The sequence below is a fragment of the Pseudomonas sp. PME37.24/006 genome (assembly GCF_055556635.1).
Map to the genome: position 1 here is coordinate 508,672 of NZ_JBVHNL010000001.1, position 111,047 is coordinate 619,718.

Sequence of the window (111,047 nt, forward strand, 5' to 3'; positions counted from 1 at the left end):
GGCGCCGGTCGTGGTGGTCTCCAACCTGGGGGAAACATCGATCAACCTGTCGCTGCGCATGTGGACTTCGGCTGGTGACTACTGGCCGGTGACCTTCATGCTCAATGAAAGCGTCCGTGATCGGTTGCGTGCCGAAGGCGTCGAGCTGGCGCAGCCGCCGCGTATGGTGCTGCTACAGCAGGGCAAGGCTGACTGATACCAGCGCCTTTACCAGACATGAAAAAGCCGACAAATGTCGGCTTTTTCATGCTCCGAAATCAGGCCTCGGGCTTGTCCGGTTCACTGCTCGGGGCCATCGGCCGGCCGCCATGGCGGTGCCACTGCACCAGGATCAGGATCAGGGTTGGAATGCCCATCAGTGCGGTGATCAGGAAGAAGTCGGCGTAGCCGTATTTCTCCACGAGCACGCCTGAGTAGCCGCCTATCAATCGCGGCAGCAGCAACATGATCGAGCTGAGCAGGGCGTACTGGGTGGCCGAGAACTTCAGGTTGGTAAGGCTCGACAGGTAAGCGACGAAGGCTGCAGTGGCCATCCCGGAGCTGAAGTTATCGGCGGAGATGGTGAAGATCAGCATCTGCAGATCCGCGCCCATGCCCGCCAGCATCAGGAACAGCAGATTGGTCGCCGCCGATGCTACGCCACCGATGAACAGGATCGGCATGATGCCAAACCGAACGATCAGCAGGCCACCGGCACCGGCGCCGACCAGGGTCAGAACCAGCCCGAAGAGCTTGCTGACGCTGGCGATCTGATCCTTGGTGAAGCCCTGGTCGATGTAAAACACGTTGGCCATTACGCCCATCACTGTGTCGGACATGCGATAGGTCGCGATCAACCCGAGCAGTAGGAAGGCCTGCCAGCGGTAACGCAGGATGAAGTCGTTGACCGGAGTCAGTACCGGCGCCAGGCCGCGGCGGCCAAAGGTTGACAGGCACAGGCCGGTGAGGATGGTGTAGAGGATGGCGCGTAGAAAGGCGCGGTCTTCAAGGAGCAGATCCAGTAGGGTGGCTTCGCCGGTGACCAGGCTGGGGAAGTCGGTGTTGTACAGCTGGGTGAACATGGCCGGTACCGAGACCAGCAACACAATCAGCACCAGCACCGAGGCGATCTGGTGACTGAAGCCGTATTTGGCAGCAGCCAACTGGGTCTTCAGCGAAACCTCGGGCTCCTTCATCCACAGGCTGGTCAGCAAACCGGGCAGCATCAGCAGGGCGAACAGCAGATAGGTACCGGCCCAAGCGGCGTGTTGATAGAGCAGGGTGGTGGAGCCCAGCCCTTCAGCCACGTACAGCGCGCCGGCGGTTGCCAGTAGCGCGGCGACCCGGTAGCCGGCCATGTAGCTGGCAGCCAGTGCGGCCTGGCGGGAGTCGTCGACGATTTCCAGGCGGTAGGCATCGACCGCGATGTCCTGAGTCGCCGAGGCGAAAGCTACCAGCACCGCTAGCGCGATCAGCCAGGTCAGATGAGTATGGGGGTCGCACAACGCCATGCCGGCCAGGCCGATGGCGATCAGAATCTGCGACAGCACCAGCCAGGAGCGCCGTCTGCCCAGCTTGCCGAGCAGTGGCAGGCGCCATTGGTCGAGCAGCGGTGACCACACCCATTTGAAGGCATAGGCCAGGCCGATGAGGCTGGCAAAACCGATGGTTTCCCGCGCTACGCCGGCTTCGCGCAGCCACACGGAAAGGGTGGAGAACACCAGCATGTAAGGCAGGCCAGCGGCGAACCCGAGCAGCAGGAGAACCAGTGTCGAAGGACTGGAATAGGCGGCGATCGCGTCGCGCCAGCTTTTACGATGCATTGAACAGGTTCGGCCTGGAGGGAGGATGCGTGAACAAATGGCGCACTCTAGGGGCTAGGGTTGGGTCAGTGCAAGCCAGCTAAGCCGTGGTCACATCAAGGTGTCAGGCCTCGTGCTCCAAGGGGCGCCAGCCATGGCGTCGGATATCCACCCGGCCATTGTGGGATAGCACCCCTTCGACGCGCAATCGGGCGCGTTGTTCAACACCGCTTGGCGCATCGGCAGTTAGGCTCAATCGGCCATTTGCGGCGACCACCCGGTGCCAGGGCAGGGCCGTGCCGTCAGGCAGTTGGCTAAGCGTGCGGCCCACCCAGCGTGCGGCACGGCCGAGACCTGCCATGGCGGCCAGTTCGCCGTAGGTGACCACCTTGCCGGCCGGTACCTGAGCGAGCACCAGGTACAAGGCATCACGTCGTGCCTGCTGATCGGCATCGGCCAACGGCGCGTTGTCATTCGCTCGTCTTGTGGTCATGGCAGGCTCCAGGCAACTTGATCGGTCGGTTGGCGCGGTATTTTCACCGCTCAGCCGTGAACTCGCATGAATTCCGTCGGTCATTTCTTGCTCATATAACGGGTATGCGGATAATGCCCGATTTACCGCGAACCGGAGCACCAGCATCCGCTTATGTTTACTCGAACCCTGTTGTGCCTGAGCCTCAGTGCGGCGGCGATGCCGCTGATGGCCGATACCGTCTGGATGAAGAACGGCGACCGTCTGACCGGAACCATCAAGGTTCTCGATGGCGGCAAGCTGCTGCTGGAAACCGATTATGGCGGCTCCATCCCTCTGGACTGGAGCAAAATCGCGACCCTAGACAGCGAGCAGGAATTGCTGGTCAAGGAGAACGACATCACCGGTGAGCGCGCCAAGTCCCTGCAAGCCTCAGATGCCGGCAAGGTGACCCTGGCCAACGGCGATGCGCCGAAGACCGTCGAGCTGGCGAGCATCAAGCAGATCATGAAGCCCAAGCCCTTCGTCGAAGACTTCATGTGGAAGGGTAATGTCGATGTGGCCATGGACTACAAACGCGCCGAGAGCGACACCGATGATTACGACATCGATGTGAAGACCCAGGCGCGGCATGGCAAATGGCGTCACAACGCCACGGTGGATTACAACCGTGAGCTGCGCAACGACGTGGTGAGTACCGACAACTGGGGCACCGAATACGCCCTGGATCGCTTCCTCGACGAGCAGTGGTTCTGGCAGGGGCGCCTCGAGTACAAGCGCGACAAGATCGAGGATCTGGAGCGCCAGCGCACCATCGGTACCGGTCCGGGTTATCAGTTCTGGGACAACGAGCTGGGCGCCTTCTCCATGGCCACGCTGCTTAACCGTTCCGACTATGAGTACGCCAACGGCGAGAAAGATAACTTCTACGCCATCAGCATGCGTTGGGATTACAACCGTTACCTGATCGGCAAGACGTTCGAGCTGTTCAGCACCGGTGAAGTAGGCAAGCCGCTGGCCAGCGCCGCCGACTACTCGCTGGATGCCGAAGTGGGCCTGCGTTACAAAGTTACCGACTGGGCGTCGCTGAACATGAAGGCTTCAAAGGATCAGGTCAGCGGTTCGGAAGGCGACAAGGACGAGACCCGCTACACAATCGGCTTCGGTGTGGGCTGGTAACGCGTCCCCGCGAGATGCACGACGAAAAGCCCCGCATCACGCGGGGCTTTTCGTATCTGTGCTATCCAGGCTGGCGGTTGCTACAGACGGACGCCGCCGTCGAGTTCGAGAATGCGCCCGGTGAAGTAGTCGTTTTCCAACAGGTAGGCCACCGAATGGGCAATTTCCCGTGGCTTGCCCAGGCGCTTGAGCGGAATGACCGCCGTCATGCGTTCCAGTGCTTCGGGTTTCATGCTGGCAACCATATCGGTCTCGATGAAGCCCGGCGCCACACCCGCCACGCGGATGCCATAACGGGCCAGCTCGCGGGCCCAGACCACGGTGTCGGCGGCGACCCCGGCCTTGGCTGCCGAGTAGTTGGCCTGACCAACGTTGCCGGCCCGGGAAACCGAAGAGATATTGATGATCGCGCCTTCGTTCTGCAGCTCGATCATCTTCGCCGCCACTTCCCGCGTGCACAGGAACACGCCGGTCAGGTTCACATCGATCACCGACTGCCACTGCGCCAAGCTCATCTTGCTCATTTCGCCGTCCTTGACCTTGATGGTCAGGCCGTCGCGCAGAATACCGGCGTTGTTGACCAAACCATTGATCGAGCCGAAGTCATCGGCGATCTGGGCGATGGTCTGGGTCACTTGCTCTTCACTTGCCACGTTGCACAGATAGGTGCGGGCCTGGACGCCCAGCGCCCGACAGGCCGCCGCGGTTTCGTCGAGTTTCTCCTGGTTGAGATCGACCAGGGCCAGACGCACCCGTTTCTCCGCGAGGTATTCGGCCATGGCCCGCCCAAGGCCCTGACCGCCGCCGGTGATGATGATGACCTTGTCTTCGAGTTGCATGCCAATCCCCTTCGAATCAGTTTGGCGGGATGCCGTTACCGCACTGTAGCGATTATCCTAAGCGCTTGTCTGCGTCCGCCAGGAGTCTTGATATGAGTGTGCAAGCCAATCGCCAGGCCCGGGAGTTACTGCTCGGGGAGTACCGTGGCGCGCTGTCCACTCACTCCAAAGCGATGCCCGGCTTTCCTTTCGGCTCGGTGGTGCCCTATTGCCTGGATGCTCAGGGATGGCCGCTGATTCTGATCAGCCGCATTGCCCAGCACACCCATAACCTCAAGGCGGACGCAAAGTGCTCGCTGCTGGTCGGGGAGCGCGGTGCCGAGGACATTCAGGCGGTGGGGCGGCTGACCCTGCTGGCCGAAGCGAAGATGCTCGATGATGCCGCCGATATTGAAGCGGCTGCCGAGCGCTATTACCGGTACTTTCCCGAGTCACGCGGTTATCACAGTGCCCACGACTTCGATTTCTGGCGCATGCAACCCGTGCGTTGGCGTTACATCGGCGGTTTCGGCGCGATTCACTGGCTCGATCAGGTGGCGCTGGGCAACCACTTCGCCAGTGACACCGAGCAGCGTATGCTTGAACACATGAACAGCGATCATGCCGACGCCATCGCGCATTACGTCGCCTTGAGCGGGCTGCCCGCCACGGAATCTGCACGGATGGTCGGTATCGACAGTGAGGGGTTTCACCTGCGTATAGGTCGCAGCCTGTACTGGCTGGCCTTTCCAATATCCTGTAACACTGCCGGGGATGTGCGCGAAGCCTTGGTGCGCCTGGCGCGGGCCGATACGTGGCCAGCGCAATTCGAGGCTTCAGCTTGAATTAAGCGCAACACCCCATACTTACCTCCTACTGGAAGTCGTTCTTCCGTCAAGGAAACCGCGATGCGCATTTTCATGTTGTTGTTCCTGTTGTTCCCAATCTTGGAACTGACAGTACTTATTTCGGTGGGTAGTGCCATTGGTGTGCTGCCGACCATTGCACTGGTGATCGCTACGTCGATCTTCGGTGGTCTGATGCTACGTATCGCTGGCATCACCACAGCCTGGCGTGCCCGCGAAAGACTGGCCCGTGGCGAAATGCCGGATCAGGAAGTCCTGCAGGGGCTGATGATGGCCGTAGGTGGCGCACTGTTGTTGCTGCCGGGCTTCATCAGCGACGCTATCGGCCTGCTGTGTCTGCTGCCGTTCACCCGTCGCAAGCTGGTCGAACGCGTGCGCCGTCGTGCCGCCGAGCAGGCCGAGCGTCAGCGCGCCTTCGCTGATGATCTGGCCGCGCGCAATGGTCAGCCCGGTTCTGGCGCAAGTCGTCCGAACGTACTCGAGGGCGAGTACGAGCGCCGCGACTGACCGAGCACTTTATTAACCGCAAGCGAACCCCGATCTGGCCTCGTCAGTTCGGGGTTCGCTGTTTTCGCACGGACGATTTTCGTTCCCCTGACGGGAAAAATTTTCACCCCGTGCCCTTGAATTGCTCTTGTTCGACCTTATGTAGCGGTCACCGCAAGGTTTTTCAGCGTATCTGCGTTGAAACATATTTCGGCGTTACGTGTAGTGCGCAGCGCCATGATCCTGCCGGTGAGAACACCGGTTGAAGTCAACAACTATTGGGAGAGATCGACAATGAAGCTTCGTCCTTTGCATGACCGCGTCGTGATCCGTCGCAGCGAAGAAGAAACCAAAACCGCTGGCGGTATCGTGCTGCCGGGCTCGGCCGCTGAAAAGCCGAATCAGGGCGAAATCGTCGCTGTTGGCACTGGCCGCGTTCTGGATAGCGGTGAAGTTCGTGCGCTGGCCGTCAAGGTTGGTGACAAAGTGGTTTTCGGCCCTTACTCGGGCAGCAACACTGTCAAAGTCGACGGCGAAGACCTGCTGGTGATGAGCGAGAACGAAATCCTCGCTGTTGTCGAAGCCTGATTTCCCGCAAATCTCCGTTTAACCGTCAAGAATTGAGGATCAATTTCCATGGCTGCTAAAGAAGTTAAATTCGGCGACTCTGGCCGTAAAAAAATGCTCGCCGGTGTCAACGTCCTGGCCGACGCAGTAAAAGCAACCCTCGGCCCAAAAGGCCGTAACGTCATTATCGAGAAGAGCTTCGGCGCTCCTCTGATCACCAAAGACGGTGTTTCGGTTGCTAAAGAAATCGAACTGAAAGATCGCTTCGAAAACATGGGCGCGCAACTGGTCAAAGACGTTGCTTCCCGTGCTAACGATGACGCCGGTGACGGTACTACCACCGCAACCGTTCTGGCTCAGGCTATCGTCAACGAAGGCCTGAAAGCCGTCGCTGCTGGCATGAACCCGATGGATCTGAAGCGCGGCATCGACAAGGCGACCATCGCCATCGTTGCTGAGCTGAAGAAACTGTCCAAGCCGTGCACCGACACCAAGGCTATCGCTCAGGTAGGTACTATCTCCGCGAACTCCGACCATTCCATCGGCGAGATCATTGCCGAAGCCATGGAAAAAGTGACCAAAGACGGCGTCATCACCGTTGAGGAAGGCACTGGCCTGGAAAACGAACTGTCGGTTGTTGAAGGCATGCAGTTCGACCGTGGCTACCTGTCTCCGTACTTCATCAACAAGCCGGACACCATGGTTGCCGAGCTGGACAGCCCGCTGCTGCTGCTGGTTGACAAGAAGATCTCCAACATCCGCGAACTGCTGCCCGTTCTGGAAGCAGTGGCCAAAGCTGGCCGTCCGCTGTTGATCGTGGCTGAAGACGTTGAAGGCGAAGCCCTGGCGACTCTGGTTGTGAACAACATGCGTGGCATCGTCAAAGTTGCAGCCGTCAAGGCTCCAGGTTTTGGTGATCGTCGCAAGGCCATGCTGCAGGACATCGCCGTTCTGACTGGCGGCACCGTCATCTCCGAAGAGATCGGTCTGAGCCTGGAAACCACTACCCTGGAACACCTGGGTAATGCCAAGCGCGTCATCCTGAACAAAGAAAACACCACCATCATCGACGGTGCTGGCGTCAAGACCGACATCGACGGTCGTATCTCGCAGATTCGTCAGCAGATCGGCGACACCAGCTCGGATTACGACAAAGAAAAACTGCAAGAGCGTCTGGCCAAGCTGTCCGGCGGCGTTGCAGTGATCAAGGTCGGTGCCGGTTCCGAAGTTGAAATGAAAGAGAAGAAAGCCCGCGTTGAAGACGCCCTGCACGCAACCCGCGCAGCCGTCGAAGAAGGTGTGGTACCTGGCGGTGGCGTGGCACTGGTTCGCTCCCTGCAGGCTATCTCCGAGCTGCGCGGCGACAACGCTGATCAGAACGTAGGTATCGCTCTGCTGCGTCGCGCTGTTGAAGCGCCTCTGCGCCAGATCGTTGCCAACTCCGGTGACGAGCCAAGCGTTGTGGTCGACAAGGTCAAGCAGGGTTCGGGTAACTACGGTTACAACGCTGCTACCGGCGAATACGGCGACATGATCGAAATGGGTATCCTGGATCCAGCCAAAGTGACCCGTTCGGCACTGCAGGCTGCTTCCTCGATCGCCAGCCTGATGATCACCACCGAAGCCATGATCGCCGAGATCAAGGAAGACGCTCCAGCTGGCGGCGGTATGCCAGACATGGGCGGCATGGGTGGCATGGGCGGCATGATGTAAGCCACCCGGTACCTGCAGTAACAAGAAACCCCGCGCTTGCCGCGGGGTTTTTTTATCTGTAGTTTCTGGCGACTGCCGTGGCGGTATACCGTCCGTCTTGAGAAAAGTTGCAACTGCTTATCGTGATCTAGTGTTAGCAGACGGCGTTTGCAGCGCCATCAAGAGGTTGCAATCATGAGATTAGAAATAGCGCGAGGTTTGTTCCTCGTCGCGGCGCTCAGTGTATCGGTGGCTGCGGCTGCTTCTTGGTACGAGCCTGGCCATGGCGTGGTGAGCAGCCATGGGCGCAGCTATTGTGCCAACCCTGATCTCAAGCGCATCTCGGCTGCTCAGGCGCAGGCCAGTCAGAATCTGCTCTGGTTGGTGTTGGGCCTGTCTCAGGGCATGCGACCGCAAGGTTGAAAGCGCCCACTCATACCCCGCTGACAAAACAGTGAATTTCTCCCCTGCTGGAAAACTCCGATACCCTGCGAGCTGACCCGAGCACATCGGCCAGATTTCAGGGAGTTCCAGCATGTCCACCCAACAGCGCCTCGGCGAAAGCTTCAGTCAGTTGCATCGACAGGATGGCCTGCTGGTGCTGCCTAATCCCTGGGATGCTGGCTCGGCGAAGATGCTGGCGAGCCTTGGCTTCCAGGCCCTGGCCACCACCAGCGCAGGATTAGCGTTTTCTCTGGGCCGGCGTGACGCCGAAGGTGCGGTATCCCGCGACGAGGCCCTGGCCAATGCGCGGGATATCGTCGCCGCTACGGCGCTGCCGGTGGCCGCGGATCTGGAAAACGGCTATGGCGACAGCCCGCAGGACTGTGCCGAGACGTTGCGTTTGGCGGCTGCGGTCGGCCTGGTTGGTGGCTCCATCGAGGACGCCACGGGGCGAGCCGATGCGCCCATCTATGCGTTCGAGCTGGCGGTGGAGCGCATCCGTGTCTCGGTCGCCGCTGCCCGTAGCCTGGGCTTTCCCTTCACCCTCACCGCGCGTGCAGAGAATTACCTGCACGGCCGCGCGGATCTGGACGACACCATCCGCCGCCTAGTGGCCTACGCCGAGGCGGGAGCCGACGTGCTCTACGCACCCGGGCTGACACGGCGCGAGGAGATCAGCGCGGTGGTGCAGGCGGTGGCGCCGCGGCCGGTCAACGTGCTGGTCGGCTCGCCAAGTCTGAACCTGTCGCTGGACGAATTGGCCGAACTCGGCGTCAAGCGGGTGAGCCTCGGTTCCAACCTGGCTAGGGTGGCCTATGGCGCCTTTCTGCAAGCCGCTACGGGGCTTGCCGACGGCGGCGATCTGCGTGGTGCCCAGCAAGCGCTGCCGTTTGACCGAATTAATGATCTGTTTCGCGGCTGAGCATGCGCAATTTTCTGATCGCCTTGCTGTTGCTCGTCGTCGTGGGTGGGCCGCTGGCGCTGTACCGGCAGTGGATCGACGTACCGCCACGCTGGAACCCCTGGGCACCGCTGGATCTGCGTGATGCGCCAAACTGGCTGACCGGCTACAAGCTCGGGCGCCTGCAGGACGACCCTGCGTTGTGCCGCACCGTGCTGGACACCTCCTCGCTGCGCTATGTGGCGTTGGCGGACAGCACGCCAGTCGCCAACTGCCCGCTGACCAACACGGTGCGCGTGCAGGGCAGTGATGTGCGCTTGAACAGCAGTTTCATCGCCACCTGCCCGGTGGCGGCGGCATTCGCCCTGTTCGAGCGGCATGGTTTGCAGCCGGCGGCGCAGGAGGTATTCGGCCAGCGCGTCACCCAGATTGACCATGTCGGCAGCTTCGCCTGCCGCACCATCGCCGGCAGTCAGCGGCGTAGCCAGCACGCTTCGGCCAATGCCCTGGATATCGTCGGCTTTCGCCTGGCCGATGGCAGCCGTATCAGCGTGCTGCGCGACTGGCCTGGCAGTGATGACAAATCGCTGTTCCTGCGTCAGGTACAGCAGGCTGCCTGCACCAGCTTCAATACCACCTTGGGGCCCGACTACAACGCTGCTCATCGCGACCATTTCCATCTGGATATGGGCCTATTTCGGATGTGCCGCTGAGCGATCAGACGGCCAGGCGTTGTTGCAGCGTCAGACGGCCAAGCAACAGCTCCCAGGGATTCAGTGATTCCGTGAGCAACTCGTTGGTCTTGCCCTGTTCGCTTTCATCAAGCGTTGTCAGGGACTGCGGTTGCAGGGCCAGTTGATCAAGGGTGAGGGCACTGTCGGTGTCGTGCACCGAGCAGACGAACTGGCGCTGCATCATCACATCTTCGAGGGTGCGAATGCCTTGTACCGGGGCCTCATCCGCTGCTGCCGGCGCGGGGAGCGGGAGCATGCTATTGGCAGGGCTCTCCATCGACAGCAGCACGCTGCGCAGAATCTGGTCGTACAGCGCCGAGCTGGCACTCGAGGGTGTGCCGGCTTTCTGAGACGCGACCTGGGTATCACCGGGAATACGGGAGATGACTTCGAACATCAGACGGCAGGCTCTGGCAAACTATCGCATAGACAGGGTATCGGCCGATCAAGGCCCATATTGAGCCCTTTACCGTTATCGATGGACGATCCGCAATGAGTGAAAAACAGCCCGCCGCGCGCATCCGCATGGAGGCCCTGGCCCCGCATCTGCACGAGGCCGCACAACAGTGGGCGCAGCGCCTGGGGTTGCCGGTGGAGGGGGAGGCCGAGTTCGCGTTGCAACTGGGCGAAGCTGGCTTGCAACTGGTCGAATTTGGCCCCCAGGCGCCGGGGCCGGTGCGGGTGGATTTCGTCGAGGGCGCGGTCGCGCACCGGCGTCAGTTCGGCGGCGGCACCGGGCAGATGATCGCCAAAGCGGTCGGCGTTCAGCCGGGCATTCGCCCGCGGGTGCTGGATGCCACCGCTGGCCTTGGGCGCGACGCCTTCGTGCTGGCCAGCCTCGGCTGTACGATCAGCCTGATCGAACGCCAGCCGCTGATTGGCGCGCTGCTCGAGGATGGCCTGCAGCGGGCTGCCGCTGATGCCGAGGTGGCGGCCATCGTCGCGCGCATGCGTCTGCTGCAGGGCAACGCCATTTCCATCATGGCCGACTGGCAGGAGGAAGCGCCTCAGGTGATCTACCTCGACCCGATGTTTCCCCATCGCGACAAGAGCGCGCTGGTGAAGAAAGAGATGCGCCTGTTCCGCCCTTTCGTAGGGGACGACCCGGATGCTCCGGCGTTGCTGGAAGCGGCCCTCAAACTCGCCAGCCATCGTGTGGTGGTCAAGCGCCCACGCAAGGCGCCGGTCATCGAGGGGGCGAAACCGGGTTACGCGCTGGAGGGTAAATCCAGCCGTTACGACATCTACCCGCTGAAGAAACTCACGCCTTAGAGCCTGTTCACGATCTTTCGGCTCGACTTCAGCGTTTTAGCTGCAAAGTGGCGGGAGCGGACATGGGGTGCTGCTGCTTTTGTGGGAGGGGCTTTAGCCCCGATTTGGTCTGTCTAGGCATAAAGAGTTCGCGGCTAAAGCCGCTCCCACGAGGTCGCTGAAAGTCAGCTTCTGCCTTGTAGCAGCGTCTTTAATGTCGCCTAGAAAGATCGTGAACAGGTTCTTGAACCAACCGCTCTGCGGTCGCGATCCAACCTGAACGTTTTTACTGGCACTTACCTCAGATTCTGAACGGATGCACCAGACATCCGAGCGAACCGAGGTAGCCCCATGAGCGAGACCATCACTGACGGCTCAGAACGCCGTGCGATTTCCCTGTCGTTGAACGGCAGCCCCCTTAACGTCGAGGTGTATCCGTGGATCACCGCTCTTGATCTGTTGCGTGAACAGCTCGACCTGATCGGCACCAAGAAGGGTTGTGATCATGGTCAGTGCGGTGCCTGCACGGTGCTGCTCGACGGCCGCAGGATCAACGCCTGCCTGACCCTGGCGGTAATGCTCGACGGTCATGAACTGACGACCATCGAAGGTCTGGCGCAAAACGGTGAACTGCACCCGATGCAGCGCGCGTTCGTCAAACACGATGCTTTCCAGTGCGGCTACTGCACGCCCGGACAGATCTGTTCGGCGGTCGGGCTGGCTGCTGAAGGGCGCATCGACGATGCCGCTGACATTCGCGAGCGGATGAGCGGCAACCTCTGCCGTTGCGGTGCCTACAGCAACATCGTCGCCGCCATCGAAGAGGCCTTGCCGGCCTGTGAAAAGGCGGTGCGCCCATGACGCCGTTCGCCTACAGCAAACCTCAGGGCATCGACGAAGCCGTGCGCATGGCCGGGCCGGATAGCCAGTTCATCGCCGGTGGCACCAACATCGTCGACCTGATGAAGGAAAACCTGGTACGGCCCAAGCGGCTGATCGATATCAACGCCTTACCCTTGCGCGACGTGGAGCCCACTGCCGATGGTGGTCTGCGCATCGGCGCGCTGGTCAGCAATGCCGATCTGGCCTGGCACCCGGAGGTGGAGCAGCGCTATCCGCTGCTCAGCCAGGCGCTGTTGTCCGGCGCTTCGCCGCAGTTGCGCAACATGGCCAGTGCCGGCGGCAATCTGCTGCAGCGCACCCGCTGCCATTACTTCTACGACAGCCAGGTGCCGTGCAACAAACGCGAATCCGGCAGCGGTTGCCCGGCACGTGAGGGTCTCAATCGCTATCACGCGCTGTTCGGTGCCAGCGAGCACTGCGTGGCGGTGCATCCGTCGGACTTCTGCGTGGCGCTTGCTGCGCTCGACGCTCAGGTAGTGATTACAGGGCCTGTCGGCGAACGTCACGTGCCCTTCGCCGAGTTTCATCGCTTGCCGGGGGACACGCCGCAGCACGACACCGTGCTGGAAGCCGGTGAGCTGATCCTGGCCATTGAGTTGCCGGCCGAGGGTTTCGCCTCCCACAGCGCCTACCTCAAGTTGCGTGATCGGGCCTCGTTCGCCTTCGCCTTGGTATCGGTGGCGGCGGCGCTGAAGTTCGATGCCGAGGGGCAGATCCGCCAGGCTCGCCTGGCCCTCGGCGGGGTTGCGCACAAACCCTGGCGGCGTACCGAGGTGGAAGACAGCCTGGTTGGCCTGACGGCCAGTGATGAACACTTCGAGGCGGCCGCCGAGCTGCTTCTCAAGGATGCTCAGCCGCTGACCCACAACGCCTTCAAGGTGGAGCTGGCGCGCCGTGCCATCGTTCGCGCCCTGACCACCGCCGCAGAAGGAGTCCGCTCATGAACGCGCCTACGCTCGGCAAACCTCTCGACCGCGTCGACGGCTCGCTCAAGGTCAGCGGCCAGGCCCGTTATGCGGCTGAATACCCTACTGATGGTCTGCTGCACGGCAGCGTGATCTGCAGTGTTATCGCACGCGGCCGCATCACCCACATCGATGCCTCGGCAGCCCAGGCTCTGCCCGGCGTGAAGCTGGTGCTCAGCCACGAAAATCGCCCGCCGATGGCGCAGGACGACGAGAGCTATGAAGACGACGATGCGGCCGACGGCTCGCCGTTTCGCCCGTTGTTCAATGCACGCGTGCGCTACAGCGGCCAGCCGGTGGCGCTGGTGGTCGCCAACAGCCTGGAGCTCGCTCGCCATGCCGCTTCGCTGGTGCGCATCGAGTATCAGCAGCAGCCTCATGCCACGGATCTGCTGCAGGCGCTGGACAGCGCCCATGCAGCGCCAGCCGAACTGCCGGAGCGGCGCGGTGATGCCGATGCTGTCATCGCTGGCGCGCCGGTGCGCCTGGAGCTTGAATACGAGCTGCCCAACGAATATCACCACCCGATGGAGCCCCATGCCTCGACGGTGATCTACCAGGCGGACGGGAGCCTGCTGGTGCATGACAAGACCCAGGGGCCGCAGAACAGCCAGCAGTACTTGGCCAGCGTGCTCAAGCTCGACCCCGCGCGCGTGCGCATTCTGGCGTCCTTCGTGGGTGGCGCATTCGGCTCGGGGCTGCGTCCGCAGTATCAGTTGCCACTGGCCGCCATGGCGGCGCTGAAGTTGCAGCAGTCGGTGCGCGTCACGCTGACCCGTCAGCAGATGTTCACCTTCGGCTATCGCCCACGCACCGTACAGCGGCTGCAATTGGGGGCTGCCGCCGACGGCCGGCTGCAGGGGCTGGTGCACGAAGTGATCGGCCAGACCTCGCGCTTCGAAGACTTCACCGAACACGTCGCCGAGTGGTCGGGCATGCTCTACCACTGCGACCATCTGCGCCTGGCTTATCGGCTGGCGCCACTGGACGTCTACACCCCGCTGGACATGCGCGCGCCTGGCGCCGCGACAGGGTTGTTCGCCCTGGAGTCGGCGATGGACGAGCTGGCCTGGGCGGCTGGCGTCGACCCCGTGCAACTGCGCATGACCAACTACGCCGAGACCAACCAGAACGAGGGCAAGCCCTACTCCAGCAAGGAGCTGCGCGCGTGTTATCAGCAGGGCGCCGACGCCTTCGGATGGAGCGATCGTAATCCGCAGCCGCGCAGCATGCGTATCGGTAACCAGTTGGTCGGCTACGGCATGGCTACGGGTGTCTGGGAGGCCATGCAAATGCCTGCCAGCGCCCGCGCCACGCTGACCGCCGACGGTCGCCTGATCGTCGCCAGCGCGACCTGTGATATCGGCCCCGGTACCGCCACGGTGATGACCCAGATCGCCGCCGATACCCTCGGCATCGATCCCGCCCACGTCGAGTTCCGGCTCGGTGATTCGAGCCTGCCCAAGGCGCCGCTGCAGGGCGGCTCCTTCACCGTCTCTTCGGTCGGCAGTGCGGTGCGTGAAGCCTGCCTGGCGCTCGCCGAGCAGCTCTGTGATGCTGCCCGGCAACTGCCGGGTGGCCCGTTTACGGACGCCAGCTCTTTGCATTTCGTCGATGGCCGCGTTCAACAGGGCGAGGACGCTGGCCGCTCGGTTGCGCTTGGCACGCTGCTGGCTCGGCACGGCAGCCTCGAGGCCGAGGTGCAGGCGCAGCCGGGCAAGCTGCGCGAGCGTTACGCCAGCGCCACGCACTCGGCGGTGTTCGTCGAGGTACAGGTGGATGAGGCTCTGGGCACGGTGCGGGTTACCCGGGTGGTCAGCGCGATTGCCGCTGGCCGGGTGATCAATGCCAAGACCGCGCGCAGCCAGATTCTCGGTGGCGTGGTTTGGGGGATCGGCATGGCACTGCACGAGGAGGCGATGATCGACCACGAACTGGGTCGCTGCATGAACCACAACTTGGCCGATTATCACCTGCCGGTACATGCCGATATTGGCGACATTGAAGTGATATTCGTCGACGAGGATGACCAGATCGTCAACCCGTTGGGCTCCAAGGGCGTTGGTGAAATCGGTATCGTCGGCGTCGCTGCGGCGGTCGCGAATGCGGTCTATCACGCTACCGGCAAGCGCATCCGCCAGTTGCCGATCACCCTCGACAAACTGCTCTGATCGTCACTTGCCGACGTCAGTGAAGCTGTCGTTACCGACCGCTTCACTGACGATTCTCTGCAGGCTCGCTGCGCAGCACCATCCAGATGCCGACAGCCGATATCGCCGTACCGAGCGCCATCAGCCAGGACAGTGGCTCATCGAACATGGCCCAGGCCCACAACAGCGTCACCGCAGGGCTGAGATAGAGCACGCTGGCCATGCGAGTCGGTGTGGAGCGTTTCAGGCATATCCAATAAAGCCCGTAGCCGGCGAGGGTGGATATCCCCGCCGTCCACAACACACTCAGCACGAAACCTGTCGACGGCATAGGTTTCAAGCTGCCCTCCAGCAACGCGAGCAGCGCGAAGCCGATACTGGAAACGCAGCATTGCAGCCACAGGTTGGCAAGCAGGCCCAGCGAGGCGGCGCCGGTCGAGTGTTTCTGCCAGAGGGTGGCAACCGCCAGCGACAGCATGCCCAGAAGAGGCAGGCCATAGGCCCAGAGCGGCGCATCGCCCCAGGCGAGGGCGTCGGATGTCACCAGCACCACGCCGAGCAGGCCGATGGTCAGCCCTACCCAGGTACGCCATGCCAGGCGTTGCCGAAACGCTAGTGCCGCGAGTATTGCCATGCCGATTGGCAGCAGATCGGCGAGCAATGCCGCCAGGCCTGCCGGTACGCCGAGTGCAATGCCCTGAACGACACCGGCCAGGTAGCCAGCCATGGCCAGAAAACCGATACCGGCATTGCGCAGCAGCACGGCCGCTGACGCCTGGCGCAACTGCCTGAGTACGAACGGCAGCAGTACCACGCAGACCAGTACGCAGCGCCAGAACACCACCAGCATGGCCGGTGCGTGATCGATGGAAAACCGCGCGCCGATGAAACCGGAGCTCCAGGCCACCACCAGCCCCGCTTCGAGCAGCAGCAGGGGAATGGTTTTTTGCCAGATGCGCATCGCGTGTTGGCCAGGCATGACAATCCAGAGGATGAAGGGTGTATGCGCAGGCTAAGGAATGCGGCTAGTCTAATAAATCAAAATGTATTGAATTAGTAATTCGGTTTTGGTGAATTATGAGTGGTGTTCTCGATATCGAGTTGGTGCGTACTTTTCATGCGGTAGCGCGCAGCGGCAAGTTCAAGGCCGCAGCCGAGCAGCTGCACAAGAGCCCGGCGGCGATCAGCGTGCATATCCAGCGGCTCGAAGCCGTCGCTGGCGGGCGTTTGCTGGATCGCGACAATCAGTCGGTTGGCCTCACGGCACTGGGCCGGAGGCTGCTGATTTCGACCACCGATCTGCTCTCCACCCACGACCGGGTGTTGGCAGAGTTGCATGGCCCGCGCTTGATCGGACGCATCAGGCTGGGGGTGCCCGATGAGTACGCCGCACATGTGATCCGCGACATCCTGCCGATTTTCGCGGCAGCCTGGCCCAACGTTGTGCTGGAAGTGAAAACGGCGCCCAGCCACTCGCTGCGCGATCAGGTGCAGCGCGGCAAACTGCACGCTGCGGTGCTGACCCAGCCCAAGGGGCAGGAGGGCGAGCCGGCAAACGTTCTGGTCGCCACCACGCCGGTCTGGGTCGGTGCAACGATCAGCCTGTTCGAGCAACGTGATGCGCTGCCGCTGGCCGTCCACGCCGCGGATTGCCCTTACCGCAGTGCGATGCTGGAGTCGTTGAAGCAGAGTGGTCGCAAGTGGCGCGTGGTGCTCGACAGCCCCTCGAGTCAGGCCATCAAGGCCTGTGTGGAAGCAGGCCTGGCGGTCACCCTGATAGACCGTGCCCGAGTCTCCGAAAGCATGCGCATTCTCGACGGTTTGCCGCAGGTAGCCGAGCATGAGGTGGTGTTTCTGCGCTCATCTACGGCGCAGAGCAACGAGGCCCTCGAGCTGCTCGCGCAGGCGATTCACCAGCATTTCCGGCTGTGATGGGGCTGGTCATCCTGCCAACTCACCCGTCGTACTGCGCAGTCGGTTGGCATCCTTGGCGGGTGGCAGGCCGAACATGCGTGCATAGTCTCGGCTGAACTGCGAAGGGCTTTCGTAGCCCACTCGGTATCCGGCGCCTGCCGCATCAAGCGCTTGCGCCACCATCAGTCGGCGCGCCTCCTGTAACCGCAACTGGCTGCGAAACTCCAGCGGGCTCATCGAGGTGACCGCCTTGAAATGGGCGTGAAACGTGGAGCGGCTCATGCCGGCCATATCGGCGATGTCATCGATCCGGCAGGTTTCGCTGTAATGGTCGCGTAACCAGGCAATCGCTTTGGATATCTGGCTCAGTCGGCTGTCCGCTTTGGCCATTTGCCGAACCACGCCGTTGCCGCTATTGGCCAGCAGCCGGTAAAGGATCTCGCGCACCGTCAATGGCGCCAGCTCTTCGGCATCGCCCGGCGTATCCAGCAGCATGGCAAGCCTGGCTGCGGCCTCCAGCAGTTCGGGCGTGGTGTCATTAAGTTCGATACCGGTAGCCTGCGAACCGTTCTTGGCGTCCGGGGCTGGATGGCGCAGCACAAGGTCACTCAGCACCGCCATGTCCAGATCGAGCACCAGGCATAGGTAAGGTGCGGCTTCACTTGCCTCGATGACCGAGCCCATCACTGGAATGTCTACAGAGGCGATCAGGTATTTGGCTGCGTCATAGACATACGACGTGGTTCCGACCGTCACGTGCTTGCGGCCCTGGGCGATAAGGCAGAGGGTCGGTTCATAGACGACAGGCATTGGCGTTGTCGGTGTACCCGAACGCACCAGGCTGACGCCCGCAATCGGTGTCGGATGTATGCCATCGGTCGGGGCGTGACGGCTGATGAGGTCGACCAGCTTTTCCAGAGAACCCATGCTCGCTCCTTCAATAGTCCGTCTGTAAGGGCATCTGTCCGCTCGGATAATCGGGTAAGGACACAGGACAATCCTGCTACAAGCAGGCGCTCCTCTGAGGGCAGACTTATTTCATACAGACATGACGTTTCGTTTTCTGTAAGGCGTTCATCATGACCACTCTTTCAGTGCTCTACCACTAGCGCCTGTTTGGACGATCATGCATGTGCCCTGTGGGTTCCGATGCCCCGACATCGGAACCATCTGCAAGGTTGGGCGTGAGGGCTCGGCTCGAATAGCTCCTGCTTATCCCCGGTGCGAGCGCACAACGGCATGAGGCGCGTCACTCGGGATGAGATCGACTCGCTCATTTCCAGTTACCCCCGTGGCAAACCATGACACCAAGAGGATTCTGTCGCATGTGCATATCAATCGTTAAAAACACCCGATCAGCTTTTTTGGCATTCACGATGCTGATCGGCATCGGGCTGATGTCAGGCGTGGCCAACGCTGCTGCGAAAGCCGATGTGGAGGCACGTAACAAGCAAATCGTCACCGAGGCCTTCGATCGCTGGGCCGCTGGTGGAAGCACGTTTTTCAGTGATGTGCTGACACCGGATGTGGTCTGGACGATCAAGGGCTCTGGCCCCACTGCGGGCGTTTATCGAGGCGTCGATGCGTTCGTCGAGCAGGCTGTCCGGCCGTTCGTATCTCGCTTGTCCAGCCCCATAAGACCGGTCAGCAAGCAGGTTTGGGCGGATGGCGAGCACGTCATTATTCAATGGGAAGGCAGTGGTGTTGCGCGTGACGGGCAAGCCTACAGCAACAGCTATGCCTGGATTTTCCACATGCGCAATGGCAAGGCCTTTGAGGTCACTGCCTACCTCGACCTGGTGCCTTACGACGATGTTTTACAGCGTATTCCTGCGCCCGAGTGATCGAATCATCTGGTCGTCAATGCAGGCGATAGCCCTGCCTTGGCTGCGATTATACGGAGGCTGACATGAACTATCGATCAGCAGTCATGAGCGGCCTGATGTTGGGCGTGCTCAACCTGCCAGGCGTGCCCGCAGCAATGGCCTCGAACCAGGCTGCCACCGCCGATAACTACCAACAGCGATCACTGGAGAACAGCATGGCTCAGCACCCCTACGTCGGCCTGTGGGTAACCGATGACGGCCACATTCGCCACGAGCTCTTGCCGAATGGCCGCTACGACGAAGCCCGTGGCAAGCAGGAAAGTGCCTATCAGGGGCGCTATGAGGTCGAAGGTAGCCACATCGATTATTGGGACGACACCGGCTTTACCGCTGACGGTGAGTTCGTCGATCACGATACCTTGCACCATGGTGGGATGATCTTTCGGCGCCAGTGATAGCAGCTGTTGAAGCAACATCAAATGGTGGTGTTATTGGCTTCATAGGCTCTATGAAATTACCGATGTGCGCTGGCAATGGTCTGTGTCTCTTTTCATTGTCTGGGTGAAAAGACAACAGGTCTGCGTGCCATTCAGGTTGAGATAATTTGCAATAAGTGAGTGCTTGAGTGCGGCGTGGCGCCTGATAAATTGTCGCGGCGACGCCGGGCCCCTCTGACAGCTTCCCAGCTGCCATGTCGGAGTTGCAGTTTGTACAACTCTGACTTAGGAGGGGCTTATGAGCACCCTAGAACCGTTCTTCATGGCCGAGTTCCTCGGCACTGCCACCTGGTTGTGGCTCATCTTCATCACCATCGTCATCAGCCTGCTGGTCTTCGACCTCGGGGTGCTTCACCGTGAGCACCGCGAAATCGGCGTCAAGGAAAGCCTGCTGCTGTCCGCCGGTTACATCACTGCCGGCCTGCTGTTCGGTCTGTGGGTCTGGCATATGAAGGGCGCCGCCTCCGGTATGGATTTCTATACCGGTTTCCTGATCGAGAAGTCGCTGTCCATGGACAACGTCTTTCTCATGGCGATGATCTTCAGCTTCCTGGCCATCCCGCGTAAGTACCAGCATGAAGTGCTGTTCTGGGGCATCCTCGGAGTCATCGTGCTGCGCGCGATCATGATCGGCCTGGGCGCCGCATTGATCTCCGAGTTCAGCTGGATTCTCTATGTGTTCGGCGCCTTCCTGCTGCTGACCGGCGTGAAGATGCTGTTCAGCAAGGTCGACGACCATCCGGATCTGTCCGAGAACAAGCTGATCAAGTTCGTGCGCAAGCGCATGCGCGTCACCGACCGCCTGCACGAGGGCCGCTTCTTCGTGCGTCAGCCGGATGCGAACGGCAACATGGTTCGCTGGGCCACGCCGCTGTTCCTTGCGCTGGTGCTGATCGAGTGCGCCGATCTGGTGTTCGCGATCGACAGCGTGCCGGCGATCTTCGCCATCACCCAGGACCCGTTCATCGTCTACACCTCGAACATCTTCGCGATCCTGGGGCTGCGCGCGCTGTACTTCGCCCTGGCGGCGATGATCCACCGTTTCGCTTACCTCAAGTACGCTCTGGCGCTGGTGCTGGTGTTCATCGGCGGCAAGATCTTCCTGGTTGGCATCATCGGCAAGACCCCGCCGGTGATCTCGCTGAGCGTCACGCTCGGCCTGCTGATCGGTGGCGTGCTGCTGTCGCTGTGGAAAACCCGCAACGACCCGCCCGCCGTCGAAGCCGAAACGCCCCGCCAGTAACGCTCTAATGCCCCGGCGTGCCGGGGCCTTCATCACCTCTGGAGATGATCCATGAATCCATCACCCATCGCTGCGCTGGTTCTGGTAGCCGTGATTGGTTTGACCTCGGCCGGCTGCGGTGTCGCCGAAGAGTCGGCGCAGAAGCTCACCGAAAAGGCCGAGCAGGCCGTGCAGGAGATCGCTCGCGAGGCGGTCAGTGACACCCTCAATGCCTTCAACGAGCAGATCGATCAGGTACAGAAGTCGACTCGCGAACTGCTCGGCCAGCCTGAGGACAAACCCGAGCGAGAGGCCGAGAAGCCTTCACCTTCTTTCAAGGAGGGCGTCGAAACCTGAATATGTTGAGCCGGCTGTCAGAGGGTTGCCGCTGAGCTGAATGCTCGGTGGCGGTTTCTGAGTCGGCCATACGCTATGGCGCCTTGCGTAATAATCGGTGAGCGCCTGGGCGGCTTGCTCACTGTCTAGAAATGCGCGTTTCGCTGAGTAGGATTCGACCGGGAGACGGCTGCATCCACTCAAGCGGCTGGGCTGTGGCGACAGGGTCACAGCCCTACCGCTATCGCTAACCTCCAGTAGCCCTCTGGAACTTCAGCGGCGTACCATCACGCTTCCGTTAACCAGGCGGCCTTGATTGGCTGCCGACCCGAGGCGCCGCATCGGAAATGCTTTCTGCCGAACTTAAGTCCTTTCACATGGTCGCCCGCCTGGGCAGCATCACTCATGCGGCGAAGAAGCTCGGCCTCAGCCAGCCTACGGTCACCACCCAGATTCGCAATCTGGAGGCGCAGTATGGTGTCGAGCTGTTCTACCGAGGCGGGCGGCGCTTCACCCTGAGCGAGGATGGCGCGCGCCTGCTGCCGATGGTGCAGGCACTGCTGCAGCAAGAAGCCGATATCGAATTCTACCTGCGCAATTGCGGGCAGTTACAGGGCAGCCTGCGCATCGCCGCTACTGCTCCGTACTACGTGCTCGACCTGGTTCAACGCTTTCGCGAGCGCCTGCCGCAGATCCAGGTGACGCTGGAAATAGGCAATTCGCTGCAGGTGATCGAGGCACTGGAGGAGTATCGAGTCGATCTGGCTGCCTCCTCGCAACTGGAAGAGGACACGCGCTTCACCCGTTTGCTGCTCGGCGAGGATCCCCTGGTACTGGCCGTACACCGCAGCCATCCGCTGGCCAATCACAAGCGTCTACCGCCCTCGGCGCTGGCCGGACACAGTCTGTTGATGCGCGAAGTGGGCTCGACCACGCGCCAGCTTACCGAGCAGATGCTCCGCGATGCTGGCGTCGCCTTGGGATCGTTGCTGGAAATCGGCAGCCGCGAGTCGATTCGCGAGGCGGTGCTGCGCAATATCGGCATCAGTGTCATCGCCCGTCACGAGGTGCCGGACAATCAGGAACTGCGCGTCATCGCCCTGGACGGCGCACCGCTGATTCCCGAATACCTCTACTGCCTGCGCGAACGCCGCCAGGCGCGCCTGCCGGCGGCCTTCCTGGCCATCGCCCGTGAGTACATCGAGGCCTGATCGGGGCTTTGTCTTCACAAAAACGCTGATACCACTATCGGCGGCTTTTGCCTAACTGCCATAAAGCCTTCGCACGCTGGCGCCAAGATGACACTCGTTCGATTCATAACGAGGTTCCTGGCATGGCTACCGTCGACCTGCAACTGCGCGACATTCACAAAGGCTTCGGCACCTTCAAAGCGCTGGATGGCGTATCGCTGGATGTCAAAGCCGGCGAACTGGTTTGCCTGCTCGGGCCGTCCGGCTGCGGCAAGACCACGCTGCTACGCTGCATCGCCGGCCTGGAGCGTCAGGAGCAGGGCAGCCTGCACTTCGCCGGGCGAGACGTTTCCGCGCTGCCGCCCCAGGCGCGTGACTACGGCATCCTGTTCCAGTCTTACGCGCTATTCCCCAACCTGACGGTCACCCAGAACATCGCCTATGGCCTGTCCGGCCGTGGGCGAGATGAGATCCGTCGGCGCGTCGAAGAGATGCTCGAACTTGTCAGCCTGAGCGGCAGTGGCCACAAATACCCGGCACAGCTCTCTGGTGGCCAGCAGCAGCGCGTGGCACTGGCCCGTGCCCTGGCGCCGAGCCCTTCGCTGTTGTTGCTCGACGAACCGATGTCGGCCCTCGATGCCCAGGTACGTGAGCACCTGTGCGGCGAGCTGCGCAGCCTGCAGCGCCAGCTTGGCATTACCACCCTGATGGTCACGCACAATCAGGAAGAGGCCATGCTGATGGCCGACCGCATCGCTGTGATGAATCAGGGGCGGATCGAGCAGTACGCCACCCCACAGACCATCTACAACGCACCCGCGACGCCTTTCGTTGCCGAGTTCGTCGGCCAGGGCAACTGGTTGCCGTTCGAGCGCGATGGCGCCCACGCCCGTGTCGGCCGACTGAGCATGCGCCTGGCAGACACCGGGCAAGGTACGGGCGGGCGCCTGTTCTGCCGCCCGGAAGCGATCCTGGTCAACCCCGAGCTGGAGCAGGACAACCTGTTCCCGGCGCATATGCGCGAACTGACCTTTCTCGGCAATCGCTGCCGCCTGAGTTTCGAACTGGACGATCTGCCGGGCCATGCGCTGTTGGCCGAAATGGCGCCCGAAGCGCTGCCGCATCTGCACGGCAAGCAGATTCGCGTGGCCTTGCCGCCGCGCAGCCTGCAGGTGTTCGCCTGATGGAGCAGGTCACGACGTTGGGTCGTGCCGTGAAAACCGCACAGCGCTCGACGAACCTGGCCGACCGGCTATTCGTGCTGGGCGGGCAGTGGCTGTTGCTGGTGCTGCTGGTGCTGGCCGTGCTGCTGCCCTTGTTGGCCATGCTCTGGCGCGGGCTGGCGGGTGACCCGGCGCAGGGCGGTGGCCTGGCTGCGGCTGCAGAACTGTTCGGCAGTGCCAATTTCCGCTGGCTGCTCGGCAACAGCCTGACCAGCGCGCTGGCCGTGGTGATGATCGTGCTGCCCCTGGCCTATGGCTTCGCTTACGGCCTGCTGCGTACCTGTCTGCCGGGCAAGGGGCTATGGCGCGGCATATCGCTGCTGCCTCTGCTGGCGCCCTCGATGCTGCCGGGGATCGCGCTGATCTACCTGTTCGGCAATCAAGGGATGTTGCGCGACTGGATGCCCGACAGCATCTACGGTTTCTGGGGCATCGTGCTGGGCCAGGCGATCTACACCTTTCCCCATGCACTGATGGTATTGCTTAGCGCCCTGGCGCTGGCTGATGCGCGCCTGTTCGACGCCGCTTCGAGTATGGGCGCCTCGCCCTGGCGCGCTTTCCGCAGCATCACCTGGCCAGGTAGCCGCCAAGGCGTCTTCGCCGCTGGCTGCCTGGTGTTCACCCTGTGCATCACCGACTTCGGCGTGCCGGTGGTGGTCGGTGGCGACTATCAGGTGCTGGCGCTGGAAGCCTACAAGGCAGTGCTCGGCCAACAGCTGTTTGGCCGTGGCGCTCTGATCGGGCTGTTCCTGCTGCTGCCGGCGCTGTTCAGTTTCAGCGTCGACTTCTGGTTGCGCCGCCGTCAGCGCGACGCCATGGGCGGTCGTGCCCAGGTTTATCACCCCCAGCCCCGGTCGGGTCGCGACAGCGCCTTTCTGCTGCTGGTGGTGCTGGTGTGTACGGTTCTGCTCGGCGTTTTCGGCATGGCGGTGTACTCGTCGCTGGTCAAGTTCTGGCCCTACGACCTGTCGCTGTCGCTGCACAACTACGCGTTCTCGGATCTGCCCGGTGGCTGGCTGGCCTACCGCAACAGCCTGCTGCTGGCCACTGCCACGGCACTGTTCGGCAGCGTGCTGATCTTCACTGGCAGCTACCTGCTGGAAAAGACCCGGCAAAACCCGCTGACCCAGGTGCTGCGCCTGCTGTGCTTCATCCCCATGGCCGTGCCCGGCCTGGTGCTCGGGCTGGGTTACGTCTTTTTCTTCAACCTGCCGGCCAATCCGCTGCATGGGCTTTATGGCAGCCTGGCTCTGCTGGTGGTGTGCACCGTGGCGCACTTTCTGACCACTGCGCAAATGACCGCAGCCGCCGCACTGCGCCAGCTCGACGGCGAGTTCGAGTCCGCCGCGCTGTCGTTGAAGGTGCCGCTGCTACGCCACTTCCTGCGGGTGACGGTGCCGATCTGCCTGCCGGCGCTGCTGGATATCGTCCGCTATCTGTTCGTTTCGGCGATGACCACCGTCTCGGCGGTGATCTTCCTCTACAGCCCGGACAGCGTGGTGGCGTCGGTCGCCGTGCTGAACATGGACGATGCCGGCAACGTCGGCGGTGCCGCTGCCATGTCGACCCTCATTCTTCTCACCTCCGCCAGCGTATCGCTCCTGCTGGCCTGGGCTTCGCGCGGCTTGCTGCGACGTTCCCAGGCCTGGCGTGCGGCGCCTGGCCTTTGATCTCCCGGAGCATCTATATGCGCTACCAGCACCCCGATCATCTGCAGGCCGTCATCCTCGACTGGGCGGGCACCGTGGTCGACTTCGGCTCCTTCGCCCCGACCCGCATCTTCGTCGAGGCGTTCGCCGAGTTCGACGTACAGATCAGCCTCGCTGAGGCCCGCGGCCCCATGGGCATGGGCAAGTGGGATCACATCCGTACCCTGTGCGACCAGCCTGCGGTCGCCGAGCGCTTCCAGAGTCGCTTTGGGCGTCTACCGAGCGATGCCGACGTGACCGCCATCTACGAGCGCTTCATGCCGCTGCAGATCGCCAAAGTCGGCGAGCATTCCGCACCGATTCCCGGAGCGCTGGAGGCGGTGGCAAGCCTGCGTGAACGCGGCCTGAAAATCGGCAGCTGTTCAGGCTACCCGAAGGTCGTCATGCAACAGGTGGTCGAGCTGGCGGCTGCGGCCGGTTATCGCCCGGACCATGTCGTCGCCACCGATGAAGTGCCCAAGGGCCGCCCGAGCCCCGCTCAGGCGCTGGCCAACGTGATCGCTCTGGGGCTCGACGACGTGGCCGCCTGCGTCAAGGTCGATGACACCGAGCCCGGCATTCTCGAAGGCCGTGGTGCTGGCATGTGGACGGTAGCGCTGCGCTTCTCGGGCAACTTTCTCGGCCTCACTTGGGAGCAGTACCAGGCGCTGCCTACCGAGCGCCTGGAGGCCGAGCGTCAGCGCATCGATGCGTTGTTCGCTGACAGCCAGCCCCATTACCTGATCGACACCCTGGCCGATCTGCCGCCGGTCATCGATGCCATCAACGCTCGTCTGGCTCGCGGCGAAATCCCGCAAGGCTGCTGAGTCCGTCTTCCCCATTCGTACGCCCATCCCTCGCACACAGGAACCACACCATGTTCAAGCGCATCGCCCTTGCCGCTGGCCTGCTCGCCGCCGGCGCCCTGCATGCCCAGGCCGCCACCGAACTGACCGTCTACAGCGCGCTGGAAGTCGAACAGCTCAAGCCTTACCAGCAGGCATTCGAGAAGCAGCATCCGGATATCCGCATCAAGTGGGTACGTGATTCCACCGGTATCGTCACCGCCAAGCTGCTGGCCGAGAAGGATCGCCCGCAGGCCGATGCCGTCTGGGGCCTGGCGGGTTCCAGCCTGGCCATCCTCAAACAGCAGGGCATGCTCGAAGCCTACGCGCCGGCCAGCCTGGACAAGATCGGCGCCAACTACCGCGACAGCGACAATCCGCCGTCCTGGGTGGGCATGGACGTATGGGCCGCGAGCATCTGTTTCAACACAATCGAGGCGGAAAAACAGGGCTTGCCGAAGCCGACCAAATGGGAAGACCTGACCGATCCGGTCTACAAGGGCAAGATCGTCATGCCCAACCCGGCGTCTTCCGGTACCGGCTACCTGGACGTCAGCGCCTGGCTGCAGATCTTCGGCGAAGACGGCGGTTGGGCCTACATGGACAAGCTGCACCAGAACATCGGCCAGTACACCCATTCCGGTTCCAAACCCTGCAAGCAGGCAGCCGCCGGCGAGTTCCCCATCGGCATATCGTTCGAGTACCCAGCCATTCAGCTCAAGCGCAAGGGTGCGCCGCTGGCCATCGTGTTGCCCAAGGAGGGCCTGGGCTGGGAGATCGAAGCGAGCGCGATCATCAAGGGCACTCGGCACCTGGATGCAGCCAGGAAGCTTGCGGATTTCGCTGCCAGCCGGGAGGCCATGGAACTGTACAAGGCCAACTTCGCCGTCCTGGCTCAGCCGGGCATCGCCGAGCGTTTTCAGGAGCTGCCGGCCGACTACGAACAACGCCTGATCAACAACGACTTCGACTGGGCCTCGGAGAACCGCGACCGCATTCTCGCCGAATGGCGCAAGCGCTATGACGGCAAGTCCGAACCGGTCAGCCAGTAACCCGCGCGCTCTTCATTTCAATCTGCTGGCCGCTCCGGCGGCCACGTCCCCTTTCGAGGAGTTTTCCATGAGTCAGCACGACTGTGACTTGCTGATCGTAGGTGCCGGGATACTGGGCCTTGCTCATGCCTGGGCGGGTGTTCGTCGCGGCCTCAAGGTTCGCGTATTCGAACGCAGCTACACGCCTCTGGGTGCATCTATTCGCAATTTTGGTCAGGCCCTGGTGACCGGCCAGGCTCCCGGCCCGATGCTCGACCTGGCGCGCCAGTCCCATGGCCTTTGGGCGCAGCTGGGCGCGGCCGCCGGGCTGTCGATGAAGAAACAGGGTTCCCTGGTGCTGGCCCGCACCGAAGCCGAAGAGGCCATGCTGTCGGCATTCTGCGCCGGTCGTGCCCAAGAGCTTGGCTACCGCACCGAACTACTACGCGGGGCAGCCCTCGACAGTCTTTATGACGGCCGCTTCGCCCATCACCGTGCAGCCCTGCATGGCCTGGACGACCAGCAGCTGTTCTCCCGGGAAGCGCTGCCACAGATTATCGATTACCTGGCTGGCCAGGGTGTCGACTTCCACTTTTCGACGCTGGTACGGGACGTCGAGCCCGGCAGTGCTCTGACCACGGCGGGGCGCTTTTCGGCACGGCACATCGTCGTCTGCTCCGGCCACGACTATCAGACCTTGCTGGCCGAGCAGATGGCCAGGTTACAGCCGTCGGTCTGTCGCCTGCAGATGATGCGGGCTCGGCTGGCGCAGCCGCTGGATCTGCAGCACGCGGTGCTCACGGGACTGAGCTGCGTGCATTACGGCGCCTTCAGCGATCTGCCCGAGGCAGAGGCGATCCGCACCGAGATACGCCGCGATTACCCGATATTGGAAGAGCGCGGCATTCATTTGCTGATCAGCCCGACGCCTTACGGTGAGCTGATCATCGGCGACTCCCACGACTACGGCAGCGATGCCGTACCGTTCAACGAGGAGGGCGTGGATGATCTGCTCATCGAACTGGCTGAGCACACCCTGGGCGGGCGCCTGCAGGTGCTCGAGCGCTGGCAGGGCGTATACGGTACGCGCGGCCCAGGGCCATTCAGCGTGTCGCGTGCTGCCGAGGGCGTGACTGCGGTGCTGATGCACACCGGCTTGGGCATGAGCGTTGGCCTCGGCCTGGGCGAGCGAACCGTTGCGGCACTGTTTGGCGAAGGGGCGTGGCCGGACGCGCACCCGGCGTGAGGGCTGGCTAAGTGTTATGGCGTCATGCCCGATGGCAGATAGTGCCTACGCCATGATGGCTGGCCGACCACCGCTTCTGCGCGATCAGGCGACAGGGGCCACGTGGGCAGCCGTGGCGTAGCGATTCTTGCCCTCGTGTTTGGCTTCATACAGCGCCAGATCAGCGCGGCGCATCAGGCTGGTAAGGGGCTCCCCCTGTTCGCGTTCTGCCAGGCCCGCGCTGATCGACAAGCTGAGGCCATACAGCTGGTGCGAGTTGACTGCGTCGACAATGCCCTGAGCCAGACCCTGTGCCGCTGCCAAATCTGCCACGTGGGCGGCGACTGCGAATTCTTCGCCACCCAGACGCGCGAAGCTATGCCCGCTGCTTTGCTCTTTGAGCACCTTGGCCACTTCTACCAATACCCGATCACCGACCTCATGGCCGAAGCTGTCGTTTATCTTTTTGAAGTCGTCGATGTCGAGCATCAGGAAAAACAGCTGGGTTGTCGCCGCGTTATCTGTGGCGGTTTCGGTAAGCGCCTCCATGAACGCACGCCGGTTGGGCAGGCCGGTGAGGGTGTCCTTGTAGGCCATGTCATGAAGCTGTTGCTGCAAGTCGAAAACGTTTTTACGTATGCGGCAAAACGTTTGGCACACCAGCATGGCCACCAGCATGCTCGCGAGGATGAGCATCAGCGTGAGGGTCCGATCCAGCTGGCGCTCGAAGCTGGGTTGCACCACGTAGAACAACGTGGCCCAAACCGCGGCCCCGGTACTCAACGCGTGCCATGGACGAACATGCATCGCCGAAACCGGCAAGCTCATGACTAAGCCGATGGGTAAGAACCAGGTGATGGGATTACCCACCTCGTTCGCTATCGAGCCCAGGCATGCCGTGGTGGTGCATACCAGTAGCAAGTCGGTGAGCCATAACTGGCGCGTCGTGGTCGCCCGATAAGTGAGGTAGCAGGCGAGTGTGGTGAATAGGCAGTAGCTGTAGAGAAGGGGGGATATGCCGTGTGTCGCGTCGACCACCACGAGCACCAGAAAGCCCGCTACTGCCGCCAGAATGTCGCTTCTGAGTACCAGGGGACGCAGTTGTACAAACGACTTCTGCTCAAAACTTTCTTCAGGGCCGTACATTTTTTACTACCTCGCCAAATGTTCGGGCGCCTATCAAGTGTTTCAGTAACCGTCTTGCGTGAGCAGGCGTGCTTCACGGGTACTGATTATCATGGTTGATCTGCTCATGCTAGCGGGCAGAGAGTGCGCGCAGATTGCGGGGTAGATTAAATGAATTCGTCGCCCTGATGAGCCGCTGAAAACGAAGTGTCGCGTGGTATTGGCATTTTCAACGGTGTTCCACGGGCTCGTTACCGAGTAGTAGAACGCTGCCTTTTGACCCGATACATCTCGCCATCCGCATGGCTGAGCAGCGTGTCGGCATCTTCCCCATGCGCAGGGTAGCGGGCCACGCCGATGCTGCAGGAGGGCATTTTCAATCCGTCGAATTCATCGCCCAACGGCTCGGCCATTGCCGCAAGAATCTGCTCCACCTTTTCGCTGATGGCGCTCTCCGACTGGATATCCGTCAACAGCACGGTGAATTCGTCGCCGCCCAGGCGGGCCACCGTATCCGTCTCGCGCACGCAGCTTTCCAGCCGGCGGGCGATCACGCAGAGCACCTGATCGCCCGCGGCATGCCCGTGGAGATCGTTGATACCCTTGAAGTCGTTGATATCCAGAAACAGCAGCGCCAGATTGCTGTTGTGGCGGTGTGCCGCTCGCAGCGCCGATGCCAGCCGATCATTGAACAGCGAGCGGTTGGTCAGTTTGGTGAGCGGGTCACGATGGGCGAGGAAACGTAATTCCTCTTCGGCTTTGGCGAGGGCTGTCACATCGCGAGCGACACCGATCCGTGCGCCCACCTCTTCAGACCAGAAGGCAGCCCAGAGGATGTAGACGATGCCGCCATCCTTGCGGATGTAACGGTTGCGGAAATCGAAGTGGGGCTGGCCATTCATGACGCGGACAATGGAGGCCTTGGTGGCCGCCAGATCGTCCGGGTGCATGTAATGGGTGATCGTGGTGCCGATCAGCTCGTCGGCACGGTAACCCAGCAGCGCCTCGCAGGCAGCGCTGACGAATACGATCTGGTTGTCGCTATCGACCACAAACACCGTGTCCAGCATCAGGTGGATCAGTTTGGGGTAGAGCGCTTGCAGGTCAACGGGCATAAGTCAGGATTGTCCGGTTTAGGGCGCTTGCTCACGGTTCGATCGCGAAGAGAGGCGGCGAATGATCCTGCAGCTGACCGGCAGGCATGTGCCAGGTGCTGCGGCAGTTATGCGCGCCAGGACAGCCTACACAGAGTCATGCCGCCCTAACTAGCTGGCGTGAAAAAAAACCTTGGCGAGACGGCTGGGCCAAGATTCTGGCCTTTGCTTCTCTAGCCATCTTCGGCGTGTTTGTCGGAGAGCGCTGATAATCCAATACCACGATTTTCAGAAGCCCGTGGGCCGCCAGTTAGACTGATGGCTGGGCAGGATTGCCGTCACACCGGCTCACTCGATTCGCGAAGCGCCGGTAAGCCACGAGTGCGCTCAGCAACACCACGGCGGCCCCGCACAGTGCCACGCTGAAACCCGCAGAGGCCTGTGCAAGGTCGACTACCTGACCCGAGGCGAATGCACCTGCCGCTACGCCGACGTTCAATCCGGCCAGCAGCCAGGTCATTCCTTCGGTGAGCTGGCTTTGCGGTACGGCGCGCTCGATCAGGGACATGGCGACGATCATCGTGGGCGCGAAGAACAGACCCGCGACGAAGACGCTGGCAGCCAGTGTCGGGATGCTGTCGACCAGCAGCAGGGGCAGCGTGGTAAGCGCCGTTGCAGAGCCGCCGAGGAAAAGTAGGCGGTGCATCGGTGTGCATAGCGTAAGGGCGCCGAAAACCAGGCCTGCAAGGCAGGAACCCACTGCATAGGCCGATAGCACCAGGCTCGCCGCCGCCGGGTTGCCTGCCTCATCGGCAAACGCCACGCTGACGATATCCACAGTGCCGACGATGATGCCCAGGCCCACCATCAGCAGCGTCAGCAGACGCACGTCAGGTAGATGAATCACCGAGCTGGAGCGAGTAGCGGCAGTGTCCCCCGTCTCGCTTGGCGGCTCGCTCGCGCGCTGCACGACTAGCGCAAACACACCAATCGCCAGCAACAGCATTCCGACCAGTAAGCCGGCTTGAGGAAACACCGCCACGCTCAACCCGACTGACAGTGGAGGCCCGACCACGAATGTCACCTCGTCGAGCACGGTCTCCAGAGAGAAGGCGGTCTGCAATTGCGGCTGGCCACGGTAAATGGCCGTCCAACGGGCCCGTATCATCGCCGAGATGCTCGGCATGGCGCCCGCCATCAGTGCGCCGATGAACAGCAATGCGTCGTGCATCTGTAGCCAGGTCGCGGCGAGTAGCAACGCCAAGCCAGCGATGCAGACTGCAGCAGCAACAGGCAATACCCGGTACTGACCGTGGCGATCGACCAGACGCGAAATCTGTGGCGACAGCAGCGCATAGGCCAGCACGAAAGAGGCCGCCACCGCTCCAGCCAGCGCGTAGCTACCGCGTAATTGCGCCAGCAGGGTAATGATGCCGATTCCGGTCATCGGCAACGGAATTCGCGCAATCAGCCCGGCTAGCACGAAGCCCTTCGAGCCTGGCGCAGTGAACAGCCCCAGGTAGGGGTTGGCCATTTCATTCTCCTTTTTCATGGCCACCATAGGGGCCTGCGATCGCTTACATACGGTAGGTATGTATAAAATCATAGATTCATACGTTTCGTATGTAAATAATGGTTTGCCTGGCTCTAAGGAGAAAACGATGGCTCGCCGCACCCGCGCCGAAATGGAGAAAACCCGTTCAGCCTTGCTGTCCACCGCACGCAAGGTGTTCTGCGAACGCGGTTATGCCGAGACTTCGATGGACGATCTAACTGCGCAAGCGGGCCTCACTCGCGGCGCGCTCTATCATCACTTCGGCGACAAGCAGGGCTTGCTGGCCGCGGTAGTGGCGGAGATCGACGCTGAGATGGATGCGCGCCTGCAGGCTATCTCCGACAACGGCAGCGATGCCTGGGCGGGATTCCGTGATCGCTGTCGGGCCTATCTGCAAATGGCCCTGGAGCCTGAAATCCAGCGCATCGTGCTGCGTGACGCGCGTGCCGTACTCGGAGGGGCCACGCCCGATTCTCAACAGCAGTGCATCCGCTCCCTGCAGCAACTGATCGAAGGGCTGATCCAGCAGGGGATCGTCGATGACGTTGATCCGCAGGCATTGGCATTGCTGATCAATGGCAGCCTCGCCGAGGCGGCCTTCTGGATCGCCAGCGGTGAAGATGGCAACGCCCGGCTGGCACAGAGCATGGCTGCTCTGGAACTCTTGCTCAGAGGCCTGCTTATCGAGCGGTGATTGCACGGGCAGGGCATCTGTCTACGTTTTCTCTTCACCTGTTCTGGGCAAAGCAGGCAATGGGTCATTCACCGCTATCGATTGGAAAGCCCTGAGTTTGCTCCCGCCAAATCAGGCAAAACGGTTCGAAGGAATGCGCGCTTTGCAGTCATTGCCATAGATGCCTGTCCAATCGCGTGTAGTGGGTTTCCGGGCATCACCGCGCGATACTTCTAGAGCTGCTTGCTCGTGTGGATCTTTCCGCGGTTCAGAACATGGCGATACAAATGCACCCGCTCCAGGCCAGGTGTTTTGACGAAATTTCTACATTTCCCGCCGCAATAATTGCGCCCGTTCGACAGCTCTAGTTCGACTACGCATTTAATGAGGCCTACATGAAATCTCGACTCAATTACCTGGCAATCGGTGCCTTGAGCATCATTGTTCTTAGCGGGTGTGATGCTGCGGAAAACGCTGCCAATAAAGCCGTTGAAGATGCCAAGGAAAGCGCCAGTCAAATTGCCAAGGACACCTTCAGCGAATCGGTAAAGCAGTTCAGCAAGCAGGTCGATGACGCCCAGGAAGCGACCAACTCCTGGATCGATGGCAAGGCGCCGGAAGACAAAGAGTCTGAAAATAGTGAAGCTGACGAGCCTCGTGATAACGAAGCGTGATTCGTCTCTCGGCGTTGACTCATCTGGTCTCTTTGGTGGGAATCAAGGGGCTTGACGCCTCCTCAATCCTCGATGCGATCCGTGGCCTCACGGTCGTGCCTGTAGTGGGTCTTGCAGGGGAAGTGCGGTAGCCAGGACTCGCGCCGGGTCGTCCAGCTTTCGTAGGTTGGCAGCAACTGGTCTGGCGCATCGAGTGCGCCCAGATGCACTTCGATTTCATCGGCGCTACGGGCGAAAACCGATGAGCCGCAGCGGGGGCAGAAGCAGCGCCCGGCGTAATCCGCCGTTTCGCCGCTGATAGTCACCGCACCTTCAGGAAATACCGCTGCCGCGTAGAACAGCGCGCCGTGATGCTTGCGGCAGTCGAGGCAGTGGCAAATACCGACCCGGTAGGGAAGGCCCCGGGCTTCGATGCGTACCTTGCCGCACAGGCAGCCACCGGTGAATCGATCCATACGCGCCTCCTCTGACCGACCAGCCAGGCTACACACTGGCTGCCACTCGCAACTGCAAGCGTGATGTAGACGGTAGCAGCCAGACGCAGAACGAGGGGCGGTCAGGCCCGGTAGGCGCGCAGGAACATCCGTACTGCTTCCTGAGCATGTTGCTCCTGCTCGGCCGCACTCTGGGGCGCGCCACAACCGATCAGCAGGCGGAAGTTGGCGCAGCCCTTGAACAGAGAAAAGAACTGATCCGCGGCTACCTTGGGCGAGTCGATGGATAGCTGGCCATTCTGATTCGCCTTGCTCAGCAAGCGCTCCATTTCCGCCAGCAGGGGCTGTGGGCCGGCTTCATAGAAGACTTTAGCGAGCAGCGGATCCTTGCTGCCGAGGCTGGTCATAAGGCGATGCAGTTCGACGGATTCGGCACTGTTGATCAGGCGACTGAAGCCGCTGGCGATATTCAGCAGCACCGCTTCCACGTCGGCATGTTCGGGCAGCTCGAAGAACAGTTCGGGCAACTGCTCCTCGCACTTGGCCTTCACCGCCGCGCAGAACAGCGTCTCCTTGTCGGTGAAGTGGCTGTACACGGTGAGCTTGGAAACACCCGCGTGGGCGGCAATGGCGTCCATGCTGCTGCCGGCATAGCCGTAGCGCAGAAACAGGCATTTGGCGGCTTCGAGGATGGCCTCGCGCTTGGCGGGATCTTTGGGGCGGCCGGGGCCGCTGGGGGGCAACGAAGTATTCGACATCGGGCTATCTTAATACTGGACTGGCGAGTACGCTATTTTTACTATACCGAGCAGTACAAGTATTAAAAGTTCCTTGAAAGGACGCTCATCATGTTCCGCCATGCTCTGTCTCGCGTTGTGCCTGTCTGTCTTGTCCTGTCCCTGGCCGCCTGCAGCAATGCGGAGGCGCCGCAGCCGGGCATTCGTCCCGCCATGGTGGCGCAGCCGCAATTGGCTGCGGAGTTGGCAGATGTTTACCCTGGTGAGATAAGGGCGCGGCTGGAACCCGAGCTGGCGTTCCGCATTGGCGGCAAGGTGACCAAGCGCCTGGTCGAGGTGGGGCAGCGGGTCGACAAAGAGGCACCGTTGGCCGAACTCGATCCGCAGGATGTGCGCCTACAGCTGGATGCCTCCCGTGCCCAGCTGCAATCGGCCGAGTCCAATCTGCAACTGGCGCTGGCCGAGCGTGACCGCTACCGCACCCTGCAGCAGCGCGGGATGATCAGCAAGTCGCAGTCCGACAGCGCCGAAAACACCTTCCGCGCCGCCGAGGCTCGCCTGCGTCAGGTGCGTGCCGAACTCAATGTTGCCGATAACCAGGCCGGTTACGCGGTGCTCAAGGCGCCGCAGAGTGGCGTTATCGTGCAGCGTAGCGCCGAGGTGGGTCAGGTGGTGTCAGCCGGCCAAACGGTGTTCGTGTTGGCGGCCGATGGTGAGCGCGAGGTGCTGATCGACCTGCCCGAGCAGGTGATCGGTAGTCTGCGCGTCGGCCAGGACGTCGCCGTGGAGCTGTGGTCGCAGCCTGGCGAGCGACTGGCTGGGCGTATCCGTGAGCTGTCGCCGGCGGCTGATCCGCGCTCGCGTACCTACGCTGCACGCATCGCCCTGCAGCAGCGCGACGCGCAGGTGGAAATCGGCCAGAGCGCACGGGTGTTCATCGCCCGTAACGGCGATGTCCCGCTGGCAGTGCCGCTGTCGGCACTGACCGCCGAGAAGGATCAGCCTTACGTCTGGGTGGTCGATCCGCAAACCTCGAAGCTCAAGCGCACTGCGGTGCGGGTCGGCCCCTATGGTGAAAAGCAGGTGCCGGTGCTGGAAGGCCTGAAGGCCAGCGACTGGGTGGTGGTGGCCGGCGTACAGGTATTGCTGGACGGGCAGCAGATACGTCCCGTGGATCGGCAGAACCGAGCGGTAGACCTGGCGGCGAAGGAGTAAGCGTCGATGTCCTTCAACCTTTCCGCCTGGGCGCTGCATCATCGTCAGATCGTCCTGTACCTCATGCTGTTGCTGGGCATCGTCGGTGTCCTGTCGTACTCCAAGCTCGGGCAGAGCGAGGATCCGCCATTCACCTTCAAGGCCATGGTGGTGAAAACCAACTGGCCCGGAGCCACGGCCGAGCAAGTGGCGCGGCAGATCACCGAGCGCATCGAGAAGAAGCTGATGGAGACCGGCGAGTACGAGCGCATCGTGTCCTTCTCGCGGCCCGGTGAATCCCAGGTCACCTTCCTGGCCCGCGACTCCATGCACTCCAACGAGATTCCTGAACTCTGGTACCAGCTGCGCAAGAAGATCGGTGACATTCGCCATACCCTGCCAGGCGGCATTCAGGGGCCGTTTTTCAACGATGAGTTCGGCACCACCTTCGGCAATATCTACGCCCTGACCGGCAGCGGCTTCGATTACGCGGTGCTCAAGGATTATGCAGATCGCGTGCAGCTGCAGCTACAGCGGGTCAAGGACGTCGGCAAGGTCGAGCTGGTCGGCCTGCAGGACGAGAAGATCTGGATCGAGCTGTCCAACACCAAGCTGGCCACCCTCGGCCTGCCGCTCGCTGCCGTGCAGCAGGCCCTCGAGCAGCAGAACGCGATGGCCGTGGCGGGCTTCTTCGAGACCGGCTCAGACCGCGTGCAGTTGCGGGTCAGCGGCAGTTTCGAGACAGTCGAGCAGATCCGCGATTTCCCCATCCGCGTAGCCGATCGTACCTTCCGTATTGGTGACGTGGCCGAGATCAGCCGTGGCTTCAACGATCCCCCCGCGCCGCGCATGCGTTTCATGGGTGAGGATGCCATCGGCCTGGCCGTTTCGATGAAGCCCGGCGGCGACATTCTGGTGCTCGGCAAGGCGCTGGAGGGTGAGTTCACGCGTTTGCAGAACAACTTGCCGGCAGGCATGCAGCTGCGCAAGGTGTCGGATCAACCGGCAGCGGTGAAAACCAGCGTCGGTGAGTTCGTCAAAGTGCTCACCGAAGCGCTGATCATCGTGTTGCTGGTGAGCTTCTTCTCCCTGGGCCTGCGCACCGGGTTGGTGGTGGCACTGTCGATTCCCCTGGTGCTGGCGATGACCTTCGCCGCCATGTACTACCTGAACATCGGCCTGCACAAGATTTCCCTGGGCGCCCTGGTGCTGGCTCTGGGCCTGCTGGTGGACGATGCGATCATCGCCGTGGAGATCATGGCGATAAAGATGGAGCAGGGCTACGACCGCCTCAAGGCGGCGAGCTTCGCCTGGACGAGTACGGCGTTTCCGATGCTCACCGGTACCCTGATCACCGCCGCAGGCTTTCTACCGATCGCCACGGCGCAATCGGGTACCGGCGAGTACACCCGGTCGATCTTCCAGGTGGTGACCATCGCGCTGCTGATGTCCTGGGTCGCTGCGGTAATGTTTGTCCCTTACCTGGGGGCGCGTTTGCTACCAGATCTGGCCAAGCAGGCTGCCCAGAAACACGGCGGCAGCGCTGCTGGGCACGACCCCTATGACACGGCGTTCTACAAGCGCGTGCGGCGGGTGATCAACTGGTGCGTGCGACGCCGCAAGACGGTCATCGTGTTGACCCTGGCCTTGTTCGTTGGCTCGATCCTGCTATTCCGCTTCGTGCCGCAGCAGTTCTTTCCGGCATCGGGGCGGCTGGAGCTGATGGTCGATTTCAAGCTGGCCGAAGGCGCTTCGCTGATCGCCACCGAGGCCGAGGTACGACGCTTCGAAGAGCGCCTGGCCGGGCATCCCGGTGTGGATAACTATGTGGCTTACGTCGGAACCGGCTCGCCGCGTTTCTACCTGCCACTGGATCAGCAATTGCCGGCAACCAGCTTCGCGCAGATCGTGGTACTGGCGAAAACCATTGAGGATCGTGAGCTGGTGCGCAGCTGGCTGATCGGCGTGTTGAATGATGAGTTCCCCAGTCTGCGTACGCGCATCTCGCGTCTGGAGAACGGGCCACCCGTGGGCTACCCGGTGCAGTTCCGCGTTTCCGGCGAGCATATCGACGAAGTCCGCGGGCTGGCCCGGCAGGTCGCCGACAAGGTGCGTGACAACCCTTATGTGGTCAACGTGCACCTGGACTGGGAAGAGCCGAGCAAGGTGGTGTACCTGAACATCGATCAGGATCGCGCCCGGGCGCTGGGCGTCAGTACCTCTGACGTGTCGAAGTTCCTGCGCAGCTCTTTGAATGGCTCGTCGGTCAGCGATTATCGTGAGGACAACGAACTGATCGAAATCCTCCTGCGCGGTACGCCAGTGGAGCGTCAGGCCCTGCAACTGCTGCCGAGTCTGGCGGTGCCGACCGAGAGCGGCAAGAGCGTGGCGCTGTCACAGATCGCCACCCTCGAGTACGGCTTCGAGGAAGGGGTGATCTGGCACCGCAACCGCTTGCCGACGGTGACCGTACGTGCCGACATCTACGGCCCGCAGCAGCCGGCGACGCTGACCCAGCAGATTCTGCCGACGCTGGCCGAAGTGCGCGCGAGCCTACCGGATGGCTACCTGCTGGAAGTGGGCGGTGCGGTGGAGGATTCCTCCAAGGGCCAGGCCTCGGTGAATGCCGGTGTGCCGCTGTTCATCGTGGTGGTGCTGACGTTGCTGATGCTGCAGCTGAAGAGCTTCTCGCGTTCGGCGATGGTGTTTCTCACCGCACCGCTGGGGTTGATCGGTGTGACCCTGTTCCTGCTGCTGTTCGGTCAGCCGTTCGGTTTCGTGGCCATGCTGGGCACCATCGCGCTGTCAGGAATGATCATGCGCAACTCAGTGATTCTGGTCGACCAGATCGAGCAGGACAGAGCCGCGGGGCTGGATACCTGGGATGCCATCGTCGAAGCCACGGTACGGCGCTTCCGGCCCATTGTGCTGACCTCCCTGGCCGCGGTGCTGGCGATGATTCCTCTGTCGCGCAGTGTGTTCTTCGGGCCGATGGCGGTGGCGATCATGGGGGGGTTGATCGTGGCCACGGCGCTGACCCTGTTGTTCCTGCCCGCGCTGTACGCGGGATGGTTCAGGGTCAAACCCGGCGACAAGTTGCAAGCCGTAAGCGACACCTGACGGCAAGTGCCTGACCGCGCCGGGTGCGCGGTCAGGTGTATGACCGATGTTTCAGAGCGCGCCGAAGACCTTCTTCGCCAGGCTGGTGGCGGCGGCCGCAGGGTTCTCGCGGATGCCGGCTTCCTGCTTGGCGATCATCTCGAACAGGCCATCGAGTGCCTGTTCGGTCACGTAGCTTTCGATATTCGCGCTCTTGGCGTCGAGCACGCCGAAGGTGGCTGCCTGGCCGGCGAAGCTGTTGTACTGCTTCGCCAGGCCGACCTGATCGGTGGCCTGCTTGACGATGGGCAGGAACTTGGCGCGGATCTGCTCGCGGCTGCTCTTGTTCAGGTATTGAGTTGCCGAGTCCTGCGGGCCGGAGAGAATGCTCTTGGCGTCCTGCACGGTCATCTTCTTAACGGCGTCGACCAGCAGGGCCTGGGCTTGCGGCACGGCGGCTTCGGCGGCCTTGTTCATGCTGGTTTCCAGCTGCTCGACCTGAGCGCCCATGCCCATCATCTTCATGGTCTTGGCAGCTTTGCCGAGGTTGCCCGGCAGCTCGATGCGCACCTCGGGGTTGCCGCTGAAACCACCCGGCTTGCCGAGCTGCTGCACGGCCACCTTGGCGCCTTGGGTGAGGGCATCTTTCAGGCCGCCGCTGGCGTCCTTCTGGCTGAGATCGGAAAGCGACAGGGCGAACACGTTGGCGGACAGCAGCAGACCGGCGACGAGAACAGGGATGCGGAGCATGGCAGTAACCTTCGAGCGGTGAGATATGCAGCGAGCTTAGCAGGCTGTCGATGTTCTCGGCGAAGGTTGAGCAGGGAAGGGGCGAAGCGCTAGAGGGGAAACGGCACGCCCTGAGGGCGTGCCGGGTACATCGTTACTGGACTTCGAGAGCGGTCAGGCTTTCCAGGGTCAGCGCGCCGACGGCCTGGCCATTGGCGGTCTGGTATTCGGTCAGCGCGTCGAGGGTGCGCTTGCCGAGCTTGCCATCCACTGTGCCCGGGTTGAAGCCGCGCTTGACCAGGCTCTGCTGCAGGCGGGTCACTAGGTTGTCGTTGATATCGCCATCGCAGATGGTCTGGCGCGACACGATGCGCGCGTTGCCTTCGAAGCGGGTGACCTGCAGCTGGCGCTTCTCTTCTGGGACGATGATCTGGTTGGCTTCGACCGGACGAACCACTTCGGTGGAGGCGACCTTGGTGTATTCCGGATCCAGCGTCACTTCGACGGCTTGGGCAGGCTTGTCGACGATCCAGCGTGTCACGCTCTTGTATTGGGCCGGGTCGGTCTCGACGCGTACGGTTTCCGGGGAAACCAGTTTCTTGACCTTGACCACTTCCTGCTTGGCCGGTACCTGACGGGCACAGAACGACATCGCGCCGGTACCGCTCGAGTAGCGGGTGCCGGCTGCACGACACTGGTCGAGTACGGTCTTGGCTTCTTCGAGGGTGACGGTTTCCTGGGTGTTTTCGTAGACCGCCGGCACGACGATGAAGCGCTTGACCTCAGGGCGGATCTTCACCTGCTCGGATACCACGCGGTAGGTCGGCGGTTCGATGCGATACGTCTTGGTGCCCTCACGGGTGACCACCTGCTTGAAGCCCTTGTCGAGCTCGGCAGGGGTGACGGTGATCTTGTTGACCGAGTCCTTGATCACGACTTCCTGGGTGCTCTGCACCGGACGCGGTCTGACCTGGGCATGAACCCAGCACTGACCCGGCTGGATTTCGTATTCCTGAGGCTCCTGGGCACTCGCTGCAGGCACCGACGGGCTGGCCACTGCGGGCTGAACGCTTGGCGCTACTGCTGGTGTCGGCTGCGCTGCTGCGGGCGCGGCAGCGGCTTGCTGAGCAACTGGAACCGGTTGTACCGGCTTTTCTTCGTTATTGGTCGATGTGGCCGAAGGCTGCATGGCGCAGCCCGAAACCATGATCGCCAGTGATCCCAGAATTGTGTAATAACGCACGAAAATCCCTGCCCTAGATGGCCCCAACGACGCATCTTAGGGACTGTTGCCGTAAAGCTCAATAACGGACGAAGCCTATCGTCGTGTCAGATCGACATGACGGCTCGACCCCAGCCCTCAGGCTTAGAGTCCGTCCAGCAACTCCTCGCTGCGATCCATGGTCACCTGGCGGATCGACAGACGAATTTCCGCTGGCAGCACGCGCTTGGCGGCGCCTTCGGCCAGTTCGGCGAACTCCGGGTGGTGGCTGAGTTTGCCGGCTTCGTCCTTGCGCAGCACGCCCTGGTCGAGCAGGGTCTGGATGAAGTGGCGGAACAGGCTCTTGTCGAAGAATTCCGGGGCGTTCAGACCATGCAGGATCGACAGGCGCTGGGCCATGACCGTACACAAGTCTTCCAGCTCCTCGGCGCTGATGCTGTTCTGCCCGGCATTGAGCAGCAGTGCGCTGGCCATATAGAAGCGCTGCAGCGTTTGGGCGATGGCGCGTGACAGCAGGGTCAACAGCACGAAGTGCCGCGAGCTCGGCGCCGGGCGCACGTACAGGTCGTTCTCGACCTTGAGCAGACCCTGTTCGACGAAGGCCTCCAACCACTGATCGACCACGCCTTCGAGCTCGTCCGCAGACCAGCGGATGTACAGTTCGGCCTGCAGGTACGGATACAGCGCGTGAACGAAGCGCAGGATCTGTTCGCGGCTCATCCGCCCGCTGCTCTGGAAGAAGCTCGCCAGCAGGCCGGGCAGGGCGAAGATGTGCAACACGTTGTTGCGGTAGTAGGTCATCAGGACGGCGTTCTGCTCATCCAGATAGAGGATGCGCCCCAGGGCATCCTTCTGCTCGGAAAGCAATTCCATGCCGCGCACGTATTCGATCAGGGCCAGACCATCGCCTTCCGGCAAGGTGGTATGTGGCGAGTAGGGCACGCGGCGCAGCAGGCTCTGATACAGGTCGAGGATGCGGGTCAGCGCGCGCTCATCCAGAGCCAGTTTGCTAGTGGAAAGCAGCGCCAGGGCCACCAGGTTGACCGGGTTGATCGCCGCTGCCTCGTTGAGGCGCTGAGCCACCCGCTCACCGAGGCGGTTGGTGGTTTCGTTGAGCCACGCCGGGCGATAGTCCGGTCCCAGGTTCTGGTCGCGCCAGTCCGGCTGCTGCCCGTCGAGAAAGCTGTCGAGCTTGATCGGCTCGCCGAAGTTGACCCACACATGACCAAAGCGCTGCTTGAGCGCACCGATGACTTTGAAGATATCGAAGATCGATTCCTTCTTCTTGCTCGCACCGCGCAGTTCGCCCAGGTAGGTGCGACCCTCCAGCACGCGCTCGTAGCCGATGTACACCGGCACGAACACCACTGGCAGGCGATGGCTCTGCAGGTAACTGCGCAGAGTGATGGCGAGCATGCCGGTCTTCGGCCGCAGCATGCGACCGGTACGCGAGCGGCCTCCTTCGACGAAGTATTCCACCGGATAACCCTTGCTGATCAGGGTGTGCAGGTACTCGTTGAACACCGCGGTGTAGAGCGGGTTGCCCTTGAAGGTGCGGCGCATGAAGAAGGCGCCGCCGCGGCGCAGCAGACCACCGATGATCGGCATGTTGAGGTTGATACCGGCGGCAATGTGCGGCGGTGTCAGGCCGTTGCGGAACAGCAGGTAGGACAGCAGCAGGTAATCGATATGGCTGCGGTGACAGGGCACGTAGATCACCTCGTGACCCTGGGCGATGTCCTGCACGCCTTCGATGTGATTGACCTTGATGCCGTCGTAGATCTTGTTCCAGAACCAGGACAGGATCAGCTCGAGAAAGCGGATCGCCGTGTAGGTGTAGTCCGAGGCGATTTCGTTACCGTAACGCAGGGCGAGGGCTTCGGCCTTTTGCGCCGAGATGTTCTCGCGCTCGGCTTCCTCGGTTATGGCCTGGCGAACCTGAGGGCCATGCACCAGGCCTTTGACCAGGTTACGCCGGTGCGACACGTCCGGGCCGATGACCGCGGCCTTCTGGTTGCGAAAGTGCACCCGCAGGATGCGATGCACCATACGCAGGGTGCGTTCTTCGCCCTTGTTCTGGGCGATCAGCTCGCGCAGTTGAATCGGTGTGGAAAACTGCACGCGGGTGGTACGGCCGAGAATCAGAATGCTGACCAGGCGGCGCAGGCGACCGGTGACGGCCCAGCTGTCGGCGAACAGCAGTTTCCAGGCGCTGGTTTCATGATCCGGCGACTGGCCCCAGAACACGCTGACCGGAATGATCTGCGCCTCTTCCGCGCTGTTTTCGCCCAGGGCGGCGACCATCCGCTGCAAGGTCGGCGAGATGCCGCGCTTGTCCTGGCGACCTAGCCAGTCGGGCTCCGGAGTCAGGTAGAAGAACGCCGCCGGCTCCATCAGGTCGCCCACTGCTACCGACAGTACCGGCCGTGGCAAACCGGCCTTGGTGCATTCGCGGTCGAGTACCGCCAGATCACTCACCGAAGGCTGCTGCAGCACGTAGAACACCGGCTTGCTGCGGTCGAGCTTGAGAGTGAACGCCGACTGGTTGATGGTTTCCGAGCGCACCCACAGGTACAGCAGGCGGCGCAGGGTACCGAATGCAAGACGGCGAAGCGGGGAGCGGGTCATACGGTTCTGGCTACGGCAACGAGCCTGGGCCCGGGGGCGTTAGTGTGCCGGATCACTGCTCTGGCGGCAAAATCTTGTAAAGGTTGGTGTTTCGTCGGGGAAACTTCATTTAACCGCTACTTGGCTGGTCTGTCGCGTGCTCTTCCTTGACCGCATTGATGAAAGCCTGCATGGCTGACGACTGGATGCGGTGGCGCCGGGTAATCAGGCCGTAAGGCGGCAGGCGTGGCTCGAAGGTGATGGGTAGCACCGTGAGCAGGTGTTTGCCGGGGTAATCGTTGACCACCGATACCGGGGTCACACCGATCATGTCGGTCTGCTGCAGTAGCGACAGCAGGGTCATGATCGAGGTGGTTTCGACGATGCTGCTGGGAATGTCGACCCGCGCATTGTGAAACGCCTGGTTGATGATGGTACGCATCGGGCTCGGGTGCTGTTGCAGCACCCAGGTCATATCCTGCAGTTCTTCCCAGGTCAGATGCGTGGCGCTTGCCATCGGATGTTGGGCGCCGGCAATCACGCAGAGGGTTTCCTCGCCGAGGCTGTCGAACAACAAATCATCGGTGCGTGCGCCATCGGGAATACGGCCGAGCACTACGTCCAGTTGATCCTGTTGCAGGGCCTGCACCAGTACGTCGCTGGTGTCGACCTGAATGCTCATGGACAGCCGAGGGTGGCTTTGCTTCAGGGTAGCGATGGTGCGTGTCAGTAGACCCGAGGCCAGCGCCGGAATCGCGCCGATGGTGACCCGCCCGAGGTTGCCGGACTCGAGCGCGGCGAACTCCTCGCGCATGCCTGACAGTTCAGCGAAAATCATTTTTGCGTAATAGATCGCGGTTTCGCCGAAAGCCGTGGCGCGCATGCCGCGCGGCAGACGCTCGAACAGTTCGACGCCCAGCAGGCTTTCCGCTTCGTGAAGCATCTTGGTCGCTGCTGGCTGGGTCATGCCGATTTCTTCGGCGGCCCTGCGCAGCGATCCAAATTCCTGCAGGGCCAGCATCAGGCGCAGCTGCCGCAGGCGCAGGCGGCTGTGGATGATGCTGGCGTCTGGAATGCGGGACATGGCGCGGCTCGTGATTGGAGAATTGGCCAAGGGTGACAAGAAATCGCGGCGCTCGCCAGTCATCAGCGAGCGTCCGGTTGCGGTGGCCAGGAATAACCCGGCTTGCTGACGATCACGAGGCATGGTTTGTCTGCCTGGAGTGCGCAACGGCCATGGTGTTGTCACTGGGCGCAGCCGCGGGGGGGATTGGAATGATGGGATAACCGAGTGTCTTGAGCGTATAACCCAGGGTGCTGAAGATCTGCATCAGCTCGCAGAACCTCGCCACGGCGGCCGTCGAGAGGGCCTGGATGGGCGGCAGGCTTGGCTCATAACGCATCAGGCCAATGTGCATGGCTTATCTCATTATCGTTATTAGGGATTGCCCGGAGTGTGCGAAGCGACGCGATAAGCGTCTACTCAAAATAACTGATAGTCCGATAGCCTGAGGTTATCTCTTGGATTTTCCCGAGCGATAACCTCAGGCTATGTCCTTATGAGCAGCTTTGATTAGACGGTTATCGTTGGGCAGGCCGATAGTTTGGCTCAGCCCAGCGGCCATCTGCCGGCCGGCACTACAAAAACAACAACGTAGAGGTACTTCACATGGCCCAGGCTCAACCTGTTGCCCTGCAGGTGCGCGCACCCTTGGATCAGCCACTGACCAGTAGGCTGCCCCGCGCATACTGGCGTCTCTTCGTCATCCTTTTCGTACTCCCCGTTATCGCTCTGATCGACAGGGCTCTTCTGTCTATCGGCAAGCCAGCCAGCATTGGCGAGTTCAGCCTGAGCCTGGACGTCGTGCTGCCTCGCGCGCAGCAGCAATCGCTTTTTTACCGTAACGCACGGCGCCTCTACCGCACCGTGCCCGATGTCATCCGCCCGTTGGGGATGTCGGCCGACCTGAGGACTTTTGTATGAGCAAGCCAATCCTTCCCCGCCTGGCCATGGTACTGGGCGACCCGGCCGGCATCGGTCCTGAGCTGATCGCTCGTCTGCTCGCCGAGCCGGAAGTACGCCGCAAGGCCCAGGTGTTGCTGATCGCCGACGAGGCGGAAGTGCGTCGCGGCATGGATATCGCGGGGCTGTCGTTCCCTTACCGCATCATCGATTCAACCGAGACCTTGGAATTTGCCGATGATACGCCGCTGCTGCTGCCGTTTCGTGGCGCTGCTGAAGGTGAGTTTCCGCGCAGCGAAGCCAGCGTGATCGGCGGACGCTACAGCCTTGACACGCTCGAACAGGCACTGCGTCTGACTGCCGCTGGCGCCACCGATGCCATCCTGTTCGGTCCGTTGAACAAGACCTCGCTGCACATGGCGGGCATGGGGCACAGCGATGAACTGCACTGGTTCGCCGAGTATCTGGGCTTCGATGGCCCGTTCTGCGAGTTCAACGTGCTCGACAACCTGTGGACCTCGCGGGTGACCTCCCATGTAGCGCTGGCCGAGGTGCCGGGCATGCTCAGTCAGGATCGGGTGATCGAAGCGATTCGCCTGATCGACACGGCGCTCAAACGTAGCGGCATGGAGAAACCGCGCATCGGCGTTTGCGGGCTGAACCCGCACAACGGCGACAACGGCAGCTTCGGGCGTGAGGAGCTGGACATCATCGGCCCGGCGGTGGAGCGCGCTCGCCAGCAGGGTATCGACGCCATTGGCCCGTACCCGGGTGACACCATCTTTCTCAAGGTGCAGGGCGACAGCCAGGCCTTCGACGCGGTGGTGACCATGTACCACGACCAGGGCCAGATCGCGATCAAGCTGATGGGCTTCTCGCGTGGCGTCACGGTGCAGGGCGGCTTGCCGATTCCGATCACCACGCCGGCCCACGGTACTGCCTTCGATATCGCCGGGCAGGGCAAGGCCAATGTCGGCGCGACCCGTCAGGCCTTCGAGATCGCCTGCCGCATGGGAAGTCGCCAGCGGGGCTGATCCAACAACGCAGTTTTCGAGAACAACAATAACAAGGAGCCATTCATGGCTAGCTCATTTCGCAATGATCGGCAGCCCCTGCGGCCGCCGATGAGCCGCTCTGTGCGCGGCGTACAGGATCGGGTGGAGGATCTGCCATGCGTCTGCTAACGCTGCTGTTCTCACGTCTGTTCGAGAGCATCGTGGTGTTCTGCCTGGCCACCATGATGGTTCTGGTGTTCTTCAACGTGGTGCTGCGCTACGGCTTCAACTCTGGCATCGCCTTGTCGGACGAAGGCGCCCGCTACCTGTTCGTCTGGCTGACCTTCATCGGTGCAGTGATTGCGCTACGCGACAATGCGCACCTGGGCGTTGACCTGCTGTATCGCCGTCTTCCCCCCCTCGGCCAGCGTGTCTGCGCGGTGGTTGCCGAGCTGCTGATGCTGTTCTGCTGCGGTTTGTTCCTGATTGGCAGCTACAAGCAGACGGTCATCAACATGGACAACCTGTCGCCCGTCGCCGGCCTGCCGCTGGGGCTGATGTACGCCGCCGGCGTGGTGTGCAGCGTAGCGATGTCGGCAATCATCCTTAATCGTCTGTATCTGCTGCTGTTTCGCCATGTCGCTGCGGATTTGGTGATGCCCAAGAGCCCTGAAGACGTGCTGATTTCCGAGGTGACGAAATGACCATTGTGGTGTTCCTCGGCTCCCTGCTGGGTGCCATGGCCATGCGCATTCCCGTGGCATTCGCCTTGCTGCTGGCGGGCGTCGCATTGATGATTCAGCTCGATACCTTCGACGCGCAGATCCTGGCCCAGAATCTGGTCAGTGGGGCCGACAGCTTCCCGCTGCTGGCCATCCCGTTCTTCATGCTCGCTGGCGAGCTGATGAACGCCGGCGGCCTGTCGCGCCGCATCGTTGCCTTGCCGATGGCGCTGGTGGGCCACAAGCGTGGCGGCCTGGGCTTCGTGGCGATCATCGCCGCCATTGTCATGGCGTCGCTGTCCGGCTCGGCCGTGGCCGATACCGCCGCGGTGGCAGCAATGCTGATGCCGATGATGCGCAAGGCCGGCTACGACCCGAATCGGTCGGCGGGATTGATCGCCGCAGGCGGGATCATCGCGCCGGTCATTCCGCCATCGATTCCGCTGGTGGTGTTTGGTGTAGCGGGTGGTGTATCGATCACCAAGCTGTTCATGGCCGGCATCGTACCGGGGCTGATGATGGGGCTGGCGTTGTGGGCAACCTGGTGGTGGTTGGCACGCAAGAGTGATCTGCCTTGCGGTGAAAAGGCACCACTGTCGGAGGTCTACAAGGCGTTCACCGACGGTATCTGGGCGCTGATGCTGCCGGTGCTGATCATCGGTGGTCTGAAACTGGGTATCTTCACACCCACCGAGGCGGCGGCCGTGGCGGCGATGTATGCGCTGTTCATTTCGCTATTCGTCTACCGCGAGCTGAAGTTCAGGGATCTGTTCAAGGTCTTCCTGGATGCCGGGCGTACCACAGCGGTGGTGATGTTCCTGGTGGCCGCAGCGCTGGTGTCGTCCTGGCTGATGACCATCGCCGAACTGCCGATGATGGTCAGTGGGCTGCTCGAGCCGCTGATCGATCGGCCACAACTGCTGCTCGTGGTGATCATGCTGATTGTGCTGATGGTGGGCACCACCATGGATCTGATGCCGATCGTGCTGATCCTCACGCCGGTATTCATGCCGGTGATCAAGATGGCCGGTATCGACCCGGTGTACTTCGGCATCCTGTTCATCCTCAACACCTCCATCGGGTTGATCACGCCGCCTATCGGCAACGTGCTCAGCGTCATGAGCGGGGTCGGCAAGGTGCCCCTCGATGGCGTGATGCGCGGTGTCATGCCGTTCCTGTTCGCCCATCTGGTGGTGCTCTCGTCGCTGATCATGTTCCCCGCGCTGGTGATGACGCCGATGCGCTGGTTCCTCCCGTAACGCTCCGTTTACCTCACTGCAAGGAAGAAACGATGAAAAATAACAAGAACAAACTGCGTGTGTGTGGCTGCCTGCTGTTGTTGGCGTGTTCGGTCTGGCGGGCCGATGCGGCGACCACTCTGCGTTTCGGTTTCGCCGGCTCCGACACTGACACCCAGAGCGTGGCAGCGAAGGAGTTCGCTCAACTGGTCAAGGATGGTTCCAACGGCGAGCTGGTTGTACGCCCCTACGGCAACAGCATGCTGGGCAACGACCAGGCGATGATTGCCGGCGTACGGGGCGGCACCATCGAGCTGGAAATGTCCGGCACGCCCAACTTCAGCGGCCTGACCCCGCGCATGTCGGTGCTCGACCTGCCGTTCGTGTTCGCCGACAGCGCGCATGCCTACCGTGTGCTGGACGGCGAGATCGGCCAGAAGCTGCTCGACGACCTGGAAGCTCACAACCTCAAAGGTCTGGCCTACTGGGAAGTGGGCTTTCGCGACATCACCAACTCGCGCAAACCGGTGCGTGTGCCGGATGACGTCAAGGGCCTGAAAATTCGTACCTCCAGCAACCCGTCACAGATCGAGGCCTTCCGCCTGCTCGGCGCCAACCCGCAGCCGCTGCCGCTGGCCGAACTCTACAACGCGCTGGAAATGAAGGCCGTGGATGCCCAGGAACACCCGCTGAGTATCACCTGGTCGTCGGGCTTCTACGAAGTGCAGAAGTACCTGTCGCAGACTCATCATGCCTACACCGCGCTGATCCTGGTCATGAACAAGGAGAAGTTCGATGCCATGCCCGCTGCCCAGCAGAAACTGCTGGTCGATTCGGCCCGCGCCGCCGGCCGCTCGCAACGCAAGATGAACGCCGAGAATGACAGCAAATTCCTCGTCGAGCTTGAAGCCAAGGGCATGCAGATAGAGAAGGACGTCGACCGCGAAGCCTTCCGCAAGGCCGTTTCCGCGCCCCTGCGTGAGACCTTCATCAAGCAGCACGGCAGTGATTTGCTCGAGGCCATCGACGCTCAGCGTTGAGTACCGTTCACACTTTCGCGGTGCCTTGGCGCCGCCTTTAGGAATCGACACGATGAGTCAGGAAATTCTTCTTCTGGTGCAGAAATGCGCGCACACCTTCAGCTTCTACGACGTATCGACCGGCGATGCGATCAAGCACATCCGCCTGCCGGATTTCCCCCACGAATTTGTGGTGGATTCCAAGAACCGCTTCGCCTATGTCGGCCACTACGGTATCGAAACTTCCAGCCATGAAGGCGAGGGCGGCTGCTCGGTGTTCGTCATCGACCTGGAGCGCGGCGAGCACGTGCGCACCCTGAGCATCTGGCCGTTCCGTCGCCCCCATGGTTTGGCGATGGATGATCAGGATCGTCTCTATGTGCTCAGCGAGGGCGACTCGACCCTGCTGATCTTCGATCAGCCGCATATCAAGGACGTGCCGGATCGGGCGATTCCGTCCGGCGGTTACAAGAGCCATCTGGTTGCCCTCAACCGTAGTGGTGAGACCGCCTTCGCCCTCAACCTGCTGAGCAACACCATCACCCGTCTCAAGCCCCAAGATCCGACCGTTGCGCCTGTGCCTCTGCAGCCGGGCAGCATGCCCGAAGGCAACTGCTTCAGCCGTGACGAGCGCACGTTGTACGTCGCCACCCGTGGTGACAACAGCATCGTCGCCGTGGATGTGGAGACGCTCGAAGTGACCCATCGCGGACGCACTGGTGCCGACCCGACACGTATCTACCGTGACCGCCAGGATCGCCTCTACGTGACCAACTACGCGGAGCATTCGATCTCGGTATTCAACACCGCACTGGAGCAAATCCACCGCATCGAGCTGGATACCCACGCCATCGCCATGAGCCTGCACCCGACCCGCGACCTGGCCTTCGTCACCCTCAAGGATCAGCGTGTCGGCATGCTGGATCTGCAGACCTTCACCTTCCAGCGCTACTTCCACACCCTGCTCGAGCCAGATGTGTCTCAGGTCATCGTGCGCTGAATTCCCGTCATCATCGGAGAGTACTCATGAGTAATCTGTTCATTCGCGGTGTCGCCGCCCTTAGCCTGGCCCTGTTGCTGCCAGGCGTTGCCGCCCAGGCGCAGGAGCGCACGTTCAAGCTCAGCGCCGGTGACCCCATCGACGCCCCCGGGCCTCAGGGTGCCAAGCTGTTCGCCGAGCACCTGAAGGCCGAAAGCGCTGGGGCGTTGAGCGTCAAGGTGTTCCCTTCGGCGATGATCGGCAACGATGTGCAGATGCTCGGCGCACTGCCAGCGGGCACCGTCGAATTCGCCCTGGTGGGGGCGCCGACACTGGTCGGGCTGGTCAAGGATTTTGGCGTGCTGGATCTGCCCTACCAGTTCAACTCCACTGCCGAAGTGGATGCCATGCTCGACGGGCCGATGGGCCAGCAACTGCTCGCCAAGCTGGAAGAAAAGGGCCTGGTGGGCCTGGGCTTCTGGGAGATCGGGTTTCGTAACCTGACCAACAGCAAGCGGCCTATCGAAAAGTGGGAAGACCTCAAAGGCTTGAAAATTCGCACCGTGCAGAGCCCGATTTTCCGTACCTTCTTTGATCACCTGGGGGCCAACGCCCAGCCGATGCCGATCAACGAGGTGTTCGGTGCTCTGGAAATGCATGCCATCGACGGCCAGGAGAACCCTATCTCGCTGATCGCCACCCAGCGCTACAACGAGGTGCAGAAGTACCTGACCCTCAGCGAGCACATCTATACCGCCTACGTGCTGCTGATGAGCAAGAAGACCTGGGACTCTCTGGATGACGCGCAGCAGGCGCAGGTGCGCAAGGCCGCCGAGCAGGCGCGCAGCGAGCAGCGCCAACTGGCCCGTCAGGCCAACAGTGAGAAGCTCGCCGAGTTGAAGGCGTCGGGCATGCAGGTCAATGCCCTCAGCAATGAACAGCGCCAGCGCTTCGTCGATCAGGCGAAGATCGTCACCGAGCAGGTGCGTGGCAGCATCGACGCCGATTTCGTCAGCGCCTGGCAGGCCGAATTGCAGCGCTTGCGCGAGGCCAACTGAAATGTCCGAGTGCCTGCATCAGCGTCTCGGTCTGCCCCATGCAGCCGACGGGCAGCGATTGATCGATGCCCACCACCACCTGTGGAACCTCGATACCCATCGCTATCCCTGGCTGCAGGACGACGTCGATCAGGGCTTCTTTCTCGGCGACTACGCGCCCCTGCGTCGCAACTATCTGCCAGAGGATTATCTGGCCGACAGCGCTGGGCAGCGGGTGCTCGCCACGGTGCATTGCGAAGCCGAGCACGAGCGTGCCGATCAGGTGGCGGAAACCCGTTGGGTGCACGAGCAGCATGCGCGCTACGGCTTTCCCAATGCGGTGGTGGCCCATGTCTGGTTCCACCGCCCGGACTGCGAGGACATCCTTGGCCGACATCTGCAATACCCGCTGCTGCGCGGTATTCGCAGCAAGCCGGTGACGGCCTCGCGCCCCGAACTGGCCTCCAGCGTGCGCGGCCAGGCCGGCAGCATGCAGGACGACGACTGGCTACGGGGCTTTGCCTTGTTGGCCAAGCACGGTCTGTCCTGGGATTTGCGTGTGCCGTACTGGCACCTGCAGGAAGCGGCGCAGGTCGCCGCTGCCTTTCCCGAGGTGCCCATCGTGCTCAACCACATGGGCTTCCCCTGGGATCGCAGCGCGGCCGGGCTCGAAGGTTGGCGCACCGGCATGCAGGCTCTGGCGGCGCAGCCGAATGTCAGCGTCAAGATTTCCGAGCTCGGCCTACGTGATGAACCGTGGACGCTGCAGAGCAACCGCGGCGTGATCGAGGAAACCTTGTCGATGTTCGGCATCGAGCGTTGCCTGTTTGCCAGCAACTACCCAGTGGCCGGTTTGCGCATCGGTTACGGCGACCTGGTCACCGCGATGAGCACGGTGCTGGAGGGATATGACAGCGCGCAGCGCGATGCCTTTTTCTGGCGTAACGCCAGGGATTTCTACCGGATCGCCCTGGAGGGCTAGCCCTATCAGTGGCATCCCGTAGTCGCTGGCGAGCGTCTATCACCTGATATTTCACAGGTACTCAGCATCGGTTCATTGGCCCGAGGGGGAGGCGTTTGCCCGACGTTTCATCTACCGCCCCGGTGACGCTTTGCCGGATGCGGCTGCCCGATAACGCGCAGATGGCTTTTTTCGTTCAAGGCATTTCCTGTGGTTATCACTGAATGCGCATAAGTGATTATCCGCCGCCAAACGCTCTGGCTAGAGTCGGCGGCAATAGGCAGCGATGGCTGTCGCGATAAACCAATAAGAAGCCCGCCTTGAGTCCTCGCAAGGTGATGACAGGCAAAGAAGGAGCTGACCATGACAACAAGAATAACGGTCGAGGCACTGTCCTCGTCCATCGCCAAACGCTGCGTGCGGCTCCTGTCCCTTCTGATCCACCGATCCAATCGTCCCTCAACCACCCTAGCCGTGCCGCTGAACACAGCGCATGTCGGCTGACCGCCAATACGTAGTGAAAGGAGCTGTGAACATGAAAATAAAATCTATCCGTACCCGCGTCTTCGAATGGAAAGGCAAGGTGGTACCGCCGCAGGCCCACTTCTGCACCAATGCCAGCGATATTCTCTTCGAGCGCGGCGATGCCATGGGCTCGTTCCGTTTCCATGGTTGGCTGGTGGTGGAAGTGGAGACCGACACCGGCATCGTCGGCATCGGTAACTGCGCCCTGGCACCGCGTGTGGCCAAGGAAATCATCGACACCTACCTGGCACCCATCGCCATCGGTGAAGACCCCTTCGACAACGAATACATCTGGCAGAAAATGTACCGTCAGAGCCACGCTTGGGGCCGCAAGGGCATCGGCATGGCAGCGATCTCGGCGATTGATATCGCCATCTGGGACATCATGGGCAAGGCGGTGGGCAAGCCGGTCTTCAAGCTGCTTGGCGGGCGTACCAAGGAAAAAATCTGGACCTACGCGTCGAAACTCTACGCCAACGACAACCTCGACCTGTTCCTCGAGGAAGCTCAGGGTTATCTCGACCAGGGCTTCACCGCACTGAAGATGCGCTTCGGTTACGGCCCTAAAGACGGCCCGGCGGGTATGCGCCGTAATATCGAGCAGGTGCGCGCGTTGCGTGAGCTGGCTGGCCCGGATATCGACATCATGCTCGAGTGCTACATGGGCTGGACCCTGGAATACGCCCGGCGCATGCTGCCGAAACTCGCCGAGTTCGAGCCGCGCTGGCTGGAAGAACCGGTGATCGCCGATGACCTGGAAGGCTACATCGAACTGAAGAAGATGGGCATCATGCCGATCTCCGGCGGCGAGCACGAGTTCACCTCGTATGGCTTCAAGGACATGCTCGAGCGCCGTGCCGTGGACGTGATTCAGTACGACACCAACCGCGTCGGCGGCATCACCGCAGCGCGCAAAATCAACGCCATGGCCGAAGCCTGGTCGGTGCCGGTCATTCCTCACGCCGGGCAGATGCACAACTACCATCTGACCATGTCGACCACCGCTTCACCGATGGCCGAGTTCTTCCCGGTGTTCGATGTCGAGGTCGGCAACGAACTCTTCTACTACGTGTTCAAGGGCGAGCCGGCGCCGGTCAACGGCTACATCCAGTTGGACGACAACAAGCCGGGCCTGGGCCTGGAAATCTCCACCGAGTACCTGAGCGAGTTCAACATCATCGAGTGATGGTTGGCTGCGCCTTTCGCAACATCAAAGCCCCGGTCTGACCGGGGCTTTTCATTAGCGTCGGCGCAACAGCCCGAATAGCCCGATAACGGCCAGCAACAGCAGCAATGCCACAGCAGCGGCGCTCACGTACAGGCCCGTGGTGCCGAGCAGCGGTTTCTCCACCCGTTGATAGGTGGGCTGTTTGAGTAGCAGGTTCAGCGCCGCGTCTAGCTGTGCAGTGTGAATCTGGCGCAGTTCCTTGGAGTGATCGGCGAAGCGACCCTCCTCGTAGTCAGCCAACAAATTCCAGTACGTGTCGGCGAGGGCGCTGTTGCCCTGGGCCGTCCAGCTCTGGCGGGCGAGGGCGACGTTGCGCAGGCGCTCGACGGTTGCGTCATCCAGGCCGTCTCTGGCGAGCCTGTGCAACAGGTCGTGCAGACGCTGTAGAGTTTGCTCGACATCGCCGCGCGCCACCTCGGCGTTGATGCTGAAGAAGCTGCTGCTGGCATAGGCACTGCGTTCGACGCTCGGCCCATAGGCCAGGCCGTGTTCAAGACGCAGATCGCGATACACCGCCCATTGCAGGTAGTCGCGCAGCAACTGCCAGGTGCCGTGGTCAAGCTCGCCGACGAAGGGTTCGGCGAAGATCAGATGCACCTTGGCGGTTTCACCGACCAGGCCATTGACCAGCGTACGGTCGGGCTCGGCCTTGCCGGTGCTTTCCGGCAGTTCGCGTAGCTCGGGCATGGGGCCGGGCGGCAATTCGCCGAAGCGCCGTTCGAGGTAGGCGGGCAGGCGGCGATCCAGATCACCGACCATGATCAGGGTCATGTTGTTGGCGACGTACCACTCGCTGCGCAGGCGCTCCAGGGCATCGGCCGTCAGATGCTCCAGGTTGTCCGGCTCGGCGCAGGCCAGGCCCAGTTCTGCAGCCAGCTGCGCGGTGGCGTCATCCGCGCTGCCGGAGCTGCCGAACAGGCGCTGCCAGGCAGCAGGGTGTTCGCCATTCTCGTGGGCGATGACGCCCTTGGCGGCGTCGATGCGCGCTTGGTTCAGCTCGGTGTTGAACAGCGCCGAGAGCAGCAGATCGAGGGCGGCGCGCTGATTGGCTGCCGGTACTTCGAGCACGAAGGTGGTGTCGCTGTCGCGGGTGTAGGCGTTCCAGTCACCACCCAAGGCCTGCATGCGCTCTTCCAGCCCAGCTTCGCCGCTGTCGTCGATACCGCTGAACAGCAGATGTTCGAGCAGGTGCGGCAGCTCCTTGTGGCGGCAGTCGAACTGATCGAAGCCGACGCCGACCGCCAGGCGGATGGACACATGGCCGCGTTCGCTGGTGGGCTTGAGGATCAGTTGCAGGCCGTTGTCCAGCGGGTAGCCTTCCACCTTGAGGCGATCCGCCGCCAGGAGGTGGCTGCACAGCAACAGGCTCAGCAGCAGCGTCAGCGTGCGGCCGGTGGAAAGCACTACTCGCCACCTTCTTCGGCGAGCAAGGCACCGGTTTCATGGCTGCCGAGTACGGCGTAAGCACTTGCGCAGAACAGCGAATTGAGGCGTTTCATGTCGTCGATCAGTTCCAGGTGGAGAGAGCTGGTTTCCAGACTCTTGACCACCTGCTTGTGTAGACGTTCGACATGTAAATGGGTCAGCCGGCGCTCCTGGATGCGGAAGCGCCGCTTCTCGCGCAGCAATTGGCGAGCGGCATCGGCATCAGCGGAAAAGAATACCGACAGGCCCAGACGCAGGTTGCCCAGCAGGCGTTCGTGCAGTTCGGTGAGTTCCCCCAGGCCGCTTTCCGAGAAGGCGTGGCGCTGCGAGGTCTTCTCGTCCTGAATCTTGCCGAGCATGCGTTCGATGATGTCGCCGGCCCGCTCCAGGTTCGACGAGAACTCGATGATCTCCGCCCAGCGGCGGCTGTCGTGCTCGCTCAGTTCCTCTCTCTGCACCTGGGCCAGGTACAGCTTCACCGCGGTGTAAAGTGCATCGATATCGTCGTCGATACGGCGCAGATCCTTGCCGAGAATCGGCTGGCTGCCACGCAGGGCATCGAGCAGGTGGCCGAGCATGCTGTCGACCAGATCACCGATGCGCAGGGTTTCACGTACCGCATTGGACAGCGCCAGGCTCGGCGTGGACAGTGCCGTGGGGTCGAGGTGGCGAGCCTTGGCGACGGCGTTGATATCCGGGCGATCCGGCAGCAGCCAGTTGCAAAAACGCGCCATGAGACCGAGGGTTGGCAGCATCAGCACGCAACGCAGGCTGTTGTAGAGCACGTGAAAGCCGATGACCAATTCCGCCGGATGCCATTTGAGGCTGTCCAGCCAGTGCACCAGTGGGTCGAGTACCGGAATCACCAGCAGCAGGCCGATCAGCTTGTAGAGCAGGCTGCCCAGGGCCACGCGACGCCCGGCCTGGCTCTGCATGCTGGCGTTGAGAAAGGCCAGCACGCCGCTGCCGATATTGGCACCGATCACCAGACCGATAGCCACCGGCAGGCCGATTACCCCGGCGCCGGTCAGCGTCGCGGTGAGCAGCACCGCGGCCAGGCTCGAGTAGGAAATCAGCGCGAACAGTGCACCGACCACGGCGTCGAGCAGCAGATCGCCGGTGAGCGAGGCGAACAGTACGTGAATGCCCTTGGCTTCGGTAATCGGCGTGGCGGCGGCGACGATAAGTTGCAGCGCCAGGATCATCAGGCCCAGGCCGATGGCCACGCGGCCGAGCTGGCCAGCACGGGTCTGTTTGCGGGACAGGAAGAACACCACGCCGAGGAAGATCAGCAGCGGCGACAGCCAGCTGAGGTCGAAGGTCAGCACCCGCGCCATCAAGGCAGTACCGACGTCGGCACCAAGCATGATCGCCAGCGCCGGGGTCAGCGCCATCAGCCCTTGGCCGACGAACGAGGTGACCAGCAGCGCCGTGGCGTTGCTGCTTTGCACCAGCGCGGTCACAGCGATACCGGCGACGAACGCCATGGGCCGTTTGCCGACGTTGTGGCTGAGCACGCGACGCAACTGCGAGCCGTACACCCGCAGGATGCCGGTACGCACGATATGCGTGCCCCAGATCAGCAGGGCAATGGCGGAAAGCAGATTGAGCAGAGTCAACATCACGCATCTCCCTGATACGCAGATTCGATCCCGATACTTGGGATACTGCCGGTGACGGGGGATTACAAAAGTCAGTCACATCGAGTGTGGCTGTGCTTGTGCGCACCCACATAAATGAGCTGTAGCCGTCGTTCGCCTTGTGTGCCAATTCTGCGAGTAGACGACGGGCACGCCGAGCGAGGGTCGGCCTAGGGTTACATGCGGGTTGGAGAGGTCTGGGGTAGGAGAGTTCGAGGAGATTGAGCCGTGAATGTTCTGCGCGCCCATAAAAAACGGGGCCTGATTAGGCCCCGTTGTTTTTAGCTGTCGCTATTACTGCCCAGGAACGTCCTTGCGCAGTTTCACCGGGTCTACGTCGTCTTTGCCTTCTGCGCGACGACGGGCGCCACGCAGGCGGATGTTCAACGCTTCGACACCCAGCGAGAAGGCCATGGCGAAGTAGACGTAACCTTTCGGTACGTGGACTTCGAAGCTCTCGGCGATCAGCACGGTACCGACCACGATGAGGAACGACAGGGCGAGAATCTTCAGGCTCGGGTGTTTCTCGATGAAGTCGCTAATGGTGCCGGCGCAGATCATCATCACGATGACGGCAACGACGATGGCGGCAACCATGACCGGTACATGGGAAACCATGCCGACGGCGGTGATCACCGAGTCCAGCGAGAACACGATGTCGATGATGGCGATCTGAATGATGGTGCCGATGAAGTGCTTGGCCGCGCCCTTGGGCGCCTCCATGTTCTCTTCTTCGCCTTCCAGGCTGTGATAGATCTCGCTGCTGCTCTTCCAGAGCAGGAACAGGCCACCGAAGAACAGGATCAGGTCACGGCCGGAAATGCCCTGGCCGAAGATGAAGAACAGATCCGCGGTCAGACGCATGATCCAGGTGATCGAGAGCAGCAACAGGATCCGCGTGACCATCGCCAGGGCCAGGCCGAAGAAGCGGGTACGCGCTTGCAGGTGCTGCGGCATGCGGCTGACCAGAATGGCGATCATGATGATGTTGTCGATGCCCAGAACGATTTCCAGGGCAGTCAGAGTCAAGAAGGCAACCCAGATTTCCGGGTTGGTCAGCCATTCCATTAGATGTTCCTTGCGAGTGAGTGGACGACTGGCGCGAAAACGCGGCCAGGGTGCCGAATTTTAGCGCCAGTCGTGTGAAGATTTCGTCAAAATGTGTGCGGATCAGCTACCGAATAGCGGAAACACACCCAGTACTAGGGCTGCAGCCAGGATGGCCATGCAGATCAGTACCGCCCATTTCAGGGTGAAGCGCTGCAGATCACCGAATTCGATCTTCGCCAGGCCGATCAACAGATAGGTCGACGGTACCAGCGGGCTGAGCAAGTGCACCGGCTGGCCAACGATCGACGCCCGGGCCATCTCCACGGCGCTGATGCCGTAGCCCGACGCCGCCTGGTTGAGCACCGGCAGGATGCCGTAATAGAAGGCGTCGTTGGACATGAAGAAGGTGAACGGCAGGCTCACCAGTGCGGTGATCACCGCCAGGTGTGGGCCCATTGCATCGGGGATCACGGCCAGCAGGCTTTTCGACATGGCGTCGACCATGCCGGTACCGGTGAGGATGCCTGTGAAGATGCCCGCGGCGAAGATCAGGCCGACTACCGCCAGGACGTTGCCGGCGTGGGCAGAGATACGATCCTTCTGCTGCTGCAGGCACGGGTAGTTGATGATCATCGCGATGCTGAAGGCGATCATGAACAGCACGGGCATCGGCAGCAGGCCGGCGATCAGCGTGGTCATCAGAATCACGGTGAGGAGGGCGTTGATCAGAATCAGCTTCGGACGACGAGCTTCCGGGAACTGCGAAACGCTGATCTCGTCCTGGGTGATCTTGCCTTCCGGCAGTTGCAGCACGCCCAGGCGCTTGCGTTCACGCAGACCATAGTAGTAAGCCACGCCGAACAGCACGATGGCACCAACGATCATGCCCGGAATCATCGGCACGAAGACGTCCGATGGGTCGACGTGCAGGGCGCTGGCTGCGCGAGCGGTCGGGCCGCCCCACGGGGTCATGTTCATGATGCCGCCGGCCATGATGATCAGGCCGGCCATGATGGTCGGGCTCATCTTCAGACGGCTGTACAGCGGCAGCATGGCGCCTACGCAGATCATGTAGGTGGTCGAGCCGTCGCCGTCCAGGGAAACGATCAGCGCCAGGGCCACGGTACCGACAGCGACCTTCAGCGGGTCACCCTTGACCAGCTTGAGGATCAGGCGCACGGGCGGATCGAACAGGCCCGAGTCGATCATGATGGCGAAGTAGAGGATGGCGAACATCAGCATCACGCCGGTAGGCGCGAGCTTGCTGATGCCTTCGAGCATCATCGGGCCGATCTGGGGGGCGAAGCCACCGATCAGGGCGAAGATGATCGGGATGATGATCAGAGCGATGAGCGCCGACAGGCGTTTGCTCATGATCAGGTACATGAAAGTCGAAACCATGGCAAAGCCAAGGAAAGTCAGCATGGAGATTCTCCGGACGTGATTCGGCTACGGTGCGAAAAGGCGGTCAGCGTTAGCGACGAGGCGAACGGAGGGGGTGGAGAAGACGTGGAGAGCGAGGGCGGAGCATGGTTAATTACCTGTTTTATTCTTGTTGACGGCAGCTGCGGGCCTCTCTGGCGGCAGCTCATCGACCGATCTATGTCGGTCAGTGAGCGGATGCTAGAGCACAAAGCTTTCAGCCAGCTTTCGCCGAACTCAGATAATTGCTGGATGTTTCGCCGCGGCTAGATAAACCGGCGCGGGCCCGTGAGCCCCGCCAGCCGTGGGCTACAGCATTCGCTCGAGTAGATAGAGCGTGGCGACCAGGGAGGCCGCGGCGAGTAGATGTTGCAGCGTGATGATGCCGGCCATCAGGTTGGCATCGCCGCCCAACTGGCGAGTCAGCACATAAGCGGTCGGTGCGGTGGGCAGGGCGAAGAACAGTACCAGTACGGTGCTCTCCATCACCGGTAGTTGCAGCGCGTAAGCGACGGAGAATGCCAGCAGCGGCATCAGTAGCAGGCGCAGCAGGCTATTCCAGGTCAAGGCGGGGATTTCGCCACCCAGTTGCTCCGGCTTGAGTGCCGCGCCAACGCACAGCAAACCCAGCGGCAGGCTGGCGGCGGCGAGCAGGCTGAGCAGGCGGCCACTGCCGCCCGGCAAACCGAGGCCGCTGAGATTGACCAGGGCGCCAGCGAAACAGGCGAGGATCAGCGGGTTGCGGATGATCGGCAGTAGCAGGCCGCGTGCGCTGACGCCACGCTCGGCGGTCAGCGACCACACCGACAGCACATTGACCGTCGGCACCATCAACGCCAGCATCAGCGCGGCCAGGGTCAAGCCTGGCTGGCCAAACAAACTGCCCACCGCCGCCAGACCCAGATAGGTGTTGAAACGCAGAATGCCCTGGCTGAAAGCACCGAAGCGCGACGCCGGCCAGCCGCGCAGGCGGCGTACGATCAGCAGTGCCAGCCAGGCTATGCCCAGACCAAGCAGCACGGCCAACGCCAGCCTGGGTAACTGCGGGTTGTCCAGCGGCGCAGTGGCCAGGCTGTTGAACAGCAGGGCGGGGAATAGAATGAAGTAATTGAGGCGTTCGGCCCCGGGCCAAAAGGCTTCACTGGGAAAACCGCGACGGCGCAGTTCATAACCGGCAACGATCAGTGCGAAGAGTGGCCAGAGGGCCAGAAGCAGTTCGGTCACGGGAGCCCCCGGTGGTGGTGAGCGTGCATCTTCGCCAGTGCCGCACGATCAGGCAAGCCAGATGCGAGCTGGATATCAACAGGCTTCAGGAGAGAACGATGAGCGATCTACATAGCGGTGGCTGCCAATGTGGCGCATTGCGTTATCAGTTCCAGGCGCCTTTGAGCGATATCGCCCATTGCCACTGCTCGATCTGTCGGCGCAGCACCGGCGGCATTCTGGTCACCTGGATCACCGTGCCGCTACAGCACTTCACCTGGCTGCAGGGCGAGCCCGCGCGCTACGCCTCGTCAGCGACCTGCACACGGTATTTCTGCCCAACCTGTGGTGCGCATTTGGCTTTACTCACCACCCTGAGTCCGCAGTCGATGGATGTGACCATCGCGACGCTGGATCACCCGGAACAGGCGCCTGCGAATCGGCATATCTGGATCCAGAGCCGATTGCCCTGGCTGCAGGTGGATACGCACTTGCCGGAAGAGCGGCAGGAGCGGATTGACTAGCTTGCCTCTAGGCCAACCAAGTGACGGTCGCCGTAGCGCGTAAGCCTCCTCTTTGTCTGGTTTTCCCTAAAGAATGCTCGCTTTGGGCCGATCAAGAGTCGTCCCTTGACATGCCTTCGTGCCGCATATGGATGCGCTTTCGCTGTTTAACGTGCCGCAGTACATAAGCACGACGACAGACAATCTTTTTCCCTTGGTAATTGAATCTGCCGAAGTCCATGGAATAGGTGATACCCCGTGCTCAGAAATATCCCGTTGAGTCGCAAGCTCTTACTGATACTCGCGTGCCCGCTGTTTGGGTTTCTCTGGCTTGCTGCCTTGCAGGTCACCAGCAGTTACCAGACCTTGCAGGAGATGGATCGAACCCAGGAGGCCAGCGCCGCCGCTCAGAAAGTCAGTCAGTTGATTACCGTGCTGCAACGCGAGCGGGGCGCCAGCGGGATTTTTCTGGGTAGCCAGGGCAAAAATATGCAGGACGTCTTGCTGCGCATGCGTGGGCAGACCGACACGGCGCTGGGCGAAGTGCGCGCGCTGTCCGGCAGCGCGGCTGATCAGCTCGACGAAGCCCTTGCCGCGTTGAGCGGCCTGGATGCGACTCGCGGGCAGATCGACAAACTGGCGATCGACAACCGTGAGTCGGGGGCGCGTTATACCGCGATCATCCGCACGCTGATCGGCTACACCCACGGCCTCGAGCGCAGCGTCGACGATCCATCGCTGGCCCGCGTACTGTCGTCGCTCACCCAGTTCATCGAGATGAAGGAGCGGGCCGGGCGTGAGCGCGCCATGCTCGGCGTGGTGTTCAACCAGGATCGTTTCGACGCCGATCTGCTCTCCACCTTCAGCCGCAACCTGGGCGAGTTCACTGCTTACTCCGAAGGCTTCCGCCGCAACGCCTCGGCGGATTTCGTACGCAAGCTCGACGAGAAGATGCAGCAGCCCAGTGCCGTGGAAGTCGCCCGGTTGCAGAAGCTGGCCTTCGACACACCGCTTGGTCAGTCGCTGGGCGTCAAGGCTACCGACTGGTTCCAGACTTCCACCAGCCGCATTGACCTGATGGGCGAAGTGGAGACCGAGCTGGGTCAGAGGGTCGGCATCCTGGCCGCCCAGGCGCGTGACAAGGCCGCTGGCGTGCTGTGGATGACGGTGATCGGTGTGATGGCCGCGCTGGCGGTGGTGACCGTGCTGTCCTACTTGATCATCAGCAACATCAACTTCGCCGTGCGCGAGGCGAACACCGCGCTACTGGCCCTTTCCCAGCGAGACTTGACCGCACGCTCGACCTATCAGGGCAAAGACGAATTCGGCGAAATAACCCGTAACCTCAACCGCATGGCTGAAGAGCTGGCGCAGATCGTGCGCGAGATTGGCTCCGCCACCGCCCAGGTGGCCACCGCAGCTGAAGAGTCCTCAGCGGTGACCCTGCAGACCAGCAACAGCCTGGAGCGTCAGCGCCAAGGCACCGAGTTGGTGGTGACCGCCATCAACGAGATGAGCGCGACGGTTCGCGACGTGGCGCAGAGCACCAGCGACGCTGCGCAAATGTCCCGTCAGGTGAACCTCAGTACCACTCAGGGCCGCCAGGAAATCGAGCGTACCGTGGAGGTCATCCGCGAACTGTCCACTCAAGCGGATGAGACCGCGCGGATAATCGGCGATCTGAAACAGGAAAGTGATTCGATCTCTGGCGTGCTCGACGTGATCCGCGGGATTGCCGATCAAACCAACCTGCTAGCCCTCAACGCGGCCATTGAAGCGGCGAGGGCCGGCGATCACGGTCGCGGCTTCGCGGTGGTCGCCTCCGAAGTCCGCACCCTGGCGCAGAAGACCCAGGAGTCCACCGGCAATATCCAGGAGATGATCGCCAATCTGCAGAAAGGCTCGGATCTCGCCACGCATTCGATGGAGGAAACCCTCGGCAAGGCGCGCGCAGGTGCGGCCAACATCGAGCGCGCAGGTGACCTGCTGGCCGATATCGCCGCCGGCGTCGCCGGGATCAACGACCGCAACATGCAGATCGCCACGGCTGCCGAAGAGCAGAGTGCGGTCGCCGAGGACATTAACCGTAACGTGGTCGAGATCAACGATGTCGCCATCCAAGTCAGCTCCGGTGCCGAGCAGACCGCAGCCACCAGCCTGGAGCTGGCGCGGCTGGCCGAGCACCAGCAGAAACTGGTGAACCGTTTCCGCCTGGGATGACGGTCGTGCGGACGCTGCCTGGCCTGCAGGCAGCGTCATGGCTGGCGCTGTTGCCGCCAGTCGGCAGGGCGCGGATATTTATGAAATCTTGCTCATGGCCGCTGGTCAGAGCCTGACTCCTACTGCCCGGGTTCATGCGATGCCACTGATAGTCATAGCCGAAGACGAACGCTCGATCAGAGAGCTCCTCGTGGAGATCTTCGAAGACGAAGGTCATCAGGTGAAAGCTTTCCCCTGTGCCGACGACGCCTGGGAGTTCCTGTCCAGCAGCGACGGGCAGGTACAGATGGTGTTGACCGACTTCAGCATGCCTGGCGATATCGACGGTATCTTTCTCGCCCACCTGATTCGCGATCGCTTCCCAGATATGCCGATCATCATCTCTTCCGGCTTCCTGGAAGGGACGACCGATTTCGAAGGTTTGAACGTGGCGGTGATCCCCAAACCGTGGACGGTCAATCAGCTCCTCGCCATATGCGCGGCGATGACCGCTGAAAAAGCACCCCAGGCCGGCATTCAGCCGGTTTGATCGCTTCCAGTAACGGCTGCAAGGCCTCGCGGCTGTCTCGTTACACAAGACTTCTCTCAGGTGACTGCACAGAAAGGTTGGTGGATAGGTAGAATCGCCGCCCCCGTTTTACTGCTGGAGATGTCACGTTGGCCATTCACTACTCGCCTGCCCCGGATATTGTCGCTTGTGGCCGCACTGGTGCGAGCCTCAGCGCTACTCAGGATCAGGCGCAGGTTTCCTGCAAACTCTGCCTTCGCTCGCTCGAAAAGGAGGCTACCCCAGCCGCGGCAGCCAACCGCACGCCAACCCTGGCCGAGCTACGTGCTGCTGCTCGCGCCGCCAAGGCGCCGGCCAAACAACCTGAGGCCAAAGCTGCGCTGAGCGTGCGGGCCGCATGGCAGCAGAAGCTGGAACAGATTCCCGGTCGCAACCGGCTGCCACGCGGTGCTGCTCGCCAGGCGTACGTGTAACTTGCTGCCTCATCAGGGCTGCGAGACAGCCCTGATTGTTTGATGCCTGCATTACTGCCTTACCTTACTTGGCTTCATGCTGGTGTAACCCTTCCTGAGTGCGTAGCGCCATAGTTTTTTCATCTAGGCGTTAGGTCACTTCAAGTAACTTTCTAAACTTGATAATCACTCCTGATAAACACTTCAACATTCGGCCGGAAATACGGGGTCGCCTGAAACTCTTGGTTTGGATTGGAATAGGCAAGTTTGCCTCTGAAGAAAATTTATCAGTCGCTGATGAACTTAAAGTGCAGTTGCATCTTCATGTGTCAAAAAATGAAATTTCTCTCCCCGTTATTACCTGAATAACCACTGTCCAGTTACTTGTAGGCTATTCATGAGCCCCGCTCATTAGGTTTTGCAGTATTTCGCTACTAATCACTGTGGCCGATAGCTGCTAGCGTCAGCAGCCGTTTGTCTATCGATCCTTTAAGTACGGATGTGTTCTTATTCGCGAATGCCTGTTATCTGTTGAATGGATCAATCGCGGTACCTCGTGCTGTTCTTTACCCGAGTGAACGACGAACTTTGCCATGCAGACTATTCACTGACTAAAAACAGTGAACCGAAATGAGAGCCGCAGCTACCAAGTTCAATGCACTGGTGCAGTGGTAATAAAACGAAACGAGTCGTGGTAGCCGCCGATGTTCAGCGGTCTGCCGAGATGAGCGACCTTGAGGTGACCGTGATGAAAGATCAGAAGACCTTGCAGAGCCCTGTGGTGGAAGTGGATCCGGCCGCAGTGGCGGTATCACCGACGCGCCGCAGTTTTTTAAAGTTTGGTGCCTCCGGCATCGCGGCGGCGACACTGTCCGGCCTGATTCCCGAGAGCGCCCTGGCGACCGTCCAGAATGCCGTGCCCGGTATCGAGGACAAGTCGGCACCCGGCGTCGGCGAGCAGCGTATTCGGCTGGTCGTGAATGGTCAGATGCACGCGCTGAACGTGCCGGCCAATGCTGTGTTACTCGATGTATTGCGTGACCGCCTGCAACTGACCGGTACCAAGAAGGGCTGCGATTACGGTCAATGCGGCGCCTGCACCCTGTTGGTCAATGACGTGGCGATCAATTCCTGCCTGTCTCTCGCGGTGCAGCATGACGGCGACAGCATCACCACCATCGAAGGCCTGGCCCAAGGCGATACCCTGCACCCGGTGCAGGAAGCCTTCTGGGAGCATGACGCCTATCAGTGCGGCTACTGCACGTCCGGGCAGATCATGAGCGCCGTGGCGATTCTCAAGGATCCGAACATTCCCAGCGACGACGCCAGCGTTCGCGAAGCCATGAGCGGCAACATCTGCCGCTGTGGCGCGTACAAGAACATCCTCAGTGCGGTGCAGTCCGCGCGGTCGAAGATGGGAGGGGCAGTCTGATGCGGACTTTCAATTTCGTGCGTGCCGAGTCTCCTGCACACGCCGTGGGTTCGATGACCGGCGACGAACCACGCTCTTACCTGGCAGGCGGCACCACGCTGCTCGATCTGGTCAAGCTGGACGTGATGAAGCCTGAGCAGATCGTCGACATCAACCACCTGCAACTGAAGCAGGTCGAGCGCCTGGCCGATGGCCGGCTGCGCGTCGGCGCACTGGTCAGCAACACCGATCTGGCCAATCACCCGCTGGTGCGCGAGCACTATCCCGTGCTGTCCCAGGCCCTCCTGGCCGGTGCCTCGACGCAGTTGCGCAACAAGGCGACCACCGCCGGCAACGTCATGCAGCGGGTGCGCTGCAATTACTTCCGCGACGGTACCTCAGCCTGCAACAAGCGTGAGCCGGGTTCGGGTTGCGCGGCCATCGGCGGCTTGAATCGCAGCGTGCACGCGGTGCTGGGAACCAGCGAGCACTGCATTGCCACGCACCCGTCGGACATGTGCGTGGCCATCGCAGCCATCGGCGCACAGGTCACCGTTCGCGGCGCCGCTGGCGAGCGACAAATCCCGTTCGGCGACTTCCACCTGCTGCCTGGAGAAACGCCGTGGCGCGAGCATGCGCTGGAGCGCGGTGAGCTTATCACCCACGTGACCCTGGACGCGCCGCTTGCCGGCAGCCGCTCCGCCTATCTCAAGCTGCGCGACCGCGCCTCTTATCAATTCGCCCTGGCTTCCAGCGCGATCATTGTGGTGCTTGACGGGCAGCGCATCGCCGACGCACGCGTCGCTCTGGGTGGGCTGGGCAGCAAGCCGTGGCGCGCTACCGAGGCCGAGCGGGCGCTGATTGGTCAGCGGGCCACCCCGGAGACCTTCGCCCGGGCGGCGGAACTGGCGGTCAAAGGGGCGCGGGCTTACGAGCACAATGCTTTCAAGATTCCACTGGGGCAGCAGGTGGTTATGCGCAACCTGCGCGACCTTACGACTTAGACCCTATTCACGATCTGCTGCGCGTCGGCCCTACTGCGTTAAAAACAAGCTCGGAATGCTCATTTACAGCCGTAAACTCCGCTTCCTCGCTTATTTTTGCCTTGTATGGCTCTAGCTCGCTAGATCGTGAAAAGGCTCTTCAGGAGCTTATTCATGAGCGATAAAATCATCGGCGTCGCCCAGCGGCGCGTAGAAGGTCGTCAGAAGGTCAGTGGCGCGGCGTTGTATGCCGCGGATCATCATCTGGACGGTCAGCTTTACGCCTATGGCGTTTACAGCAGCATTTCCAGTGGGCGGATAGTGGTGGTTCACGACGAGCAGGCGCGGCGTATGCCCGGTGTCGTCGAGGTGCTGCACCACGGCAATTTCCCTCGCCTGCATCGCACGCCCAGTGGCGCCAAGAACCTGATCAAGAACATCCTCACCGCCAGCAAGGTGGATGAGCACCGGCTGCCCTTCGAGGACGACCGGGTCTACTATCCAGGGCAGTTCGTGGCCCTGGTGGTGGCCGAGAGTTTCGAGCAGGCGAGGGCGGCCGCCTATCAGGTGAACGTCGATTACCAGGCGGACGCGTCGATCAACAGCCTGCAGGATGCGCTGCGTACCCGTGGTGCGCGTGCCGGTGGTGGTGGCCACGAGCGTGGCGATCCCGAAGCGGGGTTTCAGCAGGCGGCGCACCGCATCGACGTGACCTACACCACGCCGGTGGAAACCCACAATCCCATGGAAATGCATGCCACCACCGCCCACTGGCGTGATGGTCGTCTGTTCGTCTACGAAAGCAGCCAGGGGGTGGTCAACCACCGCAACGTGCTAGCCAATGTCTTCGACCTGTCCACCGATCAGGTCGAGGTGCTGGCGCCCTACATCGGTTCCGGTTTCGGCGCCAAGCTGTGGCCCTGGCCTCACTCCATCGCCGCCTGCGCGGCTGCCAGGGTCACCAAGCGGCCGGTGCAACTGATGTTGCCGCGCGAGCAGATGTTCACCACCGTTGGCCATCGCCCGGAAACCCGCCAGCGGATGCGCCTGGCTACCGATGGCGAAGGCAAGTTGCTGTCCATCCGTCACGAGTCCTACAACAGCACCTCGACGCTGGATAACTACACCGAGACCTGCGGCGGGGTGACCAAGAGTCTGTATTCCTGCCCGAACGTGCTGGTCAGCCACAGCATGGGTCAGGTGAATCGCGGTACGCCGACCTCCATGCGTGCGCCCGGTGCGGCGCCCGGTCTGTTCGCCCTGGAATCGGCTATCGATGAGATCGCCCTGGCAAGCGGCGTCGACCCGCTGGTGTTCCGCCAGCAGAACCTGGCCAGCAAAGATGAAAGCACCGACCTGCCGTGGTCCAGCAATCACCTGCCGGAAGCCATCGAGAAGGCTGCCGAGCGCTTTGGCTGGCATCAGCGCAATGCGGCCGTCGGCGCCATGCGCGAAGGCGACGAGCTGATCGGCTACGGCGTGGGCGCCTGCAACTGGGAGGCTTTTCAGGTGGCGACCGATGCGCGGGTGATCCTCCGCGCCGATGGTCGCGCGCTGGTACAGTGCGGCTTGCAAGATATCGGCACCGGCACCTACACCATCATCGCGCAGACCGTCGCCGAATTGACTGGCTTGCCGATGGATCGCGTCGAGGTGCAACTGGGCAATTCGTCGTTCCCGCCTGGCGCCCTGTCCGGTGGCTCCTGGGTGACTGCCAGCCTGATGCCTGCCGTCGCCGGCGCGACTCGCCAGGCGCTGGACAAGTTGCGCGAGTACGCGGTGATGAACAATGGCCCCTTCGCTGGCCAGGATCCACAAAGCCTGGAACTGGGTGCAAGCGGACAACTGAGCAAGGGCGGCGTGAACGCCAGCTTTGCCGATGTACTGACCCGCCAGCGCCTGTCACGGGCAGAGGCGACCTACCACAGCGGTGCCTCGGAGAACGACAAGTACTCCTTCCGTTCCTTTGGCGTGCATTTCGTCGAGGTTCGCTGGGATCCGGGTATCTCTCGCCTGCGGGTTGCGCGGGTGGTCAGCGCCATCGACGTCGGCAAGGTGGTCAACCCGCTGGCGGCGCGCAACCAGGTCGAGGGCGCGATCATCATGGGCATCGGCATGGCGCTGTTCGAGGCGGCCGAGTACGACCCGCGCAATGGCTTGCCGGTGAACAACAACTTCGCCGAGTACATGGTGCCCGTGCATGGTGATCAGCCGGATATCGACGTGCTGCTGCTCGACTATCCCGATTACCAGCTTGGCGAATTCGGCGCACGGGGCATTGGCGAGATCGGCGTGACGGGGCTCGCAGCCGCCGTCGCCAACGCGGTCTACCACGCCACCGGGCAGCGTATTCGCAGCCTGCCGATCACCAAGGAAAAATTGATGGCCACCCGGTAATCGGGGGCGTGAACGAGCGCAGGCCGTCAAGCGAGTGGCCTGCGTTGCCTGGGTTGATGTGGCGAGGTGGTGTTGATGAAGCAACTTGACCTGCAGGTAATTCAGCAGGCTCGTGCCTGGTTGGCAGAGGGGCAACCGATCTGGTTGTGCACCGTGCTGTCGACCTTTGGTTCTGCTCCCCGCGCGCCGGGTGCGATGCTGGTGGCGTTGCCTAACGGTTCATTCTGCGGGTCGCTGTCTGGCGGCTGCGTGGAGGAAGATTTTCTCGAGCGGGTGGCCAGCGGTTCGTTCGCCACCCGCAATCAGGTGGTGCGCTACGGCGAAGGCGGATTGACGCCGACCCGTGCCTTGCCCTGTGGCGGCGTGCTCGATGTACTGGTCGAGTACATCGAGCCTGGTGCTATCGCCGAGGCGATGCTGGCGCAGGTCGAGCATGCTCTCGGCGGCGGTGAACTGCTGATCCGCGACGTGCCGCTGGGCAATGGGGTCGGTGAGTGCCGCCCAGCCAGCATGAGCGATGCGAAGATTCAGCGCGGCGAGGAACATGTGTCGATCCGCGTCGGTGCCGTGCTGCGGGTGATCCTCGCGGGTTGGTCGCCGGTCGCCGAGTTCTGTGCCAGCTTTGCGATGTCCCTCGGTTACGAGGTGATCCTCTGCGATCCGCGGCCCGAGGTGATCGCCGAGGTGAGCCTGCCGGGCATGCAGGTACTCGAACTGCTGCCGGCACGTTTTATCGCCGAGCAGGGCGCCCATCGCGCCACCGCAGTGCTGGCCCTGACCCATGATCCGCGTATGGACGATCTGACGCTTATCGAAGCCGTGCGTACCGATGCCTTCTACATCGGCGCCATGGGCTCGCAGCGCACCAGCGGTAAACGTATGGAACGGCTGGTGCGCCTGGGCGGCCTGACGCCTGAAGAGGCGCAGCGGATTCACGCACCGATCGGTCTGCAACTGGGCAGCAAGTCGCCGGCGGAAATCGCCCTGGCGACCATGGCCGATGTGCTCAGGGTCGCCAACGGTATCGACCGGGGGGCGGTGTAGGCATGGTTTCGCACGCTCCTGTGGTGATCGTGCTGGCGGCGGGTCGCGGCTCGCGCTTTCGGGCTTCTGGTGGCGCAGTGAGCAAGCTGCAGGCCGATCTGCACGGCAAGCCGGTTCTCGACCATGTGCTGGCAGCGGTCGAACGCTCCGGGCTCGCCGTTCACGTGGTACACAGTGCCCGTGGCGATGGCATGGCCGATTCGATTGCCGAAGGTGTGCGGGCTACCGCAGGTGCTTCCGGTTGGCTGGTGCTACCGGGCGATCTGCCGTTGGTGACAGCACAGAGCATCCGCAGTGTGGCTGCTGCCCTGGCGGAGAGTCCCGTGGTGGTACCGGTCTTCGATGGCGCTAAAGGCCATCCGGTGGGGTTTGCTCGCGAGTGCTTCGACGAACTGGCTGTGCTCAGCGGCGAGGCCGGTGGGGCGTCTGTCGTGCAGCGCTACCGTGCTGCGGGACGCGCGCTGCAACTGCCGCTCGATGATCCGGGCATCCTCACGGACATCGATACGCTCGAAGATCTGCTGCGGGTACGCCGTCTGTTTGAGTAGTGCTTCTGGCCTGCAAGCGTGATCAGCAAACGACGACCCGGGGGTCGTCGTTTGCTTTTGGCGGCCTTACAGAATGCTCAGCGGGTATTCGACGAAGGCGCGAATCTCGTTGAGATCCGGGCCTACGTCATTGCTGGAGCGGTAGATGGAGTTGCGCAGGCGCACGGAGAGGTCTTTGACCGCACCGTTCTGCACGGTGTAGCTGACCTGGTTGAACAGCTCGCGCTCCTTGCCTTCCTTGTCGCCACCGGTGTCGATGTTGTCGCCACGCACATAGGCGAACTTGTAGCGCAGGCCCGGTACGCCATAGCCGGAGAAGTCCAGCTCGTAGCTGGCCTGCCAGGAGCGCTCGTCCTTCAGGTTGAAGTCCGAGTAATAGGAGTTGGCCAGGTAGACGCTGCTGCCGCCATCGCCGTAATCATAGGCATAGCCGGCGTCGCCGCTGCTTCGCTGGTGGGCGATGATGAAGGCGTGGTAACCGACGCTGTATTTGGCCGCCAGGCTCCAGATGTTGTTGCGGTCATTGCGGCCGTCGCCGCCGAAGTCCAGCGCTGCGTCCGAGTTGTCATCGTAGTCGGTGCGGTACAGGTTGAAATCGAAATTGAGCGCCTGGGTGTCGCTCAGCTCGGTGGTGTAGTTGAGGTTGGCGTAGTACTTCTTGTAAACGTCCTCCACATCCGAGTGATACAGCGCGGCGCTCAGGTTGTCGGTGAAGGCGTAGCTGCCACCCAGTACATCGATCTTCTTCAGGCGGTTGGCGTCCCGTGCCGGATCGCCCATGGGGCTGTCGGCAGTGAAACGACCGGCATTCAGTTCGAGGCCCTGCACTTCGTTGCTGGTAACCAATGTGCCAGTGAACGATTGCGGGAGCAGGCGGCTGTCGTCATGGGCCAGCACAGGCAGCGACGGGAACTGGTTGCCGTAACGGACTACTGTATTGGAGAAGCGCAGCTTGACTGCCGCGCCCGCCTGGGAAAGGTCGTCGACCGGGCGGCCATCGCCGTCGGTATTGAAGAACGCGCTGTAATTGCGGCCCCGACCGCTGTCGAGCTTGACCCCGAGTAGACCGAAGGCATCGACACCCACGCCGACGGTACCCTGGGTAAAGCCGGACTCGAAGGTGGTGATGAAACCCTGGCCCCACACCTTGGCGTCGGCGGCGTTGTTCTTGAAATCGCGGTTGAAGTAGGCATTGCGCAGCAGCAGCTTCAGGCTGCTGTCGGCGATGAATCCGTTGGATTCGGATTGCTCACTGGCCTGTGCCAATGGAATGCCTGCTGCCAGACACGCACAGGCGAGTGCGAGTTTCTTGTGTTTGAACATGGATGCTCCTAGTCGATTGGCAGGTGTTGAAGTATTGATTCACCAATGTCACAACATAATTATTATGTGCGCTGGATATACCAGCGCAGTGCGATAGTTATCATCGGCGTTGGCGCATGAGCCAACCACAGGAGTCGATTATTACTATCGATGGAAATGATGCGTAGCGGCAGGGGTTTACCTATAGCATTCGAGGCGATGAACTCATAACCATTGGCTCCGAGAGTAGCCGGTGGTCTCTCCAGTTCATCATCCTTTGGTTTCCGCCTCACTATGAGGCGGTTTTTTTTGCCCATAGAAAAGTGCTTTGAATTAAGCAGTCAGTAGTTTTGTGCTGTTTTTAATTGGAATGGGCAATACGCTTGGCGCTCATTCATGGTAAGGCGCGATATTGATAGTTGGATATTGTTATTGATGACTTCTGCTCATAAGGGTATTCGTTAATTGATACTTTATTTGCATGGCTTTTATCTTTATAGATTATCTTTTTGGCGGCTGGCAGTAGTAAGCGCGCCGTCAGATTATTCCTGTTGCAAAGGCTTACAGGAAAAAGCGGCACCCCGTTGCGCTGTCGAGGTCACATGAGGCCGCAGCCGATTCACCTCCTGAACAAGCGAGATAAACCGTGTTTCACCTGATCACGGGCCTCATAGCCCTGTATGTATTCTGGCGAATGATCTGCATCCAGCGCTGGTCGCGCCCCGTCAAAGTTCTGTTGGGCGTTCTGATCCTGCTGGTCGCCGAGCACCACCTGATCACCCGCATCTTCTTTGGCAGCATGGCTTCCCCCGAGATTCCGGGCGAGGTACTGATGCTGCTGGGTTGGGCATTCGGTGCGCTGATTGTCAGCGCGTTGGTGCTGCTGGTGCTGGATTTCACTGCGCTGGTTTTCGCACGGGCTGGCTCCGTCGGCAGTGCCGTCAAGGCGCCCCGGTTACGGGCAGGCGTCGGCTTGGCCGCCATGTTGCTGACGTCGCTGGGCGTCTGGCAGGCGGTGCGGGTGCCGGATGTACGCGACGTCGAGATCGAGCTGGCGCAGTTGCCGGCCGAGCTGGATGGCCTGCAGTTGGTGCAGCTCACCGATCTGCACGCCAGTCGCCTGCTGCAGCGCCCGTGGATGGAAGCGGTGGTCGCCAAGGCCAACGCGCTGCAGCCGGATCTGATGGTGATCACCGGCGATCTGGTCGATGGCACAGTCGCGGCCCGCGAGCAGGATGTCGAGCCGCTGCGTGATCTGCGCGCACGGCTCGGTGTGTACGCGATTCCCGGCAACCACGAGTACTACGCGGAGTATCAGAACTGGCTTGGCCACTTCGAATCCCTGGGGCTGCCCATGTTGCTCAACGAGCACGTGACCATTGAGGACGCGGGTGCCAGCCTGGTGCTGGCTGGCATCACCGATCCGGCCGCCAGCCGTTTTGGTCAGCCGCTGCCTGACATCGAAGCCGCACTCGCCGGGGTTGCCCCGGAGGCGGCGGTGATCCTGCTTAGCCATCGGCCACTGGCGGCTGCGGGCAATGCCCTCGCCGGTGCCGATCTGCAGTTGTCCGGTCACACCCACGGCGGTCAGGTACTGGGCATGCACTGGGTCACCCAGGCGTTCAACGAGGGTTATGTGTCCGGTGAGTACGCGGTGGGTGACATGCGTCTGTACGTCAGCAATGGCGCAGGGCTGTGGAATGGCTTCCCGCTGCGCCTGGGCAAACCTTCGGAGATCACCCGCATCACTTTGCGTGCAGCCAAAGGCTAGCTCCTCAGCCTCACTGCGCCGAAGCGGCCTGTGGCGGCGCTGCGTACTGCTCGTCCGAGACCTTTTCCATCCAGTCGGCAGCCTTGCCGTCCAGCTGCTCGGCAATGGCGATATGGCTCATCGCCGTGGTCGCGGTCGCGCCATGCCAGTGTTTGACCCCCGGCGCGATCCACACGGTATCGCCCGGGCGGATTTCCCGGCGCGGACCATTCCAGTTCTGCACGTAGCCCACGCCGCTGACCACGATCAGCGTCTGCCCAAGCGGATGGCTGTGCCAGGCAGTGCGCGCACCCGGCTCGAAGGTGACCGTGCCGCCACTGACCCGTGCAGCATCGCTGCCCTTGAACGGCGCATCCAGGCGGACGTTGCCGGTGAAGTATTCGGCGGGCACCTGCACGGACGGCTGTTCGCCGGCTCGTGCGATGCGGATATCGGTGGTTTCTTGCGCCTCGCTGAGGCTGCCCAGCGATAGCGCGGCAGCTGTCACGAACGCCTTGGTTCGACGTGTACTCATATTGGATCTCCTCAATCGATGAATGGGTGGAAGGCGTCTCAGCCGCTGATCCCGGCGTCTTCGAGCCAGCGGTTGACGCGCTCCATGGTGCGGCGCTCCTGATCGGCTTCCAGGGTGAAGCCTTCGAGCATCCGTGCCCCTTTCGCATGACTGGCGAGCATCGATCTGCTGTCCCCCAGCCCATGGCCGCCATGGGTGACGAACGGGATCAGGGTTTTGCCGGACAGGTCGTGAGCGGCCAGAAAGGAACGGATCACCGGCGGCGTGCTACCGCCCCAGATTGGAAAGCCCAGCAGCAGCGTGTCGTACGAGGTGAGATCCACCCCTGTGGACGCGAGAGGTGGTCGGTAGCCGCTGTTGCGCTCCTGGCGCGCCTGCTCGACGGTTTGCAGGTAGTCCTCGGGATAGGGCGTGGCCGGCTGGATCTCCAGCAGGTCGGTCTTCAGCGTACGCTGCAGCAGGCCGGCGATGACGCGGGTGTTGCCGCTTCGCGAGAAGTACGCCACCAGCAGGCGCGAACCCTGTCCTTGTACCTCGGCGCCCTGGGTGCCGGCGCTGGCGCCAGCCAGAAAGGGGGCGCTGGCGAGCGCGGCGAGCAGCGTGCGGCGCAGTGGGTCGTGGGCATCGCTCATGAGCAGTTTCCGGCTTTCATCGACCGACCCTCGCCTGCAGCGCCGCGGGATAGCGATTGCCGGTCACCGGAATCTGTTCGACCGCATTGCTGATCCGGCTCATCTCGGCGGCATCGAAGGTGAGTGCTACGGCGGCCAGGTTCTCTTCGAGCCGCGCCAGTTTGGTGGTGCCGGGGATCGGCACGATCCAGGGTTTGCGCGCCAGCAGCCAGGCAATCGCCACCTGTGCCGGTGTCGCACCCTTGTCCATGGCGATTTCCTGCAGCAGCTCGACCAGTACCTGATTGGCATCCAGTGCGCTGGCTGCGAAGCGCGGCACCTGGCTGCGGAAATCGTCACTGCCGAACTGCTGGCCCGGCTTGATCGCGCCGGTGAGAAAGCCCTTGCCTAGTGGGCTGAAGGGCACGAAACCGATGCCCAGCTCTTCGAGCAGCGGCATGATTTCCTCCTCCGGCTCGCGCCACCACAACGAATATTCGCTCTGCAGGGCCGCGAGCGGCTGCACGGCATGAGCACGGCGGATGGTGCTCGCGCCGGCTTCGGACAGGCCGAAGTGCAGCACCTTGCCCTCGGCAATCAGCTCGGCGACGGTGCCGGCGACATCCTCGATGGGCACCTGTGGGTCGACACGATGCTGGTAAAGCAGGTCGATACGCTCGGTGCGCAGACGCTTGAGCGAGCCCTCCACGGCCAGGCGAATCTGCCGTGGCTGGCTGTCGAGTATCTGCTGTTTGCCGTCGTCGCCGAAGGTGAAGCCGAATTTGCTGGCGATCACCACCTGATCACGCATGGGGGCCAGGGCTTCGCCAAGCACATCCTCGTTGATGAACGGCCCGTACACTTCGGCGGTATCGAAGAAGGTCACGCCGCGATCCGCTGCAGCGCGGATCAGTGCTATCGCCTGATTGCGATCGGTTGCCGGTCCATAGCCGTGGCTCAGCCCCATACAGCCGAGGCCAATGGCCGAGACTTCAAGACCGCTGTTGCCGAGTTGGCGTTTTTGCATCTGCACTTCTCCCGTCTGGTTCGGCCGCTGCTCTCTGGTAGCGAGTGCAGTGGTATCGAATAAGCCTGACTCACCTTAATCAGCGGGGGAGGGCAGCACTAGGTAGTAAAGTCGGCATAGCGTCATGAGGTTAATTCATGAGTTGATCAGTGGTTTTCATGAGTTTTGCTCACCACCGTATGCGTGATTCTGGTCTTACTCACGCGAGGTCTGGGCCCTAGGCTTTCAAGACCTCAAGTGAACGGACAGGTGTTCCCATGAAATCCCGTGCATCCCTGGCTTCCACACTGCTCTGCGCCGTTTCCCTGGAAGCTGCCGCTCAGGGCGTACCGGATACGCCCGCCGCCCGGCAGGCACGGCAAACCGCGCCACAGCTGTTCGCCTACACCGAAACGGTGCTGTTCGGTGATCTGTGGAAGCGCGAGGCGCTCGCGCCCCGGGATCGCAGCCTGGTCACGCTGTCGACGCTGGTCGCCAATGGGCAATCAGCGCAGATGACCTCGCACATCAATCTGGCGCTGGACAACGGTGTCGAACCGGGGGAGATCGTCGAGCTGATCACGCACCTGGCGTTTTATGCCGGCTGGCCAAGCGCGATGTCGGCAGTGGGCGTTACAGGCGACGTGTTCGAAAAGCGCGGCATCGATCCAGAGCGTTACCAGACGGGAGGCCAGGCGCCGTTGCCGGTCGATGAAGCGGCTGAAACACGACGGACGAAGAGTGTGCGCGATAACGTGGCACCGGTTGCGCCGCGTCTGGCGCGTTACACCGACGACGTACTGTTCGCCGACCTCTGGCTACGACCGCAGCTGGCGCCGCGTGATCGCAGTCTGGTTACCGTGGCGGCGCTAATCGCCCGTGGTCAGGCCGAGCAGATGCCGTTCCACCTCAACCGCGCCATGGATAACGGCCTGACCCGCGAGCAGGCGGCCGAGGTCGTCACCCACCTGGCGTTCTACGCGGGTTGGCCGCGGGCGATGTCGGCCCTGCCGGTACTGCAGTCGGTTTTCGAGGCGCGCCAGTAGGCCGTTGCAGGCGCTACTCAGCCCGGGTGACGCAGCGCATCGATGATCACGCCGAGGGCGCGGGAGTACTGGCGGCGGTTCGGGTAGTACAGGTGGTAGCCGGCGAATGGCTCGCACCAGTCTTCCAGCACGCGCACCAAGCTGCCGTCGGCCAACTGTTCCTGCACCATGTCGTCGGGCAGAAAGGCCAGCCCGCAGCCAGCCAGGGCGGCGCGTAGTACGGGCGTGCTGCTGTTGAAGGTCCACTGACCCTCGACGCGGGCCTTCACTTCATGGCCGTCCTTCTCGAAATCCCATTGCAGCAAGCCGCCGTAGGTGGGCAGGCGCAGGTTGATGCAGCAATGCCGAGCCAGATCCGCCGGGGTGAGCGGGATCTCGTAGCGGGTGAAGTACTCCGGCGAGGCGACCACCGCCATGCGCAGGGTCGGGCCGATCGGTACGGCGATCATGTCCTTGGCTACCTGATCACCGAGGCGCACGCCGGCGTCGTAACGCTGCGCCACGATATCGGTAAGGGCGTAGTCGACAGTGATCTCAACCTTGATATCCGGGTAGTCGCACAGCACCTTGTGCAACTTGGGCCAGAGGATGTTGTTGGCGGCGTGTTCGGAGGTGGTGATACGCAGCGTGCCGACCGGCTTGTCACGAAACTCGCTGACAGCGCTGATCTCCGCCTCGATCTCTTCGAGGCGCGGCGCCACCGTGGCGTAGAGCCGCTCGCCGGCTTCGGTGAGTGCCAGGCTGCGCGTGGTGCGGGTCAGTAGGCGAACGCCGAGACGCGTTTCCAGGCTGCGAATGGTGTGGCTGAGGGCCGATTGGGAAACACCGAGGTGCGCTGCGCCGCGGGTAAAACTGCCCTCCCGGGCAATGACCACGAAGGCCTGCAGGTCGTTGAAATTTTCTCTGGGCATCTACGATTCGGGCTCGGGGGAGGATGTTCAGCGCAGCATCATAAGCAGGTCATGGGCGTCTCGTTCAGCGCTAATTTTCTCTTTTGATGTCAGCCGCAGTATCAGGCAAGCAGCATTGTCGCCCCTGGGCTCGCAGCTGCCGTTAGGCCTGAGCAGGCGGCTGTGAACGGGCTGCGGTGCTCGCCCGAACGACCAGTTCGAAAGGCAGGATCAGGCGATGCTCGGCGATGCTCTTTCCTTCCAGCAGGGCGAGCAGCATTGCCACCGCGTGCTGGCCGAAGGCCTCAGCCGGTTGCGCGATGGTGGTCAGCGGCGGGTCGCAAAAGGCGGCGAAGGAGATGTCGTCGAAGCCGGCGACCGAAATGTCCTCGGGAACCCGCAGGCCGGCTTGGCGAATACAGCGGATGGCGCCCATGGCCATTTCGTCGTTCTCGCAGAAGATCGCCGTCGGGCGCGGCTCGGCACGCAGCAGGTGCGCCGTCGCGGCATGCCCGGACTGGCAGTCGTAGTTACCGTCCTGCAGCAGGGCGGGATCGAGCTCGATACCCGCGGCGTCGAGGGCTTCACAATAACCGGCGAAGCGCTCGCGGGTCAGCGGGCTGTCCGGCGGCCCCTGGATCAGCCCGATACGGCGATGACCAAGATCCAGCAGGTGCTCGGTCATGGTACGGGCGGCGCCGCGGTTGTTCAGGCTGACCGTGGGCCAGGGGGCGTCGTCGACGATCTCGCAGATGTTCACCAGCGGCGGATGATCCTGGCGCGCGAACGGGTCGAAGGCGCGCAGCTGGATGACCCCGTCGGCCTGCCTGGCATCCACCAGCTCGGCGAACTGCCGCTCGGTTTCCGGGTTGCCCAGGGTATTGCACAGCAGCACCCGATAGCCGAACGCGCTGGCCGCTTCCTGAATGCCGCGGATGACCTGGGCGAAGAAGGTATTGGCGATATCCGGTACCAGCACCACCAGATTGCGGGTGCGCTGGGAGCGAAACTGGATGGCCATCAGGTTGGGTTTGTAGCCGGCGTGCTCGACGGCATCGAGCACCTTTTCGCGGGTTTCCGGCGACACCTGGGCAGGGCTTTTCAGGGTACGGGATACCGTGGCGACCGAGACGCCAGCCAGTGCGGCTACCTTGCGGATATTTGTCATGCACCCTCTGTTTTCTGGCCAGCGGCGAGCGCCGGTTCGCCGTTAGATTACCGCAACCCGACCGTCGTGGCGCGCTTGACCTGGCTAAGGCCGAGGTCTATATATCTTTCAATGTAACCGGTTACATTGATGAGAATACCCATAAAAATAGCGCAAGACGGAGTTATGCATGCCTGCTGCAAACGTAAGGCTGGGAATGATCGGCGGTGGCGCTGGCGCCTTCATCGGCAAGGTGCATCGCCAGGCTGCCGCCCTGGCCGGAGGTATCGAGCTAGTGGCCGGCGCCTTCAGCCGTGATCCGGCCAGCAATGCCGAAACCGGCCGCGAGTGTGGCCTGCCTGCGCAGCGTGTGTACGCCAGTTGGCAGGCGCTGCTGGAGGGCGAGGCGGGCCTCGACCCCAGTGAACGCATCAACCTGTTGGCGATCGTCACGCCCAATCACCTGCATGCGCCCATCGCTGCCGCTGCGCTGCAAGCCGGCATTCATGTGTTCTGCGAGAAACCCGCCGCGCTGACCAGTGCCGACACCCGCCGCCTGGCGCAGCTGCTCGATAACGCAGATGTTCTCTACGGGCTGGCCCACACCTACCAGGGCTACCCGATGATCTGGCAGGCCCGGCACATGGTGCAGACTGGCGAGCTCGGCCAGGTGCGCAAGCTGTATGTCGAATACCCCCAGGGCTGGCTCAGCGACGACCTTGCCGGCCAGGGCAACCGCCAGGCTGCCTGGCGTGGTGACCCTCAGTTGGCGGGGCAGGGCGGCTGCATCGGCGATATCGGTACTCATGCCTTCAGCCTGGTCGAATTCGTCAGTGGTCAGCGTATCGCGCGCATCTGTGCGCACCTCGCTACCCACGTGCCCGGCCGCGCGCTGGACGATGATTGCGCGATGCTGTTCCTGACCGAGCAGGGGGCCAGCGGCGTGCTGCTCGCCAGCCAGGTCTGCGCCGGCGAAGAGAACGCCCTGAAGATCCGCATCTACGGTGACAAGGGTGGCCTGGAGTGGCGCCAGGAAGAGCCCAACAGCCTGGTTCATCGCTCGCTCGACCAACCGATGCGCGTGTTGCGTGCCGGGGCCAACTACAGCTGGCTGTGCGAGGAGGCGCTGCGCCGCATTCGTCTGCCGGCGGGCCATCCCGAGGGCTATCTGGAAGCCATGGCCAATCTGTATGGCGACTTCGCTCGGGCGATTGCCGGCTCCCGCAGCGCCGCTGCCGCCCTGCCAGGCATAGAGACCGGCGCGCGCGGCATGGCCTTCATCGAAGCGGCGCTGGCCAGCCATGCCAGCGAGGCGAAATGGACGGTGCTGGCACCGACCGCAGGAGCACAGTCATGACCTCCAGTACAAAAGGCATTCGCGGCCCGGGTATTTTCCTCGCCCAGTTCCTCTCTGCCGAGGCGCCGTTCGACGACCTGAAAAACCAGGCCGGCTGGGCGGCGTCGCTCGGCTACAAGGGCATCCAGTTGCCGACGCTGGGGCCGCAGTGCATCGACCTGCAACGCGCCGCCGAGAGCCAGACCTATTGCGATGAGCTCAACGGCATCTGTGCCGAGGCCGGCGTTGCGATCAGCGAACTGTCCACTCACCTGCAAGGCCAGTTGGTCGCCGTACACCCGGCGTTCGACAGCCTGTTCGACGACTTCGCCCCGGTGCATCTGAGAGGCCGCCCGCGAGAGCGTACCGAGTGGGCGGTCAGCCAGTTGAAGCTGGCGGCGAGGGCCAGTCAGCGGCTGGGCCTGTCGGCTCACGCGACTTTCTCTGGCGCGCTGCTCTGGCCCTATCTGTATCCCTGGCCGCAGCGCCCGGCGGGCCTGGTGGAAGAAGGCTTCGCCGAGTTGGGGCGGCGCTGGCTGCCGATCCTCAATGCCTTCGATGAGGCGGGTGTCGACCTCTGCTACGAGTTGCACCCCAGCGAAGACCTGCACGACGGCGCCACCTTCGAACGCTTCCTGGGCGCTGTCGGTGGTCATTCTCGCGCGAACATTCTCTATGACCCCAGCCACATGCTGCTGCAGCAGATGGACTACCTGGGCTTCATCGACCGTTATCACCCGCGCATTCGCATGTTTCACGTCAAGGACGCGGAGTTCAGGCCCGATGCCCGTTCCGGGGTGTATGGCGGTTATCAGGCGTGGGTCGATCGCCCCGGTCGTTTCCGTTCGTTGGGCGATGGGCAGATCGACTTCAAGGCGATCTTCAGCAAGCTCACCCAGTACGGCTATCAGGGCTGGGCGGTTCTGGAGTGGGAGTGCTGCCTCAAGGACGCTGCCCAGGGTGCTGGCGAAGGGGCGGATGTCATCGCCCGCCATTTGATCACCCGTGCGCAACGCGCCTTCGACGATTTCGCCGGGGTCACCAGCAGCACCTCGCGCAATCGGGGGCTGCTGGGCTTGGACTGAATATGTTTAACGCTGTCTCGTGAACAACAACAAGGATAAGAACATGAGCACTTTGAATGTCAGGTTGGGCGTGATGATGTTTCTCCAGTTCTTCATCTGGGGAGGCTGGTTCGTCACGCTGGGTACCTTCCTGGGGCGCACCCTGGAGGCCAGTGGGGGACAGATCGGCATGGCCTACGCGACCCAGTCCTGGGGGGCGATTCTGGCGCCCTTCGTGGTCGGCCTGATCGCCGACCGCTTCGTCAACGCCGAGCGCTTGCTGGCGATCCTCCACCTGGGTGGCGCGGTGCTGCTGTACCAGCTCTACCGAGCCGAGGATTTCGCCACCTTCTATCCACTGGTGCTCTGCTACATGGTGGTCTACATGCCAACGCTCGGGCTGGTCAATGCGGTGGCGTTTCGGCAGTTGAGCGACCCGGCGGCGCAGTTTTCCAAGGTGCGGGTGTGGGGCACGCTGGGTTGGATCGTAGCCGGCCTGGTGATCAGTTTCGTGTTCGCCTGGGATGCCCAGCAGGCCATCGCCGATGGCGCCCTGCGCAACACCTTCCTGCTCTGCGCCGGCGCCTCGCTGCTGCTCGGGCTGTACAGCTTCAGCCTGCCAGCGACGCCTCCGGTGCCCGGCCAGCAGGCCGGTATCAAGCGCCTGCTCGGCCTGGATGCCTTGCAGATGCTCAAGGATCGCGGCTTCGCGACCTTCTTTCTGGCCTCCATCCTGATCTGCATTCCGCTGGCCTTCTACTACCAGAACGCCAACCTGTTCCTGACCGAAATCGGCGTTGCCAACCCGACCGGCATGATGACCCTCGGTCAGGTTTCGGAAGTTTTGTTCATGCTGCTGTTGCCCTTGTTCATCAAGCGCTTCGGGATCAAGGCGACCTTGCTGGTGGGTATGGCGGCATGGGCGCTGCGCTATGTGCTGTTCGCCTACGGTAACAGCGGCGAACTGGTGGCATTCCTGGTCGCCGGTATCGTCCTGCACGGCGTGTGCTACGACTTCTTTTTCGTCTCCGGGCAGATCTACACCGACGGCAAGGCTGGCGAGAGCATCAAGAGCTCGGCCCAGGGTCTAATCACCCTGGCCACCTATGGCGTCGGCATGCTGATCGGTTTCTGGGTGGCCGGCATGGTGTCCGATCACTACTCCATCCAGGGCGCCCACGACTGGTTCAGCATCTGGCTGTTCCCGGCGGTGTTCTCGGCTGGCGTACTGCTGGCCTTCCTGCTGACCTTCCGCGAGCGTGCCGCGGGCAAGCCGGTTGGCTGAGGGTTGCCTGTCGCAGGTGGTGCAAGCCACCTGCGACGGCAGATCAGCCCTCGCAGCGGGCCTCGGGCTGTTTGAGCAGCATGCTCAGTTGCTGCGGTGGGTGATGGATCAGGCCCGCCGGCGTTTCGCAGACGCGCTGGATGAAGTTGTCGGTGAACAGCAGCTTGCCATGCACGAAATGCTCGTTGGGGCGCAGGTTGGGGTTGTCGATGCGCGTGCCGAGGCGCGCGGCAAGCCATTTGCCGGCCTCGTAATGGCTGATCCAGCGCTCCGCTGACAGGCTCGCCATGACTTGCGGCTGCGCCTCGCGGCCAATGACGATCACCGGCACGTCGCTGACTTCCGGCACCAGATCGTTGTGGCCCCAGTGGCCTCCCTCGCCCAGGCGCTGGCCATGATCGCCGGTGATGATCAGGTAACGCTCGCCCTCCAGGCGGTCGAAGTCGGCGATGACTTCGGCCAGCAGGCTGTCGAGGTAATGCACCGAGTTGTCATAGGCATTGCTCTGCCCGTTGGCGCCCTGGTCGGCCCAGGGTGCCGGCTTCGTTTCATGGCGATAGTTCTGCGCATAGGGCAGGTGGGCGGTACGCAGGTTGAGCACCACGAAATTGCGCTCGCCCCAGCGCTGCTTGTCGAGCACGTCGAGCAGGGCGCGATCCTGTTGTTTGAGGAAACGTACCGGGTGATCCTCGCGGGTGATCGACACGTCCAGATAGCGGCTGCCCAGGTTGGCCAGCAGCTTGGATTCCTGGGAGGAGATCCAGTGAGTGCGAAAGCCTGCCTGCTTGGCGAAGCGGAACAGGTTGATGTCGCCGGTGCGCAGCAGCGAGTCCTGCCCCGGTTCACGAATCGGATTGATCAGGTAGGGCAGGCTGACATCGGTGGCCACCCCGGCGGCGATGCCGGGGCGTACGAAGGCGCTGGGGTGGTCACGCAGGTAACTGGCCAGCTGTGGCGTGGTATCGCGGCCATAGCCGAACACCCCGAGGCGATCACTGCGCAGTGAATCGGCGACCACCAGCCAGACGTGTTTCGCCTCGCTCAGGCTGGGGCTGAGCGCATACGGCGTGAAGGGGGCGGGCGGCAGCTCGACCTCCGGCTTGAACGCCAGATGCACGGCCCAGGCGGAGAACACGTTGAGGTTGTTGTGCAGCGCGCTGCGGCTGGGGCTGGCGGCGAACGAGTCGAGGTTGCGGTAGGTGGCGCGGTAGGGTTTCGAGAGCAATACCACGGCGATCAGCACCAGCGCCCAGCGGCTCTCCGGCAAGCTGATTCTGCCCGGCAAACGCCAGTGCAGGGCGAGCAGCAGGCCGTAGGGAATGGCCACGCAGAGCAGCACCGGCCAGTGCCGAGCGAAGCTATCCGCCGCGGTTTCGCGAACCTCGCCCGGGTCGTTGAGCAGCGACTGGATATCGATGGCGGTCAGCGGTTCGCCGAAGAAGCTGATATTGGCCAGCTGCATCAGTTGCATCGCCGCGAACAGCGCCAGGATGATCATGCTCAGCCAGCGCAGGTTGCATAACCAGAGTCCCAGGCTGAACAGCCAGAGTATGGCGACGTAGCCGGCTTCCAACTCGGCGTGGTTGTTGGGGGTGAAGAGTTGCTGCAGAAAATCGTCGGCGAGCAGCAACAGACAGCTGAGAGTGGCCAGGGCCACGAGCGACAGCCAGGAGCGCGGCGCTCCAGAGCTAAAACGCGCACGTATGGGCAGCATGGGGTTTTCCTGAGGTATCAGCGGTCTTCGGAATGGGCGCGGCGCTTGCCGGTGATCATCGACAGCGGCAGGTTTTCGCGCAGGTGAATACTTTCGATGAGCGCGGCGGCCATGTGGATGACCACCAGAGCGGCCAGGCCATCGGCGACCCAGCCATGCAGCGTGAGTGGCCAGTCGACGCCCCACAGCGCGTCCACTTCCTGCATCAGGAAGCCGCTGATGCCTAGGGTGGCGATGGCCGCCATCATCAGCAGCATCACCACGGCGCCCAGCGGCGAATGGCCGAGGCGACGATAGGCACGGCCGCCGAGCAGGTGACTCAGGTGTTCGGCGAGGCGCGCGCGCGTCGGCCAGAAGTCTGCCCAGCGGGCGCTGCGCGAACCGACGAAGCCCCACACCAGGCGAACCGCCAGCCAGGCGCAGGCGTAGTAGCCGAGCCAGGTATGCCAGTCGTCACCTTCCTCGGTGAAGAAATAGTTGGCGACGAAGACTCCGGCCACCGACACATGGAACAGCCGGATCAGCGGGTCCCAGAGTCGTATCGTCGCCGCGGGCATCAGTCTTCGATCTCGGTCTTGATCGCCTTGCCAGATACCGGGTCGTGATAGATCTCGACCTTGCGCTTGTCTTTGTCGAAGCCGTAGATCTCGTAGCAGTTGCCTTTGGTGATCTTGAACTTGTTGATCTGGTAACCCTGCTCCTTCAGTTGTGCCTGGAATTTCTCCGGGTCTTGCCAGGTCGAGCGGTCGGCGGTGGTGCATTCGGTGCTGGCCAGGGCCAGCGGGCTGCCAAGCAGCAGTGCGAGAAGGGCGAAGTAACGCATGGTGGGACTCTCCTGTGGTGGTGAGCCTCACCTTGCGACGCGAAGCTTAGGAAAGTCTTAATGGGCAAATCTCGGTAACAACAGTCCGTGCAAATCGGGCTGCAGACGGCGCATCATGGCCGCCGCCATATCTGACGAGGTGCGTCGCGTGCGTGTCCTGCTGGTTGAAGATGATCGCGCCCTGGCGCGCGGAATTCGCGTCGCCCTGCGCGGCGAAGGTTATACGCTGGACTGGCTGGAAGACGGCATCGAAGCCGCCCACGCCCTGCGCAGCGAGCAGTTCGATCTGGTGCTACTCGACCTCGGTCTGCCGCGCCTGGATGGCATGACGCTGCTGCGCCAGTTGCGCGCGCGCAGCGAGAATGCCGTACCGGTGCTGGTGCTCACCGCCCGTGACGCCATGGAGGATCGCATCCTCGGGCTGGATGCTGGTGCCGACGACTATCTGGTCAAACCCTTCGATCCCGAGGAACTGAAAGCGCGTATCCGCGCCTTGCTGCGCCGCAGCCAGGGCAGGGCGCAGCCGGTGCTGGAGTACGCCGGCGTGAGCCTCGACCCGGCTACCCAGGAAGTGCGCTATCAGGGCCGCAGCGTGCCGATGACACCCATGGAATATCAGCTGTTGCATCAACTATTGATCCGTCCCGGCGTGGTGGTCACCCGTGAACGCCTCGGCAACGCCCTCTACGGTTGGCAGGAAAGCGGGCCTGGCAACACCCTCGAAGTGCTGATTCACAACCTGCGCCGCAAGTTGTGCAGCGATCTGATACGCACCGTACGCGGGGTCGGTTATCTGGTGGAGCGCGCGCCATGATTTCCATCCGTACGCGCATTCTCGCGCCGACCATCGCCCTGGTGCTCGTCGGCAGCCTGGCCCTGGTGCTGCTCGCCCTGCGAGACAGCCATCGGCAGACCGAGGCTGTCTATGACGCCCAGTTGGTACAGGCCGCCCGGGTGCTGCAAGGCATGCTGCAGCAGCCGGACGGCCAGCCGACCGACTGGCAATTCGTCCGGCATGCGCTGGACAGCGCCCTGGATCTCTCGGCCGAGGGCATCTTTTCCCATCCTTATGAAATCAACCTGGCGTTCCAGGTGTGGGCCGCAGACGGCACGCTGCTGGTGCGTTCCGAGCAGGCGCCGCCACTGGCGTCGCCGCCCGCACCCGGGATTCACGACTTCTTTCTCAACGATCAGGAGTGGTGTGGGGTGCTGTTGGAGGATGCCGGTCAGGGGCTGCGGATCTGGGTCGGCGAGCGTGAGGATCTGCGCCAGGACCTGATCCATCAGATTCTCCAGCACACGCTGATGCCGACGCTGATCTGTTTGCCATTGCTGGCCGCCTTCATCTGGCTGCTGCTGGGTTGGGGATTGCGCCCGTTGCAGCGTCTCGCTCAGCAACTGCGCGAACGCCCGGAGCACAGCCTCGAACCGTTGCCGGCCGGCCCGTTGCCACCGGAGCTGGAGCCGATGCGCCTGGCCTTGGATGACGTGTTGAGCCAACTGCGTGCGTTGCTCGAACGGGAGCGACGCTTCATCGCCGATGCCGCCCATGAGCTGCGTACGCCCCTGGCGATTCTCGATATCCATGTGCGCAACGCGCTGCAGGCCGGCAGCGTGCAGGAGCGCGAGGAAGCCCTGGCATTCCTGCAGCAGGGCGTGCATCGCGCCACCCGCATCGCCAGCCAGTTGCTGACCATGGCCCGCCTGGAAGCGCCCTCGCAGAACCTGCAGCCTCTCGATTTGACGGCGGTGGTGCGCGAGGAACTGGCGGATCTGGCGCCGCTGGCGCTGAACCGGCAGATCGAGCTGGAGCTGGAGGCCGACGAGGCCGTGGTGATCCAGGGCGAACGCGGGCTGATCGTCATCCTGCTGCAGAACCTGGTCAGCAACGCGCTGACCTTCTCCTCACCGGGAAGCGAAGTGAGCGTGCGGGTTCGCCGTGAAGGCCAGGGCGTGCAGCTGCAGGTCGTCGATCAGGGGCCGGGTGTCGAAGACGCCCGATTGCCGCGTCTGGGGGAGCGCTTCCACAGTGCGGGCAACCCTCAGGGCGCAGGGCTGGGGCTGGCCATCGTCGGCATGATCGCTCGCCATCTGGGCGGCTCCATCGGCTTCAGCAATGCCAGTCCGAAGGGCTTCAGTGCCGTGGTCAGGTTTCCTGATTCGGTGACTTGATGATTAGATAAAAGTCGTTCGGCTGCTTTCAGGGCCGGCTCTCGAGAGTGATAACTACAACTGCAGCCCGCCGCTGGCTTTGTGCAGCGTGCGTAGGTGATCGCCAAGCAGCTTCAGATTGGTCTCGTTGGCCTCCAGCTCAGCGAGGCGTTGAGGCTCCAGCAGGCGACGCACTTCCTCGTCGAGGTCGGCGCTAAGCAAGCTCAGTTGCTGCTGGCGATTGCGGGTTTCGCTTTCCAGGCGCTGCCATTCACCCTGTTGCGGCAGGCCATAACCACCCTCGAGCAATTCTGCCGGGCGACTGAGAAAGCCGGTGCCGGCGAGGATCTGCTCCAGGGCGTCACCGGCCTTGTCCAGGTTCGGATCCTTGGCGGCGCGGCCGGTCAGGTAGCGCTGCTTGAGTTCGTCCTGGGAGAGCAGTAGCTGACGGCGCATCGCCGCCTGTTCGAGCAGCAGCATGGCGGCACTGGCGCGCAGGTCGGCCTGCTCGAACCACTGTCGGCGTTCGCTGGACGGCTGCTCCAGCCAGTCCTCGACGCGTTGTTGGCGGATCGGTAGACGCTGCTGCAGCACCTTGAACATGGCCTGGTAGCGGTCACGGAACGAGTCGAAGCGGTAGCCCAGGCGCAGCGCCTCGCGGGAGTTCTCGAGCATGCTGCTATCGGCCAGGCCGCGTGCTTCGAGTACTTCCAGCAGGCCGATGGGCGTGATGCTGTCGAGGTCCTGCAGGCGCGCCATATCGGTTCCGCTACGCAGCAGCTTGAGGGTTTCCACCGCACAGTTGTTGGAGACGAAAAAGTAGTCGCCGTCATAACTCCAGTGCTGCTCGACTGCGCGGGCGACCAGTTGCTCGAGGCGAGCGCGGGGCAGCGTCAGTGGCACCGAGGCCAGGCTGCGCAGCTCGACCTTGGTGTATTCCTCGATCACCTGGGCCAGGGGCAGCACGAATAGGCGCGAGGGGTAGGCGCCGGTGAGGCCGTCCCAGCTCGACAGCTGGACGTCACCGACGAAGGCTCGGTAAGACAGCACCAGATGCTGATCGAGATCCAGCCGGCAGTCCGGCCCACGTGGCCGGCCCGGTGCGCAGATCACCAGCCGTAGCATGCTGTGGCCCCAGCGACTGGCCATGTTCTGGTTGGCTTCGGCGAGCAGATAGTCCACTTCGTAGACCCGCTCGGGGTCGAGATTGGCCAGCGCCTGCTTGTCGAAATCGCGGCCTGCATTGAGGTAAGCATAGCCCGTGCCGCAAGGCGTGGCGTTCGCCGGTGACCAGCCGAAATGCTCGCTGAAGAAGCGCGCCAGGGAAGGGCGGCGACAGGCATATTCGGGGTCGAGGAGAAAGTACTCCATGTTCACCGCGACGAATTCGCGGGCGTTGCTCAATTCGTAGATGTCCGGGCTGCGCGCCACTTGGCCGTTCTGCTGGTCGCGTTCACCACGGGTGCCGACGCGCTGCGGCCAGCCGGCCAGGTCGAGCAGGCGTGGATCGTCGCTGAGAGTGAAGCGGCGTTCGGTCTGGCCACGGCATTCGGCCGGCAAACCGACTGCGCCCATGCTGCCGTTCTGGCGCTGGCAGCGCTGCAGCAGCGTGCGCTGTTCAGTGCCCCAAAAAGCGCCGCGATCATAAAGGTGTGTCACTTCATGGAGCACAGTGGCCAGCAGTTCGTTGCGCACGGTGCCATGGGGGCGCCCGGTGGCAGCCTTTGCTGCACTGCCGTCGGCGAGGCCGGGTAACAGGCTGGCATTGAGCTCGACACCGCTGAAGCGGCCAGCGCGCCCATAGATCTGCTCGGGCATGGCTACCCAACGCACCCTGACTTCGCGATCTACCGATTCACGCAGCCGCGGAGGCATTGCTGCCACGGCTTCGTCGAGCAGCGCCAGGCTGGCCTGGCGCTCGACGCTGTTCAGCTGGCCGTCATCCAGGGTCAGCTTGAGCTGGGCGTGACTGGCCGTGCTGACTAGCAAAGTCAGCAGCAGAAGCCAGCCGCGGGGGGCCATCACAGAGCGAGAATGGCTTCGGCCAATACCTGATCGGAAGCATTCTGCGCTTCGGGAAGCTGGCTACGCAGGGCGCCAAAGGCGGCTTCCAGCTGGGCACCGCGGATGTCGCCTTGGCTGGCGACGAAGCTGGCAGCGTCGTCACGGGCTTCGATGACCACTTTCATGTCGCGAACCGACGTGGTGGTATCCGAGGTGAAGTCGATGGTGCGATCGAGGGCGCGGACGATGATGTTGCTGGTGGCCACCAGGGTCTGGGCCTGAACGGCGCCGGCGAACAGGGCAAGGGATACAGCGGCGGCGAACAACGGACGCTTCATGAACGGTCTCCGAACGGGATGAGAATAAATTGGATTGGCTGGTTGGACGAAGAACACCTGCCGCAGTTCCAGCAATGATCAGGTGTTTAAAGCGCGAGGATGGCCTGCGCCAGTTGCCCATCATCGGCTTGCAACGTCGGCAGGCGGCCGCGGATGTGTTGCAGTGCGGCTTCCAGGTGCGCACCACGCAGCGTGCCCTGGCTAGCGACGAAGCTGGCAGCGTCATCCTTTGCGGCCAGCACGACCTTGTTGTCGACAACCGAGGAGGTCGCGTTGGAGGTGGTATCGATGGTGCCTGCGAGTGCATCGACCAGAGTATCGGTAGTCACCAGAAAGCTGCTGGCAGAGGCGCCAGCGGCCAGGCTGAACAGGCTGAAAAACGCGAGGGTGCGGGCGATTGGCATGGTCTGGACTCTACGGTTCGCTGAAAGCGAGCATTCTAACCGCTTCGCGTGGAACCGTTGAAAAAGACCTGCACAGTTTGTGTAAGGGTGTATGCGACTTGGCGCTTGTGCGAATCACCTAGCCTTAAACGACAAAACCCCGCAGGCGCTGCATGCCGGCGGGGTTTTGCGGGAGAAGCTCAACGGTCGCGATTAGCGCCAGAACGGTTTGCTCAGTTCGGCGTAACGCTGGCTTTCGCTGATGCCGGCATCGGCCAGCAGGCGAGTGTCGAGACGCGCCAGTTGGCGGCGGCTGACGATGCGACGCTGCCACAGGAGCAGAGTAGCGAGAAGATTCAGCGGCAGGCTGGTGGCAGATTTGGACGAGTTGTCGACAAGCAGATCGGAACTGAGGGTACGTTCCATGGTGTGCATCCTTCCGCTTTTGGCGGGGTTGGTAAGTTCTGGTGCCTATTTTCGTCCTTGGGCGGGGCTAGCAGTAGCCACAGCTGAAGTAAATAAGCTGCGTACTAGATAGGTTGCTTTGTAACTGTTTCGCTAATTTAGAGGATAACTGTACCGGTGTTTGTGGATTTGCCGTGACTCGTGTCGTTTGGCAGTGCTTTGACCTGTAAAACTTATTATTTTCAGGGATAAGCAGCCGATACAGTTTCAATTGTGCGCTGTCGTTGCTTAGCTCATTATTTTTATTTTTGCGCCATCAAGCCCGGATCGCACCATGCTGTATTTGTATGCAAATTCTGTGTCAGATATTTGCGCACTGTTACTCGCTCATTGCGTCCCGGTTACCTGAATGAAAAAAGACGAAGGCTTTTACGGCCTTCGTCTTTTTTTAGATTGCTCAGGGGGGCTAGATGAAAGCACACGGGGGCTGTCATATAGCCGGCAGACGCACTCCGAAGCTCTGCGTTCAGCGTCCTAGGACATCGCCACCCGGTGACGAGATGGCAAGGATGAAGGTGGCCATTTGTTGCGAGTCGAGACGCTCGAAGTACCAGAAGCCTCGCAGGTGCTCGAAAGCTGCTTCCAGTCTGGCCGAGCGGTATTCCCCGGCAGTGGCCACGTGCATCGCGGCATCGTCCTGAGCGCTTACGATCTTCTGTTCGCCCGTCGAAAGAGCATTGGCGATATCCTCGACGCTGGAATAGACACACACATAGGTGGTGACCAGAGGGTCTAGCACCGTCCCAATAGGCAGCAGAGTTGTCGAGGCAGTTGGGTTTGCGCCATATCCGTAAATGCCCTTGCCGGTAGTTTGCGCGGTAAGCGGAATGTCGCCGTCGAACTCGTAGCCCAGCCATACGCTGGAAGACGGGTTTGCAGCCACTGAGCCCACTGAGAGGCCGAAGACAAAAGATAAAAACAAGCTCCGCCAGGCTCGGCGGACGAAACGAGGGCGCATGGTTCACTCCTTGAACACGCTGACAGACCGCGTATTTTTTGCGGCGACGCGCACTCTAGCGCAATCCCTGCCTAGTCGGCGAGTACTGTGCCAGCGCATCACTCTCGGCAGAGTTGTTTGGCCAGTTATGCCTGATGGTCTACTTAGGTAGAGAGCTAAATCGCCCAATATAGGCGTCCAGTTAGGCGAGCTACCGGCGTGTATGCACACGCTGCTGCCAATTCACGAGCAGGCGCTGCAGTGGGCAGGAAATCTTGAGCGGTATCGCGGCGATGTGGCGTTGCGCAAAGGTTTCATGACATGTTCCTTTACCGCTCCACAGCGGCATTCGGTGGCTGTTGAGGCACTTCATGATCCGCTTGGAGAAGGAAAGAGGCGGGGGCGGCCAGGCCGTATTTTTTCGGTAAGATTTCAACTTGTCGAGAACTGTACCGGGCGTGTGGGCGGCGAGTTTTCTCCCAGAGGGGGCGATGAAAAGCCTGACATGAGGGTGGGTTCTTTCTGAGGTTGGGTGATCGTTCCCATGCGGAGCGTGGGAACGATCAATCAAAAGAAACGCTTGAGGCTGAAAGAGCTTTCAATCCACGGCTTTGAGCATGTCTTCGATGACCTTCTTGGCGTCGCCGAATACCATCATGGTCTTGTCCAGGTAGAACAGTTCGTTGTCCAGGCCGGCATAGCCGCTGGCCATTGAGCGCTTGTTGACGATGATGGTCTTGGCCTTGAAGGCTTCGAGGATCGGCATGCCGGCGATGGGCGATTTCGGATCGTTCTTCGCTGCCGGGTTGACCACGTCGTTGGCACCGAGCACCAGTACCACATCGGCCTGGCCGAACTCGGCATTGATGTCTTCCATCTCGAACACCTGGTCGTACGGCACTTCGGCTTCCGCCAGCAGCACGTTCATGTGCCCCGGCATGCGTCCAGCCACCGGGTGGATGGCGTATTTGACCGTGATGCCCTTGTGCGCCAGCTTTTCGGTCAGTTCCTTCAAGGCGTGCTGGGCACGGGCCACTGCCAGGCCGTAGCCGGGCACGATGATCACGCTGTCGGCGTTGCCGAGCAGGAATGCCGCATCGTCGGCAGAGCCGGATTTCACCGGGCGCTGCTCTCCACTGCCTGCTGCCGGGCCTGCATCCGTCGCCCCGCCAAAGCCGCCGAGAATGACGTTGAAGAACGAGCGGTTCATCGCCTTGCACATGATGTACGAGAGGATCGCGCCGCTGGAGCCAACCAGAGAGCCGGCGATGATCAGCATCGAGTTGTTCAGCGAGAAGCCGATACCGGCCGCCGCCCAGCCCGAGTAGCTGTTGAGCATCGACACCACCACCGGCATGTCGGCGCCGCCAATCGGGATGATGATCAGCACGCCGATGATGAAGGCCAGGGCCACCAGCATGGCGAACGCGGTCAGATTGCCGGTGAAGGTGAAGTAAAGACCGAGCGCGAGGATCGTCAGGCCAACAGCCAGGTTGATCAGGTGCTGCCCGGCGAACTGTACCGGTGCGCCCTGAAACAGGCGGAATTTGTACTTTCCAGACAGTTTGCCGAAAGCGATCACCGAGCCGGAGAAGGTGATGGCGCCGATGGCCGCGCCCAGGAACAGCTCCAGGCGGTTACCGGCAGGAATCGGGTCGGTAATGCTGGCAACGATACCCAGTGATTGCGGTTCGACCACAGCGGCGATGGCGATGAACACGGCGGCCAGGCCGATCATGCTGTGCATGAAGGCGACCAGTTCCGGCATCTTGGTCATCTCGACGCGCTTGGCCATGATTGAGCCGGCGGTGCCGCCGACCAGCAGGCCGACGATCACGTAGCCGATGCCCTGCACGGCCAGTTCACTGCCGAGTTTGTAGATCAGACCGAAGGTGGTGAGCACGGCGATGGTCATGCCGACCATGCCAAAGGCATTACCGCGCCGCGAGGTGGTCGGGTGCGAGAGGCCCTTGAGCGCCTGAATGAAGCACACCGAGGCCACGAGGTAGAGGAGGGTGATCAGGTTCATGCTCATCGATTACTTCTCCACCGGGGCTTTCGGGGCCTTCTTCTTGAACATTTCCAGCATGCGCCGGGTAACCAGGAAGCCACCGAAGACGTTGACCGCCGCCAGGGCCACGGCCAGGGTGCCCATGGTCTTGCCCAGTGGGGTGACGGTCAGCGCGGCGGCCAGCATGGCGCCGACGATGACGATGGCAGAAATTGCGTTGGTCACCGCCATCAGTGGGGTGTGCAGGGCTGGGGTGACGTTCCAGACCACGTGGTAGCCGATATAGATGGCCAGCACGAAGATGATCAGGTTGTAGATGCCGTCGGAAATCAGATCCATCGGGGTGATCCTTTTCTTGTAGTGATTGGCCCTCTCCATAAAGAGAGGGAGGCCATCATTTGTTGATGCGCACGATTTCGCCGTCTTTGCACATCAGGCAGGCAGCAACGATGTCGTCTTCCAGATTGAGGTGGAAGGCGCCGCTCTCGTCGATCACCAGCTTGAGAAAGTCGAGCAGGTTGCGGGCATACAGCGCTGAGGCATCGGCGGCGACCAGGGCCGGCAGATTGCCGTGGCCGATCAGGGTCACGCCATGCTTGACCACCACCTTGTCCAGTTCCGTCAGTGGGCAGTTGCCACCCTGGATCGCGGCGAGGTCGATGACTACCGAGCCGGGTTTCATGTCGGCGACGGTGGCTTCGTGCAGCAGCGTGGGCGCCTTGCGACCTGGGATAAGAGCAGTGGTGATGACGATGTCGGCCTGTTTGGCCCGTTCGTGCACCGCCCTGGCCTGGCGCTCCATCCACGAGGCGGGCATCGGGCGGGCGTAACCGCCAACGCCTTCGGCGCATTCGCGCTCCTCATCGGTCTCGAACGGCACGTCGACGAACTTGGCACCCAGGGATTCGATCTGCTCCTTAACCGCAGGACGCACATCGGAGGCCTCGATCACCGCGCCCAGCCGTTTGGCCGTGGCGATCGCCTGCAGACCGGCGACACCGGCACCGAGGATCAGCACCCGAGCGGCTTTCACCGTGCCGGCAGCAGTCATCAGCATCGGCATGAAGCGCGGGTAATGGTTGGCCGCCAGCATCACCGCCTTGTAGCCGGCGATGTTGGCCTGGGACGACAGCACGTCCAGGCTCTGGGCGCGGGAGGTGCGCGGTGCCGCTTCCAGGGCGAAGGCGGTGATGCCGCGCGCGTTCATGCGCTCTATGGTTTCCACACTGAACGGGTTGAGCATGCCGACCAGTACGCTGCCGGGCTGCATGCGAGCCAGCTCGGTGTCGTCTGGCGCAACCACCTTGAGAATCAGCGCCGCGCTGAATGCGGCGCCAGCATCGCCGATGCTCGCACCCACCGCTTCATAGGCACTGTCGGTAATGCTGGCTGCGATGCCGGCACCGCTTTGAACGGTGACCTGATGGCCCTGGCCAATCAGCTTCTTGATGGTTTCCGGCGTCGCGGCAACCCGCGTTTCGCCTGAATAGGTTTCGAGGGGAACACCAATGTGCACGCTTGCATCTCCTGCGATCGTTGCAGATTCACCCGGGGGGCGACGGAGGTACGGTATCGACTAAAGTCGATAGCCCGCATTCTGCAAAGGAAGCGGATCAGTAAGCAATATTCATGGAGCGTTTATTTAGCATGACTACAAGTTATCGGAGATATTGTTATTTTTCATGTTGAATTATTATGATAAATAACCGAATTAAGTCGTTAATTTCATGAAAATTGATGCTATCAGGAATAAATGTCTGAAAATTTGGTTGATTGTCTTTTTATCAGGTGCGACGAGGTGTCACACCTTTCAAGATCATTTGCGGGTGGTTGAGCAGGGTTTTTGATCGTTATGTAGCGATATTCAGTTTGTGCTACAAGGTGTGGAGGCCGTATCGCTGGGCATCGGAACCTGGGTGTCGCCTCGCTCGACGCCAAGCTACACAGGGGGCTGCGGTGCTTGGCTTCGCAAGCGCCGCTGTCGGTAAGACTATGTGAGTCGAACAGGCCGAAAGCTGTTCATGAGGCGTGCAGCCGAATGGCACGCCTGCGGTGTGATCGTTAAGCCGTAGCCTGGGTTGAGCGAAGGATACCCAGGGCTGCAGTCCCGGTGCGATCAGCCCGTGCGCCAGGTGATTTCCTGCACGCCGTCGGCGCTGATGCGCAGCCACTGATCGGCCTGCTCATTGCTTTCCTCTTCTTCCCAGCTGCCAGGCGCGCAGCGGACTTCCACATCCAGAGCGGCGTAGGCAGCCTGCGCGCAGGCCAGGTCGTCTTGCCATGGCGTGGCGTCGCTCTCCAGGTACAGGCTGTGCCATTTGCCAACGGCCTTGGGCAGCCAGGTCACCGGTACTTCGCCAGCGCGGCACTGGAAGGTCTGACCTTTCTGTTGCCAGTCGGAGCAGGGGCCCAGGGCTTGAGTCAGCCAGGCGGCAATGGCCTGGTGATCGGCGTCCTTGAGGTAAATCTCGATATCCGGTTGGCGCATTTTCATCCTCATCTGGTCGGGGCGCTCAAGGCGCGTCACGCTCGATCCAATCGTAGCGGATGGCGATGGTCACTTCGAAGTTTTCGGCAATCACCGCAGCGCGGCGTTCGGCACTAGCGCGCCAGCCATGGGGCGTCATCGCCAGCAGGTCGGCTCGTGCTTCTGGCGTGTCGAGCAGCAGCGGGAAGCTCAGGGTTTCGCTGTGCGCCAGGCGCATGCCCGGCGGGATCAGCTCTAGGTGTTTCTGGTCATCGTAATCGCGCACTTCGTCGTAGAGCTTCTGACGCAGCTCCATCAGGTGCTCTCGAGTAGGCCCCATGCGCAATAGGCCACCGCCGGGAGCGAGCAGGCGTTTGGCTTCCTGCCAGTCCAGCGGGCTGAACACACTGGCCAGTAACTGGCAGCTGGCGTCGGCCAGGGGCACGCGGGCCATGCTGGCGATCAACCAGTTGAGCTGAGGAGCACGCTTGCAGGCACGTTTCACCGCTTCTCGGGAGATATCCAGGGCATAGCCGTCGGCCTCTGGCAGCGCCTCGGCGATCTGCGCGGTGTAATAACCTTCGCCACAACCGATATCCAGCCACTGCTGCGGGCCGTAGCCGGCCGCCAGTTGTGCCAGTCGGGCAGCCAGCGGCGCATAGTGGCCGCCATCGAGAAAGCGCCGACGCGCCTCGACCATGGCGGCGTTGTCGCCTGGGTCGCGGCTGTTCTTGTGCTGCACCGGCAGCAGGTTGAGGTAACCCTGGCGCGCACGGTCGAATCGGTGGTTGGCGGGGCAGGCCACGCCGTTGTCGACGGCCTGCAGCGGCGCTTGGCAGATCGGGCAACTGAGCATCAGGCGAGCAGCTTGACCAGGGTCTGGTAGTAGATCTCGGTGAGTACATCGAGATCGCTGGCCAGTACGCGTTCATTGACCTGGTGGATGGTCGCGTTGACCGGGCCGATCTCTACCACCTGGGTGCCGAGGGTGGCGATGAAGCGGCCATCGGACGTACCGCCGCTGGTGCTTGGCGTGGTTTCGCGACCGGTCACGCTGCGGATGCTGGCGCTGACCGCATCGAGCAGGGCACCTGGCTCGGTGAGGAACGGCAGACCCGAGAGCGCCCATTCGATGTGATAGTCCAGGCCGTGCTTGTCGAAGATGGCGTTGACCCGCTGCTGCAGGCCTTCGACCGTGGATTCGGTGGAGAAGCGGAAGTTGAACACCGCGGTCAGCTCGCCAGGAATCACGTTGGTCGCGCCAGTACCGGAATTGAGGTTGGAGACCTGGAAACTGGTTGGCGGGAAGAACGCATTGCCGTCGTCCCAGTGCTCGGCGGCCAGTTCGGCCAGGGCCGGGGCGGCCAGGTGAATCGGGTTCTTCGCCAGGTGTGGGTAGGCCACGTGGCCCTGGATTCCGCGTACGGTGAGCGTCGCACCCAGAGAGCCACGGCGGCCATTCTTCACCACGTCGCCGACCAGCGATGTGCTCGACGGCTCGCCAACGATGCACCAGTCGAGGCGCTCGTTGCGCGCGGCCAGGCGTTCGACCACGGCCTTGGTGCCATGGTGGGCAGGGCCTTCTTCGTCGCTGGTGATCAGAAAGGTGATGCGGCCCTTGTGGTTCGGGTATTCGGCGACGAAGCGCTCGACGGCGATGATCATCGACGCCAGGCTGCCCTTCATGTCGGCGGCACCACGGCCACAGAGCATGCCCTGCTCGTCGATCAACGCTTCGAACGGACTGTGCTGCCAGGCCTGTACCGGGCCGGTGGGCACTACGTCGGTGTGGCCAGCGAAGCACAGTACCGGGCCATCCTGGCTGCCATGGCTCGCCCAGAAGTTGTCCACGTCCTCGATGCGCATGGCTTCGATGGCAAAACCCACAGCCGCGAGGCGGCGAATCATCAGCTCTTGGCAGCCTTCATCCAGTGGTGTCACGGATGGCCGACGGATCAGATCGCAGGCGAGCTCGAGGGTGGGGGACAGGGCCGTCATGGGAACTCCGGTAAAGTAATGCGCGTAAAGCAGTGCAGGGCGGGAAGGGCGCATAGCTTAAAGCAAAACGCGCCTGCCTCGTAGGCGTTCAGCCTTTTGGCGCTACATGGAAAGGCGCTTCGCTTGACCCGGCTACAAGAGCCGATGCAGTTCGCACCCGTAGCCTGGCGTTGAGCGAAGCGATACCCAGGGATTGTTTGCGCGGTTGCCGCTCACCAACCCGAAAAGAAAACGGCGGCCAATTGGCCGCCGTTGTCGTGTCGCTCACCGGGATCAGGCGTTCTCCGCCTCGGTCTGTACCACCGGAATTTCCAGCGGTTTCGGGCTGGACGACAGCAGTGCCATGATCAGCGCGGCGAGGTACGGCAGCGACTGCACCAGCAGCATGACCACCCAGAACTTCACGTCGTAGCTGGGCAGCCCCTGAACGATGGCGATACCCAGCGCGCCGCCCCACAGCAGGAGCATGATGAAGACTTCTTCACGGGCTTCGGCGAGGGCCACCATCAGGCCGTGGCTGGAGCGCATCTTCGGCGTACGGAAGAACGGGATGGACTTGGTGAACATGCCGTACAGCACCGCCTTGGCGATGGTGTGCGACAGCGCCAGCCCGGCTATCGCTGCGCAGGCCGCATCCTTGAGGTTGACCCCGACTGCTCGCTGATACAGGAAGATGATCTTGCCGACCTTGAACAGGAACAGCGTCAGTGGCGGGATCGCGAAGATCAGCAGCGGCGGGTCGACCCGTTGCGGCACGATGATCATCGCCGCCGACCAGAGCAGGGCACCTGCGGTGAAGAAGATGTTCAGACCATCGGCGACCCAGGGCAGCCAGCCCGCCACGAAGTGATAACGCTGACCACGCTTGAGTTCGCTGCCTTTGCCAGCGAGCAGTTCGCGGGCGTGTCCCTTCATGATCTGAATGGCGCCGTAGGCCCAGCGGAAACGCTGCTTCTTGTAGTCGATGAAGGTGTCCGGCATCAGCCCCTTGCCGAAGCTGTCGTGGGCATAGGCGGCGGAATAGCCTTTCTCGAACACGCGCAGGCCCAGCTCGGCGTCTTCGCAGATGGTCCAGTCGGCCCACTTCAACTCGTCCATCACGGTACGGCGGATCATGGTCATGGTGCCGTGCTGGATGATCGCGTTGCGGTCGTTACGGGTCACCATGCCGATATGGAAGAAGCCCTTGTACTCGGCGTAGCAGAGCTTCTTGAAGGTGCTTTCCTCACCGTCGCGATAGTCCTGCGGTGACTGCACCACGGCGATCGACGGATCGGCGAAGTGCGGCACCATGTGCTTGAGCCAGTTGCGGTCGACGCAGTAGTCGGAGTCGATCACCGCCACCACTTCGGCATCCGGTGCGGTGTGCGGCAGGATGTAGTTCAGCGCGCCGCCCTTGAAGCCATGCAGCGGCGCCACGTGGAAGAAGCGGAAGCGTGGGCCGAGCTCTTCGCAATAGTCGCGCACCGGCTCCCACACCGCAGGATCCTTGGTGTTGTTGTCGATGATCAGGACTTCGAAGTCTGGATAGTCGAGGTTGGCCAGGGCATCCAGGGTCTGTTTGACCATCTCCGGCGGCTCGTTGTAGCACGGCACGTGGATCGACACCTTGGGGCGGTAATCGCTATCGCCCAGCACCGGCGTGAAGGGTCGCCGTCGTTGTGTCCACACCGTTTCGGCCAGTTCGTGGGCCTCCGTGAGCAGGACGATGAACACGCCGATGGCGCCGACGCCGAGCAGCAGCCCGACCAGCATGCTGAACCAGGTGCTGTACTGCTGGCTGTAGTCGTAGCCGATCCACACCAGGGCCGAGCCGCCAGCGAAGGCGACGAAGGTCAGGAAGGTGCGCCCACGCTGGTGCAGGGCGCTGCCGTCGATGAGCATCAACGCCAGGGAAAGTAAGGCCATGACTACCGAGGCAACTGCCAGCAGTCGCCATTGCGGAATGGCCACCACCGGGCCTTCGAAATTGAATTTCGCATTACGGTCGAGGTTGTAAACGCCCCAGTAGGCGCCCACGGAACCTTCGTCGCCGGCCTTCCAGGGCTGGTCGAACGCCTCGATCACGAAGTAGTTGTAGCCCTGGGCGTTCAGCGTGGTGACCAGGGTACGCAAGTAGATGGCCTGATCCGCCTGGGTCGCTTCGGCGCCACCGCGCACGCGGCCGTTGCTCGGCCAGCCGACCTCGGAGAGCAGCAGCGGTTTTTTCGGGAACAGCTTCTTCAGATCGCGGGCGCGATCGAGGGTGAACTGCGTGGAATCCTGCATGCGCATGAACTCCCAATACGGCAGTACGTGCGCCGCGATCAGATCCGCGTGGTCGGCCAGCTCCGGGTATTCCTCCCAGATGTGCCACTGCTCGGAGGTGGTGACCGGCACCTTGACCGCCGAGCGCACCCGATCCATATAGGCGGTCAGTTGCTTGACGGTAACCTCGCGGCGGAACAACGCCTCGTTGCCGACCACTACGCGCACGACGCTACGCGAGGTATTGGCGATCTCGATGGCCTTGGTGATTTCGCGCTCGTTGCGTTCTTCATCGGGGCTGATCCACACGCCCAACGTCACGCGCAGGCCGAATTCCTCGGCGAGCAGCGGAATCTTGTCCAGCGCGCCGTCTACCGAATAGGTACGGATGCTGTCGGTCTGCTTGGAGAGCAGCTCGAGATCCGAACGCATTTCCTCGTCACTGGGATAGACGCCCGTTTGCGGGCTCTGTCCCTGACGGAACGGCGAGAAGGAATAACCGGATACCTGCTCGGGCCAGTCCGGCGCGGTCACAGGACGGTTGTAGAGCGCCCAGATACCGGTGAACAGGGCGGCAATAGCCAGGAAAACAATCAGATTGAGGCCGAACTTGCGCGAAAGCATGCTGTGTCAGGTTCCGAAAGGTGGAACGGGGAGAGGGCCGGCGAGCGCCGGTTGGCGCGCATGCTACTCCGTCGTTGAATGACTGTATAGCACAGCCCGGAGCGCTTGTTTGAGTATGAGCCGCAGCGTTTTCAGTGGCACCGGGCGTTCAGCTACGAAGCCTGCCAGATGGTGCTTGGGGTGAACGCCCAGGCTTCCTATAATGCGCGCCCAGCAAGAGGAGCCCGCATGTCGTTCGATGAACAGCGTTTCGCCGGAATTGCCCGGCTTTATGGCCGTGAAGGCGCCCAGCGGCTGGCGGCTGCCCATGTGGCGGTGGTCGGGATCGGCGGCGTCGGCTCCTGGGTGGCCGAGGCGCTGGCGCGCTCCGGGGTGGGCGAGATCTCGCTGTTCGATCTAGACGATGTCTGCGTCAGTAACACCAACCGGCAGGCTCATGCGCTGCAAGGGCAGGTCGGTCGTGCCAAGGTCGAGGTGATGGCCGAGCGCCTGCGGGCCATCAACCCAGCCTGCGTGGTGCATGAGGTGGCCGATTTCGTGACCCGTGACACCATGGCCGACTACATCACCGTCGAGCTCGACGCCGTGGTCGACTGCATCGATAGCGTGGCAGCCAAGGCGGCGCTGATCTCCTGGTGCAAGCGCCGCAAGATCGCCATCATCACCACCGGCGGTGCGGGCGGGCAGATCGATCCGAGCCAGGTGCAGGTGGGCGATCTGAACAAGACCTTCAACGACCCGCTGGCAGCCAAGGTGCGTTCCACGCTGCGTCGCGATTACGGCTTCTCACGCACGCCGGGGCGCAACTACAGCGTGCCCTGCGTGTTCTCCACCGAGCAGCTGCGTTACCCCGGCGCCGATGGTGAGATTTGCCTGAGCAAGGCCTTCGTCGGCGAGGGCGTGAAGCTCGACTGCGCTGGCGGCTTCGGTGCGGTGATGATGGTGACTGCGACCTTTGGCATGGTGGCGGCGGCGCGCATCGTCGATCGTCTGGTCGCGGGGGCCCGGCGGCCCTCGGAGCGGCTCGTGCCTCAAGCCTAAGTAGGCTCGATCAGCCGACGCATCTGCTGCAGCACTGCGTTCATGCCGTTGGCGCGCGAGGGCGATAGCTGGCGCGAGAGGCCTAGGCCGTTGAACCAGTCGGCGACATCCAGCTCTGCCAATTGCTCGGCACTCAGGCCGTTCACGCGCGCCAGTAGCACGGCCAGCAGACCGCGAATCAGGCGAGCGTCGCTGCTGGCGCGGAAATGCCAGTTACCGTTGCGCTGTTCGCCGCCCAGCCAGACCAGGCTCTCGCAGCCGTTTACGCGGTTCGCTTCGCTGCGCTCTGCTTCGTCGAGAGGCTCCAGTCGCTCGCCCCACTGCATCAGCAGGCGTGCACGCTGCTCCCAGCCTGGGCAGGCGCTGAATGCGTCGAGGGCTTCACGGGCATTGTCGGGCAGGCTCATCGCAGCAGCTCCAGGGCCTTGTCCAGTGCGGCGAAGAAACGCTGCAGATCGCTTTCGTCGTTGTACAGGGCGAGGGATACGCGGATCGCGCCGTTCACCCCCAGCCGTTGTAGCAGCGGCATCGCGCAATGATGGCCGACCCGTACGGCGATGCCTTGCTCGGTGAGCAGGTGGGCAAGGTCGCCGCTGTGTACGCCGTCTACGGTAAAGCAGGCCAGCGCCGTTTCCGGCTCGCCGAGCAGGCGCAGACCCGCGTAGCCGTGTAGGCCGGTCAGCAGCATGCGGTGCAACGCGGCTTCGTGGTTGTTGATGGTTTCGGCGTCGAGGCTGCGCAGGTAGTCCAGCGCTGCGCCAAGGGCGATGACTCCGGATACCGGTGGCGTACCGGCTTCCAGGCCGAGCGGCGCGTCGCGAAAGGTCGAGGCGAGGTAGTCCGCCTGCTGCACCATTTCACCGCCGAACTGCCAATGCTGCAGGCGCTGTAGTGCACTGCGCCGGCCGTAGAGCAGGCCGACGCCATCGGGGCCATACAGCTTGTGGCTCGAGCAGACGTAAAAGTCGCAATCCAGGGCCTGCATGTCCTGACGGCCGTGCACGATAGCCTGGGCACCGTCCACGACCGTCAGGGCGCCTTGATCGCGGGCCTGCCGAATCAGCGCGTGCAGCGCTTGCCTGCGCCCCAGCACGTTGGACAGTTGGCTGATCGCGAGCAGCCGCGTGCGTGGGCCGATCAGCGTGGTGGCCTGCTGCAGGTCGATATCGCCCTGGGGCGTCAGTGGCAATACCACTAGATTCAGGGCCTTGCGCGCGGCCAGTTGTTGCCAGGGCAGCAGATTGGCGTGGTGCTCGGCGGCGCTGATGACGATCTCGTCGCCAGCCTCGAACAGGTGTTCCAGCCCATAAGCGAGCAGGTTGAGGGATTCGGTGGCGCCGCGGGTGAAGATGATTTCCTCACGGTCGGCGGCATTCAGCCAGCGGGCGGTCTTGTCGCGGGTGTCTTCGAAGGCGCGGGTGGCGCGCTCGCCGGGCAGATGCTGGGCGCGGTGCACATTGGCGGCACCACCGGCGTAGTAGGCCAGCAGGGCATCGAGTACCGCTTGCGGTTTCTGCGCCGTGGCGGCGCTGTCGAGGTAGGTCTGGCCTTCGCGGTCGAGGGCCAGCATGCCGGGGAAATCGGCGCGCCAGGGGGAAATCAGGGTCATCCGGATCTCATAACGCTAAATGTAAAAGCGGGCTGCGCCCGCGATGATCATCAAGTCTATCGCGTGCACAGCCCGCTCGGGCAAAGCCTGGCTCAGTTGTGAGCGTGCAGGGCTTCGTTCAGCTCGATGGCCGACTTGTTGGTTTTGCACTCCACCGCGCCACTTTGCGAGTTGCGACGGAACAGCAGGTCGGCTTGACCTGCCAGGTCACGACCCTTGACCACCTTGACCAAGTTGTTCTGGTCGTCGAGCAGTGCGATCTTGGTGCCAGCGGTCACGTACAGGCCAGCTTCGACGATGTTGCGGTCGCCCAGCGGGATGCCGATACCGGCGTTGGCGCCGATCAAGCAGCCTTCGCCCACGGAAATGACGATGTTGCCGCCACCGGACAGGGTGCCCATGGTCGAGCAGCCGCCGCCCAGATCCGAACCCTTGCCGACGAATACGCCAGCGGATACGCGGCCTTCGATCATGCCTGGGCCGGCGGTGCCCGCGTTGAAGTTGACGAAACCTTCGTGCATCACGGTGGTGCCTTCACCGATGTAGGCGCCTAGGCGGATGCGTGCGCTGTCAGCGATACGCACGCCGCTAGGTACCACGTAGTCGGTCATTTTCGGGAACTTGTCCACCGAGAAGACTTCCAGCAGGTCGCCCTTCAGGCGGGCTTCCAGTTGACGCTCGGTCAGTTCGACCAGATCCACCGCACCCTGGCTGGTCCAGGCGACGTTGGGCAGCAGCGGGAAGATGCCGGTCAGGTTCAGGCCGTGTGGCTTGACCAGGCGATGGGACAGCAGGTGCAGCTTGAGGTAAGCCTCGGGGGTGCTGGTCAGGGCGGCATCTTCGGCCAGCAGGGTGGCGACCAGCGGCTTGGCGCTTTCCGCCAGGCGGGTGAGCAGGGCGCTCTGTACCGAGTCGATATTTTTCAGGGCACTGGCCAGTTCACCGGCCTGCTGGTTGGTCAGCGCAATGGCCTGGTTGCCGCCGCTGTAGCCGAGCTTCTCGGTGACCTTGGCGACCAGTTCGGCGCTCGGGTTGAGCAGGGGCTGTGCATAGAACACTTCCAGCCAGGTGCTTTGACGGTTTTGGGTGCCGACCCCGAAGGCCAGGCTGAACAGGGTGTTGGACATGAGCTTTTCCTTGCAACGAATTCGATTTAGGTAACGGTATCAGGCCAGTTCGGCGGCATAACGCTCGGGTTTGAAGCCGACCAGCGTACGCGCGCCCAGATCCAGCACGGGGCGCTTGATCATCGACGGTTGGGCCAGCATCAGTTCGATGGCTTTGGCCTGGTCGAGATCGCTCTTCTGGGCGTCGTCGAGTTTGCGAAACGTGGTGCCGGCGCGATTGAGGATGGTTTCCCAGCCGTGCTCGTCACACCACTTCTGCAGGTTGCCGCGGTCTATGCCGGCGGTCTTGTAGTCGTGAAACTGGTAAGCGATACCTTGCTCGTCGAGCCAGGTACGGGCCTTCTTCATGGTGTCGCAGGCCTTGATCCCATAAAGGACGTTACTCATTGATTTCCCTCGGAAGGATTCCACTCGTCGAATCCTCCTCAATACCTTGTTAATAGCGAGCGGTGGATTATGCCACGTCGGCCCGGCTTGCGGCGCTGTTACGGTATAACTCAACTGTCATGCCCTCCGCAGCCTGTATCCGACGCGTTAGAATGCACGGCCCATGCGAGCCATGCGGCCTTGTTCGTAAAGGATCTCTGCCACCATGCAGCTTCTCTACACCATCCTGATCATGTTGCTGGTGGTCAGTGGTACCCGTATCAGTGCCCAGTTCATTCCCCTGCCACTGCCGATCCTGCAGATTGTGATCGGAGCACTGCTGGCGATACCAGTACTGGGGCTGCATGTAAGGCTCGACCCCGAGCTGTTCCTCCTGCTGTTCATTCCGCCGCTGTTGTTCGTCGATGGCTGGCGCATGCCCAAGGGGCAGTTTCGCAAGCTGCGTACGCCGATCCTGTTTCTCGCTTTCGCTCTGGTGTTCTTCACCATTCTCGGTGCGGGTTATTTCATTCATTGGTTGTTGCCTCAGGTGCCGCTGGCGGCCTGTTTCGCGCTGGCGGCGGTGCTGTCGCCGACCGATGCGGTGGCCGTTTCGGCGATCACCCACGGGCGCTTGCCGAGCACCCTGAATAACTTGCTGCAAGGCGAGGCGCTGATGAACGATGCCTCGGGTCTGGTGGCGTTCAAGTTCGCTGTGGCGGCGACTCTGACGGGTGTGTTTTCTCTGAGTGATGCCAGCCTGCAGTTCGTGCTGGTGGCCGTCGGTGGGCTGTTGATCGGCATGGCGCTGAGTTATCTGTTGGGGCGCTTGCGGGCCTGGATGATCGCCCGCGGCTGGGAAGAGCCAGCGCCCCATGTGTTGCTGATGCTGTTGCTGCCTTTCGCCGCCTACGTGGCCGCCGAGCACCTGGGGCTGTCGGGCATTCTCTCGGCGGTTGCCGCCGGAATGATGCAGAGCCGCCTCGACCTGCTGCCCCGCCAGACCACCACGCGCCTGCTTAATCGCGGTGTGTGGGCGATGCTCGAATTCACCTTCAACGGCCTGATCTTTCTGCTTCTGGGTCTGCAGTTGCCGGACATCATCAAGGCAGTAATCGGTGATCACGCTGACGGCTGGCAGCTGCTGCTTCCGGCCTTGGGCTACGTACTGGCGGTGTATGCCGTGCTGATGACACTGCGCTTTCTGTGGGTCTACAGCTACTGGCGCACCTCCGGCATGCTGCGTCGCTGGCGCGGCAAGTCGACCCGTTTCGCCGGGCAGTCGCGCCTCGCCCTGACTGCAGTGCTGACCCTGGGTGGCGTACGGGGCGCCGTGACGCTGGCCGGCGTAATGTCGTTGCCGCTGTTGCTCAATAATGGCCAGGCGTTTCCCGAGCGTGATCTGCTGATCCTCATCGCTGCCGGGGTGATCCTGCTGTCGCTGCTGGTCGCCAGCGTGGCGCTGCCGAGTCTGCTGCCGCTGCTGCCCCAGGACAATGTGGCGCGCCAGGAGGGCGAGCTCAATCGTCATCGTGCCCAGGTGCTGCAGGCGGCCATTCGTTGCCTGGAGGCCGACGATGAAAAGGCCGCAGATACCGACGGTGCAATCGCTGCGGCCGAGATTCGCGCCAAGCTGATGAGCGAATACCGTGACCTGCTCGAACGCACCCGAACGCGCAGTGTCGAGGAGTCGCGCGACAACCAGCGCCAGGCCGACCAGCTGGAATATCGCATGCGTCTGCATGCGCTGCGCACCCAGCGCCTGGAGCTGTACCGGATGCGCAAGGAACACCAGTTAGACGACGACATGCTGGCGGAGATTCTTCGCGACCTGGATAACGCCGAGGCGCGTCTGCTCAAGGGCTGAGTCAGGGTTGGTAATGCTTCAGCTCCCGGGCAATCAAGATGCGTTGGATCTCGCTGGCGCCCTCGTAGATCTGGGTGATGCGCGCATCCCGGTAGTAGCGCTGCACGGGGAAGTCCTCCAGGTAGCCGTAGCCGCCATGCACCTGCAGCGCCTTCGAGCACACGCGCTCGGCCATTTCCGAGGCGAACAGCTTGGCCTGTGAGGCTTGTGAAAGGCACGGCTGGCCGGCACTGCGCAGGCGGGCGGCGTGTAGGGTGAGCAGGCGAGCGGCGTTGATCTGGGTGTGCATGTCGGCGAGCAGGTTGGCGATGCTCTGATGCTCGCCGATGGGCTTGTCGAACTGCACCCGTTCGCGAGAGTAGAGCAGCGCGGCCTCGAAGGCGGCGCGGGCGATGCCGACGGCCTGAGCGGCGATACCGATGCGTCCGCCTTCGAGGTTGGACAAGGCGATGCTAAGCCCCTTGCCGCGCTCACCGAGTAGATTGCTGGCGGGAATGCTGCAGTTCTCCAGGGCGATGGCGCAGGTGTCCGAGGCGCGAATGCCCATTTTGTGCTCACTGCGTTCGATGCGAAACCCGGGGGTGCTGGTCGGCACCAGAAAGGCTGAGATGCCCTGCTTGCCGAGCGTGGCATCGGTAACCGCAAAGACGATCGCCAGACCGGCGCGGCGGCCGTTGGTGACGAATTGCTTGGCGCCATTGAGTACCCAGTGGCCATCACGTAGTTCGGCACGGGTGTGTAGGTTGTGGGCTTCAGAGCCGGCCTGCGGTTCGGTCAGGCAGAAGCAGCCGATCACCTCACCACTGGCCAGGCGCGGTAGCCATTCGTCCTTCTGGCTATCGCTGCCGTAATTGAGCAGCGGGCCGCAGCCTACCGAGTTGTGCACGCTCATCAGGGTGCCGGTAGCGGCATCGGCGGCGGAGACTTCCTCGATGGCCAGCGCATAGGCCACATAGTCGAGATAACTGCCGCCCCAGGTGTCCGGGACGATCATTCCCAGCAGACCCATTTCGCCCATCTGGGCTACCACCGCATCATCGATCCAGCCGGCTTTTTCCCACTCTGCTGCGTGGGGGGCGATGGCGCGCCGGGCGAACTGTCGGGTACAGTCGCGGATCATGCGTTGTTCGTCGTCCAGCTCGATGTCGTGCATAGCGACCTCTCTGTTGTCATTGGCCCACGCCGGATCACGGCAAGTGGGTAGGTATGGCCCTCACGGATCGCGTGGCTGGCCTGACTACAGGGTCGCCCAGTAAAGGGCTAATCGCAAACGCTGGAATGTGCGCGGTGACGGGCGTCACCGCGCACTAGGTCAGTTCTGCTGGCGCAACTGGTCGAGCAGGTTGCTGTCCGGGTAGCCATCGGCCGGCCAACCAAGCTGCAGTTGGAAGGCACGAATCGCTTTGCGCGTGTTGGCGCCAATGATGCCGTCCGCATGGCCAGAGTCGAAACCACGGGCGTTCAAGCGCTCCTGCAGTTCGACACGTTCGCTACGGCCCAGTTGCCGATCGCCTTCCGGCCAGGCGCCCTGCACGCCATTGCCACCGCGTAGGCTATCGGACAGCAGGCCGATCGCCAGTGCGTAGGACGTTGAGTTGTTGTAGCGCAGGATGCTGCGGAAATTGCTCAGCAGCAGGAACGCCGGTCCCCGGTGTCCAGCGGGCAGTAGTAAGGTGGCGCTGGCATCGTCACGTGGGGAACCTAGTGGCTGCCCAACTGGGTGTATGCCAAGGGCACGCCATTCGCTCAGGCTGCGGCGCACTTCCGGGTCGGCCAGGGCGTAGTCGAAGCCCTGCGGTAGTTGCACTTCGAAGCCCCAGGGCTGGCGCAGTTGCCAGTTTGAACCTTGCAGGTAGTGAGCCGCCGATGCCAGCGCGTCGGCCTGAGACGTCCACACATCGCGCTTGCCGTCACCGTCGAAGTCCACGGCGTGTTCGTTATAGGTGGTGGGCATGAACTGGGTCTGGCCCATGGCGCCGGCCCAGGAGCCGACCAGGCTTTCCGGGGCGATATCGCCGTGCTGGAGAATCTGCAGAACGGCCAGCAACTGGCTGCGCCAGAAGGCCTGACGGCGGCCTTCATAGGCGAGCGTCGCCAGGGAGCGCACCACGTTGTGGCTGCCGATGTTGCTGCCGAAGTTGCTTTCCAGGCCCCAGATGGCGACCAGTGTTTCCGCGTCGACGCTGTAGCGCTGTTCGATCTGGTTAAGCATGGCGCGATTCTGCGTCAGCAAGATACGGCCACGAGCGACGCGGCTGGGGGAAACGGCCCCTTTCAGGTATTCCCATACCGGGCGGCTGAACTCTGGCTGACTGCTGTCGGCCTTGACCACATCCGGGTTGGGGACGACGCCCGCAAAGGCGCGGTCGAACAGGGTCGGGCTGATACCTGCGGCCATCGCGTCGCTGCGCAGCAAGTCACGCCACTGTTCGAAACTCAGTTGTTCTTGAGCAGGCTGAGTGAACGCGGTGTTGGTTGGAGTAGTACTCTGCGGGGTGCTCGGAGCTGCCAGGGGCTGGGCAGGGGCGTCGGCACAGGCCGTGAGCAGAAGCAGAAAACTGGCCGCAGCGGTGACAGGCAGGCCGCGAGTGAACAGGTTGGGCATGATTATCTCAACACGTTTTGCAGGCGAGCACCTTAGCACGGATGAGCGGGAATGCGGGCTGTACGAGTGTTCAGACCGCCTTTTTCGACAGCCCCAGAAACGAAAAAGCCTCCCAGTTCTGCTGGGAGGCTTGGCGGCGGTAGCTGCCTTTTCCTTTGCCGGGGCGTTCTTGGCGTGAGCGGAACAGCGGCTGGGCGATGATGGATTTGGCCTTGTTCGGGCGTGCTTTTTTGCTCATGGCATGTCCTTGGTCAAGACTCGCGTCGATGCGAGCGGAACAAATCATGCGCCGCTAGTGGGGTAATGTCCACACCTGAAGTAGGTGTTAAGCACCTGTTCACGATCTGCTGCGCGTCGGCCCTGCTGCGTTAAAAACAAGCTGGATTGCGAGCCCAGTCAGAATGCTCATTTCCAGCTTGTAAACTCTGCTTGCTCGTTTGTTTCTGTGGGGCCCGCCCAGGCCTTGCATGTCTCTAGCTCAGTCGTGAACAGGTTCTACGCGCCGAGCTTCAGGCGTTGACCGGCCATCATCAACACCAGACGCGACAGGCTGGCCCATGGATCGCCGGCGGCTTGACCTTTGACCTGTGCATCGATCTGCTGGGCATCCATCAGCAGCGCATTCCAACGCGCGGGCGAGTGACGCTGCAGGGCTTTGCTGACCAACGGGCGGCGTTTGTCCCATACAGGAGGGCGTGCCGAAGCGAAGGCCTTGTCCAGCGGCACGCCCTGGCTGAACTGATAGGAAATATTGGCCAGTTGGCGCAGCTCGCGGGCCAGCATCACTACGATGAACAGCGACTCCTGGCCTTCTCCACGCAAGCCATCAAGCATCCGCAGGGCGTGGGCGGCTTCGCCATTGAGGATGGCATCGATCAGGCCGAACACATCATAACGGGCGCTGTCGGCAACGGCTGCCTGCACGGTGCCGGCATCAATCTGCTGGCCGTCTGCGAGTAGCTTGAGTTTCTCGATCTCCTGGGCTGCGGCCAGCAGGTTGCCTTCTACCCGGGCGGCGATCAGGTCTATCGCCTCGGCAGTGGCGTTCATGCCGGCCTGGGCCAGGCGCTGACGAATCCACTGCGGCAACTGGCTGGCGTCCACCGGCCAGATCTGCACGAACTGGCAATGGGGGCCGTCGATCAGGGCCTTGGCCCATTTGGTCTTCTGCGCGTTGCCGTCGAGCTTGGGCAGGCTGATCAGTAGCAGGGTGTCTTCCGGCGGCCGACCCAGGTACTCGATGATCGCTGCTGCGCCCTTGTCGCCAGGCTTGCCGTTGGGGATGCGCAGTTCGATGACGCGCTTCTCGGCGAACAGCGACATGCTGGCGCCGGCTTGATAGAGCACGCCCCAGTCAAAGTTGGCTTCGGCGTGAAACACCTCACGCTCGCTGAAACCTTGCGCGCGGCTGGCGTTGCGAATGGCGTCGCTGGCTTCCTGGCACAGTAGTGCTTCGTCGCCGCAGACCACGTAGAC

At 62.2% G+C, this 111,047-nt stretch carries 105 protein-coding genes (2 of these 105 only partly in view); 55 read left to right on the top strand and 50 right to left on the bottom strand.

Annotated features, from left to right (window positions below):
* Positions 1 to 196, top strand: the 3' portion of a protein-coding gene (locus tag ACZ3GY_RS02335) for a mechanosensitive ion channel family protein (protein ID WP_465908789.1). 638 nt of this gene lie to the left of the window's left edge; 196 of the gene's 834 nt are visible here — the last part of the coding sequence; its start codon lies beyond the left edge, outside the window; the stop codon is at positions 194 to 196.
* Positions 197 to 257: 61 nt separating this feature from the next.
* Here the strand turns inward: ACZ3GY_RS02335 and ACZ3GY_RS02340 are convergent, their stop codons facing one another.
* Together ACZ3GY_RS02340 and ACZ3GY_RS02345 are read right to left on the bottom strand one after the other, a co-directional pair.
* Entirely contained in the window at positions 258 to 1,802 is a 1,545-nt protein-coding gene (locus ACZ3GY_RS02340; RefSeq protein ID WP_463563753.1) for an AmpG family muropeptide MFS transporter, read from the bottom strand.
* A gap of 103 nt (positions 1,803 to 1,905) precedes the next feature.
* The gene (locus ACZ3GY_RS02345) at positions 1,906 to 2,274 is read right to left on the bottom strand and encodes an MGMT family protein (RefSeq protein ID WP_465908791.1); all 369 of its coding nucleotides are present in this window, start codon (positions 2,272 to 2,274) and stop codon (positions 1,906 to 1,908) included.
* Positions 2,275 to 2,427: 153 nt separating this feature from the next.
* On the opposite strand from ACZ3GY_RS02345, the gene ACZ3GY_RS02350 reads away from it, so the two are divergent.
* Positions 2,428 to 3,432 (top strand): DUF481 domain-containing protein, encoded by a 1,005-nt coding sequence (locus ACZ3GY_RS02350; RefSeq protein WP_463563755.1) that lies wholly within the window; start codon positions 2,428 to 2,430, stop codon positions 3,430 to 3,432.
* 80 nt (positions 3,433 to 3,512) lie between these two features.
* Here ACZ3GY_RS02350 and ACZ3GY_RS02355 read toward each other — a convergent pair whose 3' ends face one another.
* A complete protein-coding gene (locus tag ACZ3GY_RS02355; RefSeq protein WP_465908792.1) occupies positions 3,513 to 4,271 on the bottom strand; it encodes an SDR family oxidoreductase in 759 nt (252 codons plus the stop codon).
* Between the two features lie 92 nt (positions 4,272 to 4,363).
* Between ACZ3GY_RS02355 and ACZ3GY_RS02360 the strand changes: the two genes are divergently transcribed.
* The 7 genes from ACZ3GY_RS02360 (at position 4,364) to ACZ3GY_RS02390 (ending at position 9,919) form a co-directional block, all read left to right on the top strand.
* Positions 4,364 to 5,095, top strand: coding sequence for a HugZ family pyridoxamine 5'-phosphate oxidase (locus ACZ3GY_RS02360; RefSeq protein ID WP_465908794.1), 732 nt, complete (start codon positions 4,364 to 4,366; stop codon positions 5,093 to 5,095).
* A gap of 63 nt (positions 5,096 to 5,158) precedes the next feature.
* The gene (locus ACZ3GY_RS02365) at positions 5,159 to 5,623 is read left to right on the top strand and encodes an FxsA family protein (protein ID WP_463563758.1); all 465 of its coding nucleotides are present in this window, start codon (positions 5,159 to 5,161) and stop codon (positions 5,621 to 5,623) included.
* A 273-nt stretch (positions 5,624 to 5,896) separates the two neighbouring features.
* The gene (locus ACZ3GY_RS02370) at positions 5,897 to 6,190 is read left to right on the top strand and encodes a co-chaperone GroES (protein ID WP_042554944.1); all 294 of its coding nucleotides are present in this window, start codon (positions 5,897 to 5,899) and stop codon (positions 6,188 to 6,190) included.
* Between the two features lie 48 nt (positions 6,191 to 6,238).
* Positions 6,239 to 7,882: a chaperonin GroEL gene (gene groL, locus ACZ3GY_RS02375; RefSeq protein ID WP_463563759.1), complete on the top strand. Its 1,644-nt coding sequence runs from the start codon at positions 6,239 to 6,241 to the stop codon at positions 7,880 to 7,882.
* 174 nt (positions 7,883 to 8,056) lie between these two features.
* Positions 8,057 to 8,284, top strand: coding sequence for a hypothetical protein (locus ACZ3GY_RS02380; RefSeq protein WP_131178862.1), 228 nt, complete (start codon positions 8,057 to 8,059; stop codon positions 8,282 to 8,284).
* Between the two features lie 112 nt (positions 8,285 to 8,396).
* Positions 8,397 to 9,227, top strand: a complete 831-nt coding sequence (locus ACZ3GY_RS02385) for an isocitrate lyase/PEP mutase family protein (protein WP_463563760.1) — start codon at positions 8,397 to 8,399, stop codon at positions 9,225 to 9,227.
* Positions 9,228 to 9,229: 2 nt separating this feature from the next.
* A complete protein-coding gene (locus tag ACZ3GY_RS02390) occupies positions 9,230 to 9,919 on the top strand; it encodes an extensin-like domain-containing protein (protein WP_465908795.1) in 690 nt (229 codons plus the stop codon).
* A 4-nt stretch (positions 9,920 to 9,923) separates the two neighbouring features.
* Here the strand turns inward: ACZ3GY_RS02390 and ACZ3GY_RS02395 are convergent, their stop codons facing one another.
* Positions 9,924 to 10,337, bottom strand: coding sequence for a hypothetical protein (locus ACZ3GY_RS02395; RefSeq protein WP_465908796.1), 414 nt, complete (start codon positions 10,335 to 10,337; stop codon positions 9,924 to 9,926).
* A 128-nt stretch (positions 10,338 to 10,465) separates the two neighbouring features.
* Here ACZ3GY_RS02395 and ACZ3GY_RS02400 point away from each other — a divergent pair, with 128 nt between their 5' ends.
* The 4 genes from ACZ3GY_RS02400 to ACZ3GY_RS02415 all read left to right on the top strand — a co-directional run bounded on the left by ACZ3GY_RS02400 (position 10,466) and on the right by ACZ3GY_RS02415 (position 15,230).
* Positions 10,466 to 11,212, top strand: coding sequence for a class I SAM-dependent methyltransferase (locus ACZ3GY_RS02400; protein WP_465909217.1), 747 nt, complete (start codon positions 10,466 to 10,468; stop codon positions 11,210 to 11,212).
* A 330-nt stretch (positions 11,213 to 11,542) separates the two neighbouring features.
* Positions 11,543 to 12,052 carry a (2Fe-2S)-binding protein gene (locus ACZ3GY_RS02405; RefSeq protein ID WP_225834999.1) on the top strand — a complete coding sequence of 170 codons (510 nt, stop codon included), beginning with the start codon at positions 11,543 to 11,545 and terminating at the stop codon, positions 12,050 to 12,052.
* On the top strand, positions 12,049 to 13,038 hold the full coding sequence (locus ACZ3GY_RS02410) for an FAD binding domain-containing protein (protein ID WP_465908797.1): 990 nt from the start codon (positions 12,049 to 12,051) through the stop codon (positions 13,036 to 13,038). Before ACZ3GY_RS02405 ends, ACZ3GY_RS02410 begins: the two co-directional genes overlap by 4 nt.
* Positions 13,035 to 15,230, top strand: a complete 2,196-nt coding sequence (locus tag ACZ3GY_RS02415; protein ID WP_465908798.1) for a xanthine dehydrogenase family protein molybdopterin-binding subunit — start codon at positions 13,035 to 13,037, stop codon at positions 15,228 to 15,230. The genes ACZ3GY_RS02410 and ACZ3GY_RS02415 overlap by 4 nt, the downstream gene beginning before the upstream one ends.
* A gap of 43 nt (positions 15,231 to 15,273) precedes the next feature.
* Here ACZ3GY_RS02415 and ACZ3GY_RS02420 read toward each other — a convergent pair whose 3' ends face one another.
* On the bottom strand, positions 15,274 to 16,188 hold the full coding sequence (locus ACZ3GY_RS02420; RefSeq protein WP_465908799.1) for a DMT family transporter: 915 nt from the start codon (positions 16,186 to 16,188) through the stop codon (positions 15,274 to 15,276).
* A gap of 98 nt (positions 16,189 to 16,286) precedes the next feature.
* Here ACZ3GY_RS02420 and ACZ3GY_RS02425 point away from each other — a divergent pair, with 98 nt between their 5' ends.
* Positions 16,287 to 17,141, top strand: a complete 855-nt coding sequence (locus tag ACZ3GY_RS02425; RefSeq protein WP_465908800.1) for a LysR family transcriptional regulator — start codon at positions 16,287 to 16,289, stop codon at positions 17,139 to 17,141.
* A gap of 9 nt (positions 17,142 to 17,150) precedes the next feature.
* On the opposite strand, the gene ACZ3GY_RS02430 is transcribed toward ACZ3GY_RS02425, so the two are convergent.
* Complete coding sequence (locus ACZ3GY_RS02430; protein ID WP_465908801.1) at positions 17,151 to 18,050, bottom strand: AraC family transcriptional regulator; 900 nt, start codon at positions 18,048 to 18,050, stop codon at positions 17,151 to 17,153.
* A gap of 398 nt (positions 18,051 to 18,448) precedes the next feature.
* Here ACZ3GY_RS02430 and ACZ3GY_RS02435 point away from each other — a divergent pair, with 398 nt between their 5' ends.
* From ACZ3GY_RS02435 to ACZ3GY_RS02480, 10 genes are all read left to right on the top strand, one after another.
* Positions 18,449 to 18,967 (top strand): nuclear transport factor 2 family protein, encoded by a 519-nt coding sequence (locus ACZ3GY_RS02435; RefSeq protein WP_465908802.1) that lies wholly within the window; start codon positions 18,449 to 18,451, stop codon positions 18,965 to 18,967.
* 197 nt (positions 18,968 to 19,164) lie between these two features.
* The gene (locus tag ACZ3GY_RS02440) at positions 19,165 to 19,404 is read left to right on the top strand and encodes an Atu4866 domain-containing protein (protein WP_465909218.1); all 240 of its coding nucleotides are present in this window, start codon (positions 19,165 to 19,167) and stop codon (positions 19,402 to 19,404) included.
* Between the two features lie 280 nt (positions 19,405 to 19,684).
* Positions 19,685 to 20,689 carry a TerC family protein gene (locus tag ACZ3GY_RS02445; protein ID WP_465908803.1) on the top strand — a complete coding sequence of 335 codons (1,005 nt, stop codon included), beginning with the start codon at positions 19,685 to 19,687 and terminating at the stop codon, positions 20,687 to 20,689.
* Positions 20,690 to 20,740: 51 nt separating this feature from the next.
* On the top strand, positions 20,741 to 21,025 hold the full coding sequence (locus ACZ3GY_RS02450) for a hypothetical protein (protein WP_465908805.1): 285 nt from the start codon (positions 20,741 to 20,743) through the stop codon (positions 21,023 to 21,025).
* Positions 21,026 to 21,351: 326 nt separating this feature from the next.
* The gene (locus ACZ3GY_RS02455) at positions 21,352 to 22,215 is read left to right on the top strand and encodes a LysR family transcriptional regulator (RefSeq protein WP_465908806.1); all 864 of its coding nucleotides are present in this window, start codon (positions 21,352 to 21,354) and stop codon (positions 22,213 to 22,215) included.
* Between the two features lie 122 nt (positions 22,216 to 22,337).
* Entirely contained in the window at positions 22,338 to 23,378 is a 1,041-nt protein-coding gene (locus ACZ3GY_RS02460; RefSeq protein ID WP_465908807.1) for a putative 2-aminoethylphosphonate ABC transporter ATP-binding protein, read from the top strand.
* On the top strand, positions 23,378 to 25,087 hold the full coding sequence (locus tag ACZ3GY_RS02465; RefSeq protein ID WP_465908808.1) for a putative 2-aminoethylphosphonate ABC transporter permease subunit: 1,710 nt from the start codon (positions 23,378 to 23,380) through the stop codon (positions 25,085 to 25,087). Before ACZ3GY_RS02460 ends, ACZ3GY_RS02465 begins: the two co-directional genes overlap by 1 nt.
* Before the next feature lie 17 nt (positions 25,088 to 25,104).
* Positions 25,105 to 25,932 carry a phosphonoacetaldehyde hydrolase gene (phnX, locus tag ACZ3GY_RS02470; protein WP_465908809.1) on the top strand — a complete coding sequence of 276 codons (828 nt, stop codon included), beginning with the start codon at positions 25,105 to 25,107 and terminating at the stop codon, positions 25,930 to 25,932.
* 50 nt (positions 25,933 to 25,982) lie between these two features.
* A complete protein-coding gene (locus ACZ3GY_RS02475; RefSeq protein ID WP_465908810.1) occupies positions 25,983 to 27,002 on the top strand; it encodes a putative 2-aminoethylphosphonate ABC transporter substrate-binding protein in 1,020 nt (339 codons plus the stop codon).
* A gap of 67 nt (positions 27,003 to 27,069) precedes the next feature.
* Positions 27,070 to 28,227, top strand: a complete 1,158-nt coding sequence (locus ACZ3GY_RS02480) for a TIGR03364 family FAD-dependent oxidoreductase (protein WP_465908811.1) — start codon at positions 27,070 to 27,072, stop codon at positions 28,225 to 28,227.
* A gap of 84 nt (positions 28,228 to 28,311) precedes the next feature.
* Here ACZ3GY_RS02480 and ACZ3GY_RS02485 read toward each other — a convergent pair whose 3' ends face one another.
* The 3 genes from ACZ3GY_RS02485 to ACZ3GY_RS02495 form a co-directional block, all read right to left on the bottom strand.
* On the bottom strand, positions 28,312 to 29,352 hold the full coding sequence (locus ACZ3GY_RS02485; protein ID WP_465908813.1) for a GGDEF domain-containing protein: 1,041 nt from the start codon (positions 29,350 to 29,352) through the stop codon (positions 28,312 to 28,314).
* 230 nt (positions 29,353 to 29,582) lie between these two features.
* Positions 29,583 to 30,446, bottom strand: coding sequence for a diguanylate cyclase domain-containing protein (locus ACZ3GY_RS02490; protein ID WP_463563776.1), 864 nt, complete (start codon positions 30,444 to 30,446; stop codon positions 29,583 to 29,585).
* Between the two features lie 289 nt (positions 30,447 to 30,735).
* Positions 30,736 to 31,959, bottom strand: coding sequence for an MFS transporter (locus ACZ3GY_RS02495; protein WP_465908814.1), 1,224 nt, complete (start codon positions 31,957 to 31,959; stop codon positions 30,736 to 30,738).
* 127 nt (positions 31,960 to 32,086) lie between these two features.
* Between ACZ3GY_RS02495 and ACZ3GY_RS02500 the strand changes: the two genes are divergently transcribed.
* Both ACZ3GY_RS02500 and ACZ3GY_RS02505 read left to right on the top strand, forming a co-directional pair.
* Positions 32,087 to 32,674, top strand: a complete 588-nt coding sequence (locus ACZ3GY_RS02500) for a TetR/AcrR family transcriptional regulator (protein ID WP_465908815.1) — start codon at positions 32,087 to 32,089, stop codon at positions 32,672 to 32,674.
* Between the two features lie 374 nt (positions 32,675 to 33,048).
* Positions 33,049 to 33,327 (top strand): hypothetical protein, encoded by a 279-nt coding sequence (locus ACZ3GY_RS02505; RefSeq protein WP_465908816.1) that lies wholly within the window; start codon positions 33,049 to 33,051, stop codon positions 33,325 to 33,327.
* Between the two features lie 62 nt (positions 33,328 to 33,389).
* On the opposite strand, the gene ACZ3GY_RS02510 is transcribed toward ACZ3GY_RS02505, so the two are convergent.
* Together ACZ3GY_RS02510 and ACZ3GY_RS02515 are read right to left on the bottom strand one after the other, a co-directional pair.
* Positions 33,390 to 33,782: a GFA family protein gene (locus tag ACZ3GY_RS02510; RefSeq protein ID WP_463563780.1), complete on the bottom strand. Its 393-nt coding sequence runs from the start codon at positions 33,780 to 33,782 to the stop codon at positions 33,390 to 33,392.
* Positions 33,783 to 33,883: 101 nt separating this feature from the next.
* Positions 33,884 to 34,519: a TetR/AcrR family transcriptional regulator gene (locus ACZ3GY_RS02515; protein ID WP_465908817.1), complete on the bottom strand. Its 636-nt coding sequence runs from the start codon at positions 34,517 to 34,519 to the stop codon at positions 33,884 to 33,886.
* 90 nt (positions 34,520 to 34,609) lie between these two features.
* Between ACZ3GY_RS02515 and ACZ3GY_RS02520 the strand changes: the two genes are divergently transcribed.
* The gene (locus tag ACZ3GY_RS02520) at positions 34,610 to 35,713 is read left to right on the top strand and encodes an efflux RND transporter periplasmic adaptor subunit (protein WP_465908818.1); all 1,104 of its coding nucleotides are present in this window, start codon (positions 34,610 to 34,612) and stop codon (positions 35,711 to 35,713) included.
* A 6-nt stretch (positions 35,714 to 35,719) separates the two neighbouring features.
* Positions 35,720 to 38,812 carry an efflux RND transporter permease subunit gene (locus ACZ3GY_RS02525; protein WP_465908819.1) on the top strand — a complete coding sequence of 1,031 codons (3,093 nt, stop codon included), beginning with the start codon at positions 35,720 to 35,722 and terminating at the stop codon, positions 38,810 to 38,812.
* Positions 38,813 to 38,863: 51 nt separating this feature from the next.
* On the opposite strand, the gene ACZ3GY_RS02530 is transcribed toward ACZ3GY_RS02525, so the two are convergent.
* From ACZ3GY_RS02530 to ACZ3GY_RS02550, 5 genes are all read right to left on the bottom strand, one after another.
* Positions 38,864 to 39,541 carry a DUF4197 domain-containing protein gene (locus ACZ3GY_RS02530; protein WP_463563784.1) on the bottom strand — a complete coding sequence of 226 codons (678 nt, stop codon included), beginning with the start codon at positions 39,539 to 39,541 and terminating at the stop codon, positions 38,864 to 38,866.
* 133 nt (positions 39,542 to 39,674) lie between these two features.
* Positions 39,675 to 40,763: a peptidoglycan-binding domain-containing protein gene (locus tag ACZ3GY_RS02535; protein ID WP_465908821.1), complete on the bottom strand. Its 1,089-nt coding sequence runs from the start codon at positions 40,761 to 40,763 to the stop codon at positions 39,675 to 39,677.
* 123 nt (positions 40,764 to 40,886) lie between these two features.
* Positions 40,887 to 43,370: a glycerol-3-phosphate 1-O-acyltransferase PlsB gene (gene plsB, locus ACZ3GY_RS02540; protein ID WP_463563786.1), complete on the bottom strand. Its 2,484-nt coding sequence runs from the start codon at positions 43,368 to 43,370 to the stop codon at positions 40,887 to 40,889.
* Between the two features lie 109 nt (positions 43,371 to 43,479).
* Positions 43,480 to 44,433 (bottom strand): LysR family transcriptional regulator, encoded by a 954-nt coding sequence (locus ACZ3GY_RS02545; RefSeq protein WP_463563787.1) that lies wholly within the window; start codon positions 44,431 to 44,433, stop codon positions 43,480 to 43,482.
* Between the two features lie 112 nt (positions 44,434 to 44,545).
* On the bottom strand, positions 44,546 to 44,767 hold the full coding sequence (locus ACZ3GY_RS02550) for a hypothetical protein (protein WP_463563788.1): 222 nt from the start codon (positions 44,765 to 44,767) through the stop codon (positions 44,546 to 44,548).
* A gap of 251 nt (positions 44,768 to 45,018) precedes the next feature.
* Between ACZ3GY_RS02550 and ACZ3GY_RS02555 the strand changes: the two genes are divergently transcribed.
* The 9 genes from ACZ3GY_RS02555 to ACZ3GY_RS02595 all read left to right on the top strand — a co-directional run bounded on the left by ACZ3GY_RS02555 (position 45,019) and on the right by ACZ3GY_RS02595 (position 53,974).
* On the top strand, positions 45,019 to 45,333 hold the full coding sequence (locus tag ACZ3GY_RS02555) for a hypothetical protein (RefSeq protein ID WP_465908822.1): 315 nt from the start codon (positions 45,019 to 45,021) through the stop codon (positions 45,331 to 45,333).
* Complete coding sequence (locus tag ACZ3GY_RS02560; protein ID WP_465908823.1) at positions 45,330 to 46,346, top strand: 4-hydroxythreonine-4-phosphate dehydrogenase PdxA; 1,017 nt, start codon at positions 45,330 to 45,332, stop codon at positions 46,344 to 46,346. Before ACZ3GY_RS02555 ends, ACZ3GY_RS02560 begins: the two co-directional genes overlap by 4 nt.
* 137 nt (positions 46,347 to 46,483) lie before the next feature.
* A complete protein-coding gene (locus tag ACZ3GY_RS02565; RefSeq protein ID WP_463566194.1) occupies positions 46,484 to 47,011 on the top strand; it encodes a TRAP transporter small permease subunit in 528 nt (175 codons plus the stop codon).
* On the top strand, positions 47,008 to 48,288 hold the full coding sequence (locus ACZ3GY_RS02570) for a TRAP transporter large permease subunit (RefSeq protein ID WP_463563790.1): 1,281 nt from the start codon (positions 47,008 to 47,010) through the stop codon (positions 48,286 to 48,288). The genes ACZ3GY_RS02565 and ACZ3GY_RS02570 overlap by 4 nt, the downstream gene beginning before the upstream one ends.
* Positions 48,289 to 48,320: 32 nt before the next feature.
* Positions 48,321 to 49,307: a TRAP transporter substrate-binding protein gene (locus tag ACZ3GY_RS02575; protein WP_465908824.1), complete on the top strand. Its 987-nt coding sequence runs from the start codon at positions 48,321 to 48,323 to the stop codon at positions 49,305 to 49,307.
* A gap of 52 nt (positions 49,308 to 49,359) precedes the next feature.
* Positions 49,360 to 50,286 (top strand): YncE family protein, encoded by a 927-nt coding sequence (locus tag ACZ3GY_RS02580; RefSeq protein WP_463563792.1) that lies wholly within the window; start codon positions 49,360 to 49,362, stop codon positions 50,284 to 50,286.
* 26 nt (positions 50,287 to 50,312) lie between these two features.
* A complete protein-coding gene (locus tag ACZ3GY_RS02585) occupies positions 50,313 to 51,323 on the top strand; it encodes a TRAP transporter substrate-binding protein (RefSeq protein ID WP_463563793.1) in 1,011 nt (336 codons plus the stop codon).
* Position 51,324: 1 nt separating this feature from the next.
* Complete coding sequence (locus ACZ3GY_RS02590) at positions 51,325 to 52,284, top strand: amidohydrolase family protein (RefSeq protein ID WP_463563794.1); 960 nt, start codon at positions 51,325 to 51,327, stop codon at positions 52,282 to 52,284.
* Between the two features lie 514 nt (positions 52,285 to 52,798).
* Entirely contained in the window at positions 52,799 to 53,974 is a 1,176-nt protein-coding gene (locus ACZ3GY_RS02595) for an L-rhamnonate dehydratase (protein ID WP_463563795.1), read from the top strand.
* A gap of 54 nt (positions 53,975 to 54,028) precedes the next feature.
* Here the strand turns inward: ACZ3GY_RS02595 and ACZ3GY_RS02600 are convergent, their stop codons facing one another.
* The 5 genes from ACZ3GY_RS02600 to ACZ3GY_RS02620 all read right to left on the bottom strand — a co-directional run bounded on the left by ACZ3GY_RS02600 (position 54,029) and on the right by ACZ3GY_RS02620 (position 60,777).
* Positions 54,029 to 55,420: a M16 family metallopeptidase gene (locus ACZ3GY_RS02600; RefSeq protein WP_465908825.1), complete on the bottom strand. Its 1,392-nt coding sequence runs from the start codon at positions 55,418 to 55,420 to the stop codon at positions 54,029 to 54,031.
* Entirely contained in the window at positions 55,420 to 57,063 is a 1,644-nt protein-coding gene (locus ACZ3GY_RS02605) for a Na/Pi cotransporter family protein (RefSeq protein WP_465908826.1), read from the bottom strand. The genes ACZ3GY_RS02600 and ACZ3GY_RS02605 overlap by 1 nt, the downstream gene beginning before the upstream one ends.
* Positions 57,064 to 57,375: 312 nt before the next feature.
* Positions 57,376 to 58,149: a TerC family protein gene (locus tag ACZ3GY_RS02610; protein WP_465908827.1), complete on the bottom strand. Its 774-nt coding sequence runs from the start codon at positions 58,147 to 58,149 to the stop codon at positions 57,376 to 57,378.
* Positions 58,150 to 58,251: 102 nt separating this feature from the next.
* Positions 58,252 to 59,556 carry a CitMHS family transporter gene (locus ACZ3GY_RS02615; protein WP_463563798.1) on the bottom strand — a complete coding sequence of 435 codons (1,305 nt, stop codon included), beginning with the start codon at positions 59,554 to 59,556 and terminating at the stop codon, positions 58,252 to 58,254.
* Between the two features lie 306 nt (positions 59,557 to 59,862).
* Positions 59,863 to 60,777: an AEC family transporter gene (locus ACZ3GY_RS02620; protein WP_463563799.1), complete on the bottom strand. Its 915-nt coding sequence runs from the start codon at positions 60,775 to 60,777 to the stop codon at positions 59,863 to 59,865.
* 98 nt (positions 60,778 to 60,875) lie between these two features.
* Between ACZ3GY_RS02620 and ACZ3GY_RS02625 the strand changes: the two genes are divergently transcribed.
* From ACZ3GY_RS02625 to ACZ3GY_RS02665, 9 genes are all read left to right on the top strand, one after another.
* Positions 60,876 to 61,280 carry a GFA family protein gene (locus ACZ3GY_RS02625; protein WP_465908828.1) on the top strand — a complete coding sequence of 135 codons (405 nt, stop codon included), beginning with the start codon at positions 60,876 to 60,878 and terminating at the stop codon, positions 61,278 to 61,280.
* 291 nt (positions 61,281 to 61,571) lie between these two features.
* Positions 61,572 to 63,479: a methyl-accepting chemotaxis protein gene (locus tag ACZ3GY_RS02630; protein ID WP_465909219.1), complete on the top strand. Its 1,908-nt coding sequence runs from the start codon at positions 61,572 to 61,574 to the stop codon at positions 63,477 to 63,479.
* Between the two features lie 139 nt (positions 63,480 to 63,618).
* Positions 63,619 to 64,008, top strand: a complete 390-nt coding sequence (locus ACZ3GY_RS02635) for a response regulator (protein ID WP_463563801.1) — start codon at positions 63,619 to 63,621, stop codon at positions 64,006 to 64,008.
* A gap of 128 nt (positions 64,009 to 64,136) precedes the next feature.
* Entirely contained in the window at positions 64,137 to 64,460 is a 324-nt protein-coding gene (locus ACZ3GY_RS02640) for a hypothetical protein (protein ID WP_465908829.1), read from the top strand.
* 727 nt (positions 64,461 to 65,187) lie between these two features.
* Entirely contained in the window at positions 65,188 to 65,871 is a 684-nt protein-coding gene (locus ACZ3GY_RS02645) for a (2Fe-2S)-binding protein (protein WP_465908830.1), read from the top strand.
* Positions 65,871 to 66,854: an FAD binding domain-containing protein gene (locus ACZ3GY_RS02650; RefSeq protein ID WP_465908831.1), complete on the top strand. Its 984-nt coding sequence runs from the start codon at positions 65,871 to 65,873 to the stop codon at positions 66,852 to 66,854. Before ACZ3GY_RS02645 ends, ACZ3GY_RS02650 begins: the two co-directional genes overlap by 1 nt.
* A gap of 153 nt (positions 66,855 to 67,007) precedes the next feature.
* Positions 67,008 to 69,230 carry a xanthine dehydrogenase family protein molybdopterin-binding subunit gene (locus ACZ3GY_RS02655; protein WP_465908832.1) on the top strand — a complete coding sequence of 741 codons (2,223 nt, stop codon included), beginning with the start codon at positions 67,008 to 67,010 and terminating at the stop codon, positions 69,228 to 69,230.
* A gap of 75 nt (positions 69,231 to 69,305) precedes the next feature.
* Positions 69,306 to 70,274, top strand: a complete 969-nt coding sequence (locus ACZ3GY_RS02660; protein WP_465908833.1) for an XdhC family protein — start codon at positions 69,306 to 69,308, stop codon at positions 70,272 to 70,274.
* 2 nt (positions 70,275 to 70,276) lie between these two features.
* The gene (locus ACZ3GY_RS02665; RefSeq protein WP_465908834.1) at positions 70,277 to 70,822 is read left to right on the top strand and encodes a nucleotidyltransferase family protein; all 546 of its coding nucleotides are present in this window, start codon (positions 70,277 to 70,279) and stop codon (positions 70,820 to 70,822) included.
* A 66-nt stretch (positions 70,823 to 70,888) separates the two neighbouring features.
* Here ACZ3GY_RS02665 and ACZ3GY_RS02670 read toward each other — a convergent pair whose 3' ends face one another.
* Positions 70,889 to 72,145, bottom strand: coding sequence for an OprD family porin (locus tag ACZ3GY_RS02670; RefSeq protein WP_465908835.1), 1,257 nt, complete (start codon positions 72,143 to 72,145; stop codon positions 70,889 to 70,891).
* A gap of 625 nt (positions 72,146 to 72,770) precedes the next feature.
* On the opposite strand from ACZ3GY_RS02670, the gene ACZ3GY_RS02675 reads away from it, so the two are divergent.
* Positions 72,771 to 73,895, top strand: coding sequence for a metallophosphoesterase (locus ACZ3GY_RS02675; protein ID WP_465908836.1), 1,125 nt, complete (start codon positions 72,771 to 72,773; stop codon positions 73,893 to 73,895).
* 10 nt (positions 73,896 to 73,905) lie between these two features.
* Here ACZ3GY_RS02675 and ACZ3GY_RS02680 read toward each other — a convergent pair whose 3' ends face one another.
* Genes ACZ3GY_RS02680 through ACZ3GY_RS02690 form a run of 3 tightly spaced genes read right to left on the bottom strand, consistent with a single transcriptional unit; the run spans position 73,906 to position 76,047 of the window.
* Complete coding sequence (locus tag ACZ3GY_RS02680; RefSeq protein ID WP_465908837.1) at positions 73,906 to 74,409, bottom strand: (R)-mandelonitrile lyase; 504 nt, start codon at positions 74,407 to 74,409, stop codon at positions 73,906 to 73,908.
* Between the two features lie 38 nt (positions 74,410 to 74,447).
* The gene (locus tag ACZ3GY_RS02685; protein ID WP_465908838.1) at positions 74,448 to 75,041 is read right to left on the bottom strand and encodes a flavodoxin; all 594 of its coding nucleotides are present in this window, start codon (positions 75,039 to 75,041) and stop codon (positions 74,448 to 74,450) included.
* Between the two features lie 16 nt (positions 75,042 to 75,057).
* Entirely contained in the window at positions 75,058 to 76,047 is a 990-nt protein-coding gene (locus tag ACZ3GY_RS02690) for an aldo/keto reductase (protein WP_465908839.1), read from the bottom strand.
* 257 nt (positions 76,048 to 76,304) lie between these two features.
* On the opposite strand from ACZ3GY_RS02690, the gene ACZ3GY_RS02695 reads away from it, so the two are divergent.
* Positions 76,305 to 77,072, top strand: a complete 768-nt coding sequence (locus ACZ3GY_RS02695; protein ID WP_465908841.1) for a carboxymuconolactone decarboxylase family protein — start codon at positions 76,305 to 76,307, stop codon at positions 77,070 to 77,072.
* 17 nt (positions 77,073 to 77,089) lie between these two features.
* Here ACZ3GY_RS02695 and ACZ3GY_RS02700 read toward each other — a convergent pair whose 3' ends face one another.
* Together ACZ3GY_RS02700 and ACZ3GY_RS02705 are read right to left on the bottom strand one after the other, a co-directional pair.
* Positions 77,090 to 77,983 (bottom strand): LysR family transcriptional regulator, encoded by an 894-nt coding sequence (locus tag ACZ3GY_RS02700; RefSeq protein ID WP_465908842.1) that lies wholly within the window; start codon positions 77,981 to 77,983, stop codon positions 77,090 to 77,092.
* A 142-nt stretch (positions 77,984 to 78,125) separates the two neighbouring features.
* On the bottom strand, positions 78,126 to 79,130 hold the full coding sequence (locus tag ACZ3GY_RS02705) for a LacI family DNA-binding transcriptional regulator (RefSeq protein ID WP_465908843.1): 1,005 nt from the start codon (positions 79,128 to 79,130) through the stop codon (positions 78,126 to 78,128).
* Positions 79,131 to 79,299: 169 nt separating this feature from the next.
* Here ACZ3GY_RS02705 and ACZ3GY_RS02710 point away from each other — a divergent pair, with 169 nt between their 5' ends.
* The 3 genes from ACZ3GY_RS02710 to ACZ3GY_RS02720 are packed head-to-tail and all read left to right on the top strand — an operon-like array spanning position 79,300 to position 82,794.
* A complete protein-coding gene (locus ACZ3GY_RS02710; protein WP_465908844.1) occupies positions 79,300 to 80,466 on the top strand; it encodes a Gfo/Idh/MocA family protein in 1,167 nt (388 codons plus the stop codon).
* On the top strand, positions 80,463 to 81,530 hold the full coding sequence (locus tag ACZ3GY_RS02715) for a sugar phosphate isomerase/epimerase family protein (RefSeq protein ID WP_465908846.1): 1,068 nt from the start codon (positions 80,463 to 80,465) through the stop codon (positions 81,528 to 81,530). The genes ACZ3GY_RS02710 and ACZ3GY_RS02715 overlap by 4 nt, the downstream gene beginning before the upstream one ends.
* A 43-nt stretch (positions 81,531 to 81,573) precedes the next feature.
* Entirely contained in the window at positions 81,574 to 82,794 is a 1,221-nt protein-coding gene (locus ACZ3GY_RS02720; RefSeq protein ID WP_465908847.1) for a nucleoside permease, read from the top strand.
* Positions 82,795 to 82,837: 43 nt separating this feature from the next.
* Here ACZ3GY_RS02720 and ACZ3GY_RS02725 read toward each other — a convergent pair whose 3' ends face one another.
* Genes ACZ3GY_RS02725 through ACZ3GY_RS02735 form a run of 3 tightly spaced genes read right to left on the bottom strand, consistent with a single transcriptional unit; the run spans position 82,838 to position 85,331 of the window.
* On the bottom strand, positions 82,838 to 84,508 hold the full coding sequence (locus tag ACZ3GY_RS02725; protein WP_465908848.1) for a phosphoethanolamine transferase: 1,671 nt from the start codon (positions 84,506 to 84,508) through the stop codon (positions 82,838 to 82,840).
* Positions 84,509 to 84,525: 17 nt separating this feature from the next.
* Complete coding sequence (locus tag ACZ3GY_RS02730; RefSeq protein ID WP_465908849.1) at positions 84,526 to 85,065, bottom strand: cytochrome b/b6 domain-containing protein; 540 nt, start codon at positions 85,063 to 85,065, stop codon at positions 84,526 to 84,528.
* Positions 85,065 to 85,331, bottom strand: coding sequence for a PepSY domain-containing protein (locus ACZ3GY_RS02735; protein ID WP_463563818.1), 267 nt, complete (start codon positions 85,329 to 85,331; stop codon positions 85,065 to 85,067). The genes ACZ3GY_RS02730 and ACZ3GY_RS02735 overlap by 1 nt, the downstream gene beginning before the upstream one ends.
* A 148-nt stretch (positions 85,332 to 85,479) precedes the next feature.
* Here ACZ3GY_RS02735 and ACZ3GY_RS02740 point away from each other — a divergent pair, with 148 nt between their 5' ends.
* Both ACZ3GY_RS02740 and ACZ3GY_RS02745 read left to right on the top strand, forming a co-directional pair.
* Positions 85,480 to 86,145, top strand: a complete 666-nt coding sequence (locus tag ACZ3GY_RS02740; RefSeq protein WP_225834846.1) for a response regulator — start codon at positions 85,480 to 85,482, stop codon at positions 86,143 to 86,145.
* Complete coding sequence (locus ACZ3GY_RS02745; RefSeq protein ID WP_465908850.1) at positions 86,142 to 87,503, top strand: ATP-binding protein; 1,362 nt, start codon at positions 86,142 to 86,144, stop codon at positions 87,501 to 87,503. Before ACZ3GY_RS02740 ends, ACZ3GY_RS02745 begins: the two co-directional genes overlap by 4 nt.
* Before the next feature lie 54 nt (positions 87,504 to 87,557).
* Here ACZ3GY_RS02745 and ACZ3GY_RS02750 read toward each other — a convergent pair whose 3' ends face one another.
* From ACZ3GY_RS02750 to ACZ3GY_RS02805, 12 genes are all read right to left on the bottom strand, one after another.
* Positions 87,558 to 89,504, bottom strand: a complete 1,947-nt coding sequence (locus tag ACZ3GY_RS02750; protein ID WP_465908851.1) for a DUF7844 domain-containing protein — start codon at positions 89,502 to 89,504, stop codon at positions 87,558 to 87,560.
* On the bottom strand, positions 89,504 to 89,824 hold the full coding sequence (locus tag ACZ3GY_RS02755) for a DUF2388 domain-containing protein (protein WP_225834834.1): 321 nt from the start codon (positions 89,822 to 89,824) through the stop codon (positions 89,504 to 89,506). Before ACZ3GY_RS02755 ends, ACZ3GY_RS02750 begins: the two co-directional genes overlap by 1 nt.
* Positions 89,825 to 89,910: 86 nt before the next feature.
* The gene (locus tag ACZ3GY_RS02760) at positions 89,911 to 90,228 is read right to left on the bottom strand and encodes a DUF2388 domain-containing protein (RefSeq protein WP_463563821.1); all 318 of its coding nucleotides are present in this window, start codon (positions 90,226 to 90,228) and stop codon (positions 89,911 to 89,913) included.
* Positions 90,229 to 90,420: 192 nt separating this feature from the next.
* A complete protein-coding gene (locus tag ACZ3GY_RS02765) occupies positions 90,421 to 90,633 on the bottom strand; it encodes a DUF1127 domain-containing protein (RefSeq protein ID WP_225834830.1) in 213 nt (70 codons plus the stop codon).
* Positions 90,634 to 91,138: 505 nt separating this feature from the next.
* Positions 91,139 to 91,630: a DUF2388 domain-containing protein gene (locus ACZ3GY_RS02770; protein WP_463563823.1), complete on the bottom strand. Its 492-nt coding sequence runs from the start codon at positions 91,628 to 91,630 to the stop codon at positions 91,139 to 91,141.
* 577 nt (positions 91,631 to 92,207) lie between these two features.
* Positions 92,208 to 93,644: an NAD(P)(+) transhydrogenase (Re/Si-specific) subunit beta gene (locus tag ACZ3GY_RS02775; protein ID WP_465908852.1), complete on the bottom strand. Its 1,437-nt coding sequence runs from the start codon at positions 93,642 to 93,644 to the stop codon at positions 92,208 to 92,210.
* 3 nt (positions 93,645 to 93,647) lie between these two features.
* Complete coding sequence (locus tag ACZ3GY_RS02780; protein ID WP_225834826.1) at positions 93,648 to 93,959, bottom strand: NAD(P) transhydrogenase subunit alpha part 2; 312 nt, start codon at positions 93,957 to 93,959, stop codon at positions 93,648 to 93,650.
* A 55-nt stretch (positions 93,960 to 94,014) separates the two neighbouring features.
* Positions 94,015 to 95,136: a Re/Si-specific NAD(P)(+) transhydrogenase subunit alpha gene (locus ACZ3GY_RS02785; protein ID WP_465908853.1), complete on the bottom strand. Its 1,122-nt coding sequence runs from the start codon at positions 95,134 to 95,136 to the stop codon at positions 94,015 to 94,017.
* 600 nt (positions 95,137 to 95,736) lie between these two features.
* Positions 95,737 to 96,108, bottom strand: coding sequence for a hypothetical protein (locus ACZ3GY_RS02790; protein WP_225834816.1), 372 nt, complete (start codon positions 96,106 to 96,108; stop codon positions 95,737 to 95,739).
* 25 nt (positions 96,109 to 96,133) lie between these two features.
* Positions 96,134 to 96,943, bottom strand: coding sequence for a putative RNA methyltransferase (locus tag ACZ3GY_RS02795; protein ID WP_465908854.1), 810 nt, complete (start codon positions 96,941 to 96,943; stop codon positions 96,134 to 96,136).
* The gene (gene dapE / locus ACZ3GY_RS02800; RefSeq protein WP_465908855.1) at positions 96,943 to 98,085 is read right to left on the bottom strand and encodes a succinyl-diaminopimelate desuccinylase; all 1,143 of its coding nucleotides are present in this window, start codon (positions 98,083 to 98,085) and stop codon (positions 96,943 to 96,945) included. The genes ACZ3GY_RS02795 and dapE overlap by 1 nt, the downstream gene beginning before the upstream one ends.
* A 273-nt stretch (positions 98,086 to 98,358) precedes the next feature.
* Entirely contained in the window at positions 98,359 to 100,956 is a 2,598-nt protein-coding gene (locus ACZ3GY_RS02805; RefSeq protein WP_465908856.1) for a glycosyltransferase, read from the bottom strand.
* 228 nt (positions 100,957 to 101,184) lie between these two features.
* Here ACZ3GY_RS02805 and tcdA point away from each other — a divergent pair, with 228 nt between their 5' ends.
* A complete protein-coding gene (tcdA, locus tag ACZ3GY_RS02810) occupies positions 101,185 to 101,997 on the top strand; it encodes a tRNA cyclic N6-threonylcarbamoyladenosine(37) synthase TcdA (protein ID WP_465908857.1) in 813 nt (270 codons plus the stop codon).
* Here the strand turns inward: tcdA and ACZ3GY_RS02815 are convergent.
* The 4 genes from ACZ3GY_RS02815 to ACZ3GY_RS02830 all read right to left on the bottom strand — a co-directional run bounded on the left by ACZ3GY_RS02815 (position 101,994) and on the right by ACZ3GY_RS02830 (position 105,120).
* The gene (locus tag ACZ3GY_RS02815) at positions 101,994 to 102,404 is read right to left on the bottom strand and encodes a SufE family protein (protein ID WP_465908858.1); all 411 of its coding nucleotides are present in this window, start codon (positions 102,402 to 102,404) and stop codon (positions 101,994 to 101,996) included. The two genes, tcdA and ACZ3GY_RS02815, sit on opposite strands and share 4 nt — an antisense overlap.
* Positions 102,401 to 103,606, bottom strand: a complete 1,206-nt coding sequence (locus ACZ3GY_RS02820; RefSeq protein WP_465908859.1) for an aminotransferase class V-fold PLP-dependent enzyme — start codon at positions 103,604 to 103,606, stop codon at positions 102,401 to 102,403. Before ACZ3GY_RS02820 ends, ACZ3GY_RS02815 begins: the two co-directional genes overlap by 4 nt.
* 92 nt (positions 103,607 to 103,698) lie before the next feature.
* Positions 103,699 to 104,733 carry a 2,3,4,5-tetrahydropyridine-2,6-dicarboxylate N-succinyltransferase gene (dapD, locus tag ACZ3GY_RS02825; protein WP_225834785.1) on the bottom strand — a complete coding sequence of 345 codons (1,035 nt, stop codon included), beginning with the start codon at positions 104,731 to 104,733 and terminating at the stop codon, positions 103,699 to 103,701.
* A 39-nt stretch (positions 104,734 to 104,772) separates the two neighbouring features.
* Complete coding sequence (locus tag ACZ3GY_RS02830; RefSeq protein ID WP_465908860.1) at positions 104,773 to 105,120, bottom strand: ArsC family reductase; 348 nt, start codon at positions 105,118 to 105,120, stop codon at positions 104,773 to 104,775.
* A 205-nt stretch (positions 105,121 to 105,325) separates the two neighbouring features.
* Here ACZ3GY_RS02830 and ACZ3GY_RS02835 point away from each other — a divergent pair, with 205 nt between their 5' ends.
* Positions 105,326 to 106,966, top strand: a complete 1,641-nt coding sequence (locus ACZ3GY_RS02835) for a Na+/H+ antiporter (protein WP_465908861.1) — start codon at positions 105,326 to 105,328, stop codon at positions 106,964 to 106,966.
* 1 nt (position 106,967) lies between these two features.
* Here ACZ3GY_RS02835 and ACZ3GY_RS02840 read toward each other — a convergent pair whose 3' ends face one another.
* From ACZ3GY_RS02840 to holA, 4 genes are all read right to left on the bottom strand, one after another.
* The gene (locus ACZ3GY_RS02840; protein WP_465908862.1) at positions 106,968 to 108,119 is read right to left on the bottom strand and encodes an acyl-CoA dehydrogenase family protein; all 1,152 of its coding nucleotides are present in this window, start codon (positions 108,117 to 108,119) and stop codon (positions 106,968 to 106,970) included.
* A gap of 159 nt (positions 108,120 to 108,278) precedes the next feature.
* A complete protein-coding gene (locus ACZ3GY_RS02845) occupies positions 108,279 to 109,571 on the bottom strand; it encodes a lytic murein transglycosylase (RefSeq protein WP_465908863.1) in 1,293 nt (430 codons plus the stop codon).
* A 70-nt stretch (positions 109,572 to 109,641) separates the two neighbouring features.
* Positions 109,642 to 109,809 (bottom strand): alternative ribosome rescue factor ArfA, encoded by a 168-nt coding sequence (gene arfA / locus ACZ3GY_RS02850; protein ID WP_463563838.1) that lies wholly within the window; start codon positions 109,807 to 109,809, stop codon positions 109,642 to 109,644.
* Positions 109,810 to 110,066: 257 nt separating this feature from the next.
* On the bottom strand, positions 110,067 to 111,047 hold the 3' portion of the coding sequence (gene holA, locus ACZ3GY_RS02855; protein WP_465908864.1) for a DNA polymerase III subunit delta. Its footprint extends 54 nt past the window's final position; only the last 981 of its 1,035 coding nucleotides appear in the window; its start codon lies beyond the right edge, outside the window — the gene reads right to left on this strand; its stop codon occupies positions 110,067 to 110,069.

What these genes read in the sequence shown, in the direction of transcription:
- ACZ3GY_RS02775 (WP_465908852.1), bottom strand. Translation starts at nt 93,644, where the DNA reads ATGAGCATGAACCTGATCACCCTCCTCTACCTCGTGGCCTCGGTGTGC.
- ACZ3GY_RS02735 (WP_463563818.1), bottom strand. Translation starts at nt 85,331, where the DNA reads ATGCGTTACTTCGCCCTTCTCGCACTGCTGCTTGGCAGCCCGCTGGCC.
- ACZ3GY_RS02360 (WP_465908794.1), top strand. Translation starts at nt 4,364, where the DNA reads ATGAGTGTGCAAGCCAATCGCCAGGCCCGGGAGTTACTGCTCGGGGAG.
- ACZ3GY_RS02625 (WP_465908828.1), top strand. Translation starts at nt 60,876, where the DNA reads ATGAGCGATCTACATAGCGGTGGCTGCCAATGTGGCGCATTGCGTTAT.
- ACZ3GY_RS02340 (WP_463563753.1), bottom strand. Translation starts at nt 1,802, where the DNA reads ATGCATCGTAAAAGCTGGCGCGACGCGATCGCCGCCTATTCCAGTCCT.
- ACZ3GY_RS02655 (WP_465908832.1), top strand. Translation starts at nt 67,008, where the DNA reads ATGAGCGATAAAATCATCGGCGTCGCCCAGCGGCGCGTAGAAGGTCGT.
- ACZ3GY_RS02605 (WP_465908826.1), bottom strand. Translation starts at nt 57,063, where the DNA reads ATGTTGACTCTGCTCAATCTGCTTTCCGCCATTGCCCTGCTGATCTGG.
- ACZ3GY_RS02790 (WP_225834816.1), bottom strand. Translation starts at nt 96,108, where the DNA reads ATGCGCCAACCGGATATCGAGATTTACCTCAAGGACGCCGATCACCAG.
- ACZ3GY_RS02455 (WP_465908806.1), top strand. Translation starts at nt 21,352, where the DNA reads ATGCTTTCTGCCGAACTTAAGTCCTTTCACATGGTCGCCCGCCTGGGC.
- ACZ3GY_RS02700 (WP_465908842.1), bottom strand. Translation starts at nt 77,983, where the DNA reads ATGCCCAGAGAAAATTTCAACGACCTGCAGGCCTTCGTGGTCATTGCC.
- ACZ3GY_RS02720 (WP_465908847.1), top strand. Translation starts at nt 81,574, where the DNA reads ATGAGCACTTTGAATGTCAGGTTGGGCGTGATGATGTTTCTCCAGTTC.
- ACZ3GY_RS02410 (WP_465908797.1), top strand. Translation starts at nt 12,049, where the DNA reads ATGACGCCGTTCGCCTACAGCAAACCTCAGGGCATCGACGAAGCCGTG.
- ACZ3GY_RS02440 (WP_465909218.1), top strand. Translation starts at nt 19,165, where the DNA reads ATGGCTCAGCACCCCTACGTCGGCCTGTGGGTAACCGATGACGGCCAC.
- ACZ3GY_RS02480 (WP_465908811.1), top strand. Translation starts at nt 27,070, where the DNA reads ATGAGTCAGCACGACTGTGACTTGCTGATCGTAGGTGCCGGGATACTG.
- ACZ3GY_RS02845 (WP_465908863.1), bottom strand. Translation starts at nt 109,571, where the DNA reads ATGCCCAACCTGTTCACTCGCGGCCTGCCTGTCACCGCTGCGGCCAGT.
- ACZ3GY_RS02430 (WP_465908801.1), bottom strand. Translation starts at nt 18,050, where the DNA reads ATGGGTTCTCTGGAAAAGCTGGTCGACCTCATCAGCCGTCACGCCCCG.
- ACZ3GY_RS02555 (WP_465908822.1), top strand. Translation starts at nt 45,019, where the DNA reads ATGGCCCAGGCTCAACCTGTTGCCCTGCAGGTGCGCGCACCCTTGGAT.
- ACZ3GY_RS02510 (WP_463563780.1), bottom strand. Translation starts at nt 33,782, where the DNA reads ATGGATCGATTCACCGGTGGCTGCCTGTGCGGCAAGGTACGCATCGAA.
- ACZ3GY_RS02705 (WP_465908843.1), bottom strand. Translation starts at nt 79,130, where the DNA reads ATGACAAATATCCGCAAGGTAGCCGCACTGGCTGGCGTCTCGGTCGCC.
- ACZ3GY_RS02595 (WP_463563795.1), top strand. Translation starts at nt 52,799, where the DNA reads ATGAAAATAAAATCTATCCGTACCCGCGTCTTCGAATGGAAAGGCAAG.
- ACZ3GY_RS02590 (WP_463563794.1), top strand. Translation starts at nt 51,325, where the DNA reads ATGTCCGAGTGCCTGCATCAGCGTCTCGGTCTGCCCCATGCAGCCGAC.
- ACZ3GY_RS02830 (WP_465908860.1), bottom strand. Translation starts at nt 105,120, where the DNA reads ATGAGTAACGTCCTTTATGGGATCAAGGCCTGCGACACCATGAAGAAG.
- ACZ3GY_RS02495 (WP_465908814.1), bottom strand. Translation starts at nt 31,959, where the DNA reads ATGGCCAACCCCTACCTGGGGCTGTTCACTGCGCCAGGCTCGAAGGGC.
- ACZ3GY_RS02385 (WP_463563760.1), top strand. Translation starts at nt 8,397, where the DNA reads ATGTCCACCCAACAGCGCCTCGGCGAAAGCTTCAGTCAGTTGCATCGA.
- ACZ3GY_RS02610 (WP_465908827.1), bottom strand. Translation starts at nt 58,149, where the DNA reads ATGGAATGGCTGACCAACCCGGAAATCTGGGTTGCCTTCTTGACTCTG.
- tcdA (WP_465908857.1), top strand. Translation starts at nt 101,185, where the DNA reads ATGTCGTTCGATGAACAGCGTTTCGCCGGAATTGCCCGGCTTTATGGC.
- ACZ3GY_RS02560 (WP_465908823.1), top strand. Translation starts at nt 45,330, where the DNA reads ATGAGCAAGCCAATCCTTCCCCGCCTGGCCATGGTACTGGGCGACCCG.
- ACZ3GY_RS02445 (WP_465908803.1), top strand. Translation starts at nt 19,685, where the DNA reads ATGAGCACCCTAGAACCGTTCTTCATGGCCGAGTTCCTCGGCACTGCC.
- ACZ3GY_RS02400 (WP_465909217.1), top strand. Translation starts at nt 10,466, where the DNA reads ATGGAGGCCCTGGCCCCGCATCTGCACGAGGCCGCACAACAGTGGGCG.
- ACZ3GY_RS02415 (WP_465908798.1), top strand. Translation starts at nt 13,035, where the DNA reads ATGAACGCGCCTACGCTCGGCAAACCTCTCGACCGCGTCGACGGCTCG.
- ACZ3GY_RS02725 (WP_465908848.1), bottom strand. Translation starts at nt 84,508, where the DNA reads ATGCTGCCCATACGTGCGCGTTTTAGCTCTGGAGCGCCGCGCTCCTGG.
- ACZ3GY_RS02435 (WP_465908802.1), top strand. Translation starts at nt 18,449, where the DNA reads ATGTGCATATCAATCGTTAAAAACACCCGATCAGCTTTTTTGGCATTC.
- ACZ3GY_RS02805 (WP_465908856.1), bottom strand. Translation starts at nt 100,956, where the DNA reads ATGCTTTCGCGCAAGTTCGGCCTCAATCTGATTGTTTTCCTGGCTATT.
- ACZ3GY_RS02545 (WP_463563787.1), bottom strand. Translation starts at nt 44,433, where the DNA reads ATGTCCCGCATTCCAGACGCCAGCATCATCCACAGCCGCCTGCGCCTG.
- ACZ3GY_RS02755 (WP_225834834.1), bottom strand. Translation starts at nt 89,824, where the DNA reads ATGAAGCGTCCGTTGTTCGCCGCCGCTGTATCCCTTGCCCTGTTCGCC.
- ACZ3GY_RS02795 (WP_465908854.1), bottom strand. Translation starts at nt 96,943, where the DNA reads ATGCTCAGTTGCCCGATCTGCCAAGCGCCGCTGCAGGCCGTCGACAAC.
- ACZ3GY_RS02670 (WP_465908835.1), bottom strand. Translation starts at nt 72,145, where the DNA reads ATGTTCAAACACAAGAAACTCGCACTCGCCTGTGCGTGTCTGGCAGCA.
- ACZ3GY_RS02750 (WP_465908851.1), bottom strand. Translation starts at nt 89,504, where the DNA reads ATGGCCCCCCGCGGCTGGCTTCTGCTGCTGACTTTGCTAGTCAGCACG.
- ACZ3GY_RS02395 (WP_465908796.1), bottom strand. Translation starts at nt 10,337, where the DNA reads ATGTTCGAAGTCATCTCCCGTATTCCCGGTGATACCCAGGTCGCGTCT.
- ACZ3GY_RS02580 (WP_463563792.1), top strand. Translation starts at nt 49,360, where the DNA reads ATGAGTCAGGAAATTCTTCTTCTGGTGCAGAAATGCGCGCACACCTTC.
- ACZ3GY_RS02475 (WP_465908810.1), top strand. Translation starts at nt 25,983, where the DNA reads ATGTTCAAGCGCATCGCCCTTGCCGCTGGCCTGCTCGCCGCCGGCGCC.
- ACZ3GY_RS02780 (WP_225834826.1), bottom strand. Translation starts at nt 93,959, where the DNA reads ATGGATCTGATTTCCGACGGCATCTACAACCTGATCATCTTCGTGCTG.
- ACZ3GY_RS02715 (WP_465908846.1), top strand. Translation starts at nt 80,463, where the DNA reads ATGACCTCCAGTACAAAAGGCATTCGCGGCCCGGGTATTTTCCTCGCC.
- ACZ3GY_RS02365 (WP_463563758.1), top strand. Translation starts at nt 5,159, where the DNA reads ATGCGCATTTTCATGTTGTTGTTCCTGTTGTTCCCAATCTTGGAACTG.
- plsB (WP_463563786.1), bottom strand. Translation starts at nt 43,370, where the DNA reads ATGACCCGCTCCCCGCTTCGCCGTCTTGCATTCGGTACCCTGCGCCGC.
- ACZ3GY_RS02695 (WP_465908841.1), top strand. Translation starts at nt 76,305, where the DNA reads ATGAAATCCCGTGCATCCCTGGCTTCCACACTGCTCTGCGCCGTTTCC.
- ACZ3GY_RS02765 (WP_225834830.1), bottom strand. Translation starts at nt 90,633, where the DNA reads ATGGAACGTACCCTCAGTTCCGATCTGCTTGTCGACAACTCGTCCAAA.
- ACZ3GY_RS02815 (WP_465908858.1), bottom strand. Translation starts at nt 102,404, where the DNA reads ATGAGCCTGCCCGACAATGCCCGTGAAGCCCTCGACGCATTCAGCGCC.
- ACZ3GY_RS02835 (WP_465908861.1), top strand. Translation starts at nt 105,326, where the DNA reads ATGCAGCTTCTCTACACCATCCTGATCATGTTGCTGGTGGTCAGTGGT.
- ACZ3GY_RS02690 (WP_465908839.1), bottom strand. Translation starts at nt 76,047, where the DNA reads ATGCAAAAACGCCAACTCGGCAACAGCGGTCTTGAAGTCTCGGCCATT.
- ACZ3GY_RS02355 (WP_465908792.1), bottom strand. Translation starts at nt 4,271, where the DNA reads ATGCAACTCGAAGACAAGGTCATCATCATCACCGGCGGCGGTCAGGGC.
- ACZ3GY_RS02770 (WP_463563823.1), bottom strand. Translation starts at nt 91,630, where the DNA reads ATGCGCCCTCGTTTCGTCCGCCGAGCCTGGCGGAGCTTGTTTTTATCT.
- ACZ3GY_RS02380 (WP_131178862.1), top strand. Translation starts at nt 8,057, where the DNA reads ATGAGATTAGAAATAGCGCGAGGTTTGTTCCTCGTCGCGGCGCTCAGT.
- dapE (WP_465908855.1), bottom strand. Translation starts at nt 98,085, where the DNA reads ATGACGGCCCTGTCCCCCACCCTCGAGCTCGCCTGCGATCTGATCCGT.
- ACZ3GY_RS02405 (WP_225834999.1), top strand. Translation starts at nt 11,543, where the DNA reads ATGAGCGAGACCATCACTGACGGCTCAGAACGCCGTGCGATTTCCCTG.
- ACZ3GY_RS02450 (WP_465908805.1), top strand. Translation starts at nt 20,741, where the DNA reads ATGAATCCATCACCCATCGCTGCGCTGGTTCTGGTAGCCGTGATTGGT.
- ACZ3GY_RS02730 (WP_465908849.1), bottom strand. Translation starts at nt 85,065, where the DNA reads ATGCCCGCGGCGACGATACGACTCTGGGACCCGCTGATCCGGCTGTTC.
- ACZ3GY_RS02745 (WP_465908850.1), top strand. Translation starts at nt 86,142, where the DNA reads ATGATTTCCATCCGTACGCGCATTCTCGCGCCGACCATCGCCCTGGTG.
- ACZ3GY_RS02680 (WP_465908837.1), bottom strand. Translation starts at nt 74,409, where the DNA reads ATGAGTACACGTCGAACCAAGGCGTTCGTGACAGCTGCCGCGCTATCG.
- ACZ3GY_RS02840 (WP_465908862.1), bottom strand. Translation starts at nt 108,119, where the DNA reads ATGCACGACATCGAGCTGGACGACGAACAACGCATGATCCGCGACTGT.
- ACZ3GY_RS02500 (WP_465908815.1), top strand. Translation starts at nt 32,087, where the DNA reads ATGGCTCGCCGCACCCGCGCCGAAATGGAGAAAACCCGTTCAGCCTTG.
- ACZ3GY_RS02485 (WP_465908813.1), bottom strand. Translation starts at nt 29,352, where the DNA reads ATGTACGGCCCTGAAGAAAGTTTTGAGCAGAAGTCGTTTGTACAACTG.
- ACZ3GY_RS02530 (WP_463563784.1), bottom strand. Translation starts at nt 39,541, where the DNA reads ATGCTCCGCATCCCTGTTCTCGTCGCCGGTCTGCTGCTGTCCGCCAAC.
- ACZ3GY_RS02685 (WP_465908838.1), bottom strand. Translation starts at nt 75,041, where the DNA reads ATGAGCGATGCCCACGACCCACTGCGCCGCACGCTGCTCGCCGCGCTC.
- dapD (WP_225834785.1), bottom strand. Translation starts at nt 104,733, where the DNA reads ATGTCCAACACCCTGTTCAGCCTGGCCTTCGGGGTCGGCACCCAAAAC.
- ACZ3GY_RS02585 (WP_463563793.1), top strand. Translation starts at nt 50,313, where the DNA reads ATGAGTAATCTGTTCATTCGCGGTGTCGCCGCCCTTAGCCTGGCCCTG.
- ACZ3GY_RS02425 (WP_465908800.1), top strand. Translation starts at nt 16,287, where the DNA reads ATGAGTGGTGTTCTCGATATCGAGTTGGTGCGTACTTTTCATGCGGTA.
- ACZ3GY_RS02525 (WP_465908819.1), top strand. Translation starts at nt 35,720, where the DNA reads ATGTCCTTCAACCTTTCCGCCTGGGCGCTGCATCATCGTCAGATCGTC.
- groL (WP_463563759.1), top strand. Translation starts at nt 6,239, where the DNA reads ATGGCTGCTAAAGAAGTTAAATTCGGCGACTCTGGCCGTAAAAAAATG.
- ACZ3GY_RS02820 (WP_465908859.1), bottom strand. Translation starts at nt 103,606, where the DNA reads ATGACCCTGATTTCCCCCTGGCGCGCCGATTTCCCCGGCATGCTGGCC.
- ACZ3GY_RS02370 (WP_042554944.1), top strand. Translation starts at nt 5,897, where the DNA reads ATGAAGCTTCGTCCTTTGCATGACCGCGTCGTGATCCGTCGCAGCGAA.
- ACZ3GY_RS02565 (WP_463566194.1), top strand. Translation starts at nt 46,484, where the DNA reads ATGCGTCTGCTAACGCTGCTGTTCTCACGTCTGTTCGAGAGCATCGTG.
- ACZ3GY_RS02570 (WP_463563790.1), top strand. Translation starts at nt 47,008, where the DNA reads ATGACCATTGTGGTGTTCCTCGGCTCCCTGCTGGGTGCCATGGCCATG.
- ACZ3GY_RS02635 (WP_463563801.1), top strand. Translation starts at nt 63,619, where the DNA reads ATGCCACTGATAGTCATAGCCGAAGACGAACGCTCGATCAGAGAGCTC.
- arfA (WP_463563838.1), bottom strand. Translation starts at nt 109,809, where the DNA reads ATGAGCAAAAAAGCACGCCCGAACAAGGCCAAATCCATCATCGCCCAG.
- ACZ3GY_RS02760 (WP_463563821.1), bottom strand. Translation starts at nt 90,228, where the DNA reads ATGCCAATCGCCCGCACCCTCGCGTTTTTCAGCCTGTTCAGCCTGGCC.
- ACZ3GY_RS02345 (WP_465908791.1), bottom strand. Translation starts at nt 2,274, where the DNA reads ATGACCACAAGACGAGCGAATGACAACGCGCCGTTGGCCGATGCCGAT.
- ACZ3GY_RS02615 (WP_463563798.1), bottom strand. Translation starts at nt 59,556, where the DNA reads ATGCTGACTTTCCTTGGCTTTGCCATGGTTTCGACTTTCATGTACCTG.
- ACZ3GY_RS02460 (WP_465908807.1), top strand. Translation starts at nt 22,338, where the DNA reads ATGGCTACCGTCGACCTGCAACTGCGCGACATTCACAAAGGCTTCGGC.
- ACZ3GY_RS02575 (WP_465908824.1), top strand. Translation starts at nt 48,321, where the DNA reads ATGAAAAATAACAAGAACAAACTGCGTGTGTGTGGCTGCCTGCTGTTG.
- ACZ3GY_RS02515 (WP_465908817.1), bottom strand. Translation starts at nt 34,519, where the DNA reads ATGTCGAATACTTCGTTGCCCCCCAGCGGCCCCGGCCGCCCCAAAGAT.
- ACZ3GY_RS02645 (WP_465908830.1), top strand. Translation starts at nt 65,188, where the DNA reads ATGAAAGATCAGAAGACCTTGCAGAGCCCTGTGGTGGAAGTGGATCCG.
- ACZ3GY_RS02665 (WP_465908834.1), top strand. Translation starts at nt 70,277, where the DNA reads ATGGTTTCGCACGCTCCTGTGGTGATCGTGCTGGCGGCGGGTCGCGGC.
- ACZ3GY_RS02490 (WP_463563776.1), bottom strand. Translation starts at nt 30,446, where the DNA reads ATGCCCGTTGACCTGCAAGCGCTCTACCCCAAACTGATCCACCTGATG.
- ACZ3GY_RS02350 (WP_463563755.1), top strand. Translation starts at nt 2,428, where the DNA reads ATGTTTACTCGAACCCTGTTGTGCCTGAGCCTCAGTGCGGCGGCGATG.
- ACZ3GY_RS02650 (WP_465908831.1), top strand. Translation starts at nt 65,871, where the DNA reads ATGCGGACTTTCAATTTCGTGCGTGCCGAGTCTCCTGCACACGCCGTG.
- ACZ3GY_RS02505 (WP_465908816.1), top strand. Translation starts at nt 33,049, where the DNA reads ATGAAATCTCGACTCAATTACCTGGCAATCGGTGCCTTGAGCATCATT.
- ACZ3GY_RS02550 (WP_463563788.1), bottom strand. Translation starts at nt 44,767, where the DNA reads ATGCACATTGGCCTGATGCGTTATGAGCCAAGCCTGCCGCCCATCCAG.
- ACZ3GY_RS02660 (WP_465908833.1), top strand. Translation starts at nt 69,306, where the DNA reads ATGAAGCAACTTGACCTGCAGGTAATTCAGCAGGCTCGTGCCTGGTTG.
- ACZ3GY_RS02520 (WP_465908818.1), top strand. Translation starts at nt 34,610, where the DNA reads ATGTTCCGCCATGCTCTGTCTCGCGTTGTGCCTGTCTGTCTTGTCCTG.
- ACZ3GY_RS02465 (WP_465908808.1), top strand. Translation starts at nt 23,378, where the DNA reads ATGGAGCAGGTCACGACGTTGGGTCGTGCCGTGAAAACCGCACAGCGC.
- ACZ3GY_RS02420 (WP_465908799.1), bottom strand. Translation starts at nt 16,188, where the DNA reads ATGCCTGGCCAACACGCGATGCGCATCTGGCAAAAAACCATTCCCCTG.
- ACZ3GY_RS02390 (WP_465908795.1), top strand. Translation starts at nt 9,230, where the DNA reads ATGCGCAATTTTCTGATCGCCTTGCTGTTGCTCGTCGTCGTGGGTGGG.
- ACZ3GY_RS02710 (WP_465908844.1), top strand. Translation starts at nt 79,300, where the DNA reads ATGCCTGCTGCAAACGTAAGGCTGGGAATGATCGGCGGTGGCGCTGGC.
- phnX (WP_465908809.1), top strand. Translation starts at nt 25,105, where the DNA reads ATGCGCTACCAGCACCCCGATCATCTGCAGGCCGTCATCCTCGACTGG.